The sequence below is a fragment of the Dyella choica genome, from assembly GCF_003977665.1.
GTDB classification, from domain to species: Bacteria; Pseudomonadota; Gammaproteobacteria; order Xanthomonadales; family Rhodanobacteraceae; genus Dyella_B; species Dyella_B choica.
Genome location: NZ_RYYV01000014.1, coordinates 1 through 115,343, shown reverse-complemented (window position 1 = coordinate 115,343; position 115,343 = coordinate 1). Strand labels below are relative to the sequence as shown.

Annotated in this window: 67 protein-coding genes (1 of these 67 running past the window's edge); 52 read left to right on the top strand and 15 right to left on the bottom strand. The window is 60.8% G+C overall.

The window, feature by feature from the left end; all coding sequences use genetic code 11:
* The 4 genes from EKH80_RS17060 to EKH80_RS17045 form a co-directional block, all read left to right on the top strand.
* Nucleotides 1-1,198, top strand: the 3' portion of a protein-coding gene (locus EKH80_RS17060; protein WP_126685992.1) for a TonB-dependent receptor domain-containing protein. The gene continues 1,847 nt to the left of window position 1, outside the view; 1,198 of the gene's 3,045 nt are visible here — the last part of the coding sequence; the start codon falls outside the window, past its left edge; its stop codon occupies nucleotides 1,196-1,198.
* Between the two features lie 219 nt (nucleotides 1,199-1,417).
* Nucleotides 1,418-3,667 carry a glycoside hydrolase family 20 protein gene (locus EKH80_RS17055; protein ID WP_126685991.1) on the top strand — a complete coding sequence of 750 codons (2,250 nt, stop codon included), beginning with the start codon at nucleotides 1,418-1,420 and terminating at the stop codon, nucleotides 3,665-3,667.
* A gap of 183 nt (nucleotides 3,668-3,850) precedes the next feature.
* Nucleotides 3,851-22,633 carry a LysM peptidoglycan-binding domain-containing protein gene (locus EKH80_RS17050; protein ID WP_126685990.1) on the top strand — a complete coding sequence of 6,261 codons (18,783 nt, stop codon included), beginning with the start codon at nucleotides 3,851-3,853 and terminating at the stop codon, nucleotides 22,631-22,633.
* Nucleotides 22,633-23,028, top strand: coding sequence for a hypothetical protein (locus tag EKH80_RS17045; RefSeq protein WP_126685989.1), 396 nt, complete (start codon nucleotides 22,633-22,635; stop codon nucleotides 23,026-23,028). Before EKH80_RS17050 ends, EKH80_RS17045 begins: the two co-directional genes overlap by 1 nt.
* A gap of 687 nt (nucleotides 23,029-23,715) precedes the next feature.
* Here the strand turns inward: EKH80_RS17045 and EKH80_RS17040 are convergent.
* On the bottom strand, nucleotides 23,716-24,828 hold the full coding sequence (locus EKH80_RS17040; RefSeq protein ID WP_158628869.1) for a hypothetical protein: 1,113 nt from the start codon (nucleotides 24,826-24,828) through the stop codon (nucleotides 23,716-23,718).
* Nucleotides 24,829-24,951: 123 nt separating this feature from the next.
* Between EKH80_RS17040 and EKH80_RS17035 the strand changes: the two genes are divergently transcribed.
* Nucleotides 24,952-26,538 (top strand): O-linked N-acetylglucosamine transferase, SPINDLY family protein, encoded by a 1,587-nt coding sequence (locus EKH80_RS17035; protein ID WP_158628868.1) that lies wholly within the window; start codon nucleotides 24,952-24,954, stop codon nucleotides 26,536-26,538.
* 30 nt (nucleotides 26,539-26,568) lie between these two features.
* Here EKH80_RS17035 and EKH80_RS17030 read toward each other — a convergent pair whose 3' ends face one another.
* Nucleotides 26,569-26,961: a hypothetical protein gene (locus tag EKH80_RS17030; RefSeq protein ID WP_126685986.1), complete on the bottom strand. Its 393-nt coding sequence runs from the start codon at nucleotides 26,959-26,961 to the stop codon at nucleotides 26,569-26,571.
* A 479-nt stretch (nucleotides 26,962-27,440) separates the two neighbouring features.
* Here EKH80_RS17030 and EKH80_RS17025 point away from each other — a divergent pair, with 479 nt between their 5' ends.
* The 29 genes from EKH80_RS17025 to EKH80_RS16885 all read left to right on the top strand — a co-directional run bounded on the left by EKH80_RS17025 (nucleotide 27,441) and on the right by EKH80_RS16885 (nucleotide 68,427).
* Nucleotides 27,441-28,571, top strand: a complete 1,131-nt coding sequence (locus tag EKH80_RS17025) for a tetratricopeptide repeat protein (RefSeq protein WP_126685985.1) — start codon at nucleotides 27,441-27,443, stop codon at nucleotides 28,569-28,571.
* Between the two features lie 2 nt (nucleotides 28,572-28,573).
* A complete protein-coding gene (locus tag EKH80_RS17020; RefSeq protein ID WP_126685984.1) occupies nucleotides 28,574-28,837 on the top strand; it encodes a flagellar biosynthetic protein FliQ in 264 nt (87 codons plus the stop codon).
* Between the two features lie 4 nt (nucleotides 28,838-28,841).
* Nucleotides 28,842-29,606 (top strand): flagellar biosynthetic protein FliR, encoded by a 765-nt coding sequence (locus tag EKH80_RS17015; RefSeq protein ID WP_126685983.1) that lies wholly within the window; start codon nucleotides 28,842-28,844, stop codon nucleotides 29,604-29,606.
* Nucleotides 29,606-30,676, top strand: coding sequence for an EscU/YscU/HrcU family type III secretion system export apparatus switch protein (locus tag EKH80_RS17010; protein WP_126685982.1), 1,071 nt, complete (start codon nucleotides 29,606-29,608; stop codon nucleotides 30,674-30,676). The genes EKH80_RS17015 and EKH80_RS17010 overlap by 1 nt, the downstream gene beginning before the upstream one ends.
* Nucleotides 30,673-32,733 carry a flagellar biosynthesis protein FlhA gene (gene flhA, locus EKH80_RS17005; RefSeq protein ID WP_126685981.1) on the top strand — a complete coding sequence of 687 codons (2,061 nt, stop codon included), beginning with the start codon at nucleotides 30,673-30,675 and terminating at the stop codon, nucleotides 32,731-32,733. Before EKH80_RS17010 ends, flhA begins: the two co-directional genes overlap by 4 nt.
* A 12-nt stretch (nucleotides 32,734-32,745) precedes the next feature.
* Nucleotides 32,746-33,432, top strand: a complete 687-nt coding sequence (locus EKH80_RS17000) for a flagellar hook-basal body protein (RefSeq protein ID WP_126685980.1) — start codon at nucleotides 32,746-32,748, stop codon at nucleotides 33,430-33,432.
* 10 nt (nucleotides 33,433-33,442) lie between these two features.
* The gene (gene flgG / locus EKH80_RS16995) at nucleotides 33,443-34,210 is read left to right on the top strand and encodes a flagellar basal-body rod protein FlgG (RefSeq protein WP_126685979.1); all 768 of its coding nucleotides are present in this window, start codon (nucleotides 33,443-33,445) and stop codon (nucleotides 34,208-34,210) included.
* Nucleotides 34,211-34,212: 2 nt separating this feature from the next.
* Nucleotides 34,213-34,920 (top strand): flagellar basal body P-ring formation chaperone FlgA, encoded by a 708-nt coding sequence (gene flgA, locus EKH80_RS16990; protein WP_126685978.1) that lies wholly within the window; start codon nucleotides 34,213-34,215, stop codon nucleotides 34,918-34,920.
* The gene (locus EKH80_RS16985) at nucleotides 34,910-35,497 is read left to right on the top strand and encodes a flagellar basal body L-ring protein FlgH (RefSeq protein WP_126685977.1); all 588 of its coding nucleotides are present in this window, start codon (nucleotides 34,910-34,912) and stop codon (nucleotides 35,495-35,497) included. Before flgA ends, EKH80_RS16985 begins: the two co-directional genes overlap by 11 nt.
* Nucleotides 35,494-36,603, top strand: a complete 1,110-nt coding sequence (locus EKH80_RS16980) for a flagellar basal body P-ring protein FlgI (RefSeq protein ID WP_126685976.1) — start codon at nucleotides 35,494-35,496, stop codon at nucleotides 36,601-36,603. The genes EKH80_RS16985 and EKH80_RS16980 overlap by 4 nt, the downstream gene beginning before the upstream one ends.
* Before the next feature lie 10 nt (nucleotides 36,604-36,613).
* The gene (locus tag EKH80_RS16975) at nucleotides 36,614-36,985 is read left to right on the top strand and encodes a flagellar basal body rod protein FlgB (protein ID WP_126685975.1); all 372 of its coding nucleotides are present in this window, start codon (nucleotides 36,614-36,616) and stop codon (nucleotides 36,983-36,985) included.
* A gap of 2 nt (nucleotides 36,986-36,987) precedes the next feature.
* Nucleotides 36,988-37,410, top strand: a complete 423-nt coding sequence (locus EKH80_RS16970) for a flagellar basal body rod protein FlgC (protein ID WP_126685974.1) — start codon at nucleotides 36,988-36,990, stop codon at nucleotides 37,408-37,410.
* The gene (fliE, locus tag EKH80_RS16965) at nucleotides 37,407-37,721 is read left to right on the top strand and encodes a flagellar hook-basal body complex protein FliE (protein WP_230473765.1); all 315 of its coding nucleotides are present in this window, start codon (nucleotides 37,407-37,409) and stop codon (nucleotides 37,719-37,721) included. Before EKH80_RS16970 ends, fliE begins: the two co-directional genes overlap by 4 nt.
* A 243-nt stretch (nucleotides 37,722-37,964) precedes the next feature.
* Nucleotides 37,965-39,386: a flagellar basal-body MS-ring/collar protein FliF gene (gene fliF / locus EKH80_RS16960; protein ID WP_126685973.1), complete on the top strand. Its 1,422-nt coding sequence runs from the start codon at nucleotides 37,965-37,967 to the stop codon at nucleotides 39,384-39,386.
* Complete coding sequence (locus EKH80_RS16955; protein ID WP_126685972.1) at nucleotides 39,383-39,838, top strand: hypothetical protein; 456 nt, start codon at nucleotides 39,383-39,385, stop codon at nucleotides 39,836-39,838. The genes fliF and EKH80_RS16955 overlap by 4 nt, the downstream gene beginning before the upstream one ends.
* A complete protein-coding gene (locus EKH80_RS16950) occupies nucleotides 39,835-40,491 on the top strand; it encodes a FliH/SctL family protein (protein WP_126685971.1) in 657 nt (218 codons plus the stop codon). The genes EKH80_RS16955 and EKH80_RS16950 overlap by 4 nt, the downstream gene beginning before the upstream one ends.
* 2 nt (nucleotides 40,492-40,493) lie before the next feature.
* On the top strand, nucleotides 40,494-41,828 hold the full coding sequence (locus EKH80_RS16945; RefSeq protein WP_230473766.1) for a FliI/YscN family ATPase: 1,335 nt from the start codon (nucleotides 40,494-40,496) through the stop codon (nucleotides 41,826-41,828).
* Nucleotides 41,825-42,277: a hypothetical protein gene (locus tag EKH80_RS16940; RefSeq protein ID WP_126685970.1), complete on the top strand. Its 453-nt coding sequence runs from the start codon at nucleotides 41,825-41,827 to the stop codon at nucleotides 42,275-42,277. The genes EKH80_RS16945 and EKH80_RS16940 overlap by 4 nt, the downstream gene beginning before the upstream one ends.
* Complete coding sequence (locus tag EKH80_RS16935; RefSeq protein WP_126685969.1) at nucleotides 42,274-43,098, top strand: hypothetical protein; 825 nt, start codon at nucleotides 42,274-42,276, stop codon at nucleotides 43,096-43,098. The genes EKH80_RS16940 and EKH80_RS16935 overlap by 4 nt, the downstream gene beginning before the upstream one ends.
* 10 nt (nucleotides 43,099-43,108) lie before the next feature.
* Nucleotides 43,109-43,528, top strand: coding sequence for a flagellar hook capping FlgD N-terminal domain-containing protein (locus tag EKH80_RS16930; protein WP_126685968.1), 420 nt, complete (start codon nucleotides 43,109-43,111; stop codon nucleotides 43,526-43,528).
* Nucleotides 43,529-43,538: 10 nt separating this feature from the next.
* A complete protein-coding gene (locus tag EKH80_RS16925) occupies nucleotides 43,539-44,726 on the top strand; it encodes a flagellar hook protein FlgE (RefSeq protein ID WP_230473764.1) in 1,188 nt (395 codons plus the stop codon).
* 3 nt (nucleotides 44,727-44,729) lie between these two features.
* Nucleotides 44,730-45,497: a FliM/FliN family flagellar motor switch protein gene (locus tag EKH80_RS16920; RefSeq protein ID WP_126685967.1), complete on the top strand. Its 768-nt coding sequence runs from the start codon at nucleotides 44,730-44,732 to the stop codon at nucleotides 45,495-45,497.
* Nucleotides 45,498-45,581: 84 nt separating this feature from the next.
* Nucleotides 45,582-45,887, top strand: a complete 306-nt coding sequence (locus tag EKH80_RS16915) for a FliM/FliN family flagellar motor switch protein (protein WP_126685966.1) — start codon at nucleotides 45,582-45,584, stop codon at nucleotides 45,885-45,887.
* Complete coding sequence (locus EKH80_RS16910) at nucleotides 45,884-46,255, top strand: hypothetical protein (protein ID WP_126685965.1); 372 nt, start codon at nucleotides 45,884-45,886, stop codon at nucleotides 46,253-46,255. Before EKH80_RS16915 ends, EKH80_RS16910 begins: the two co-directional genes overlap by 4 nt.
* Nucleotides 46,252-46,995, top strand: coding sequence for a flagellar type III secretion system pore protein FliP (gene fliP / locus EKH80_RS16905; RefSeq protein ID WP_126685964.1), 744 nt, complete (start codon nucleotides 46,252-46,254; stop codon nucleotides 46,993-46,995). Before EKH80_RS16910 ends, fliP begins: the two co-directional genes overlap by 4 nt.
* A gap of 17 nt (nucleotides 46,996-47,012) precedes the next feature.
* Nucleotides 47,013-47,720, top strand: a complete 708-nt coding sequence (locus EKH80_RS16900) for a sigma-70 family RNA polymerase sigma factor (RefSeq protein WP_126685963.1) — start codon at nucleotides 47,013-47,015, stop codon at nucleotides 47,718-47,720.
* 269 nt (nucleotides 47,721-47,989) lie between these two features.
* Nucleotides 47,990-67,381, top strand: a complete 19,392-nt coding sequence (locus EKH80_RS16895) for an HYD1 signature containing ADP-ribosyltransferase family protein (protein ID WP_126685962.1) — start codon at nucleotides 47,990-47,992, stop codon at nucleotides 67,379-67,381.
* A complete protein-coding gene (locus EKH80_RS16890) occupies nucleotides 67,378-67,653 on the top strand; it encodes a DUF6881 domain-containing protein (RefSeq protein WP_126685961.1) in 276 nt (91 codons plus the stop codon). Before EKH80_RS16895 ends, EKH80_RS16890 begins: the two co-directional genes overlap by 4 nt.
* Before the next feature lie 291 nt (nucleotides 67,654-67,944).
* A complete protein-coding gene (locus EKH80_RS16885; protein WP_126685960.1) occupies nucleotides 67,945-68,427 on the top strand; it encodes a hypothetical protein in 483 nt (160 codons plus the stop codon).
* A 294-nt stretch (nucleotides 68,428-68,721) separates the two neighbouring features.
* Here EKH80_RS16885 and EKH80_RS16880 read toward each other — a convergent pair whose 3' ends face one another.
* Nucleotides 68,722-69,042 (bottom strand): hypothetical protein, encoded by a 321-nt coding sequence (locus tag EKH80_RS16880; protein WP_126685959.1) that lies wholly within the window; start codon nucleotides 69,040-69,042, stop codon nucleotides 68,722-68,724.
* Nucleotides 69,043-69,447: 405 nt separating this feature from the next.
* Entirely contained in the window at nucleotides 69,448-69,894 is a 447-nt protein-coding gene (locus EKH80_RS16875; protein WP_126685958.1) for a DUF2846 domain-containing protein, read from the bottom strand.
* Nucleotides 69,895-70,517: 623 nt separating this feature from the next.
* On the opposite strand from EKH80_RS16875, the gene EKH80_RS16870 reads away from it, so the two are divergent.
* Nucleotides 70,518-70,778 (top strand): hypothetical protein, encoded by a 261-nt coding sequence (locus EKH80_RS16870; RefSeq protein WP_126685957.1) that lies wholly within the window; start codon nucleotides 70,518-70,520, stop codon nucleotides 70,776-70,778.
* Between the two features lie 62 nt (nucleotides 70,779-70,840).
* Here the strand turns inward: EKH80_RS16870 and EKH80_RS16865 are convergent, their stop codons facing one another.
* On the bottom strand, nucleotides 70,841-71,839 hold the full coding sequence (locus tag EKH80_RS16865; protein ID WP_230473762.1) for a polysaccharide biosynthesis/export family protein: 999 nt from the start codon (nucleotides 71,837-71,839) through the stop codon (nucleotides 70,841-70,843).
* Nucleotides 71,840-72,342: 503 nt separating this feature from the next.
* Between EKH80_RS16865 and EKH80_RS16860 the strand changes: the two genes are divergently transcribed.
* The 3 genes from EKH80_RS16860 to EKH80_RS16850 all read left to right on the top strand — a co-directional run bounded on the left by EKH80_RS16860 (nucleotide 72,343) and on the right by EKH80_RS16850 (nucleotide 76,480).
* Entirely contained in the window at nucleotides 72,343-72,777 is a 435-nt protein-coding gene (locus EKH80_RS16860; protein WP_126685955.1) for a low molecular weight protein-tyrosine-phosphatase, read from the top strand.
* A gap of 29 nt (nucleotides 72,778-72,806) precedes the next feature.
* Entirely contained in the window at nucleotides 72,807-75,014 is a 2,208-nt protein-coding gene (locus tag EKH80_RS16855) for a polysaccharide biosynthesis tyrosine autokinase (protein ID WP_126685954.1), read from the top strand.
* 143 nt (nucleotides 75,015-75,157) lie between these two features.
* Complete coding sequence (locus EKH80_RS16850) at nucleotides 75,158-76,480, top strand: oligosaccharide flippase family protein (protein ID WP_126685953.1); 1,323 nt, start codon at nucleotides 75,158-75,160, stop codon at nucleotides 76,478-76,480.
* Nucleotides 76,481-76,593: 113 nt separating this feature from the next.
* Here the strand turns inward: EKH80_RS16850 and EKH80_RS16845 are convergent, their stop codons facing one another.
* The 7 genes from EKH80_RS16845 to EKH80_RS16815 all read right to left on the bottom strand — a co-directional run bounded on the left by EKH80_RS16845 (nucleotide 76,594) and on the right by EKH80_RS16815 (nucleotide 84,663).
* Nucleotides 76,594-77,769 (bottom strand): glycosyltransferase family 4 protein, encoded by a 1,176-nt coding sequence (locus EKH80_RS16845; protein ID WP_126685952.1) that lies wholly within the window; start codon nucleotides 77,767-77,769, stop codon nucleotides 76,594-76,596.
* Nucleotides 77,770-77,896: 127 nt separating this feature from the next.
* Nucleotides 77,897-79,015, bottom strand: a complete 1,119-nt coding sequence (locus EKH80_RS16840) for a right-handed parallel beta-helix repeat-containing protein (protein WP_158628866.1) — start codon at nucleotides 79,013-79,015, stop codon at nucleotides 77,897-77,899.
* Nucleotides 79,012-80,451: an asparagine synthase-related protein gene (locus tag EKH80_RS16835; protein WP_158628865.1), complete on the bottom strand. Its 1,440-nt coding sequence runs from the start codon at nucleotides 80,449-80,451 to the stop codon at nucleotides 79,012-79,014. Before EKH80_RS16835 ends, EKH80_RS16840 begins: the two co-directional genes overlap by 4 nt.
* A gap of 35 nt (nucleotides 80,452-80,486) precedes the next feature.
* A complete protein-coding gene (locus EKH80_RS16830; RefSeq protein WP_126685949.1) occupies nucleotides 80,487-81,545 on the bottom strand; it encodes an EpsG family protein in 1,059 nt (352 codons plus the stop codon).
* A complete protein-coding gene (locus EKH80_RS16825; protein WP_158628864.1) occupies nucleotides 81,545-82,471 on the bottom strand; it encodes a glycosyltransferase family 2 protein in 927 nt (308 codons plus the stop codon). Before EKH80_RS16825 ends, EKH80_RS16830 begins: the two co-directional genes overlap by 1 nt.
* Nucleotides 82,472-82,525: 54 nt before the next feature.
* Nucleotides 82,526-83,617 carry an MraY family glycosyltransferase gene (locus tag EKH80_RS16820; RefSeq protein ID WP_230473760.1) on the bottom strand — a complete coding sequence of 364 codons (1,092 nt, stop codon included), beginning with the start codon at nucleotides 83,615-83,617 and terminating at the stop codon, nucleotides 82,526-82,528.
* Nucleotides 83,618-84,423: 806 nt separating this feature from the next.
* Complete coding sequence (locus EKH80_RS16815; protein ID WP_126685947.1) at nucleotides 84,424-84,663, bottom strand: hypothetical protein; 240 nt, start codon at nucleotides 84,661-84,663, stop codon at nucleotides 84,424-84,426.
* A gap of 172 nt (nucleotides 84,664-84,835) precedes the next feature.
* Between EKH80_RS16815 and EKH80_RS16810 the strand changes: the two genes are divergently transcribed.
* Both EKH80_RS16810 and EKH80_RS16805 read left to right on the top strand, forming a co-directional pair.
* Complete coding sequence (locus EKH80_RS16810) at nucleotides 84,836-85,507, top strand: protein-L-isoaspartate(D-aspartate) O-methyltransferase (RefSeq protein ID WP_126685946.1); 672 nt, start codon at nucleotides 84,836-84,838, stop codon at nucleotides 85,505-85,507.
* A gap of 370 nt (nucleotides 85,508-85,877) precedes the next feature.
* Entirely contained in the window at nucleotides 85,878-86,864 is a 987-nt protein-coding gene (locus EKH80_RS16805; RefSeq protein WP_126685945.1) for a hypothetical protein, read from the top strand.
* A gap of 7 nt (nucleotides 86,865-86,871) precedes the next feature.
* Here the strand turns inward: EKH80_RS16805 and thiE are convergent, their stop codons facing one another.
* Entirely contained in the window at nucleotides 86,872-87,513 is a 642-nt protein-coding gene (gene thiE, locus EKH80_RS16800; protein WP_126685944.1) for a thiamine phosphate synthase, read from the bottom strand.
* 2 nt (nucleotides 87,514-87,515) lie between these two features.
* Nucleotides 87,516-88,325, bottom strand: a complete 810-nt coding sequence (gene thiM / locus EKH80_RS16795; protein ID WP_126685943.1) for a hydroxyethylthiazole kinase — start codon at nucleotides 88,323-88,325, stop codon at nucleotides 87,516-87,518.
* Nucleotides 88,326-88,480: 155 nt separating this feature from the next.
* Here thiM and EKH80_RS16790 point away from each other — a divergent pair, with 155 nt between their 5' ends.
* From EKH80_RS16790 to EKH80_RS16760, 7 genes are all read left to right on the top strand, one after another.
* A complete protein-coding gene (locus EKH80_RS16790) occupies nucleotides 88,481-88,744 on the top strand; it encodes a type II toxin-antitoxin system TacA family antitoxin (protein ID WP_126685942.1) in 264 nt (87 codons plus the stop codon).
* 3 nt (nucleotides 88,745-88,747) lie between these two features.
* Nucleotides 88,748-89,236 (top strand): GNAT family N-acetyltransferase, encoded by a 489-nt coding sequence (locus EKH80_RS16785; RefSeq protein ID WP_126685941.1) that lies wholly within the window; start codon nucleotides 88,748-88,750, stop codon nucleotides 89,234-89,236.
* Nucleotides 89,237-89,270: 34 nt separating this feature from the next.
* Entirely contained in the window at nucleotides 89,271-89,861 is a 591-nt protein-coding gene (locus EKH80_RS16780) for a DNA-3-methyladenine glycosylase (RefSeq protein WP_126685940.1), read from the top strand.
* Between the two features lie 265 nt (nucleotides 89,862-90,126).
* Nucleotides 90,127-90,822 carry a response regulator transcription factor gene (locus EKH80_RS16775; protein ID WP_158628863.1) on the top strand — a complete coding sequence of 232 codons (696 nt, stop codon included), beginning with the start codon at nucleotides 90,127-90,129 and terminating at the stop codon, nucleotides 90,820-90,822.
* Between the two features lie 506 nt (nucleotides 90,823-91,328).
* A complete protein-coding gene (locus EKH80_RS16770; protein ID WP_126685938.1) occupies nucleotides 91,329-101,174 on the top strand; it encodes a YDG domain-containing protein in 9,846 nt (3,281 codons plus the stop codon).
* Between the two features lie 41 nt (nucleotides 101,175-101,215).
* Complete coding sequence (locus tag EKH80_RS16765; protein WP_126685937.1) at nucleotides 101,216-102,925, top strand: ShlB/FhaC/HecB family hemolysin secretion/activation protein; 1,710 nt, start codon at nucleotides 101,216-101,218, stop codon at nucleotides 102,923-102,925.
* Between the two features lie 243 nt (nucleotides 102,926-103,168).
* Nucleotides 103,169-103,678, top strand: coding sequence for a hypothetical protein (locus EKH80_RS16760; RefSeq protein WP_126685936.1), 510 nt, complete (start codon nucleotides 103,169-103,171; stop codon nucleotides 103,676-103,678).
* 28 nt (nucleotides 103,679-103,706) lie between these two features.
* Here EKH80_RS16760 and EKH80_RS16755 read toward each other — a convergent pair whose 3' ends face one another.
* Nucleotides 103,707-104,228: a hypothetical protein gene (locus tag EKH80_RS16755; protein ID WP_126685935.1), complete on the bottom strand. Its 522-nt coding sequence runs from the start codon at nucleotides 104,226-104,228 to the stop codon at nucleotides 103,707-103,709.
* 537 nt (nucleotides 104,229-104,765) lie between these two features.
* Between EKH80_RS16755 and EKH80_RS16750 the strand changes: the two genes are divergently transcribed.
* From EKH80_RS16750 to EKH80_RS16730, 5 genes are all read left to right on the top strand, one after another.
* Nucleotides 104,766-105,428 carry a response regulator gene (locus EKH80_RS16750; RefSeq protein ID WP_126685934.1) on the top strand — a complete coding sequence of 221 codons (663 nt, stop codon included), beginning with the start codon at nucleotides 104,766-104,768 and terminating at the stop codon, nucleotides 105,426-105,428.
* A gap of 522 nt (nucleotides 105,429-105,950) precedes the next feature.
* Nucleotides 105,951-106,931, top strand: a complete 981-nt coding sequence (locus tag EKH80_RS16745; protein WP_126685933.1) for a helix-turn-helix transcriptional regulator — start codon at nucleotides 105,951-105,953, stop codon at nucleotides 106,929-106,931.
* Between the two features lie 688 nt (nucleotides 106,932-107,619).
* Nucleotides 107,620-113,670, top strand: coding sequence for an ESPR-type extended signal peptide-containing protein (locus EKH80_RS16740; protein ID WP_126685932.1), 6,051 nt, complete (start codon nucleotides 107,620-107,622; stop codon nucleotides 113,668-113,670).
* Between the two features lie 19 nt (nucleotides 113,671-113,689).
* On the top strand, nucleotides 113,690-114,520 hold the full coding sequence (locus EKH80_RS16735; RefSeq protein WP_158628862.1) for an OmpA family protein: 831 nt from the start codon (nucleotides 113,690-113,692) through the stop codon (nucleotides 114,518-114,520).
* A gap of 184 nt (nucleotides 114,521-114,704) precedes the next feature.
* Nucleotides 114,705-115,157 carry a DUF4019 domain-containing protein gene (locus EKH80_RS16730; protein ID WP_158628861.1) on the top strand — a complete coding sequence of 151 codons (453 nt, stop codon included), beginning with the start codon at nucleotides 114,705-114,707 and terminating at the stop codon, nucleotides 115,155-115,157.
* The last annotated feature ends 186 nt before the right edge of the window (nucleotides 115,158-115,343 follow it).

Genomic DNA, 115,343 nt, shown 5'->3' with positions numbered 1-115,343 from the left:
TGATGCCAGTCGCGCCGACATCGCCCGTACCTGGAATACCGGCCTTGAATGGCGTCCGTATGAAGGGCTGCTGCTGCGCGGCAGCTACGGCACCAACTTCAAGGCGCCGGACATGCAGGCCATCTACCTGACCGGCTCCACTTCGCCGATTGGTGATTACCTCGATCCTTTGCAGTGTATCAACGCCATCAAGGCTGGCCAGGCCAACAACACGTGGTGCAGCCAGACGCAGCGCCCGCAAACGCAGTTCTACAACTTGACCACGGGAGGCAGCCGCTTGTTGAAGCCGCAGACCGGTCACTCCTGGACCTACGGTTTCGTGTGGCAGATTCCGGGTGTGCAGGGCCTGTCGTTCTCTGCCGATTACTGGCACATGGGTGTGGACAACTCCATCGAGTACCTCGATCCAGGCACCGTGCTGGTCGACGAAGCTGGTTGCCTTACCGGCTTGCAGGCAAACGGTGCATCGGCTGTGTCTCCCTATACGGCGCACGTGCCGGGTTCGGCGTATTGCCAGATGGTGACCCAGATGGTTCAGCGCAATGCGGCTGGCCAAATCACCGCGGAGCAATCTGGCCCTATCAACGAAGCTTCGCTGTACGTGGGCGGTATCGACGCCTCGCTGGACTACAAGCTGCACACCGAGGATTACGGTAACTTCCGCGCCAACATCAACTACACCGACAACCTCTCGTACAAGCAGCGTGTGCTGGCTTCCGACCAGTTGCAGAACACCCGCTACAACAATGTGGCGAGCCGGATGACGTGGATCGCCGATTGGAGTAAGGGTCCCTGGACTGTGTCGGTCTCCGGTGTACGTGACGGCGGCATGCGTGCCAACAACTACGGTAGCTGCAATACGCTGCCCAATGGCGTCCAGCCGAGCATGATCACGGTGCAAAATGGTACCGAGTCGGTTTCCACCGGTGTTTGCCAGGTGAACCTCAACGGTAATACTGTGACCATTGCCGACACTGAATACCAGGGCCATACGCCGGTGTGGATCACCTGGAACACTTCGGTTGGCTACCAGATCAACTCGAAGGTCAAGGTGAAGCTCACCGTGAACAACATCTTCGACAGGGTCTCTTCGATCCCGTACTACCAGGGTGGCTTCGAGTTCGTCACGACCGGGCAGACCGGTAGTGAATACAACGGTCGCGAAATCTTTGCGACGCTGGACTGGAAGATCGACTGATGTAACCCTAGAGCCCGGCCCAAAAGCCGGGCTCTTTTTTTGAAGCAATGCAAGAGTTGTCAAGAGCGTTGCCTAGCCTCATGTTCGTCATTCCCGCGAACGCGGGAATCCATCTTGCTCTGATGCATCCTTAAAAATGGATTCCCGCGTTCGCGGGAATGACGAACATGAGGAAAGGCGTGCCTTTCGACAGCTGCATGACAGTTAGGGAGTCTCATCATGTTCAAACCCCTCCTGGCCTGGTGCCTGGCGCTGCCCATCGTTCTGGCAAGTACGTCGGCGATGGCGCAAATCAGCATCATCCCGAAGCCGCAGCAGATGGAAGCAGGGGAGGGGAGTTACCGCCTCGATGCGCAGATCGGCATCGACGCCCCTGAAGGGGCGCGCGCTGCGGATATATCCGCTTTTCTACGTGAGGCGATCCGCACGCAGACGGGGATCGAATTGTCGCGCAGCAAGCATGCGCACGGCATCGTGCTGGCCATCGATCCTACGATTAAAGGCGAGGAAGCTTATCGGCTCTCGGTAACGCCGAGTGGCGTAATCATCCAGGCGTCCAGCGACCAAGGCCTGTTCTGGGGCGTGCAGACGCTGCGCCAACTGCTGCCACTGGAGCATGCGGCATCGGTACAGATTCCCGTAGTGCGCATCGAAGACGCGCCGGAGTTCAGCTACCGCGGATTCATGCTCGATGTCGGTCGGCATTTCTATCCGGTTTCCTTCATCAAGAAACAGCTCGACCTGCTTAGCTACTACAAGATCAATACCTTTCACTGGCATCTCACCGAGGATCAGGGCTGGCGCCTGCAGATCAATCGCTATCCCAAGCTCACCGAAGTCGGCGCCTGGCGCACCGAGGCCGACGGCAGCCGCTACGGCGGCTATTACACGCAAGCCGAAGCGCGCGATATCGTGGACTATGCACGGCTACGCAACATCACCGTGGTTCCGGAAATCGAAATGCCCGGGCACAGCATGGCGGCATTGGCCTCGTATCCGGAATATTCCTGTACTCAACAGCCGCTCACCGTGCCCGCCACGTGGGGTGTGTTCAAAGACATCTACTGCGTGGGCAACCCTCGCACCTTCACGTTCCTGCAGAACGTGCTGGACGAGGCCATGCCTTTGTTCCCCTCGCCGTACGTGCACATCGGCGGCGATGAAGCGCCGAAAGATCGTTGGAAAGCCTGCGATGCCTGCCAGGCCTTGATGCGCGAGCAGGGCCTCAAGGATGAGGACGGGCTGCAGAGTTACTTCATCAAGCACATGCAGAACTATCTTGCCGACAAGGGCAAGACCATGATCGGCTGGGACGAGATCCTGGAGGGTGGTGCGGACAAGAACGCCGTGGTGGAAGTCTGGCGCATGTGGCTCGGCAATGGCGTGATGCGCAAGGCGCTGCTCAACGGCAATCGCATCGTCATGGCCGGCCCGTTCTATCTGGATGCGCCGCTGGACGTGCTGACCGTCGAAGGCATCTATCACACCGATATCACCAGCCCTGCGTCGCCAGGCACACCGGACGATGATCAGGTTTTTGCCGAGCATCGCGCGCAGATTCTGGGCGGCGATGCACCGCTGTGGAGCGAACGTGCCAATCCCTACAACGCCGAATCCAAGACCTATCCGCGTCTGCTCGCCTTGGCGGAAAATCTTTGGACAGGCAAGCACGACGCTGCCGCCTATGCGGATTTCGAGCAGCGTCTTAAGCCGCAGTACCGCTGGCTGGATGCGCAAAAGGTGGCTTACGGACCTGAGGACAAGCTCGTGGCGACGTATACCGTGAGCTACGATGCAGCGCATGGCCATTGGCAATTGCAAGCCAAGCGGGGCTTCGACGATCTGCACAGCCACTATACGACCAACGGTGCCGAGCCCACGGCAAAGTCACCGTCGTTCGACGATGCCGTGACCATTCCGCACGCTGGGACGTTGAAAGTGACTCCGTTCCGCAACGGTCTGCGGTACGACAATGCCGCCGTCTTTACGCTGGTCGATAACCTGGCCTCTGGCCATCCCATTACATTCGCGCAACCAGCGGCGAAGGAGTACGCGCCGAGCGATGCGCTTGTCGATGGTGTAGTCGGCAGCACGGATTTTCATGACGGCCGCTGGTCAGCGTGGCATGACAGCGATCTGGACGCGACGATCGACCTGCAGAAAGATACAGGCATCCATACGATCGAAGCGGGCTTCCTGTTCGAGCCCAATTCACGCATCCTGCTTCCCGAGGAGGTCACGTATGAAGTGTCATCCGACGGTCAGCATTGGACGAAGCTCTACGGCAATACTTTGAGCATTGACCTGGCTGCTCCCGCACACAAACAAGCGTTGCGCTTTCATTCGGAGCAGGCAATTACCGCGCGATACATCCGCATCAAGGCGACGCAGCACAAGACCGTGCCGGCGGAGTTTCCGGACGGCGCGAAGAACACCTGGTTGTTTGCCGATGAAGTGTTAGTGCAGTAGGTGGGCTGGGATGGTCATCCCGGAAGCGGCATCGAGAAGCCATCATCTTTCATGAAGCTTACGCAAGACCATGCCGTTAGTCATGGTCTTCGGCCCTAAACTTTTCCCCTAGATCCCAGATTAGTACTCCCGAATACGGTCGCCGCGGTGGCGGCCCGCTTCATTCAATTCGGGAGCAACGCAATGGTCGCAGTGATCGCGGGCAATGGTCTGGGCCTTGGCAATACCTCGCTGACGCAGCTAGGCCAATCGCAAGGAGGCTCGCCCTCGCTAGGTCAGGCCGGCAATCGCGGCTATGTCAATACCGCCACCGGCAACCTGGTCCTGCAGAGCGCCGACGAAGGGCTGTTGTTCGACGGCCTGCCGCTCAACGTGCTGCGCACCTACAACAGCCTGGGCCAGTTGAGCAGCAGCGGCTGGAGCTACGGTTTCAGTCGCAACCTCAGCGGCCTCACCGGCACGCTCAACACTGCCGGCAGCACCATCACCCGCACCGGCGATGACGGCTCCAGCGTCGTCTACACCTTCAACGCCACCCTTGGCGTCTATGTCAGCACCGCCCAAAACGGCGCCGTCGACACCCTCAGCTGGAATGCCACCTCCTCCACCTGGACCTGGACCGACTCCACCGACAGCCTCCAGGAAATGTATAACGCCACCGGTCAGCTCACCGCCCTGACCAATACGGGCAGTGGTGCCAGCTACAGCTTCAGCTACAGCAATGGCCAGCTGGGTCAGATCATGGCCAGTGACGGAGATACGCTGCTATTCGGCTACAACACCAGCCACCAGCTGATCAGTCTGTCGATCCAGGAGATCCCGCCGGGCCAAAGCACCGCCGTGACCCGCCAAGCGGTGAGTTACGGCTACGACAGCCAGGGCCGCCTTACCAGCGTCACCACCACATTGGCGTCGGACACCGACAGCAGCACGACGGCCAGCTACACCTCCACCTACACGTATCAGGGCACCACGGATCTGATCAGCAGTGTTACCCAGAGTGACGGCACCACGGTCAGCTATACCTATACGCAGGATGCGCAGGGGGTGTACCAAGTGACCGGTGTCACGACCGGCAGCGGCAGTGCCGCCCAAACCATCGCGCTGAGCTACGGCACTCACAGCACTACCGTCACCGATGGTCTGGGTGATGCCACCACGTATCAGACCAACGCCCAGGGCCAACTGACCAGCGTGATCGCCCCGGCGGTCAATGGCAGTTCGTCTACCACCACCTACACTTACGACGCCAACGGCAACCTCTTGACCAGCACTGATCCGAACGGTGCGGTCACCACGCATGTGTACGATGCCAACGGCAACCTGCTCAGCGTGGAAGACGGCGCCGGCAACACGATTAGCTACACCTACAATGCGGCCGAACAGATCACCAGCAAGACCACGTATACCGTGCCGGCCCAAGGTGTAGTGGGGCAGAGCGCTTATGTGGCGCCGAGCAGCGCGCAGACCAGCTATTACGTCTATAACGCCACCAACCAGCTGGCCTACAGCATCGACGCCCTGGGCGCGGTCACCGAGCACGACTACAGCACGGTCAACGGTCTCAGCGAACTGACCACCACGCGTCAATACCTGGGCGCCACCTACAGCACCAGCAGCAACAGCCCAAGCAGCCCGCCGACCTTGGCGCAACTGCAAACCTGGGTGCAAAGCACGGCCGTCCAAAACACCTTGAGTCAAAGCACCCGCACCGACTATGTCTACGACGTGCGCGGCCAGCTGGCCACTCAGACCCAGTACGACACCGTCAATAGCAGTGGCGTGGGCGTGCTGACGAACGGTACCGTCATCACCACCACGACCTACGACGTGCAAGGGCGTCTCTTGCAAGCCAGCACCGAGACCGGTGCCAGCCGCAGCACCCTGCAGACCACCACCTATGCGTACGATGGCATGGGAAGAATGATCAGCAAGACCGATCCGCTGGGCAACGTCACCAGCTACGTCTATGTCGACAATGGTAGTAACGACACCTTGATGATCATGCAGGCTAACGGCCTGACCACCACGCAGGTGCGCAACAGTGCCGGGCAGCTGATTAGCAGTACGCAGTCGTCATCGACCGCCTCCAGCGGTCCATCGACGTCCATCACACGCACCAGTCTGGCCATATCGTTAGGGTCCACGTCGACCACGACCACCACCGCCAGCATCGCCTACCAGAGCTACTACATCACGCATTCGGACGGCACCGGCCAGTGGATGGAAGGCGAGTTCGTAACGACCACGGTTCGGAGCGCGCAGAACAACGCAGTGCTGTATTCCAGGCTGTACGCCATGCCCTTGACTGCCGCGCAAATGGCCCAGCTCGCCGCTTCGCCCGCCGCCGCCACGTTGCAGCCGATGCTGGCCACCAGCGCCAGCGACCAGATCAACCTGACGATCTACGCCAGCAACGGCCAGCAGCAGGCCCAGGTGCAGTACGGGACTTATAACTTCACCAACCCCGATGGCAGTACGGCGGCCGTCACGGGAGAGCTGGTGACGACCCAGGCCACTGCGACCCAGGCCATTCGTTACGCTACGCCGCTGACCGTCGCGCAGTTGGACACGCTGGGTAATACGCCGACGCTGTCGGCACTGCAGGCGTTGCTGACATCCAGCGCGAACGACCAGACCACGTTGAACGCGGTGGACAGCAGTTCGACGGGCGTGAGGGCCGGTGTCAGCTTCGGCACTTACAAGAATGCATCCGGCGTAGTGGCCGCCGGCGAGTTCATCTGGGTCTCGCAGTCCACCAGTTCGGGAGTGCTGACGGCCCTTACTCACTATGCGACCCCGCTGACGGCAGCGCAGGTGTCCGCGTTGGGCAGCAGCCCGACCGTGGCGCAAATCCAGGCCTTGATCACGACGAGCGGCTCCGATCAAACCTCGCTCTTTGCGCATGACAACAGCGGTAAGCCGCTTAGCCAGGTGATCTACCTTGACGGCAAGGCCATCGGCCAGAATGCGGATGGGACCATCAGGACCATGGTGCCTGGCGAATACCTTGAAGTCTTCCACTACAACAGCGCAGGGGTAAGAACCGGTTATACGATCTACGCCACTCCGTTGACGGCGTCACAGCTTTCTTCGCTGGGAACCGCTCCCACCGACAGTCAGATCCAGGCGCTGATCGCGACCAGTGCCGATGACTTCTCATTTGTGACCGTATTTGATGCGAACAATCGGGCGGTGGGAAACATTCAAACCCAGGTATTGCCCGTCGGTGGCGTCCTGCGGTTCGGTTACTACCTGACGATAGTCAGCAACAACAGCGTCGGCCAACAGACCATGACGCTCACTTATGCAACGCCGTTGTCTGCATCGCAAGTCGCGTCGTTGGGAAGCAGCGCTACGTTGGCTCAGGCGCAAGCCCTGGTCACTTCATCCAATAGCGACCTGGAGTCTGCGGAAGACTATAACGCTCAAGGCGGAATGGTGGCCTGGGTGACCCCTACCAAGGTGACAACCACCCTTGCGAATGGCACAAGCAGCACGAACTACGAGGAACTTGCCAGCGTTGATGTTTTTGACGGGCAAGGCAGAGTGGTTGGGGTCACAAACTATGCCACGCCGGTATCGATTAGCGCGTTGGAAGCCCTGGGCAGTCAACCCACCCTGGCACAGCTGCAAGCGCTGGTGACTGCCAGTAGTGGCGATCAGACCAGTCTGACCATCTACAACGCGGACCGTAGCGTCAATGCGAGGGTGAACTACGAGACGCACTACTTCACCAATGCCGATGGCACGGTGAGTACAGTGACCGGTGAGTTCGTCAGCCTCAACCAGCCGGGCGGCGGAAGCTTGCTTTATAAGACACCGCTGACGACTGCGCAAATGGCACTGCTGGAGGCAACGCCGACCCCCGCTGTTTTGCAAGCCATCCTTGCCGGCAACATTCCGGGACGCACCACGACCTATGCGTTCGACAGCGCCGGCCGTCCCACCAGCGTTACGGATCCCAATGGCCATACCAGCTACACGCTATATAACGCCGAGAATGAGTTGGCTTATAGTGTGGATGCGGATGGCAACGTCACTGGCTATACGCGTGACGCCGATGGGCAGGTCATTGGTACGGTGCACTATGGCACGCCGTTGACCACAAGCCAGCTGGCGACCTTGGCCGCCACACCCACGGTAGTCACCCTGCAGGGATTGTTGACAACGGGTAGCAGCGATCGGACCACCACCACGATCTACAACGCGGCTGGCCAAGTCGTCGCTACCATCGATCCGGCCAACTATGTCACCACCATCACGTACGATGGCACTGGCAATGTGCTAGCCACCACGCAGTACGCCACATCACTGACCGCTGCACAGCGCAGTGCACTCGGCAGCCATCCGACTTTTGCAGCGCTGCAGGCCGACCTCACCAATAATGCAGGTAACCGCACCGCATTGACGATTTACGATGCCGATGGGCGAGCTGCCGCAAACATTGACGCGCAAGGTTTTGTTACGGTCACTGCCTACGACGATGCGGGTGATGTCGTCCGTCAAACGGCTTATGCCACGGCACTGACCAGCTCTCAGCTCGGTAACCTGGGCAACAACCCCACGCTCGCCGCGGTGCAGGCGGACCTGACAACCAGCGCGCAGGATCAAACCCTCCGCACGTACTACGACGAGGAAGGGCGTGTTGTTGCCACGTTCGATGCGGATGGCTACCTCACCACCACGGCCTACGACGAAACCACCGACACCATCACGACCACCCGCTACACCACCGCGTTGACGAGCGTGCAGTTAGGTGTACTGACGGGTAGTGAGAGCGTGACCGCGCTGGTGGGCCTTCTCGGCAGCAACACCACCAACGAATCGAGCCACGTCACCACCAATGGTGACGGCCAAGTCATCAGCCGCACGGCAGTGGATGGCACCGTCACCACCTATACCTATAACAGCGTTGGCCAGGTGCTCAGCACGACGGTTACGCCGGCCAGCGGGCAGGGCACGGCGCGCACCACCAGTGCGACGTATGACGCGTTCGGCGAGACGCTGACGTCGACTGATGCGGCGAGTGCGACGACCACTTACGTCTACAACGCACTCGGCCAGGTCATCGAAGCCTCCGATGCCAATGGCAATAGCGCCTGGACCTACTACGACGCTGACGGCAAGGTGCTTTACACGATCCAGAGTCAGCCGCAGCTGACTGGGAACGGCATGAATCGGAATTACTCAGGCAACGTCACGGCGTACTCCTATAACGCCTTCGGGGAGGTCATCAGCACCACCACCTACGCTGCGTCACTCATTCTGACCACCGGCACCAACAGCGGCAGCACGCTCAATCCCACAGGGGCTACCGTTACCCAGATCGCCGCGGCGATAGCGGCCATGGCAACGGTCAATGGTGACGCCAATGCCATCATAAGCACCACTTACACGCTCGATGGTCAGGTAGCGACGGTTACCGATGGCGACGGCTACCAAGCGGCCCGCAGCTACGACGCCTTCGGTGATGTGACCCAGGTGCAACAGCAGCTGAGCCAGCCGGGCAGTGCACTCAATGCCGGTAACAGCACGACCACCACCTATACCTACGATACCCGTGGCGAGCGGCTCAGCGACACCGATGGGGTAGGTACGCCCGCCGCGCGCACGACGTCTGCCATTTACGACGCTTTCGGCCGCGTGATAAGCCGTACCGATGGCAACGGCAACACCGTCGCGATTACGTATGATGATCTCGGTCGCCAGGTCGCGACCAGCCAGACGGTGCAAGGTACCGCCCGCACCACGCAAACCACCTACGACGCCTTCGGCCAAGTGCTAACCGAGACCGACGCACTGGGCAACGTCACCACGTACAGCTACAACATCGCCACGCACACCACCACGGCAAGCACGCCCAGTGGTGTCACCACCACCACCATCAAGGATGCCTATGGCAACACCGTGAGCGTAGCTGACGGCAGAGGCAACGCGACCAAATATACCTACGATGCTGATGGGCGGTTGCTCACCACCACTGATGCACTAGGCAATGTCAGCCATAGGCAGTACGACGCCGACGGCAACCTCACTCTTACCACGGACGCGAACGGTAACGAGGTTATCTTCTCGTATGACGCTGATGGCCGGTTGGTGGACAAACAGGTCGATCCCAACGGTCTGGACAACGAAACGACATATACGTATGACGGCCAGGGGCGCGAACTATACGCTTACGACCCGGTAGGGACGGCGACCAAGTTCACCTACGACGCTGCTGGCAATGTATTGAGCAAGGCGCAGGATGCCGGCACCGGCACCTTGAATCAAACCACGACCTATACGTACGACGGTAATGGGAAGGTGCTGACCGAAACGCAGGGGGCGGGCAGCAGCGTGGCCAGCACCACCCAGTACGTTTATGACAGTCTGGGACGCCTGAGCAGGTCGATCGTCGATCCGACCGGCTTGGATCTGGTGACAAGCTACAGCTATGACGCCAACGGCAACCGCATCGCGACGACTGATCCGAACGGAAACACCAGTTTCACCATCTATAACGAGGCCAATGAGGTCGTCTACCGCATCAGTGCCGCCGGTGCCTCCGGTTCAGGGCTGAGTGCTGTAACGCAGTATTGGTATGACGCCGACGGCAATGTTGTTTCCACGCGTGTCTATGCCAACCTGGTCAGTTCCAGCAGCTTGACCGGCCTCAATACCGATACCACGGCCCAGGCTCTTGGCGCAGGAGCGTCGTTGGCCGCCAGTGCGGCGACAGGTTCGGATGCCGTGAGCTACGACGTTTACAACGCCGACGGACAGCCGAACTTTCATGTCGACCCCATGGGCAATGTGACTGAGACGCGCTACAACACGTTAGGTCAGGTGGCCGAAACGCTTGCTTATGCGACGCCCATAGTGTTGAGCGGGACGCTTGTCTCAGCGCTTCAGGCGGGCACCGCACGGGCGCCCGATATGCAGGGCGCTTTGCAACAGGCTGGGAACAGTGACTCGACGGCACGTACGAGCTACAGCTATTACGATGCCGATGGCCGCGTGGTCTACACCGTTACGCCCAATATGGTCAACGGAGTGCTGGCGGGAGTCGTCAGTCAAACGCAATATGACGCAGTCGGCCAAGTGGTTGCTGACATCGTCTATGGCGTACCGCTTCCCATGGCGGATCTCGGCGCAGGGTCGACAACGGCATCGATCGCCCAGGCCGTTGCCCAGTTGAATGCCGCTGCAACGACGCGTACTACACAGTATTTTTACGACGCGGCCGGAAATAAGGTTGCCGAGGTCGATCCGAACGGTCAAGCCAGCTACACCTTCTATGATGCGAATAGTCGAGTGATTGCTACGGTGGACGCCTTGGGGGCCGTGGTGACATACACTCGCGACGCTCTCGGGCGGGTGACCCAAGAGACGGCGTATTCCACCAAGTTGTCCACTTCGGGCTGGTTGGTTAACGGCAAGGTCACCCAAAAGTTGCTGTATCCACCCGCGGCGGCACCTGGCTACGACAGGTCAACCGTTACGAGCTACGACACGCTTGGTCGTATCGCCTCCGTGACGCACTACTCTCAAGTGGGTTCTGCGCAAAATGGTGACACGCTCAATTATGTCTACGATAGCGACTCCCGGGTTGTTCAGACGACCGGCGTCGATCTCGGCGGCCTTGCCGCCAACCGGGTGACGAATTATTTCTACGATAAGAACGGTAATAACATTGCCAGGTTGGATGCCGATGGTTACCTGACAACTTATGCCTACGATGCTGCCGGCCAGTTGACGCAGACCGTGGCCTATGCAACCAAGGTAGCTGCCTCGGCGGGCGAAACCTTGGCGCAGCTGCTGCCGGCAAGCACATCGAAAGATCAAGTCACCACCAACTATTACGATGCTCGCGGCAATCGGGTCGGTACACTCGATGCTGACGGGTGCTTCACGCAATACACCTATGACCTGAACGACGATCGCGTGACGACCACGCGTTATGCGAAGCCGCCAGCCCTGGGCATTTCAGCCAGCTACAGTGCCATGGTGCAGGCGCTGGCCGGAACCGCGAGCCATCAAACCATTGTCGGCTATGACAGCTACGGTGAAATCGTCTCCTCCCAGGACTACCAGGGTACGGTGACCACCCGCGCCTATGACGATCTAGGCAACGTAATCCAGGAAACGGTGGCGGCTGGTACCGCGGACGCGCGTACCACCAGCTCAAAATACGATGCCTTTGGCAACCTGCTTAGCTACACCGACGGACTCGGAAACGTAACGACATACACTTACGATCTCGCCGGCAACAAAGCATCCGCTACCGATGCCGACGGCAATACTACGTGGTACGTCTACGATCCGGAAAACAGGCTCATCTACACCATTCGTGGTGTCGACGATGGCACGGGGATAAAGAATTCTTCCGGCGAAGTCGCTGAGCAGGATTACGACGTCTTTGGAGATGTCGTCTCCACGGTCGCTTATTCGGCTCGCCTATCCCTGGGGACCAATTATTCACCCACCCTGGCCAGCGTCGCGGCGGCGGTCGCTGCCATTGTTGGTAAAGGGACGGATGCGGACGACAAGGTCGGCTACACCTACGACCTGGAAGGCAATGTCACCGCGAAGACGGACGCAAACGGCAATACGTTCACCTACACGTACGATGGCTTCAATGATCGATCCTCCAAGGCCGACACGGCTTGGTACCGAGTGACCAGCGACTACACCTACGACAACCTGGGTCATATGCTCAGTGAGGTCGATGAAGTAGTCGCCGGCAGCGGCGGTCAGGGTATCACGCTGCTGAGAACGCAGGATTGGACCTATGATGCGCTCGGTAACATGGTCACCTACACGGATGGCGACGGTGCCACGACCAGTTACGGCTACGACAACCTCAATCAGCGGTTGACGCAAAGCCTCGTTGTGGCAGGGGCAGTCCGCGAGAGCTTCACCTCCTACGATGCTTATGGCCGTGTGCTAAGTAGCACCGACGCGATGGGGCAGGTCACGACGTTCAGCTATAACGACACTGCTCGCAGTTTGACGATGACGAGCCCAGGTGGTGTCTCGACCACTACGACGTACAACCGCGAAGGGCAGAAGATCGCCATAGCGGATGCAGCCGGCAATACCACCAGCTACCAATACGACGCTGACGGAAACCTACTCAAGAAGGTGAATCCGGACGGCAGCTCGGTGTCGAACCAGTACGATGCCGTTGGTGACCTGATTCATGCTACCGACGCTGACGGCAATGTGGTGACCTATGCGTATGATGCAGCCGGCCGCGTGCTGACCGAGACCGCCGATCCAAATGGCCTCAAGCTGGTGACCACGTATACCTACGATGGTCGGGGGCTGACGCTATCGAAGACGGATCCGGCCGGCGTCGTGACGAACTATCAGTACGATGGCAACGGCAATCTCAGCTACATGGATCAGAATGCCGGAAAGCCGGATATTCAGACCACATATGTCTACAACGAGCTCAATGAGCTTACGTCAAGCAGCTCCAAAGATAACGCCAACACCGCTGCGGATGCAGAAGTCAATTCCTACAGTTACGACGCTTTGGGACACTTGGCTAGTGAAAGCCTCGATACCGGCAAAGTTGGAACAAGTGATTACACGTACGACGCTGACGGCCGTGTGACGTCAAGGTTCGATGGCCTCGTCACCACTTACTATTACTACGACGAAGCAGGCGAACCGGTTTATGCCATATCGACGATTGGCGGAAGGTTTATCCCGGGTGACGGCGGTATTCCGCCCAACGGGGCAGCCACCCAGACCTGGTACAACGCCGATGGGCAAGCGGTTGGAACGACTCAATACGCTACCCAGATTCCGTACTATGAGCTGAACAATCTTACGAGCGGAGGATCGACGTACCAAGACGTCGCCGCGGCCATTACGCCAAGTGTCGACGATCGTTCTTCGTATGCGGTCTACAACGCCGATGGAAAACTCCAATACAGCATTGATGCAACCGGCGCGGTAACGGAAAACGTCTACAACTCGAACGGCCAGTTGTCGGAGACACTGGCATACGCCAATCCGATCGTCGTTTCGGCGGCGCTGGCCAGCGCGCTGCAGGCGGGTGCGGCCAAGGCATCCGATGTCGCGTCGGCCTTGGCGTCGGTCGGCGATTCCAGCGCCAACGCACGTATCACCTACACGTATTATGACCAGCAGGGGCGCCCGAGCCTTGTTATAAGCGTTGCTTCACTGAACAGCCAGTCTGGCGGACTGGTGAAGCAGATCCAGTACGATGCGAATGGCAACATCGTCGCGCAGATCCAGTACGGCGACTTGATCCCGCTATCTCAAGTGGGAGGTGGTGCCAGCACGGCGTCAATCAGTCTCTATCTTGCCAGCGACACAAATGTTCATGTGACGCGCAGCGTCTATGACGCAGCGGGCCGCAAGGTGTACAGCATCGATGCCGGCAACAATGTGACGGAGACGCAGTACGACGCGGATGGGCGTGTTACGTGGACGCTGCAATACGCCAATCCGATCGCAAAGCCCGCCTCTTGGGGCGTGGTAGACGTGGCGGTGGCCGTCCAGACCGCAAACTCCACAAGCACCGGCACACGTGGCACGGAGAATGTCTACGATGCCTTCGGCAACGTCATTGAAACGTTCAGCAAGGCAAGCGGTACTAGCCCAACGGCGGTTTATGCTTATAACGGGCGCGGCTTGAAGACGTCATACACCGATGCCAGTGGTAACACGTGGGCCTATGCATACGACCCGTATGGCAATTTGATCCAGCAGACCTCGCCGCCCGTTGCAGTGGCCAGTTACAATGCAAACGGTGTCTACCAAGGGACGATAACTGAGTCGGTAGTCACGAGCTATCGCTACGATGGCGGTGGGAATCTGATCGGGGAAACGGACGCCAGCAATACTTCGCGGTCTCGAAGCACGAGTTACATCTACGATTCTGCAGGCAATCTCACCACTGAAAGCCAATTGGATCCAGGTGCTTTCAATCCGCAAACAGGGTTGATCGCCAACATAGGCAGCCGTCCTACAGTCCGTTTCACTTATAGCGCCTTCAATCAAGCAGTCATCAGCCAGGATGCCAAGGGCAATTACGCCTATGACGTGTACGACGCGGATGGACGGTTGACCTATGCGGTCGATGGCAACGGTTATGTCACGGGTTACACCTACGATGCTTATGGGGACCAGACAGCCGTAACGCGCTACGCTAGCCCGCTAGACGTCTCGGCCCTCACGAATTGGTCGCCTGGGCAGCCGCTCACCATGACGCTGATGGGTTTGGGCCTCGTGACATCGAGTGCCGATCGCACGATCACGACGACCTACGACGCCCAGGGCAACAAGCTCAGCGTTACCGAGCCGGTGATCACTTACACCAAGAGTGATGGTACTACGTCAACCGGCTCGCCGGTTACGCAGTACACCTATGACGCCTATGGCAACGTTACCAGCCAATCCGTGCTGGTGCAGGGCACGCCCGGGCAGGCGGGTGCGGCCTGGGCTACCACCTACAACTACTACGACGCGCTCGGCCATCGGATCATGACGGTCGATCCCATGGGCTTTGTCACCACCGACACGTACGACGCGTTTGGTGACCTGGTTGCCAATACGCAGTACGCGACAGCCATCAATGCCAGTAGTCTTGTCGCGGGCGGTACACCGCCGGCTCTTCCACCTGCTGGCAATGCAGCTACCACGGGTCTGGACCGCGTCACGAATTACACTTACGACAACAACGGCAATAAGACCAGCGTTTCTGTCCGGCGCTCGTACGTGAATGCACAAGGTCAATCCGTGGTGGGCTTCGATACCACCACCTATGGCTATGACGCCGACAACCGTCTCACGACCGTAACGGAGAACGGCAGTACGGTTACCACCGCGTACGATGCCTTGGGTCGCATCACCAGCGTTACCGGTCCGCAAGTGGAGGTGCTGGTCAGTAATTGGCAAGCGCTGCTGGAAGCGAATCCATCATTGACGCTTGCCAGCGCATCGCTCTACACCCTGGCGTCGCAGGTAGTTAGTTACTCCTACGACGCGCTCGGCAACAAACTGGTACAGACGCAAAGCTCCACCGGCTCATCGCAATCCGTCAGCACGTACTACCTTTATGACCGCAATGGACACGTGGTGGCGGAGATGACTCCGCTCGACAGTTCCGGATTGAATTGGCGGTCGCCCCAGGTCAAATACATGGCCTATGACAGCAACGGCAGCTTGACTAGCGAGTCGTACACCCTCACCGGGAACGACAACGTCGTCACGACGGTGACGACCACCTATGCATACGACGGAAACAATCAGCAGACGTCTAGCGTGACCTCGCGCACGGGCATCCCTTCGCCGGACAAGGTGGCCAGCACGACCTATGATGCGTTCGGTGACGTGACCGCTAGCGGCGATGGCGCCACCAATAGCGTCGTAAACACCTATGACAACGCGGGCAACAAGCTCACTTACACCGATCCCAAGACCGGCGAATTACACACCTACGGCTACAACCTGGCCGGCCAGCGGGTGAGTGACGTCGTGCCGCTGGCAGCGAGCGTGGGCGGTACAGTGCAAACGCTGTATACGCTGGACCTGGATGGCCGCATCGTGGCCGAACAGGCGCCGAGCACCAATGCGACGACGGGCGAGAACGCAGGCATCCTGCACGCCACGTACGATGCCTGGGGCAACGTACTGAGCTCTACCGATGCCAAGGGCAATATCACCACTTATACCTACAACGAGCGCAACAATGTCATTACCGAAACCGAAGCATCGGTCACGGTAGCCGCCGCGGACGGAACAAGTGCCGCCGCCACGCCGATCAAGACTTCGTCCTACGACATCAGTGGCAATCTGATCGCCAGCACCGACGAAAACGGCAACGTCATCAAGAATGCGTACAACGCGCTTGGCCAGAAGGCGGAAAGCACCGATGGTGCCGGCGCAGTCTTGTACTGGGGCTACGATGCGTTGGGCAACAAAGTCGCCCAGCAGGACGGCAACGGCAACGTCACCTTCAGCAATGTCGATGCCCTGGGGCGCACGCTACAGTCAGGTGAGTTCGAACTCGCTACGGGTGGCGGTTCGCGCCAGGCTGTATGGCAACAAGCGTATGTGCTTGATCAGAACGGCGATCGCATCGTCAGCTATGACGGCATCGGTAGCGCCTATTTGCAAAGCGGCGATCTGGCCAATGCAGCGCTGCATGCCAATTACGATGGCTACAACAGCCAGGGCAAGGTGATCTGGAGCCAGGATGCAGCGCAGCGTGCAGCCAGCACGTCGGCCATCCACGGCATCGGCAATTACGGCACCGGAACCTGGACTCAAACACCGACCAACGCCAATTTTTCGAACGGCACGACCGGATGGACCATGGATCCGGGGTTCGCGGCAGGCAGCTTTGCGACCACCACGGACAGTACTGGGGCTACGGTCCCCACTTTGCCACCCGGTTCCTCCGGCGGCACTTCCTCGGGGGGCGGCGTCTCCCCCATTGGGGGCGGCTCTTCGACGACTTACACCTGGTCGCTGGAATTCACGGGTACCACCAATCCAAATAACGGGTCAGGCTGGGCGAAGAACCTTGACCGTGTACCGGTAGTGGCGGGGCAAGCCATCACGGCAAGCGCGCAATTCGTGGTGGTGGGCAGTCACGGCGGTGGCGCGGTACAAATCATTTTTTACGACGCGAACGGCAACGCGTTGCAAGGTACGTACAATGGCGACATCGTCTCTGCCGGGCGTGGCGTCGGTACCTCCACCTTTACCGCCACAGCGCCAGCGGGTGCGGCGTATGCGGCTATCGGTATCGCATGCACCAACTACAATCTTGCCGATTCCACCGTCTATTGTTCCGGCGTATCCTGGAATTACGAGCCACCGGCCTACATCACCAGCCTTGGGCTGGGCAACGGCAGTTCGGTAATCACCTTGCCCAGCGGCAGCTTTACCGATCAGGTGACCAACTCCGACTTTGCGCAAGGCAACGTGGGTTGGAATACCAACGGCTGGACCATTCACCCGGCCAGCAACGCCAACAGTGGTTGGGAGGCCAGCTACGGCGGCAATGGTAGTGCCAGCATGGTCAACCAGGACCGCGTGCCGGTGGTGCCGGGACAAACCATTAGTGGCTTGATGCGGCTGAGCCTTTACCTGGCGCCGCAGGGCGCCGCGGCCAGTGGCCTGGTGGCGATCAACTGGTACGACGCCAACGGCAACCTGATCAAGACCGATACCGGCAACCTGGTCAACAATGACCACAAGGGTGCTTGGGAAACTTCCAGCATCACCGCTACGGCACCCGCCGGCGCCGCCTATGCATCGCTGGCTGTCATTGGCACCGCCAATGGCATTGGCTCGGTCTCGGTCGAAAGCGTGCAATGGAATTACCAATACGTGCCGCAGATACCTACGGGCGTGGTGCAGGATACGTATGTCTACGACATGGACGGCAACCTGATCAGCGAAACGACCGCTGACGGAAACACCGAAAGCTGGCAGTACAACGCGTACGGCCAGGTCACGCAGCACACCGACCTTAGCGGCGCGAACTACAGCTATACCTACGATACGAATACCGGCGCGCAGATCGCGGAAAGCGACAACTGGTCGCCTGCCGCGCAAGGCCAGGTGGCGCCGAGCTATGTCACCGCACCACTTAATACACCCAACAGTGAAACGCTCACTTACTATGCCGACGGCCAAATCGCCACGGAAGCGTTCTCCGATGGCTCCAGCTACAGCTATCAGTACGACGCCAATGGCAATCTGATTCGCGAGGAAGACACCACCGTCGATGGCAACAACAACACGGTTCATACTGTCACGCAAACCAGCTACGACGGCCATAACCGCGTCAGCAGCGTCACCGAGACAAACGTAGTCACCGGTGCGACGATGTTGCAGGAGAACTTCAGCTACGACGCCGCCGGCAACCGCCGTGAGGTCAAGGCCACCAGCAATGGCACTACGCAGGACGCGTGGTACACCTATGACGGCGACAATCGCGTGCTTGTCGCCGATGGTGCGCTGCAGAGCAGCCAGATTGTGGTCACCGGCAGCACCGGCTCGTACGAGAACGCCTATGACGCCAACGGCAACGTCATACAAATCGTCACCAAGAGCAGTGGTGGCGATACGATGTCGCAATTGCAACATTACAACGCGTTGAACCAGCTGATTGAAACCGACTACGCGGTCGATGTCACCAGTGGCTCGGCCAACAATGGTGTAGAAAAAACCACCACCTACGACGGCGATGGCCACGCGTTGATCACCCAGACGTACTACGAGCTGGGCGCCACCATTCAGTACAACAATGGCCCAGTGAACGTGGGCGGCGAACTGGAAAGCGCCACCGTCAACTTCTACGATCTCGTGGGCCGAATGGCCGAGTCGCAGACGTTCAACACGCCCAGCGGCTGGAATGGCACCACCAGCCCGATTCCCACCGGTACGCCGAGCCCGGATGCGACCACCTACGGCAGCTTGGCGCTGCAAAGCGAAGTGGTGTACCAGGGCCCCAATGGCACCAGCGGCTACAGCGCCGACGGCGACGTGGCGGCCTACCAGTATCGGGACAACAAAGGGCGGGTAGACCAGTACCAGGTGAACTACCTGAAGAAGGACGGCTACCTGCAGGCGACTACCAGCGGCACTTCCAACACCACAAACGTTCAGCCCGCCACGGACCAGACTGTTTACAACAGTCGCGGCAACGAAGTGGCGCTGGAACAGCACAATGAAGATCCCTACGGCAATATCGCAGACACTGTGCATGTATTCGCCTACAACGGCAGCGGCCAAATCATCGAACGCGAAGACGGCACGGCCACGGGCGGTACGACGCTGAACCTGGGCAGCAACCCCAACCAGGAAGTGCAGCACTACACCTACGTCAACGGCCAGCAGCTGGCTCATTTCGACAATGCTGGCACCTTGGACGTGCTGGACCAGGTGACGGCATTCAGCAACAACAACGACAGCCCCAACAGCTACGTCGTGCAAACCGGCGACACGCTGGAGAGCATTGCGCAAGCCGAATACGGCAACGCGAACCTTTGGTACGTGCTTGCGCAGGCGAATGACCTGAGCGGCGACACGAACCTGGTGCTGGGACAGCGGCTGCAAATTCCAGCGGTGACGATGCACAGCAATAGTGCGACGACGTTCAAGCCGTATGACCCTAGCAGCATTGTTGGTAGTACCACGCCGAACTTGCCGACGATCATGCCGCCGCCTCCGCCGGCGAGTGGCCATGGATGCGGAGTACTTGGACAGATCATTATGATCGCCGTGATGGTGGTCGTCTCGGTCATGACCGGTGGCGTTGGCGGCGCGATTCTCGGAAGTCTTGTCGGCCAGCTGGTGGGTGATGCCTTGGGCGTGCATCACGGCATCAGCCTGGGCGAGCTGGCCATGGCTGCGGTATCGGCCGGTGTGGCGGAGGGCGTAGGCGAGGCTTTGAATGGTACTGCTTTGGCGGCCGCCGACGCCGGTCAAGGTTTGACCTTTGCCGGGCGATTGGTACAAGGCGCGGCTGTCTACGTGGCCGATGATGCTGTGGGCAAGATTGTTGGCGAGCCGGAACATTTCAGCTGGGCAGGCTTGGTGGCTAACGGCCTGGCCAACGCCGTGGGTGGCGAGTTCGGTCCTTCACCTGCTGAGCAGCGGGCGGGCAACTTCAGCACAAATGGCTTCGAGAACGTGGCGAGTGTCGCGGTGGGTGATGTGGTGCGACGCGAAGTCAACGTGGCGCTGGGGAATATGCACGTACCGAGTTGGGAGCAGGTGGGCGTGGACGTGGCAGGGAACGCGCTAGGCAATACTGCAGCATTCGGAATAAAAGCGTATGAGCGCGAACAAGCGCAGCAGGTGCAGCAGTCTGGATCTAGTGGAGTAACGACAGGTACGGAAGCCGGTCCGAGCCATCCGCCGATCGACTTGGGCCGACTCGACATCGGTGATGACCTCACTATTGAGCCTGAACCTTTAGCCGTGCCGTTCACGTCAACCATTGGCGTTATGCCGAATTTGACGATGGCGCCAGTCCAATCTGCAGCCAATCCGGCTGAAACAGAGTTTGATTTTGCAAATAACTCTTCGCAACAGTCTCCTTTAGGAGGGAATGGCCCGCTGCTTGGAGGCGGCTCCGCGACCTCAACTGCGGCTGCATTGTACGATGATGGCGCAGGAACGACTTGGAGTGGATCGGACGCTACTTTTATGCCGTTTAACGGAACGGCCTACGATTCATGGCGAGCAGCCCCCGTTGATTCGCTTGACAAGTACACCGATGCGCAATTGAACGCGTTTATGATTGGGGGAGATAAGTTAGCTTCCAACAATGAAGCGGGGTCCGCAACAATCAGTCCATATGCAGAGCCCAATGACCACGGTGGATTTGGTCCTGAGCCCGCATGGCGTATGTCTATGTATAACCCGGCACCGTCAAACACTGGCAATCCCGTGCTAGACCAGAGCAACAACAACAATAGTTGGATCGCATATCTGCGTTACGTCGCCGCCGACCAGGGGAGTACGGTCGTCGATCCCGGCTCCATCATTGCGGCTAATGAGGCTTACGATGCAGAAACCGGGTCTTGGAATCAGGGCGACAATTCGTTTGATCCGGACTTGGTAGCACGGACAGCTCAGGCCATCGCAACCGCCGCGCAGAACAACAACATCCCCTATGGTGCCGCGCCGCCCGCGGTGCCGCTCGCAGCAACGCCAGCGCTAGCACCAAAATTACTTTCAACCATTACTGTTTCGCCGTCGTCTAGTGATCTATCCAGCTCCGCCGAGTCCGACTCGGCCAACTCCGCAGGAGCTTCCTCTCTTCCACAGATTCCACTGGATAATCATATTCCGATTGATTTCGCGGCCGGCTCCATTACTGCGCCCAATATCAGCATCAAGGATGTTTTAGGACAACTGCCGGTCGTATCGGTAAATCCACAATCGGTGTCGGCAAGCGAGCAGGCTCGGATGGAAGCAATTTTGGCCCCATTTAAGGTGCCAGAGCGAGATCAGATGATCATGGACATGATCAGGCAGCAGCCCGTGCTACCTACGCGTCCGAGCCAGTCGCCTGATCAAAGTTCCGTCGATACCTGGCAGTACGTCCCGCCTAATTTTATTGACAGGACGTTCCACGACGCCATCGATATGGCGCGCAATCCAAATGCGCCGATTGGAGATCGTCTAATAAGTGGCGCTGCGGCTCTCCTTTCCAGTCCTTTGCAGGGAATGAATCTAGTGTGGGAGGGAGCCCTGAACGCACCCTTCCACGCGAGCAAGATGGCTGAACATTTGGCGCAAGCCTCGCTTGACTCGAACCCTGATGATGCGACGATGAACAGGCTGTACGCATTTCAGGAGGGACTTGACAGCTTCCTAGGATTTGGTGGTGCACTTACACCGCTGGCAAGAGTGCCGTCGCCCAATTCAGTGCTTCGCGGTACAGTGACCGCCGGACGGCAGGGCGTGCTTGTGCGTGCGGCAACGGGTACCTATAAGTTGCGGTCACCGATCTATCTGGATAGGTCTCCTGGACGACTCAACTCTGGGCCGCCTATTGAGACAAGGACTCCGTTGGTTAAGCTTGAAGAATCAGAATGGCTAAAAGGTCTTAAGGCACCAAATCGTAGGCATTTCTTAAGCTCAATCAACCAGAAAACTTTGGCGAAGGAGAGGAATACAGTCATTGACCCCTCGGTAGACGTGGCGGGTGACGTGGCTGCAATTCGCAATGGTCAAGGGTATGTACAGGGAAATACAATTTCGGTTAATGGTCGAGCGTATGGCTATCACGACGGGACCTTGTATCCTGAGTCGGGCGAGGGCTTTTACACGTTGGATCGTGGTGCTTTCAAGGCGCTTGGTGTATACAATAAATTTGGCAGTACAATGCGTGCTGAGGAAATATTAAATAGTATGAAGATCAGCGAGGCTGCGAGAACGAGTGCTCTTGAGGTATGGGGGTTAAATCAGTAATGGCTGGATTTGATCTGATTGTGAAGAGTGAGCTTTCGTTGTCTGAGGTAAGAAAGGCACTATCTTTGTCCTTTGAATTGCCTGAGGAAAATATTGAAGTTGTTGATGGGTATCCGGAGGCGGAGACGTCAGCCAAAATAAAAGTCTTGTGTATGCGCACCGATGCTGGCGGCGACTACAGGCTTCATTTATCGATTGAGTACCATTGCTTTGAAATTTTGACTGATCCGATGGTGGCTGCATCGCGGTTTGCGACTGTCGCGAATTCTGTGTGCTTGTTCCCATCTTCGGATGATAATCCTTATGCAATGATTCTGATTTCTCCTGGATTGGAGGGCAAGCAGATTACATTGCGTGCGGACGATCTGGATGCTGGGGAGTATCGCGTAATTTGATGATCGAAACGGAAAGGTCTGGGGAGGTCGGGGGATCTGGGACACCCATGAATTGCTCCTTCGCCGGCGAGCGTAAGCGCCAATGACTGATATTGGCGGCTCGCGGTGGGGAGTAGCGTGGGGCTATAACGTACCCACGCCGTCAACTCGTCGATCCTGCGCCTGCCGGCTTCTTTCACTGCGTTTCCCGCTGCGTGCGTCGAGCTTTCCTCTGCGGAAAGGATGCTTATAGTGGACGCTCCTACGATCATCGAAAGGCTTGGGTAGATGAGCGGTTGCTGGCGTTAGCCGATTGTTTCGCGGTAGGGCTCTACGCCTATGCCGTCATGAGCAACCACGTGCACGCCGTGCTGTATGTAGACCCGCAGGCGTCCAAGCTTGCATGAGCGGCAGTGGCAATCACAACTGTTGGGCATCGAGAGCCGTTATTGGCGTGCGGTGGGTACGGTCGAATCTTTGATGGCTAAGGCGAGAGCCTTGGGGCAGTGCTGGCTGAAAGGGGCGGGAGGCGCAAGACGGCCTGTGTATGGGGGAGGCTGATGGGGTGTTGGGATCTGCGACACCCATGAATTGCTCCTTCGCCGACGAGCGTTAGCGCCAATGACTGATATTGGCGGAGGATCTGGGATATCGGAGGATCTGGGACATCCTGCGCTCGCTTTCAGGTGTCCGTGAAATCAGGACCCGTCAAAGATGTCCCGTTAAGCCATCAACCTGGACAGCTTCGCCAAACAGGACGCTTCCACGCGTCTCGATCACTTGCTCGATCAGTTGCAGTATCTGGCCCGAGTTCAAGGCGCCTTGAGCGGGGTTGAAGGGCGATACGCTGCTCAGTAGCGCCCGGCACAGGTTTGCGGCATGAAAGGGTTGCCCTCGCTCGGTGGCGTGCGATCGCAGCCACTCCGGGTGGTCGCCATAGTAGGCGGCGCGAATCAACAGGGGGCTTAGACAGGCAACTTGGGTGTGGACTCGCAGCGGAATAACCCGCCCCAGCTTGGTCAGTAGGTCGGTGCCCAGTGCCGTGCGCGAAAGGGCGGCGGCGTCGAAGTGATCGTGCAGTTGGATGGTAGCGAAACGTAGGAAATCGAGCAGCGGGTGGCCGCGCTCGAACATCATCAGCGCATTGTTGATCCCGCGCCAGTGCGTCAACTCTCCCTCGGCGTTGAGGCTGGTCCAAACCTCATGGCAAAACAGGGCGCCGCAGCCGTCATGGATGGCGAACGCTGCCTGGTCGAATACCAGCACGTCGGCATCCAGCCAGATGGCGCGCTCGTAGTTTCGATTGAGTCGATCGTGCAGCAATCCCAGTCGCGCCATGTCTGTCTGGGGAAGCAGCGAAGGTCCATTCTTGTTGCGCATCCGCGCCGGCATGAAGTCGAACAAAGCGTCGCCCACAAATTCATAGTCATACCCGCGATGGCGAGCCCAATCCTTGACGGTCTGCATGCAGCGCCGCACCCAGGGTTCCACCTGGGTATCCCGATAGGACTGGATGACGATGGTTCGCACTGCGATGACTCCCTGTGATGACGCCCGGCGGCCCAATGCACGGAAGGCTCGCATTCCGAGCCGCGCGCACGGCATCATGGTGCAAAGCCGTCGAATGAGGAAGTCATGCTGGCGCAGGAATGGGGGCCGCTGGGAGCGGCGGTGACAGGTGATGAACGCCTTGCGCCGGTCATGCTCTCCAGCGAGGAATTCGCGGATAGATTGGATGCGGCTGTGCGGCATGTCTCCTGGCGCACGGACGATGTCAATGAGCTTGGCAACCGGCTGTTTCGCATAGGCGCGTTTGGCCATGCCGCGGCATGCTATGGCGTCGCTGCCCAGGCGCCTCAAGCCTTCGGTGCACGGGCCAACCTGGGGCGTTGCAACATTCGGCTTGGGCGGTCGGCAGAGGCCGAGTCGCTGGCGCGAGACTGGATGGCGGAACACCCGCATCAGGCAATCGCCTGGCAACTGCTTGGCGAGGCCCTGGCAGCCCAGCAGCGTTTGCCGGAAGCCGTGGAGGCCGCAAAGCGTGCTGCTGAACTGGCGCCCGACAATGCGCTGTTTGCTCGGTACTGGGCTGGGCTGGTCGAGCAAACGCAGGATATGGAAGCGGCAGCGCAGGCTTTTGAGCGGGTCTGGCGGTTGGACAGCAGTGACCATTGCAGCTTGCGCACTCTGGTGTTTTACCGGCGCAGCTTGTGTGACTGGAAAGACCTGGAGGCGTTGAGTGCGCAGCTGGTGCAGTCCGTGGAGATGGGGCAGGGCAATGTGTCTCCGTTCCAATTTTTAGCCGAGCCAGCCAGCGCCGCGCAGCAAGCCGTGTGCGCGCGTCAGCTGGCTGGTGCAATCAAGCAGGCGGCCGATCGCCAGCCGATCAAGCGAGTGGCTGCAACGATCTCCTCGCCGAGACGCCTGCGCGTAGGTTTTCTGTCGGATGGATTTGGCTTGCATCCCACGACCATCCTCACCGTGGCGCTGTTTGAGCAACTGCACGACTCGTGCCTGGAAATCCACCTGTTTTCGACGTGTGATGACGGCAAGCAGGCTTCGCGCCGTCGGCTCGCTGCGGCGGCACACGGCTTCCACGACGTGGCGGATGTATCGCAACGCGATATAGCGACACGCATCCATGCGGCGGGCATGAACATACTGCTGGACCTGGACGGCTATTGCCGGGGGCGTAAACCCGAAGTGTTCGCCTATCGCCCAGCGCCGCTGCAGGTGGGGTGGCTGGCGTATCCAGGCACCACGGGCGCCGACTTCATGGACTATGTGATCGTCGACCGTTTTGTATTGCCTGAGCCCTTGCAAACGCATTTCAGCGAGAAGGTGGCGTATTTGCCGCGTTGCTACCAGTGTACGGACCCCACTCGCGTCATTGGCACGCCTGCCCCACGTGAAGCCTGTGGTCTACCCGGGACTGGCATCGTGTACGCCTGCTTTAACGCCAGCTACAAACTCAATCCGCGCAGCGTCACGCGCATGTTGCAAATTCTGGCGGGCGTTCCCGGCAGTGTCCTATGGCTGCTGCAGGGTGAGGGGCGCATGGCCGATCGATTATGCGAGGTGGCACAAAGCATGGGTGTATCGCCATCGCGCCTGGTATTCATGGAAAAGCTGCCGCACCGCGCTTATCTGGCGTGCTATCGCCATGTGGATTTGTTCCTGGATACGGAAGACTACAACGCGCATACCACCGCCTCCGACGCGCTATGGGCAGGGTGCCCGGTACTGACACGCCCAGGGGAAACCTTTGCCAGCCGGGTGGCGGGTAGCTTGAATCATCACCTCGGCATGCCGGAAATGAATGTGGTGGATGACCCGGCGTTTGTGATGAAGGCGATACGTTATGGCAGTGATGCGAATTACCGGGCGGCGATCAAGGCAAAGTTGTTGCAGCAGCGGACGGCGTCCGGGCTGTTTGACATCAAGGGGTTTGCGCGGGATTTCGAGGGGTTGCTGTGGCGGATGGCTGAGCATCAGCGTGCGGGGAAGCTGCCAGGGACGTTCAGGAGTTGATGGTTGCTCTCATCAGAGAGCGCATCGGCATCAAACTTTACGCAAATCCGCCATCAAATCCAAAAAACGCTGCAGAGAGGCCGGATCCGCCTCCAGTGTTTTGCCGATGGCATCCACCATCGGCACGAACTGGGAATCGTTGCGGAACTCACTGCCGAATTCCCAAAGCAGGATTTCGCGCACGACCTGGGTTCTTGCCTGAAGCATCGACTGTTCGTTGGCAAGGTCGGCTTCGAGGGCAAGGTTATGCAGGCGCTGGCGCAGCCATTGCACATCCTGTTTCGCCTTGACCGGCTTTGGTGAATCGCTCGGCTCCGGCTTGCCTGGCGGATGGGCGGGCCTGGCGTCCTGGGTGCGTTCACGCGCAAGTGCCCTCAGTGTTTCGACCAGCGATGAAGAGGGTGAGATGCGGTCCGTGGACATGCCGGTTCCCGAGTGAATACAGCGTTGGGGATAGTGTAGTGCGTGTCGCCTGATCGTCACTCAATTTTCATGTCTATGAACAAATCTCGGCTTTAGCTTGAAATAGGTGCGAAAGCCCATGTCTTTTCTCCGAGTCGCTTCAGCAAGAATTTGCGATGCAGATCGAAAGTTGATGAATTATTTGGCATTGTGAGGATGGCGTGAGGATTTTATTGACAGCCGGTGAAGGTCACTCCTAGATTAGGCCCGCGTTTTGTCTTGGGTCACAACTTGGGTGTGACATGACAAGCAAGGCGCTCAGGACCAAACGACGAGCGATCTATGTCGTAAGGATGCTGTAAGGGGAAGGACGGCGCTCGGACGGAGGTCCGCGCGTAAGGAGCAGTAGCCGTGCGGTGGGATGTCGTAGTGCCGAAGACCGTTGCGGTCTTCGCAGTGGGCTGTATCGGGATTGTGCCCAAAAAGTTTAGGGGGGCGCCGTGAGCCGCGCCGCCCTGCTTGCCGGCTTCGCGGATCGCGATCCGGGAAATCCGATCCTCTTGTGCGACCTGCTTGACGAACTGCTAGGGGCAGCTCGTTTCGAGGAAGCCCTTGCGCGCCTCGACAAGGCGCCGGCCTCGTTGCGCGAAATGCCGGGCGTTCGCTTCCGGGAAGCGCGTTGTGCATTGCTACGCGGTGATACCAAGACCGCCATTGCATTGCTGCAAGCCTTGTTGGGCCAAATGGAAATCGTCCCGGCTGGCGTAGTGCATGACTTGGCTTATGCGCAGTTCTTGGAGGGGCAGGCGGAAGAAGCGCTGCAGACGCTTGCGCGTGCTTATGAAGACGATGGCGACCAGGCTTCGCTTGCGCTACTGAAGGCGCGCATCCTGCATCGACAGAAACAAATCGAGGCGGCACTCGAAGCGTTGGCTCCGATTCAATCCGGTACCCGTTTGTCCGAAGTGCAGGGCTTGCGTGCCTTGCTTTGGCTGGACGTCGGCGACACGACGCGGGCCACTGAGCAAGCGGAATTGGCGTTGCAGGCCGACCCCGATCAGCATGAAGCCGGCATCGTGCACGGCACGCTGGCGTTATGGTCGCAGCGCGTGCAGGAATCCACGGCCGCTTTCGAGCGCGTGCTTTCGAAGCATCCCGAATCCGGGCGCGCCTGGTTGGGCCTAGGCCAGAATCTGATGCTGAGCGGCGAGGTGGCTGGGGCGCGAGCCTTGCTGGAGCGCGCATCAACCACGATGCCCGATCACATCGGTACCTGGCATGCGCTGGCATGGTGCCAATTGCTGGAAGGCGACCTCGCCGGAGCAAAGCGCAGTTTCGACAAGGCGTTCGCGCTGGATAGGACCTTCGGTGAAACGCATGGCGGTTACGCCCTGGTGCATGCACTGCGGTTCGAGCGCATGGAAGCGGAGGAATCCATCAAGCGCGCCACGCGCCTGGATCCGCAAGGCCGTACCGCGCGCTATGCGCAAAGCGTCCTGCTGATGGACGAGGGGCGCGTCGATGAGGCGCGCCACGTGATCGACGACATCCTTGCGCGTTCACCAGGAGTGGGAGCGCTGCCGGCGGATTTCATTTTCAGGTTGCGCGAACGGGTACGTCCGAAGGGGTAAGCATGGATAGCGATACCGCGATGCATCTGCTTTCGCAGACCTTGCTGACGGCGGCGAAAGTGTCCGCCCCGATTCTGCTCGCTACGCTGGTGGTAGGCGTGGTGATTTCGATCTTGCAGGTGGTGACGCAAATCCAGGAAATGACGCTCACCTTCATCCCCAAGCTGATCACCGTGGTGGCCATGGTGGTGGTGACCGGCGCCTGGATGATGGCGGTGGTGGTGGAGTTCACCAAACATTTGTTCGGCCTTATTGCAGGGATGTAGCAAGGTGGAAGCCGTCGATACATTTCTGGGCGCTTTCCTGCTCGCGATGGCGAGGTTTGCGCCGTTGCTGATGGTGCCGGCATTCACACCGTTCAACGGCGTGCCGGCACCGATCCGCATGTGCGTACTGCTGGCGTTGACGATGCTAGCGATAGGCGTGCACCAGGCGCCGGTGCTGCCGTTGGATGCCAATCTTCCACTGCCGTTCGTGCTGGCCATGGCGGGCGAGTGCGTGCTCGGCTTTTCCTTGAGTTTGGCCGTAGTGTTGCCCATGGCGGCGCTCGGCTTTTCAGCACGCGTGCTGGACATCCAATCTGGCGTAAGCGCGGCCAGCTTGTTCAATCCGGGTACTCGTACCGCAGAGGCGCTGGCTGGCACCGTGCTGCAATGGGCGGGCTTGCTGGTGTTCTTCTCGCTGGGGCTGCACCTGCTGTTGCTGCAGGGCATGCTGGCCTCGATCGAAATCATTCCGCTGGGCAGTGGCGGTTTGCTGGTGTCGCCCACGGTGCTGCTGTCCAAGCTTTCTTCGCAATTCCTGCTCGGCCTGATGGTATCTGCGCCCACCATGCTCGGCCTGTTTGCGATCGATTTGACGGTGGCCTATGCAAGCCGTTCGATGCCGCAGGCCAATGCCTATTTCGTGGCGTTGCCGATCAAGGTGCTGGCTGGCTTCATGCTGTTGGCCGGTTCGTTGCGCTATGCACCACCGCTGATCGAGCGGATGTATCGCGACGCATTCACGGTGTTTACGCCGTCGGGGATGCACTGATGGCCGACGAGCAGAGCAAGACCGAACAGCCAACCCCGTTCCGCCTGCAGGAGGCGCGCAAGCGCGGGCAGGTGCCGCGCAGCGCGGATCTAAGCGGCATCGTAGTGATGATCGTGTTCAGCGTGGCACTGGCAGCTGCTTCGTATGGCATTGCCGCCGCACTGGCACGCTCGGTTTCCCGCACGATCCTGATGGCGGGCAATGCTCCTGCGCCTTCGGCCAGCCTGGCGAACTGGCTGCAGCACACTTTCCAGCCGTCCTGGCAGGCGATCCTGCCGATTGTGATGGCGATGCTGGTGGCGGCGGTGGTCGCCAACCTGGTGCAGACCGGGCCGGTGTTCAGCACGGAGCCGCTGAAGCCGGATTTCAATCGCCTGAATCCGGCCCAGGGCTTCAAGAAGATCTTCTCGCTGCGCGTATTGTGGGAGCTGTTCAAACTCACGCTGAAGTTGGGCATCCTCGGCACCGTGGCGTGGATGCTGGCTGCCAGCATCGGTCGCAAGGTGCAGGCGGCAGCTTTTGCCGCGCCTTCCTCGATGGGCCTGCTGCTGCGCTCGACCTACGTGCAGGTCACCACCTGGATGCTGGTGCTGCTCGCCCTGGTGTCGCTGTTCGACCTGTGGTTCACGCGCCGCGAATACCTCCGCAAGCTGCGCATGAGCCGGCGCGATATCAAGGACGAAGTGAAGCGTCGTGAAGGCGACCCGGATATCCGCCAGAAACGCCGACGCCTGATGGTGGAATTGCTGAAGCATTCGCGTTCTGTGCGTCGCGTGCCGGAAGCGGATGTGCTGCTGACCAACCCAACGCATCTTGCCATCGCCCTGAAGTACCGGCCCAAGACGATGCGCTCGCCGGTGGTGCTGTCCAAGGGTAGTGATGCGGTGGCGGCGCGCATGCGCAAGCTGGCGGCGCAATCCGGCGTGCCGTGCCTGCGCTCGCCGGAGCTGGCGCGCGCGCTCTATCGCGAGTGCAAGGTCGACCGGGCGGTGCCCGCACATTTGTACCAGCCGCTGGCGCCCATCTATCGCTGGCTGATGAAGCGCCCGGGCAACAGGATTCTTTCGTGAACGCTCTCTTCGGCCAGCTCTGGAACGGCAAGCGCGACGTCATCCTGGTGATGGGGATGATCGCGATCCTGGTGATCCTGTTCACGCCGATTCCGTCGGCATTGCTGGATTTCCTGCTCGTGCTCAATTTCACCGGCGCCCTGCTGGTTTTGCTGATCACCTTTTTCACCGAAACGCCGCTGAGTTTTTCGACGTTTCCGTCGCTGCTGCTGATCACCACGCTGTTCCGCCTGGCGCTGAACATTTCCGCCACCCGCCTGATCCTGGACAAGGGCAATGCGGGGCGGGTGATCAACGCGATCGGTTCGTACGTGGTGGGCGGCAACTACGTCATCGGCCTGGTGGTGTTCCTGATCCTGGTGGTCGTGCAGTACGTGGTGGTGACAAACGGCGCGCAACGCGTGGCCGAAGTGGCGGCGCGTTTCACGCTCGACAGCATGCCCGGCAAGCAGATGAGCATCGACGCCGACATGAACATGGGGCTGATCGACGAGCACGAAGCCCGGCGGCGTCGCGCGCAGATCGAGAAGGAAGCCAGCTTCTACGGTGCGATGGACGGTGCCACCAAGTTCGTCAAAGGCGATGCCATTGCCGGCATCATGATCATCTTGATCGACATCATCGGCGGCCTGGCCGTAGGGATGGTGCAGCGTGGCCTGCCGTGGACGGACGCCGCGCATCGCTACACGTTGCTTACTGTAGGCGACGGCATCGTTACGCAGATTCCGTCGCTGGTGATTGCGGTGGCGACCGGCATCATCATCACGCGTGCCGCATCCGATGCGCAGCTGGGCACGGAAATCGCCAGGCAGGTGCTGTCCAGTTCGCGCACTTTGCTGATCGTTGCGCTGGCCCTGGCCGGTCTGCTGGTCTTGCCGGGATTGCCGGCCTGGCCGGTACTGCTCGTGCTGCTGGGCGTGGGTGCATTGACGTTTTTCGCCGCACGCTCAGGCGGCGCCATCACGGACAAACAGGACGCAGCGCCCGAGCCCGAATCGAGGCGCGAGGAAGAGGATCTGTATCGGTTGCTGTCCGTGGAGCCTGTGGAGATCCACCTGGGCAGTGGGATATCCGCCATCTACAAGGCGCGCGGCCTGGACCTCGGCGATCGCATCAGCACCTTCCGCAAGCAGTTCGCGCTGGATCTCGGTTTTATCCTGCCCAAGGTCAAGCTGATCCAGGGACCTGCGCTGGCCGAAGACGCCTACGAAATTCAGGTGCAAGGCTCGCGCGTGGGTCGCGGCGAGCTGCAATTCGATGCCTTGCTGGCCATCAATCCCGGCGGCAGGCGGCCGAAACTGGAAGGGCGCGAAACGCGCGATCCGGCGTATGGTTTGCCGGCGCAGTGGATCAACCCCGAACAGCGGCAATATGCGCGCGGTGCAGGCTACACCCTGGTCGATCCGGAGACGGTGCTCATCACGCACCTGGGCGAAGTCACCAAGCGCCATGCGCCGGAGCTGCTGACACGCGCGGAGACCGAACGGCTGGTATCGCGTGTGCGCGAGCAGCAGGCTTCGCTGGTCGACGAGCTCATTCCGGGCGTGATGTCGTATACCGACGTGCAAAAGGTGCTGCAGCAACTGCTGCGCGAGCAGGTCAGCATCCGCAATATCGAGACCATCCTCGAAGTGCTGGTCGACGCGGGTAAGACGCACAAGCAGACGGATGACCTGGTCGAGCGCGTGCGCGAGCGCCTGGGCCCGAGCATCTGCCAGCGCGTGAGCAATGCGCAGGGCGAGCTTTACGTGCTTACGCTGGCGCCGGAGCTGGAGCGGTCAATCGTGTCGGCGGTGCGCCAGCGCGAAGGGTCCGGCGCATTGCTTGCCGACCTGGGCCAACTGGAGGCGCTACTGGGCGGCCTGGCCAAGCAATCCGAGGCGATGATGGCGCGCAGCCATCTGCCGGTATTGATTTGCCCGAGCGTAGTGCGCCGCCATTTGCGCGCATTGATCCAGCGCAGCCTGCCGCACGTCACCGTGCTGGGCATCAACGAAGTGCCGGCCACCGTCATGGTGAAGGCCTTCGGCACCGTCACCGCTTCCGCTGCTGCATAAGGAGAACTTCCCTTGAGCAACATCATCCCAGGCATCGCGCGCTACCTCAGTAATGACGTTGAGAAGCTCGACGTGCTGAGCCAGAACGTAGCCAATCTGCGCACTACGGGTTATCGCGCGCAGCGGCTTGCCACGGATTTTCGTACCGGTTTGCTCGACAGCACGCCGACCTTGAGCCTGGCCGACGGCAGCCTTTCTTCCACCGGCCACCCGCTGGACCTGGCCCTGCGCGGCCCCGGCTTTTTCGTAGTGAGCGTCAACGGTCAGCAGATGCTCACCCGCAACGGTCAGTTCCATCTGGATGCCGAGCGGCAACTGGTGGACGCGGCGGGCCATCCCGTGATGGGGCTGTCGGGCCCAATCACGCTCAATCACGCCAACGTACATATCGACGCCGCCGGCGCCATCATCGACAACGGCGATGAGGTCGACAGCTTGCAAATCGTCAATGTCGACAAACCCGGAGAACTGCGGGAAATGGGCGACGGGACGTACAGCTACAGCGGCACCGGTGCCACGGCAACGCAGTTCATCGGCCGCGTGCAACAGGGTGCACTGGAACAATCCAACGTCGACCCCGGCGAAGAAATGGTGCGCCTGATGGCGCTCACCCGCCACGCGCAATCGGTGCAACGCGCCATTCAGGCCTACGACGCGGCCTTGCAGGAAGGCATCAATCACATCGGCGACAATTCTTGAGGATACGAGCATGATCGACGCCCTATACATCGCCACCTCCGGTCTGCAGACCGCGCAGAACCAGATCGACACCTTGTCGAACAATCTCTCCAACATGCAGACGCCGGGCTTCAAGGCCAAGCGCGCCTCGTTCGGCGACATCGCGGTGATCACGCCTTCGCAGGTGCAGGCCGGCCTTACGCCGAGCCAGTCCGGAGCTGGTGCCGAGGTGCTGTCCACCAGCGCGGTTTTCTCGCAAGGGCAGATGCAGCAGACCGGCAATACCTGGGATATTGCGATCCAGGGCGATGGCTTTTTTGAGGTGGCCGACGCCAACGGCAACCACCTGTATACCCGCGATGGGCAATTGCACGTGGATAGCGAAGGCTACGTGGCCACCGCGGACGGCAGCCGCCTGGCGCAACAGATCCAGATTCCGCCGGACGCCACCAACATCAAGATCAACCAGAACGGACAGATTTACGCGCAGGTCGGCAGCAGCCATGCCCAGACTTTGCTCGGCACGCTGGAGCTGAGCATGTTCTCGTCGCCGGAGGGCTTGCAATCGGTGGGCAGTAACAACTTCGTGCCGACGCAAGCCTCGGGCGATCCCAGCGTGGGCAAGCCCAACGACAGCGGCATGGGTGCCATCCTGCAGGGATCGCTGGAAGGCTCGAACGTGGACATGGTGAGTGAAATGGCCACACTGGTGATCGCGCAGCGCGCCTATCAGCTCAATGCCCGCGTGCTGCAAGCGTCGGACCAGATCCTGGATACGATCAACAATCTGCGGCAGTAATCATGCGCAAACTGCTGCCCGCCATCTTGCTGCTTGCTGTGCATGGGTCTGCCTTGGCTTCGTCGCCACTGCAGACCGTCACGGCTGCGCGCATCGTCGATGTTGCGCAGGCGCAGCTGGACGCCTGCCTCGGCGGTGACAAGGCGACTGCACAAGTTGCCGTGGTGGGCCGGCCGGAAGACGTGCAGGTGCTTGCCGGCAAGCTTGCGCTCAAGGCAAGGAAGCCTGAAGGGCGCTGGCCACGCGCTCGCGTGAGCGTGCCGGTGGATATCACCGTCAACGATGCCGTGGTGCGTTCGACCACGGTGTGGTTTGCCTTGAGCGTTCAGCATGATGTGTCGACCTATATATCGGATGCTGCCATCGGTGCGGCGGCATCGACGCTGAAATTTGCGCCGCACGCCGCGGATGTCGCCGCGTTGCAAGGCACGTTGGTGAGTGATCCGCACCAACTCGACGGCATGCGGTTGCGCCATGCCGTGCTCACCGGAAGTCCGGTCGTGTTGGAGGATTTCGAGCGCATTCCGGATGTCGACCGCCAGCAGCGCGTGGAAGTGATGGCGTCGTATGGCGTGATCAGGCTTCAAGCCAAGGGGACGGCGGTTGGCCGCGGCAACGCCGGCGACACCGTCCTGGTGCAGGTGGATGGCGCCGAGGCACCGGTGCGTGCACGCATTACCGACAGGGGAGTAGTGCAAGTTGTCGACTAGATCCTTACTTATTGGCCTGTTCATGGCGGGAGTTGGCTTTGCCGCGCATGCGCAGACGTCGTCCGGCTCCATGATCGATCCAGACGCCTACCACGGGCTGGCGGCGGATCGTCGTGCCCATCAGGTGGGGGACACGCTCACGGTGCTGGTGACCGAAACCGCGCGCGCAACGGCAAGCGCCAATACCGATGCCAGCGGCGGGGTGCAGCTGGGCGCGAATGCCCAATATCGCAATCTCGGGCGCAACTATGCCCTGGGGTTCAACGGCCAGGACGCCGGACAGGGCAACACCACCCGCGCCGGAAGCTTGCAAGCTCAGTTGGCGGTGCGCGTGGTTGCCGTCGGAAGCGACGGACTGTTGCGCATCCATGGCGAGCAAACGGTGGAAATCAACGGCGAGAAACAGCAGTTCGCGCTGACCGGCATGGTGCGCCCGGAAGACATTTCGCCGACCAACACCATTTTCTCGAACCGCATCAGCGAGGCGGATATCCACTACACCGGCAAGGGGGACATTTCCACTGCTCAACGCCACAGCATTCTTTACCGCATTACGCGCTGGTTGGGTCTGATATGAAACGTCTGCTTTTCTTGTTGTTGCTGCTGTTTTCTGCCGGCGTTTGGGGGCAGGGCAGCAGCGTGCGTCTGAAGGAAATCGCCCGGGTGCAAGGCGTGCGCGACAATGCCCTGGTAGGTTATGGCCTGGTCATCGGCCTGGCCGGCAGCGGCGATACCGGCAAGAATCGGCTGACGGTGCAGTCGGTGGCCAACACGCTCAGCCATTTCGGCGTCAACATCAGTCCGGACGACCTCAACAGCCGCAACGTCGCAGCGGTGATGGTGACCGCAACGCTACCGGCGTTCGCGGAATCCGGCCAGAAGCTCGACGTATCGGTTTCCTCGCTCGGCGACGCGCGCAGCCTCAGCGGCGGCATTTTGCTGCTCACGCCGCTCAATGGTCCGGACGGCAAGCTTTACGCGCTGGCGCAAGGCGCGCTCTCGGTCGGCGGTTATCAGGTGCGCGCGTTCGGTAGCGTCGACCAGAAGAATCATCCGACGGTGGGCCGGGTACCCGATGGCGCCACGGTGGAACGCGAGGCGCCATTGGGCCTGGCTGAAGACGGCCGTACGCTGGACGTGGTGCTGTATCAGCCGGATTTCACCACGGCGCAGCGCATAGCCGAATCCTTGCGCAGAAATGCCGGCGTGTCAGCGGTGGCCGAACATGCGGGCAAGGTGCGCGTCAACTTCGGCACGCCGCCGTCCGATCTGGTGCAGGCCATTTCCAGGATCGAGAACGTGCCGGTCACACCGGACCAGATCGCCCGCGTGGTGGTCAATGAGCGCACCGGCACCGTGGTTTCTGGCGGAGACGTACGGCTGGGTGCGGTCACCATTTCCCAGGGTGATCTGCGCATCCAGGTGCAGACCGATTACCTCGTCTCGCAGCCTGACGGTGTGCTGATCAATCCATCGCGCAACATCGGTACGGCGGTGGTGCCGCAGGCCAATATCAATGTGCAGGACCCCGAAGCGCGCCTGGTGAGCATCCCCAATGGTGCGACGGTGGCCGATCTGATCGCAGCCTTGCGGGCGATCCACCTGTCCACCCGCGACGTCATCACCATTCTGCAGTCGATCAAGGACGCCGGCGCACTGCGCGGCGAGCTGGTGATTCAATGAGGAGGCAAGCATGGATTTGACCACCGAAGCCTTGCGCTTGGGGCTAGGTATGGCGCGCGTTCGTGCCGATGTGGCCAGCGCGAACATCGCCAATGTCGATGTGGCGGGCTACCGTCCGCAGCGCGCCGATTTCGCGCAGGCGACCGGCTTGCTGCGTGAAGCGGCCGAAGATCCGGCCTTGGATGGAGCTCAGCTGCAGGCGATGACGCCCCACACGCTCGGCGAATCGGTACGCGCTGCCGATCCGGACTTGAACGCGCCGGTGAGCCTGGATCAGGAAGTGGCGGAGCTGGAAACCGCCAATGTGGATTTTCAATCGCTGACGACGGTGATGTCGCGGCGTTTTGCCTTGATGCAGCTGGCCCTGGCAGGGAGGGATTGAGCATGGTCGTGGATCAGATTTTCAGCGCAACGCGGTTCGGCCTGGAGTACGAGCGCTTGCGCATCGAGGCGGCCAGCCATAACGTCGCCATGGCCAATACGCCCAACCAGCCGGGTCACCCTGCGCGTCTGATGCGCGTGAGTGCACCGTATGCGGCAAGCTTCAATGCCATGCTCGGTGATACCGGCCACAGCGTGCCTTCCCAGCCGGTGATGCTGGCGACCGAGGCCAGCACGCGCGAAGAGCACGATCCCAATGATCCGGCCGCCGACAAGAACGGCATGGTGAGCTACCCACGCGTAGACATGGTGTCGCAGATGAGCGCCTTGATGGATGCAAGCCGTGCGTATGAAGCCAATGTGCGCGCCTTCAACACTCTGCGCAGCATGGCTTTGCATGCACTGGATCTGGGAGGTAGCGCATGAACGTGATGCCGATCGATGGCGCTTCGGTCGCGCCAGTGGAAATACGGCCGATCGAAATGCCCGAGATGCTGGATGAGACCAATCGCAAAGGCCCCGCCTTCATCCAGATGCTGGGTTCGCAGGTGAACGAGCTCAACGGCAGCCTCGAACAGGCCGACCAGGCGGCGCGTGCACTGGCGGCGGGCGAAAACATACCGGTACACGACGTGATGATTGCCATGGAACACGCCCGGCTGAATTTGCAGCTGGCGGTGGAAGTGCGCAACCGGATCGTCGATGCGTATCAGAACTTGACCAATATGCAGCTTTAAAAAGGGATCGCGCGCTCCGGTAAAGATATCTACGCCAATGCGACGTCCCAGGCTTGCCTGGCCGTCATTCCCGCGAAAGCGGGAATCCATCTTCGCTTCTGCATCAGAGCAACATAGATTCCCGCTTTCGCGGGAATGACGGCGAGGAAGGATCGCGGAAATGACGGCGAGGAAGGATGAGGTGTTGAGCATAGGGACGGATATCTCTGGAAGGGCGTTGATTTCGAATCAGGGGAATACCTAATGCGGCAGTTTTTTGCATCCATGTCCCAGCGCGCGCGAATCGGCTTCGTGGTCGGCATCGTGCTGATCGCCGGTATCGTAGGCGCGGCTTCATGGTGGGTGATGCATCCGCCCTACGGCGTGCTGTTTCGCGACCTGCGCGAATCGGATGCGGCGGAGATCAGCACGGCGCTCGACCAGATGCAGGTGCCCTATCGCCTGGCGGATGAAGGCAAGTCCATCCTGGTGCCGGATGCCCAGGTGTACGAAACGCGCATGAAGCTCGTTTCGCAGGGCGTACCCAAGGGTGGCAGCGTCGGTTTCGAGTTGTTCAAGGATTCCGACTATGGTGTGACCGAGTTTGCGCAGCGGGTCAATTTCCAGCGCGCCCTGCAGGGCGAGCTGGAGCGGACCATTTCTGCGCTGGACGAGGTGGCGTCGGCGCGCGTGCACCTCACCATTCGTCGCACGGACCTGTTCTCGCCGGACCAGGATCCTTCCAAGGCTTCCGTTACCTTGGGAATGCGCCCGGGCAAGCATCTGGATGCGCGCGAGGTGGTGGGCATCCAGCGTCTGGTGGCTTCGGCGGTCGAGGGCCTGGCCTCCGATGCCGTGGTGGTGCTCGACGACAAGGGCATGATGCTGTCCGGCTATGCTGCAGGGGGGCAGAACGGTGCGCTGAATTCCGCCAACCTGGATGCGCAGTCGCAGATGGAAGGCCAGCTGCGCGGACGCGTTGGAGAGTTGCTGCACCGGGTGCTGCGCACGGACAACTTCACCGTCTCGGTCAATGTCAGCTTCAATTACGACCACGTGAAGCAGGTGCGCGAGCAGCTGATCGGGCAGGGCAAGGACGGCAACGGCCTCATGGTGCGCGAAAAGATCAATTCGAGCGGACATGCCGGCGATGACGCCGATGCCGAGCATACCAGGGGCAACACCAGCAGCGATCGCGAAGTGGAATACGCGCATGGCCGCGAGCAGGAGGAAGTGGAGCAGGCGCCCGGACGTATTGGCCGCATTTCGGTGGGGATCGTCATTCCCGCCACGCTGCCAGCTGGCGCGGTCAACAAGCTGAGCGAAGTGGTGTCTGCCGGACTTGGACTGGATGCTTCGCGCGGCGACAAGGTGGATATTGCAGCGATTGCGCCACCGGAGCCCGTCGCGGCAACCGCATCCAATGCTTTGAATAATGCAGTGGCGGCTCATGCAGAAGCAGTTGCAACGAGCAGCGCCTCGGCGACCGACGAGGCGGCATCCCCCGCCGTGGCAAGCCGCTACTGGTGGATCTATCCGGTGATCGTCGCGCTGGTGCTGTTCCTGGTAGGTGCGTTGCTGATGGCTATGCGCACCAGCACACCACGCCGGTTGACCCTGTCGGAGCGCGAAGCGGCGCTGCTGCGCCTGCGTCAATGGATCGAAACTTCCGAGGTGGAGCGATGAATCCGACCGGTGCCCGCAAGGCTGCGCTTGCACTGGCCACCATGCATCCAGCCGACCGGCGCTGGATACTCGGACGCTTGCCGGAGGCCTGGCGTAGCGCGTTGCATCCGCTGATCAGTGAGGCACAGCGCTACACGGCGCTGGATGCGGAGCTGCTGCAGGCCGTGCTCGCGGACGAGCCCACCTATCTAGCGCGCGAAGTGCCGCCGCCGGATGTGTTGATCGTGCTGCTCGATCGCTTGTCTCCAGCTTGGGCGGCGCGCGTGCTCACTGCGGCGGCGCCTGATCATGCCGATATCTACCTGGCTGCCTGCGAGAAATCCCGCGCCGAATCCGTGCGGCACGAATTGAATCGCATGCCCGACCGGTTTCCCCCGTCGCTGGCGGATGCGCTGGCGCACTATCTCGATACGAACGCGCAGTCGGGCCGAACGACTGGGGCTGCACCATGATCCGTCGCCTGCCACAGCACGGGCTGCGGGAGAGCGCCGCGCCGCGTTCCATCAGCAACGCAAAGGCTTCGGAACCGCCCTTGGCGGAAGCACTGCCGCAGCAGGATGAGCTGGATGTGCGGGCGTATCGCGAGGGCTATGGCGAGGGCTTCAAGGCCGGCGAGGAAGATGGTCGCCGCGAAGCCGAGCAGTTCCATCAGGCATGGGAAGAACAGACGCGCAAACGCCTGGAAGAACAACATCAGTTGATGGTGGAGGAGCGCGAGCAGCTGGCTGTACTCGCTGCCAATCTGCAGGAGCAGGCGCGCGCGCATGGCGAAGAGATGGAGCAGCTGGCATTCGAGCTCGCGTTGAGCAGTCTCGCGCGCCTGGTCGCAACCATGCAGGACGACGGCGAGCTGATGCAGCGCCTGTGCAAGCAGATGGCGGTGGATTACCGCGGCAAGGCGGTGAAGCTGGAAGTCTCTCCCGCGGATCACGGGCATCTGCCGGCACGGATCGAAGGGCTGGAAGTGATGGTTGAGCACAGCCTCTCGGCTGGCCAGTGCCGTCTGGTTACCGAGCGCGGCCATGCGGAAAGCTCCATCGCCGACCGCCTGGGGGCCATCTACAACGCCATGCTCGAAACGCTGGGACTGGAGCGCAAATCGTGAGCATGGCGATGACCCTCGACCGCTACAACGGCGCCCTGGATCGCGCGGTGCTGGTGCGGGAGTACGGTCATCTGCTGGGCTTCAACGGGCTGGTGATCGAAGCCAGTGGCCCCGATGCAAAAATCGGCGAGTTGTGCGAAATCGACAATGATGCGCATACGCAAAAGGTCAGTGCGGAAGTAGTGGGCTTTCGCGACGGCCGAGTGCTGTTGATGCCGTTCGGGCATTTGCGTGGCATTGCGGCGGGAGCACGTGTGCGCTCGCTGGGCCGGACGCTGCGCATTCCGCTGGCGCGAGCCATGGTCGGACGGGTAGTGGATGCTTTTGGTGAGCCACTGGATGGCGGTCCGGCTATCGCGGTTGAAGGCTATCGTGAGGTCCAGCCGGCGCCGATCAACCCGTTGCGTCGCGTGCCGCTGGACGAACCATTGGAAACCGGCGTCAGTGCGATCGATGGCTTGATGCCGATTGCCAAGGGGCAGCGTATCGGTGTGTTCGCCGGTAGTGGTGTCGGCAAAAGCACGCTGTTGGGCATGATGGCGCGCCATGTAAAAGCCGATGTCGTGGTAGTCGGCATGATCGGCGAGCGCGGGCGCGAGGTGGGCGATTTTCTGCAGGAGTCGCTTGGCCCCGAGGGGCGCCGCCGTTCGGTGATGATGGTCGCCACCGCCGACCAGCCCGCCCTGGTGCGTACCCATGCCGTGCATGCAGCCCATGCCGTGGCCGAGTACTTTCGCGACATGGGGCTGGATGTTTTGCTGATCGTCGATTCGATCACGCGCTTTGCGATGGCGCAGCGCGAAGTCGGGCTTGCCGTCGGCGAGCCGCCGACGTCGCGCGGTTATCCACCGTCCGTGTTCAACTTGTTGCCGCAGATCCTTGAGCGCGGCGGGCGTGTGCGCGGAGGCGGTTCCATATCAGCGATCTACAGTGTGCTGGTGGAAGGCGACGACATGAACGAACCGGTCGCCGACCACATGCGCGCGATCCTGGACGGGCACGTCGTGCTCTCGCGTGAATTGGCGAGTCGCGGCCAGCTTCCCGCCATCGATCTGCTGTCCAGCGTGAGCCGTCTGTTGTCGCGGGTGGCGGATGCCCGGCAACAAGAGCTGGCGCTGCGGGTCAAGTCGATCATTTCCACCTACGAAACTTCGCGTGACCTGGTGGACATGGGAGCCTACCAGGCTGGAACGAACCCGGCGCTCGACGAAGCCATCGTGCTTTATCCCAGGCTGATCGATTGCCTGCGCCAGGCACCTGGCCAATCGGCATCGCGGGCTGAAACCGTCGACAGGCTCGAGCAAGTGCTTGCGACCAAGTCAGGGGCGGCGGCATGAGTGGGCGCAAGCAACATGCATACGAGGTGGCCTTGCGCATGGCGCGCGTGAAGGAGCTGCGCGCTCAAATGGCGCTCGCCGAATCCGTCGACAAGGAACAGACCGCCAAACAGCACGTTGAAACCGTCGAAGCTGCACGGGAAAAGGTATCGCTGGCAGTCCACGCCTGTGTTGTCGATGAACGGCCGGTCGATTTGGCCCGTTATGAGTTGCTGACGCAGCTTTCGTCTGCGTTGACGGACACATGGCAGCATGCCAACAACAAGCTCGCACAGGCTGCGCAACAGCGTACGGAAAAGGCGTCCGAAAACGTGCAGGCCAAGCGCCATCGCGAGCGAGTACACGAACACCTTGATGATGTCCGCCTGGTGCTGGCTCATGAGCGGGCCGCCAAGGCAATGGAAGAGGGCGTTGAGCTGTGGCTGGAAAGCCGGGGCGAGGCGCCATGACGACGATCTTCAGCGCAATCGACGCTTCCTTCCCGTTGCCCAAGCGGGAGGATTCCCGTCCGCTTACCGAGGATTTCGCGCATGAGCTGGCGAAGCCGGAGTCGCAGGGAAAACAGCTTGCGCCAGGCAATACGAAATCGATGGCCGCGGGCGAATTCGATGCGCAACAGGTGTCGGAGCCGGTTGAACTCGATCCCCATGCCGCGGCGGGCGAAACGCTGCAGCAGATGCCCATGCAGCCGACTGTGCTGCAAACAGGGGAAGCAGCCATGGTAGGAACCGTGGCACCTGCGGGAGCCACTGAAGCATTGTTGCAAGCGCGGGTGTTCGGCTGGCATGCCATGGCGCAAGTCTATCTTTCGGAAATGACGTTGGCCGAAGGCGATGTCAGGCAACTCAACGCGTGGCAATCCGATCGAACTGTCCTGGTAACGCCTGCTGAAGCCGCGGGCGAATCGCTGGCAATGAATGTGAATGCCACGGCGGCGGCTGCGCGGGCAGAACAGGCTGACGTAGCCGAACCGGTCGACTCTCTGGCGGTGCAGTCGCCGCTGCTGCTGGACGATGCCGCGCCATCCCATGTCATCGAAACCGCGTTGGCCGGCAGTTCCGCGCCAGCACTTTGGCCGGAGCGTTCGCTGCGCTTCACCCGTCAGCGTGATGGCGGCAGCGTGGCCTGGCTGCGCGATTTTCGCCTCAGCGACAGCGAGGCAAAGCATTTGATTCGATGGGTTCTGAACGATGCCAGGGCTAAAGGTTTGACCCTGAGCACGATCATGTTGAACGGCCGCGAAGCATGGACTTCGCCCCAGCTTATTTAAGGAGTACGCGATGACCGTGCAAGCGATCGGTAACACCTTGAGCTCGACCAATCCCACGTCGTTGCCCAATGCGGGCATCAACGAACAGGACTTCATCCAGTTATTCGTGAGCGAGCTGCGCTTCCAGGACCCCATGCAGCCGCTGGACAACAGCCAGTTCCTGACCCAGCTGGCGCAGTTCGTGGGGATCGAACAGCAGAGCGAGGAAATCACCGGCATCAACAACCTGGCCACGCTCGACGCCTCCGACCAGACGGTCGCCTTGCTGTCGCATACGGTGCAAGTCAGCAATGCCGACGGCTCGACCACGGTGGGCAAAGTGACCGGTATCCAGTACAGCGCGAATGGCGTGCAGCTCACGGTGACGCCCTCCACGGGCAGCGTGCTGACCAATGTGAATCTGTCGCAAGTGACGCTTGTGACCCCTTGAGGAGCAGCCCATGCCCAGCATCATGCAAGCTTTGTACAACAGTGTGTCAGGTCTGTTCGGCTTCTCGCAGAACCTCAACACCATCAGCAACAACATCAGTAATATGAACACGCCGGGCTTTCGCGGCAGCGACTCGTTTTTCGAAAACGTGCTGGGCGATGACGGCACGAAGATCGCCGGTACCGCTGAGAATACCAGCGAAGGGCAGATCGAGCAGACCAGCACCAGCACGGATGTCGCCATCCAGGGCGACGGCTTGTTCATCCTGAAGGATGCTCAGGGCAATCTCTACTACACGCGCTCGGGTCAGTTCGACTTCAATACGTCGGGCCAGCTGGAAGATTCGGTCAACAAGTACCTGGTGCAGGGCTACAGCCCCACCGGCAGCTACGGCAACATCGACATCAGCAGCTTGAAGACGCTGCCTGCGGTGGCTACTACCACGGTGAACATGGTCGGCAACATAGTCAGCGCCAGTTCGCCTGACACGATCAGCAACATCACCATCTACGACGCACAGGGTACGGCGCATACGCTGACCATGACATTGACTGCGGCAAGCAGCTCGACGACACCGGCTCCGCCGGGGTCCACGACGTGGAATGTTGCGATTACCAATAGCGGCAGCACTGCGCCGGTAGGCAGTGGCCAGGTGACGTTCGACCAGACCGGCGCGCCGACGGCGGGTGCGAATTCGGTCACCATGTCGGCCAATCTGGGCGGCAAGTCGCAGAGCGTCGTGTTCAATTTCGGCACGCCCGGCAGCTTCAGTGGCGCCACCGGCATTCCCGGCACCGGCAGCAGTCTTGCCGCGAAGGTGCAGGATGGCCATGGCGTGGTCGGCATTTCCTCCGAATCGTTCGATACTAACGGCATCCTGCAATTGACCTATGCCGACGGCTCCACGCATGCCGGCCCGCAGTTGGCGCTGGCGACGTTCCCGAACGAGAGTTCGCTGCAGGCCATCCAGGGCAATCTGTATCTGCCGCCGCAAAACCAGGTGGCGCAGCTCGGCACTCCGGGCTCCGCCAGCTTCGGGAAAATCCAAGGCAGCAGCCTGGAAATGTCCAATGTAGACCTTACCCAGGAGCTGGCGGACATGATCGTGCTGCAACGTGGCTACCAGGCCAGCTCACGCGTGATGACCGTTTCCAGCGACATGCTGCAACAGCTTTACGACAGCACGCGTGGAGGCTGATGCATGACGCAGGATGTTCGCTTTGGCTGGCTTGGGAAATCCCGCCGTGAGGCACTGCAGACTTTGCTGGCAGGGCTGGTGGAGGATTGGGCGCGCAACTGGTGGATCGGTTCGGCGGAGGGCGCCATCGAGGTGCACGCCAATGCAACGGACCTCAATCGGGACCCGGGTCCGATGCACTGGGTGTCGACCGGCGATGCCGGAACGCTGGCCATTTACTCGGGCGGCAAGGATTTTGATGCCATCGGGCGTTTTCTCGTAGGCGCCAACCCGACCACCGACGCGGACACGGATCTTGCGCGCGGGCTGGGCGAGGATGCGTTGCTGGATCTTTCTTCGCGCGTCCAGCGCCGTGCCGGAGTGACCAAGACCGTCAAGCTCTGCGAGGAGCGCGCGCCGTTGAGCGTTGAGCATGCGCGCCTCGGCGCGTTCCGTGTCACGGCCATGGTCGGACGCTGGTCACTGGACCTGGCAATCGACCGCAACTTAGCGGATCGCCTGGTTCCGCCGCCGGCCATCGCCCGGCAGCCCGGCCTGGTGCATCGGCAGGACGCCGTCCAAAACGCGCCATTGAGAGTGACGGCGGTGATGGATTTTGGCTCGGTGGACCTGGCGCATCTGTCCGATCTCGGCGTCGGTGAGGTCCTGGTCGGAGACCGCAAACTGGATGAGCCCCTGCAGATTCATCTGCAAGGTCACGGCGCCATTGCCGCGGGTTTTCTGCGGCGCGCCGGTGAAAAACGGGCCGTCATGCTCGACGGGCATACCTAGGCTGGGATGCCAATCCCCGCTTTCCGGCAGCCGCATGATGCTGGGATCGCCATCCCAGCCTACAAAAAGATAGGAACAGCAGTCATGAACGAAATTGTCGTAGCACCAATTCAATTGGAAGAGGCCCCTTATGAACCCGTCGCGGGCGACCCCCTGATTAGGCGCAACCTGTCCATGCTGGGGCACGTGAACGTGCGCCTGGAAGTGCTGTTGGGGACGGCCGAAATGAGTGTGGAAAAGCTCTTCAGCCTGAGCAAGGGCGATACGGTGACGCTGGACACGCATCTGGACGCGCCGGTGACCTTGCAGCTCGACGGCAAAAGCATCGCACGCGGCCAGCTGATGGCCGTGGGCGACAGTTTCGGCCTGAAGATTACCGAGATCCTGTGAGCCTCAAGATTTTCCGGGTAGCGCAGATGGCGCCAGCAGCCATTCCCTATCGCACCGACGCGCCTGTCTCAATGGGCACGTTTGCCTTGGCATTGCTGATCACGCTGTGTCTATTGGGCTTGCTGACCGCGGCATTGCTGTATGTGCGTCGCCGGGGCTGGGTTGGGTGGCGGGGGGCGGCGCGCGTGATTGCGTCTCCGGAAGAGGGCATTCAATTGCAGGCGTCCCGCCGCCTCAGCATAGGCACGACGGCACATGCCATCAGTTATCGCGGCCAGACCTATTTGATCGTGGAGAGCAGTCGCGGCACGAATGCCACGGTAACGCCGGTGGCTGCTCATCAAGCTGTAGGCGAGGGAACGTCATGATGCGCAGCAAGTGGTTTTTGGTGGGCTTGTTTGTGGCCGGGATATTCCTGCCTATCACAGGCTGGTGCGCAGACCCGATCCAGGACGCTATCGCGCGCGCTTCCAGCGAGGATTACTCGCCGATTCTGCGCTCGTTCCTGCTGTTGTCGCTGTTGTCGTTCATCCCGCTGATGGTAATCGCGTTGACTTCCTTCACGCGCATCATCGTGGTGCTGTCGCTGGTGCGCAGTGCCTTGGGCCTGCAGCAGACACCGCCCAATAGCGTGCTGCTTACGCTGGCGATGTTCCTGACCTTGTTCTCGATGAGCCCGGTATTCCAGAGCGCCAAGCAGAGCGGCCTGGATCCGTATCTTCGGCACGAAATGCCGATCCAGGCGGCGGCGGCCCGTGCCTTCGAGCCGTTCAAGCTGTTCATGCTGCGCCAGACCCGCGAGGACGATCTGCTGGCCGTGGTACGCATGGCCAAAGTGCCGCCACCGAAGTCGGTGCAGGATATCGGCGCCTTGCAACTCATTCCGGCGTTCATGCTGAGCGAGCTGCGTACGGCCTTTCAGATCGGCTTCGTGATCTTCCTGCCGTTTCTGCTGATCGATCTGGTAGTGGCCGCGATCCTGATGGCGCTGGGCATGATCATGCTGCCGCCGACCACCATCAGCCTGCCATTGAAGATCCTGCTGTTCCTGCTGATCAATGGCTGGACCCTGCTGGCCCAGGCCCTGCTCAGCGGCTATCACCTCTGAATGCGCAGGCGCTCCAGGTGGAGGGCGATGAGGACACCCTGTGGCTGCGCTGGCAACAAGAGCGCAGTCACGCTGCACGTGATGCGTTGATCATCCATTATTCCCCATGGGCGCGCATGGTGGCGCGCGACGTCTATATGCGCGTCTACCTGATGCGCGACTCCTGGCACGACTGCGTGCAGAACGCCTTGCTTGGCCTGATGGAGGCCATCGAACGTTTCGACCCTGCTCGGCGCGTGCCTTTCAAACCATTCGCGCGGCTGCGTATACGCGGCGCGGTGTTTGATGGTTTGCGCGTATTGCGCAATGTGCACCTCGAACTAGGCCATGACGCACCCTATCGAAGGACGGCGGCAAAGGAGCGCGTCGAATCGCTGCATGAAGAAGGCAGCGGCGACGCCCTGGAAGATTTCATCGCGACCACGGTTGGCCTTGGTCTGGGCTTCCTGCTGGACATGCAATCCATGCCCGGCGGCGTGCAGCCGGCAGATGCCTATGCGGAGCTGGAAAAGGCGCAATTGAGCGCGGCCGTGTCGGATAGCCTGGAGCAGCTCACCGAGCGCGAACAGATGGTAGTGGTGCTGCATTACTACCATCAGCTGTCGTTCGTGGAGGTGGCCGAACGGCTGGGCGTGACGAAAGGGCGGATTTCGCAATTGCACAAGCGTGCGTTGGATCGATTACGAGGTTGCCTTCGCGCACGGGCAATGGCCGAACTGGCGTAGATCGGGATGCCATTCGTAGGCTGGGTTGCAAAACCCAGCATTGCCATGCATGCAATCCGCGCGATGCCGAGATTGTCATCCCAGCTTACGCCGCTGCATCGTTCAAGCCTTTGAGCGGTATGGCCGTCATTGGCTGTCATGAAACTTACGTGTATCTAGGCCATTAGTCATGGCGTCCAGCTCTAAACTTTTCCCCTAAATCCAAGATTAGTACTCCCGAGTTTGGTCGCCACGGTGGTGGCCACTTTAATCATCTCGGGAGCAACACGATGGTCGCAGTGATCACGGGCAACGGTCTGGGCCTTGGCAATACCTCGTTGACGCAGTTGGGCTCAGCGCAGGGCGGCTCGCCCTCGCTCGGTCAGGTCGGCAACCGCGGTTACGTCAATACCGCGACCGGCAACCTGGTCCTGCAAAGCGCCGACGAAGGCATGTTGTTCGACGGCCTGCCGCTCAACGTGCTACGCACCTACAACAGCCTGGGACAGCTGAGCAGCAACGGCTGGAGCTATGGCTTCAGCCGTAACCTCAACGGCCTGACCGGCACGCTCAACACCGCCGGCAGCACCATCACCCGTACGGATGACGACGGCTCCAGCGTCGTCTACACCTACAACGCCACGCTCGGTGCGTACGTCAGCACCGCCCAAAGCGGCGCCGTCGACACGCTAAGCTGGAACGCGACCTCGTCCACCTGGACCTGGACCGACGCCGCCGATCGCCGGCAGGAAACCTATAACGCCACCGGCCAGCTCACCGCGCTGACCGATACGTCCAGCGGCGCCAGCTACAACTTCAGCTACAGCAATGGCCAGTTGAGTCAGATCACCGCCGGCGATGGCGACACGCTGCTGCTCGGCTATAACACCAGCCACCAGCTGATCAGCCTGTCGATCCAGGAGATCCCGCCGGGCCAAAGCACCGCCGTGACCCGCCAGGCGGTGAGCTACGGCTACGACAGCCAGGGCCGCCTCACCAGCGTCACCACCACCCTGGCGTCGGACACTGACAGCAGCACGACGGCCAGCTACACCTCCGCCTACACGTATCAGGGCACCACGGACCTGATCAGCAGCGTTACCCAGAGTGACGGTACCGCGGTCAGCTATACCTATACGCAGGATGCGCAGGGGGCGTACCAGGTCACCGGTGTCACGACCGGCAGCGGCAGCGCCGCCCAAACCATCGCGCTGAGCTACGGCACCCACAGCACCACCGTCACCGATAGTCTGGGCAATGCCACCACGTATCAGACCAACGCCCAGGGCCAGCTCACCAGCGTGATCGCCCCGGCGGTGAATGGCGTATCGCCCACCACCACCTACACCTACGACGCCAACGGCAACTTGTTGACGAGTGCCGATCCGAACGGTGCCATCACCACGTACCAATACGACGCCAACGGCAACCTGCTCAGCGTCGAAGACGGTGCCGGCAACACTGTCAGCTACACCTACAACGCGGCCGACCAGGTCACCAGCAAGACCACGTACACGGTGCCGGCCCAAGGTGTAGTGGGGCAAGGCGGTTATGTGGCGCCGAGCGGTGCGCAAACCAGCTATTACGTCTATAACGCCACCAACCAGCTGGCCTACGCCATCGACGCTCTGGGTGCGGTCACCGAACACGACTACAACTCCGTCAATGGTCTCAGTGAACTGACCACCACGCGCCAGTATCTGGGCACGACTTACAGCACCAGCAGCAACAGTCCCAGCAACCCGCCGACGTTGGCTCAACTGCAGGCGTGGGTGCAGGGTACGGCTGTACAAAACACGCTCAGCCAAAGCACTCGCACTGACTACACCTACGACGTGCGCGGGCAGCTGACCTGGCAAATCCAGTACGACACGATCAACAGCAGTGGCGTGGGCGTGGTGAGCAACGGCACCGTCGTCACGACGACGACATATGACGTGCAAGGACGTCTGCTGCACTCAAGCACCGAGACCGGTGCTAACCGCAGCACTTTGCAGACCACTGCCTATGCCTACGATGGCATAGGAAGAATGATCAGCAAGACGGACCCGCTTGGGAATGTCACCAGCTATGCCTATCTCGACAACGGCAGTTACGACGCGTTGGTGATAACGCAGGCTAATGGACTGAGCACTTTGCAGATGCGTAACAGTGCCGGGCAGTTGGTCAGCAGCACGCAGCTTTCATCGGGTAATGCCAACTCTCCATCGCCGGCAACTGTCACGCAGACTGGCCTGTCGATAGGGCTCGGGTCTACCTCGACGACAAGCACCGGCGCCACAATCGCCTACCAAAGTCACTACATTAAGCATCCGGATGGCACCGGCCAATGGGTAGAAGGTGAGTTTGTAACGATCACCGTAACCAGTGCGCAGACCACGTATACCAGGTTGTACGCTACACCGCTGACGGCGGCGCAAATGGCCCAGTTCGTCGCCTCGCCAACAGCCGCCACGTTGCAACCGATGCTGGTGACTAGCGCCAGCGACCAGATCAGTCTGACGATTAGCGGCAGCAACGGACAACAGGCCAAGGTGCAGTACGGCACCACCAGCTTCACCAATCCCGACGGCAGCACCGACCCGGTCACGGGTGAATTGGTAACCATGACAGTCGGCAGCACCCAGACAGTGCAGTACGCCACACCGCTGACAGTGGCGCAGCTGGACTCGCTGGGTACCACGCCCACCTTGTCGGCTGTGCAAGCGCTGTTGACATCCAGCGCGAATGACCAGACCACGTTGAGCGCGGTGGACAGCGGTGCGAATGGCGTGACGGCCGGCGTGAGCTTTGGTGCTTACAAAAATCCGTCCGGCGTGCTGGTGGCTGGCGAGTTCATAGCGGTTTCGTATGCTGACAGCAATAGAACTCATGTAACTACGACTTATGTCACGCCACTGACTGCAGCTCAAGTAGCTTCCTTGGGAAGTGCGCCCACTTTGGCGCAGATTCAGGCATTGGTGACGACCAGCGCGGCCGACCAGACGTCTATCCGAACGATGGATAATTACGGCCTTAGATATCTCATTCACCACATCGACGGCCTTGTGGTGGGCCAAAACGCGGACGGCAGCTTAAAAGCGCTTGCGCCGGGCGAGTACATCACTGCCTATCTAATCAACAGTGCGGGAATTCGAACGGGAGTCGTCACTTATGCTACGCCGCTGACATCGTCACAAATCGCGTCTTTGGGTACGGCACCGACAAGTGCGCAAGTGCAAGCACTGATAACGACATCGCCGGATGATTACTCGATCAGCTATATCATCGATGGTAGTCGATCCAAGGGGTCCATTCTTCCCGGTACCGTTTCCAACGGTAACAGTACCCAATTTGGTTACTTCGCAAATATCATTTACTACAGTGGTAGCGGAAATTCCTATACAGAAGTTATTTATCAAACGCCGCTAACCAGTACACAGCTAGCTTCCTTGAGTAGCCCGCCCACGCTTGCACAGGTGCAAGCGATGGTCAGTCCATCGAACAATGACCTAGTGTCGTCGGTTATTTTTGATGCGGCTGGGCGAGTAGTAGCCGAAATCAATTATCAACAAGTCACCGTTACGACCAATGGCAAACCCAGTACGGTGGTGCAGGAGTATGTGTTTACTCAGACGTTTGACAATCAAGGCCGGTGCGTTGCAATCACCAACTATGCGACACCCTTGACCCCGCTGCAGGCGGAATCGCTGGGTGTTCCTACCTTGCCACAGCTGCAAGCACTGGTCACTCCTAGCGCCGCTGATCAAACGAGCCTGACCATCTACGACGCATATGGCAATGTCAATGCCACGGTGGCCTATCAGACGCACTACTTCACCAACGCCGACGGCACGGTGAGTACGGTCACTGGCGAGTTCGTCACTGTCAATCAGCCCGGCGGCAGTCCATTGCTTTACAAGACACCGCTGACGGCCGCGCAGATGGCCTTGCTGGAGGAGGCGCCCACACCTACTGTTTTGCAAGACGTCCTTGCCAGCACCAATCCTGGGCGTAACACGACTTATGGATATGACAGCGTCGGCCGGCCCACAAGCGTTACTGATCCCAATGGCCAAACCAGCTACACGCTATATAACGCCGACAATGAGTTGGCCTATTCCGTGGATGCAGACGGCAACGTCACTGGCTATACGCGTGACGCCGACGGACATGTCATTAGTACGGTGCAATATGGCACACCACTGACCGCCAAGCAGTTGGCGACCTTGGCTGCCACGCCCACGGTAGTCACCTTGCAGGGCTTGTTGACGCCTGGCAGCAGCGATCGGACCACGACCACGATCTACAACGCGGCCGGCCAAGTCGTCGCAACCATCGATCCGGCCAACAACGTCACTACCACCACCTACGATGGCACCGGCCACGTGCTGGCCACCACGCAATACGCAACACCCCTGACCGCTGCGCAGCGCACGACGCTGGGCAGTCATCCGACCATCGCTGCGCTGCAGGCCGACCTCAGCAGCAACGCCAACAACCGCACGACGCTGACGGTGGACGACGCCGACGGGCGGGCCGTCGCCACGATCGACGCACTCGGCTATGTCACGGTCACCGTGTATAGCGATGCTGGCGCGATCGTCCGTCAAACCGCCTATGCCACCGCGTTGACCGCGACGCAGCTCAGCAGCCTGGGCAACACCCCCACGCTCGCCGCCGTGCAGGCGGACCTCACCACCAGCGCGCAGGACCAGACGACGCGCACCACCGTCGACGGGGCCGGGCGTGTCGTGGCCACGATCGATGCGGATGGCTACCTCACCACTACCGCTTACGACGAAACCGCCGACACCACCACGACCACGCGCTACGCCACCGCGTTGACCGGCGCCCAGCTCGGTGCGCTGACCGGCAGCGAGAGCGTGACCGCGCTGGTGGCCCTGCTCGGCAGCAACACCGCGAACGAATCCAGTCACGTCACCACCAACGGCGACGGCCAGATCACCAGCCGCACGGCCGTGGATGGTACGGTCACGACCTATACCTACAACAGCGTCGGCCAGGTGCTCAGCACCACGGTTACGCCGGTCAGTGGGCAGGGCACGGCCCGCACCACGAGCGCCACCTACGACGCGTTCGGTGAGACGTTGACGTCGACCGATGGGGCGAGTGCGACGACTACCTACGTGTACAACGCGCTCGGCCAACCCGTGGAGGCCACCGATGCGCTGGGCAACAGCACATGGACTACCTACGATGCTGACGGCAAGGTCCTGTACACCATCCAGGGTCAGCCAAGCGGCGCGACGCGTAACGCAACGGGTAACGTTACCGCTTACGCCTACAGCGCCTTCGGTGAAGTGACCAGCACCACCACTTACGCCGCGTCGCTCACGCTCATCACCACCGGCAGCAACAGCGGGACGTCGATAAATCCCACGGGCGCGACCGCCGCTCAAGTGGCAGCCGCCATTGCTGCACTCAGCACCATCAACGGTGCCCCCACTGCGGTGACGACCACCACGTACACCGCCGACGGCCAGGTGGCGACCGTCACCGACGGCAACGGCTATCAATCAGTCCGCAGCTATGACGCCTTCGGCGATGTGGCGCAGGTGCAACAGCAGCTGAGCCAGCCGGGCAGTGCGCTCACAGCCAGCAACAGCACGACCACCACCTATGCCTACGACAACCGCGGCGAACAGCTCAGCACCACCGAGGGCGTTGGGTCGTCTGTCGCGCGCACGACCTCCGCCACCTACGATGCCTTCGGCCGCGTGACCCATCGCACCGACGGCAATGGCAACACCATCACCTATACCTACGACAACCTGGGTCGCCAGGTCACGACCAGCCAGACCGTGCAGGGCACGGCGCGCAGCACGCAGACCACGTACGACGCCTTCGGCCAGGTGCTGACCGAGACCGATGCGCTCGGCAACACCACGACCTTCAGCTACAACGTCACGACGCACACCGCGACGGTGACCACCCCCGGCGGTATCACCACCACGACGGTGAAGGACGCCTACGGCGACACCGTGAGCGTGACCGACGGCGGCGGCAACACCACCACCTATACCTATGATGGCGATGGCCGCCTGCTTACCGCCACCGATGCGCTGGGCAACGTCAGCCACCGCCAAGTCGACGCTGACGGCGAGCTGATCCAGACCACCGACGCCAGCGGCCGCGTGGTCACGATGACCTACGACGCGAGCGGCCGCGTGCTGACGCAGACGGTCGATCCGAGTGGGCTCAATCGGGTGACGACGTACAGCTACGACGGCCAGGGCCGTCAGCTGCGTGTCACCGATCCGATGGGCGTGGTGATCGCCTACAGCTATGACGCCAACGGCCAGGTGCTGAGCAAAGTGGTCGATGCGACCGGGCTGGCGCTCGCGACCACCTACACGTATGACGGTGTCGGCAAGACGCTCACCGTAACCACGGGTGCCGGCACCAGCGCGGCGACGACCACGCAATACGTCTACGACAATCGCGAACGCTTGAGCCAGGCCATCGTCGCCCCGGGCACGCTCAATCTCACCACTAGTTACACCTACGACGCCAACGACAACCTGGTCACCAAGACCGACGCCAACGGCAACGTCACGCGCTATGTCTACGATGAAGCCAACGAGCTGATCTACACTATCGACCCGGCTGGCGCAGTCACGCAAACCTGGTACGACGCAGATGGGCGGGTCACCGCCACGCGGACCTACGCGACTATGCTTACCGCCAGCAAGTTGAGTGCGCTGGGTAACACGCCAACGATCAACAGCGTCAGCGTTTATGTCGCCACGAGCAACATCGATAGCTATACGCAACATGCGTATAACGCCGATGGTCAATTGATTTACGCCCTGAGTGGCTTGACATCTAGCGTCACGCAGTTCACTTATAACGCGGCCGGACAGGTGGTGCAGACGCGTCAGTATGCGACAGCGCTCGCCACCAGCAGCCTGAGCCCCACTGCCTCCGCAGCGGCGGTCGCCCCTTACGTCGCTACCAGCAGCAACGACCGCATCACCACCGCGGTCTACAACGCTGACCGTCAAGCGATCGCCGCGATCGATGCGGCCGGCAACGTCAGCTACACCTTTTACGATGCTGATGGCCGGGTAACGGGCACCATCGATGGCGATGGCTACGTCATCGCGTACACCTATGATGCCAACGGGCAAGTTGTCCAGCGCACGCAGTACGCGACGCCGGTCGCAACGGCGAACTGGATCAGTGGCGGTGCGCTCACTGCCAACTATCCGGCCAGCCTGCAGGTGCCGGCGAAAAGCGCCAACGACCGCACCACGACTACGCTTTACAACGCTGCCGGCAGGGTGGTGGCAACGATCGATCCCGCCAACAACGTTACGACCACGCTGTATGACGGCGCCGGTCACGTAGTGTCCACCACACAGGTCGCGACCCCGTTGACCGGTGCGCAGCGCACGGCGCTGGGCAGCCAGCCGACCCTCGCGGCGCTGCAGGCCGATCTCAGCAGTAATGCCACCAACCGCACTACGCTGACGGTCTATGACGCCGACGGACGCGCCGCCGCGACCATCGATGCGCAGGGCTATGTCACGGTCACTACGTACAACGACGCGAGTGAAATCGTCCGGCAGACGGCTTATGCAACGGCACTGACCGCGGCGCAGCTCAGCAGCCTGGGCGCTACTCCCACGCTCGCCGCGGTGCAGGCGGACCTCACCGCCGGCGCGCAGGATCAGACCACCCGTATGTACAACGACGGGACCGGGCGAGTCGTCGCGACAATCGATGCCGATGGCTACCTCAGCACGACCGCCTACGGCGATACCACCGATACCACCACGACCACTCGCTACGCTACCGCGTTGAGCGGCACCCAACTTGCGGCGCTGACCGGTAGCGAGAGCGTCACTGGGCTGGTAGGCCTGCTCGGCACCAATACCATCAACGAACAAAGCACAGTCACGACCAACGCAGCTGGCCAGGTCATGAGCCGCACGGCCGCGGATGGCACCGTCACCACGTACATGTACAACAGTTTCGGCCAGGTGTTTGGCACCTCGGTCGTGCCGGCCAACGGGCAGGGCAGTGGACGTTCGACCAGTGCGACTTATGATGCGTTCGGGGAAACGCTGACGTCGACCGATGTCGCGAGTGCGACGACTACCTACGTTTACAACGCGCTCGGCCAGCAGGTGGAAGCCACCGATGCGCTCGGTAACAGCACATGGTCCTATTACGACGCCAATGGCAAGGTGCTTTACACGATCCAGGGTCAACCCAATGGCAGCACGTGCAACGTATTAGGAGATGTCACCGCCTACGTCTACGACGCCTTCGGCGAAGTGACCAGCACCACGACCTACGCTGGTCAGCTTACCCTCATCACGGCCGGCACCAACAGCGGAACGTCGATCAATCCCATCGGGGCGACCGTCAGCCAGGTTGCCACGGCGGTCGCCGCATTGAGTGCGGTGAGCGGCGATGCCAATGCGGTGACCACCACCCAATTCACGCTCGACGGCCAGGTAGCAACCGTCACCGACGGAAATGGCTATCAAACGGCGCGCAGCTACGACGCCTTTGGCGACGTGACCCAGGTGCAGCAGCAACTGAGCCAGCCGGGTAGCGCGCCCTTCGCCAGCAACAGCACGACCACCACCTATGCCTACGATGCTCGCGGTGAACAGCTCAGCGAGACCGACGGGGTCGGATCATCTGTCGCGCGGACGACCTCCACTACCTACGACGCGTTCGGCCGCGTGACCCGCCACACTGATGGCAACGGCAACACCGTCACCTATACCTACGACAACCTGGGTCGCCAGGTCACGACCAGCCAGACCGTGCTGGGCACGGCACGCAGCACGCAAACCACCTACGACGCCTTCGGCCAGGTGCTGACCGAGACCGATGCACTCGGCAATGTCACCAAATACAGCTACAACGTCACCACGCATACCGCCACGCTGACCACGCCCGGCGGCATCACCACCACCACGGTGAAGGATGCCTACGGCGACACGGTGAGCGTGACCGATGGCGGCGGCAACACGACCACGTACACCTATGATACCGGGGGCCACCTTCGCATCATCACCGATGCGCTGGGCAACGTCAGCCACCGGCAAGTCAATGTAGTCGGCGAGCTGACTAGTACCACTGACGCGACCGGCGACATTGTCACGATGACTTACGACGCGAGCGGCCGCGTGTTGACGCAGACGGTCGGTCCTAACCTGGTGACGACGTACAGTTACGACGGCCAAGGCCGCGAGCTACGTGTCACTGACCCGATGGGCGCGGTGACCACCTACAGCTATGACGCCGACGGCCAGGTGCTGAGCAAGGTGGTCGATGCGACCGGGCTGGCGCTCACCACCACGTACACGTACGACGGCGCGGGCAATACGCTCACGGTGACCGAGGGTGCTGGCACCAGCGCCGCGACGACCACCCAATACGTCTACGACAACCGGGAGCGCCTGAGCCAGACCATCGTCGCGCCGGGCACACTCAATCTCACCACCAGCTACGCCTACGACGCGAACGACAACCTGGTCACGAAGACCGACGCCAACGGAAATGTCACGCGCTACGTCTACGACGAAGCCAACGAGCGGATCTACACCATCGATCCGACCGGCGCCGTCACGCAAACCTGGTACGACGCCGACGGGCGTGTCACCACCACGCGCACCTACCTCACCCTGCTCACGGCCAGTCAGCTGAGCGCGCTGGGCACCACGCCCACCGTCGCGGCGGTCAGCGCCGACATCACGGCCAGCAATACCGATCCCTATCACCAGCGCGTGTACAACGCCGATGGCCAGTTGGCGTACGAGCTGACCGGTGTCGGTCTAAACACGACGCAGTACACCTACAACGCCGCCGGGCAGGTGACGCAGACCCGCGCATATGCCATTCAGCCGTCGGTCAACGCCTGGACCCTCACCAGCTTCAATCCGGTGGCCACGGCCGCAACCGTGGCCGGCGTGCTGACTGCCAGCAGTAGCGACCTCGTCAGCACCACCGCTTATAACGCCGACGGCCAGGTGGTCTACGGCATCGATGGGGCGGGCGATGTCACGCAGTCCGTGTACGATGCCGCTGGCCGCGTCACCAAAACCATCGCCTATGCCACGGCCCTGACCAGCTCCCAGTTGGCGGGTCTCGGCAGCACGCCGACGGTCGCGCAGGTCGCGGCGCTGATCACGAGCAGCGCGAACGATCGCGCCACGTACACCAGCTACGACAACGCGGGCCGTGTGCAATTCACGGTCAATGCCGCCGGCGCGGTGGTGCAAACCTACTATGACGCCGGCGGTCGCGTCGTGGCCACGCGCGCCGATGCCACGGCGCTGACTGCGGCCCAGCTGGCCACCCTTGGTACCTCACCGACGCCGTCGCAGATCGCCAGCCTCGTCAGCCTCAGCGGCAGCGATCAGGTGAACTACCAGATCTATGACGCCGCCGGCCGCTTGCGCTATACGATGGATCCCGTCGGTTACGTCACCGAAACCCGCTACGACGCGGCCGGACGGGTGATCGAATCCCTGGCCTATGCCAACGCCCTCAGCGGATCGAGCATCACCACCCAGAACGCGTGGGTGCCGCTGGCCGCAGGCACCGCACAACCCTTGATGGCGGGTCTGATCAGCACCAACGGCAATACAGATGCGACGGCCGAGGCAACGTTGTCGTTGTATGACGCCGCCGGACGTCACGCCTTCACGGTGCAGCAGAACAACAGCGGTAGCGTTGGTCTGGTCACGGGCTACGCCTACGACGCCAACGGCAATCTCACCAGCCAGACCGTCTACGGCAGCACGTTGAGCTTGAGCACCACGTCCTCGCTGAGTGCCCAGCTCACCACGGCCAGCGTGGCCACGGCGTTGGCAAGCTTCACCGCCAAGCACACCACCAGCATGGTTTACGACGCCGACAACCGCGCGCTGTACAGCATCGATGCGTTGGGTAACGTCACGCAGAACAGTTACGACGGCGCCGGTCGCCTGATCGAAACCCAGCAATACGCCAATCCGATCACGCTGCCGGGCACGATCAATGCCAGCACGATCGCGGCGGCCGTCAGCGCGGCCGGCACCAGCGGTGCACGCATCAGCACCACGTACTACAACTCACGCGGCGACATCACCGCGACCGGCGACGCGCTCGGCATCAACGCCAGCTACGTCTACGACGGTCGCGACCTCAAGACCAGCGCCAGCAACCGCGATGGCGCTATCTGGAATTATGTCCACGACGGTGCCGGGCGGCTGATCCAGACCCAGAGCCCACCCGTCACGGTCGGCAGCTACAGCACCGTCAACGGCCAGTTCCAGACCGCCGCCAGCCAGTACCTCTACACCACGAACACATACGACGCCTTCGGCGGCGTCACCAGCACCAGCCAGGGCTACGGCGCGAGCGCGAGTGCGATCACCACCGTCAGCAGCACGAGCTATGCGTACGATGCGATGGGGCATCAGGTGCAGGTGACGGATGCGCTCACCCACGTCAGCACGACCACCTACAACGCCCTGGGCGAAGCGGTGGTGAGCAAGGATGCCAACGGCAACTACACCTATCGCACGTATAACGATGGCAAGCTGGCTTACGCCGTCGATGGCAATGGCTACGTGACGGCATACACCTACGATGCGTTTGGCAACGTCGTCACCACCATGCGCTACGCCACCGCGCTCAACACCAGCGCGATCACCGGCTGGAGTGCAGGGCAGCCGCTGAGCGTGACCCAGGTGGGCCAGGGGCTGGTCACATCGAGCAACGATCGCAGCACCACCACGACCTACGATCAGCTCAATCAGAAGACGCAGGTGGTGCTGCCGACGGTCGCCTATACGCTGGCGATGGGGTCGCTCGCAGGCAACGATAGCACCGGCTCGCCGACCACCGCTTATACCTATGATGCCTACGGCAACGTCTCCAGCGTGGCGCAGCTGGTGCAAGCTGCGTATACCTCCGGTACCACCACCACACCGGCGATCTGGGCGACCACGTACACCTACTACGACGCACTCAATCGCGCGGTCATGGTGGTGACCCCCACGGGTAGTTACACCAACCCGCAGGGCTATGTCACCTCGACGGCCTATAACGCCTTCGGCCAGGTTACTAGCCGCACGCAATACGCTCAGGCGATTAATGCCAGTGGCATCAGCACCAGCACGATGCCCGGCTTGCCGGGCGCTGCCACGTCAACCAGCGGTGCCGATCGCATCACCAGCACCACCTACGACGCGATCGGCCGGGTAGCGAGCGAAACCCAAACCGGCAGCTACACCTATAGCGGCGGTACGCTCGGCCAGCTAAGCGGCAGCGTGGGTTACGCCTTGGTCAGCAGCGTGACCAGCTACACCTACAACGGTGAAAACCAGGTCGCCAGCCAGACCGTCAACGGCAATACCACGACCACGACCTACGATGCGCTAGGCCGCGTGCTGACCATCACGGCACCAGCGCGACAGGCGTTGGTGAGCAACTGGCAGTCCCTCCTGGAAAGCACGCCAGGCGATGACCTGACCAGCGCCGCGCTGTATACCAGCGTCAGTCCCGTCACGACCTACGTATACGATGCGCAAGGCAACGCGCTGAGCACCAACGTTTCCGCTGGTGGCCAGTCGTTGCAGACATGGTCGTATTACGACCAACTGGGTCGGATGGTGGCGCAGTACGATCTCAATGGGGCGGCGCTGCACCACATCAGCTACGACGCCAACGGCAACGTGCTCACGCAAAGCTATACGTTGACCGGCAGCACCATGGCGACCACGACCAATACCTACGATGCCGACAACCAACGGTTGAGCACCGCCGTGCAGCGCAGTGGTGTTGGCACCTACGACAACTATGTCCAGAAGAAGTACAACGCCTTTGGCGAGGTGATCGCCAAGGGCGATAACGTCGGCTACGAAGCCACCTACACTTACAACGTGGCAGGTCAGCAGGTCAGCGCGCCCCATAGCAGAACAGGCGCGGTCTATACCTACTTCTACGACCTGGCCGGCCATCTGATCGCTGACCAGTCAACCATCACGGGCAGTACGGCCACGACATGGATGCATAACTGGCTGGACTTGGGCGGCAATACGATCCAGCAGCGCACACCTGCCACCAATGCAGCCAGCGGTGTGGATACCAGTACGCAGGTGACCTACACCTACGACCGCTGGGGCAACGTCACCGCCAAGACCGACGCCAACGGCACCACCACCACCTACTACTACGACAGCCAGAACCAGCTCGTGGTCGAAGCGGAAGCCAGCGTTCTGGTGACCTCGGCGGCGGGCGTCTATAACTGGGTCAACCCCTCGAAAGAGTGGTATTACAATGTTGCCGGCGAATTGATGGGCGTGACCGACGAGAACAGCAACACCTCGTGGTACGCCTATGACGCCGTCGGCAACAAGACGATTGCGCAGGACAATATCGGCGCGCGCACCTACACCGCCTACGATGCCCTCGGCCGCGCTGTCGCCTGCCAAACGCCGCCGGTGCAAACCGCCACCGGCACCCAGGCCAACATCACCTTCACTAATTACGACAACCTCAGCCAGGTCATCGGACAGGGCTACTTTCTGCTCAACGCCGCCGGCACGGCACGTACGCTCGTCATGCAGGGCACCTACACGCTGAACGCCAACGGCGACCGCCTGCAGTCCACCGATGCGCTTGGCAACACCATCACCTACACCTACGACAGCCAGCACCGTGTGCTGACTAGCACCACGCCGCTGAACGAAACCACCGCCTATGTCTATGACGTCAACGGCAACCTGATTCATCAGACCGATGCGGACGGCTACACGCAGAGCTGGACATATAACTACTTCAAGCAGGTGCAGACGCATACGGACGAAAGCGGGGCGACCTACACCTACACCTACGACGCCAACTCCGGCCTGTTGACCACCGAAACCAGCAACTGGAATGGGACCCCCAATCCGGGTGCCATCACGTCCACGCTGACGTTCGGCTACGAAGCCAATGGCGCGCTCGCCAGCTTGACCGAGGCCGTCACCAGCGGCAGCAGCACGGTCACCTCCACCTATGGGTATGGCTACGACGCCAACGGCAATGAAACGCTGGAGACGATCAACACCCTGAATGGTGGCGGCGGTGCGGTTATTTCGCAGATCGTGGTCAGCTACGACAGCCATAACCGGCTGCAGGAGGTCACCGACGAGAACACCGGCGGTGATACACCGTTTGCGACGATGCGCAGCGTGTACGTCTACGACGCCGATGGTAATCGCCGTGCCGTGTTCACGAGTAGCGCCTATGACGCCAACGGGGTGGCGGCGACGCCGATCCCATTGACCACGAGCGGCCCCAGCGTGACGTCGATCGCGAACCAGAGCACCGCGCCGGGCGTGGCTATCGGCTTCAGCGTCGCTGGTGATTTTGCCGACAGTCTGGGCATGGGGCTGACCTTTACTGCCACCGGCATGCCGAGTTGGATGAGCATGAGCAGCTCGGGCGCTTTCACCGGTATGGCGCCGGTACCCACGCCTCCAGGCAGCTTCACTATCACCGTCACCGCCACCGATGTGCTGGGTCACACCGTCAGCAGCTCTTTTACGATGTCCGTGCCGGCCGTGTCGCCAGTGTTCACCAGCGTCCCGAGTAACCAGACCGCACAGCCTGGTAATGCATGGAGCTACCAAGCACCGACGGCGACGGATGCCAACGGCTATGGCATCACTTACAGCGTCAGCGGCACCTTGCCACCGGGTATCAGCTTCAATCCCTCGACCTGCACCTTCAGCGGTACGCCCACTGCTGGTGGTACCTATGCGCTCAGCTATACCGCCACACCGAGCAGTGGAGGGGCTACGCCCACGACCGTGCCGTTCACCATCACGGTACCGAATGTGGCGCCGGTATTTACCGGCGGCATCGGCACGCAAACCGTGCAGCCAGGTACCAGTCTGAATTACCAGGCGCCTGCGGCGACGGATGCCAACGGCTACGGCGTGACCTACAGTGCCAGTGGCCTGCCTTTTGGCATCAGCTTTAATGCCTCGACGCGCACGTTTAGCGGTTCGTTGACTGCGAACGGCACCTGGACGGTGACCTATACCGCGACGGCAACTACGGGAGGACAGTCTGCTTCGCAGACATTCAACATCACCGTGCCAGCGGTAACGCCGGTATTCAGTGGTGGCATGGCGAATCAGTCCGCGACAGCAACGCTCGCGATGAATGCTTATGTTGCTCCGGCCGCCACCGATGCAAACGGCGCAAGTATCACTTATAGCGCAAGCGGCCTACCGGCAGGCGTAAGCTTCAATGCCTCCACGCGCACCTTTAGCGGTACGCCGACGACGGCGGGTACGTATGTGGTGACTTACACTGCCACGAGTGCGGTCGGTCCGTTTGCGTCTTCGACGTTTACCATTACCGTCGCCGCGGCGTCGCCGCCGGCAGCCACGGGCGGGACGGATCAGGCCCGTTTTACGTTTGGCCAATCAAGTACGGTCCAGCCCGTTATCTTCACAAATCCGATGGGACGTTCGCTTTCCTATTCGCTTACCAATAATAGTGTTCCCGGCCTCAGCATTAATAATGGGTCGGGTGCCCTTATCTACACTCCACCGTTCGGCACCAATACCAACCAGATATATACCGTCGTGACCATCACGGCCACGGATCCCGTCGATGGCCTGTCTTGCGCGCAGAATGTTACGGTCACCGTAGCGACAGGGCGCGTCGCTACCATGTCAACAGCGGAGTCATCCACCGCCACACCAATGGCCACGCTGGCCTCAACACCTGCGCCTTCCAGCGGACCCAATATCCAAGCCGATTGGTTCACCTATGACGCCGACGGCCGCGTGCTCGTGGCCGATGGCAGCTTGCAAAATGGCCAGATAAGCATTGCCAACGCCAACAACTCCGGTGCGAATGTCTACGACGCGGCCGGCAATGTCATCCAATACACGTCGCTCAACGGTTCCAATCAGCAGACCATTCAAAAGAACTACTACAACGTGCTCGGCCAGCTTTCGTCGGTGCAAACCACCGCGGCCGGCGGCACGACCTTCAGCCAATACGAAAGCCGCAACTATGACGCGGATGGACGCCTGGCCAACGATATTTTCTATAACCCCGCAGGCCACCAGGGTGCGGGTACCAGCAACAACACTCTCGTGACTTTCAACGACGCAGGTTGGGTATCGAGCGACACCTTCTATTCGTATAACGCCGATGGCGAATTGATCGACCAGAGTCAATACGCCGAAGAGGCTGCACAAAATCTCATTAGCCAATACGGGACCAACGTGGCGGCCAATTACCAGGATACGGCTCCGCCAAGCACCGCCACCGGCAGTACCGCAGGAGCCTTGTTTTTGGCGACGGAGTACAGCTATGCCGCAGCAGGTCCGGGCTATGGCTACAACGCCACAGGCAATGTCCTGGGTTATCGCACCACAACGGGCAGTATCGCGACCGTTATCAATAGCAACCCCACCAACAGCACGATCGGCACGCAAATCAGCTACATAAAGCAGAACGGGTTGTTGCAGACCGGCACCACGCAGACCGTGATCGCCGGCACCGCGACCGCCGGTCCTGCCACCAACAACACCTACAACGACCTTGGGGAACTGGCGAGCAGCAGCGGTACGGTCAACGGTGCCGCGCAAACCCAGGTCATGGCCTATACGGGTGGCGGACAGCTCGTGCAAAAGAGCGTTATCGGCGGCGGTGCCACGACCATCACGGTCTACGAATCCGTCAGCGAAAACGAGCTGGGAAGTGTGGATAGCACCGGGGCCATCAATGTACTGAGCACTACCGGTGGCTATAGCAATAGCGCCCTCGGCACGCAGAGCTACACCGTGCAACCGGGTGACACACTGCAGTCCCTCGCGCAAGCGATCTATGGTGACAGCAACTATTACTACATTCTGGCGCAGGCTAATGGCTTGTCGCCCGCGGCACCCCTTACCCCGGGGATGTCCCTGAAGATTCCGCAGATAACCACCAGCGCCAACGCAAGCACGACCTATCAACCGTATTTGCAAACGCTCAGCGCCGGCGCCGCGTCTTTTGAAACGGTCGCACAAATCATTGCCATGTCGATCGAAGCTGTGCTCAATCAGCAGTCCGCCTTGGCGCAGACCGTAGTGCAAATCGAGCAGGAGGAAGCCGCATGGGAGGCGCAACAGAACGCGCCGAAAACTGCGCAAACTGTGTCTGAAGCGAATATCGATCACATCGACGGTGTACCCGAGCCAGCTTTCAAGTCATCGGAACCTGCGGTCCGGCAGGCGTCCGCCAGGCGGATGGCGATGGCTGCTCCCATGATGGAAATGGCTATGGACGAGGCGATCGATGGCGACGGCGGTGGTGGTGGTGACGGTGGCGGCTGGGGCGGTGATGGTGGCGGTGATGGCGGCGGCGGCTGGGGCGGTGACGGCGGCTGGGGCGGCGGCGTAGCCAGTCCCTCCGATCCGTCAACGGGTCCGTCAACCGACCCGTCAACGGGTCCATCAACCGACCCGTCAACGGGTCCATCAACCGACCCGTCAACGGGTCCATCAACCGACCCGTCAACGGGTCCATCAACCGGTCCGTCAACCGATCCGTCAACCGATCCATCAACCGATCCATCAACCGATCCATCAACCGATCCATCAACCGATCCATCAACCGATCCATCAACCGATCCATCAACCGATCCGTCAACCGATCCATCAACCGATCCATCAACCGATCCATCAACCGATCCGTCAACCGATCCGTCACAGACGCCTGCGCCGGCACCTACACCGGTACCGACGCCGGCTCCAACGCCTGATCCGGTCGTCACCCTACCGCCGATCGTTGTGACTCCTCCCGATATCAATATCAACCTGACTTCTCCTGATACGACTGTCAATATCGGATCCACGATGTTGACAAATGCCTATGGCATTTACGGGAATGATGGTGGTACCGATGGGAACGTTGACAACGGTGATCCATATATCGGAGACAGCGCGGCGCAATCGCTGCTTGATCAGCAAATTTCTGATGGAAATGCGTTTGCGGGTATAAACGGCCCCAGCAGTCAAACCGTATCGGACACTACGAATACGCTATCGAATCTAACGTATAACACTGGCGCTACAACTGCTCCTCAAGCAGGATGGAGTGATCAACAGCTATCGGCTTATTTCGGAAGCCTGGTACCTAATTTGAATTCAGTGTGTTCGCAACCCGGTGGCTCCACCTTCACTGTTCCAAACCCTGGCGTTGACCTAAATGGAAACCCCTTGTCGTCGAATGGGTTTGTCGTAACGACTTATGGCGTAAGTGGACAGAACACTACGCAATTGGATCCAAACTATCAGGGGTTCGTCGCTACCGAAAGCACGAACGGGTGCAATGTAAGTTACGCCTATGGGGCTAAAGCAGTCCCAGATACAGGGCTTTCACAAGCCGGCAATAGCTCCGTAGACACAGGGGGGGTCGATCCGCAGCCCCATACTCTCGACCCCGTTGACGTAACGCCAAACACACCAACCATTTCTGTAGATCCACCCACCATCACGGTGACCATCACCCCTGGTAGCCTCTCCGATCCCGGCCATGTCGATCTGGGGCCGATTGCTATGCCGGGTCCCGTATCTGCGCCAGATCCGACACCCGCGCCGGCTCCAACACCTGAGCCGAGTCCAACACCGGAGCCGAGCCCAACACCGGAGCCGAGCCCAACACCGGAGCCCGAACCGGTACCTGTTCCATATCCGATACCTACACATGTCCCAACACCTGCGCCGGTTCCAACCCCTGCGCCGGCTCGAGTGCCTGCACCAACTCCGGGTCCGGCTCCTGCGCCGGCGCCGGCTCCTGCTCCTGCTCCTGCTCCGAATCCAGCGCCCGCACCCGCACCCGCACCATCAAACCCGACACCAAGCCCATCTGCTCCCGCGCCGAGTCCGGTGCCAAGTGCACCCTCAAATTCCGGTGGCATCGGCCAAGCTTTGAAGAACGCCAACGCGCAGATCCAGCAATTCAATCAGATCGTCACCGACGAGCTTGAGCAACAGGGCCAAGAAGATCTCAGGAATGGTAATAATGCCGCTTTTGTCTGGCACGGCATTCAATATGCGATCTACAAGACTCTTGCGCCGAATAGCGTGCAGGAGGGGGTGGTAGACCTTGTTGGTGGAGAAGTTGCCGGCAAGGCTGCTAAGCTACTGGGGAAGGCTGTGACTGCGGTTGCTCCGGAGCTTGCCACTGCGGTAGGTGATGCGGTTGGAAAGCTAGGAAAGAAGGCATCTGAGGTCGTTCAGTCAGCTAGAGATGCAATTGGTAAAGGTAAGGTTCCAGGCACGACAGCTGTTGACGCAACAGCGGAGATTGGTGCTCGTAACAGCGGGATCCCACCGAAGCTGTATCACTACACAAACGAAGCGGGTATGAAGGGGATTTTGGAGTCGGAGACTTTGAATCCGTCGCTGAAGGCCCTCAATCCGAATGATGTGCGTTACGGCAATGGGCAGTATCTTTCCGACATTGCGCCTGGAACAATGTCGCCCGCGCGACTTTCGAAAGCGTTTATAAACAACCCATTCCAAGGGGCGCGGTATACAAACTTCATTGAGATCGACACTGCCGGCTTAAACGTAATTCAAGGTAGGCCGGGCGTGTACGTTGTTCCCAATGAAGTTCCACTCGATCTGTCAGGTCGAATCACTAACAGTGGCCAGGTGCTAGGACAATGATGTACATACAAGTGAAGTGGATTCATTCGCTAAGCTCTGAGCCGGTGGTCATGTACAGTGAAATTGACCAAAGCGGTTGGGAAATTAGGAAAGTTGAAGTCTATGCGGATGGGCGCATGGGCTTTGCCAGTTCATCCGAGTCAAAGGGCGGTTCTGGACTAAGCAGGGAACCATTGCCTTCGATAGCCGAAATTGCTGCGGATCCACAGTTTGAGCCAGCAGAGATCAATCAAATTGACTTCGAGCGAGTTTGGTCCAAGGCTCATGGCTAGCGACTAATGCTTTCTTTTCAGAGCGCCCGCATAAAGCGGGCGTTTTGTTGTTTCAGTAAGTGAAGGTATTCCGCCGAACACACAAATCTCATCTGCAGCAAGATCCAACTAGAACCAAGAGAGAATCGCAGAGAACCGGCGCAGAGAACAGGTGGCGGAGAATCGTGGCGAGAATCGGGAGGCGAGAATCGGAGGCGAGAATCGCGACATTCACGAAATTGCCCTTTCGCTGACGACAGCGCGCGCCAATGACCGGCATCAATGGCCTATGACTGGACGTAGTGTGGGGTCATGACCTACCCGCGCCACCAAATCGTCGATCCGGGCACAGAAGGCTTCTTTCACTGTGTTTCCCGCTGCGTGGGTCGCGCTTTCCTTTGCGGAGAAGACGCCTATATCGGTCGCTCCTATGAGCACCGAAGGGTTTGGGTAGAGGAGCGAATGCTGGCGTTGGCAGAGTGCTTTGCGGTAGGGCTGTATGCCTATGCGGTGATGAGCCACCACGTGCATGTCGTGGTACGAGTGGATCCGCAGGCAACCAAGGACTGGTCAGATGAAGAAGTGGCCGAACGTTGGGTTCGGTTGTTTTCGGTTCGAGTTGATGAGTTGGTGGACGAACGGCTATGTCAGGAAAATGCGCTGCGTCTGCAAGGCAACCCGGAACGGATGGAGTGCGTATTCCTCCGATGTCGGCCACCGATTCCGCATCATGCCGGCCAGGTGTTCCGCCGCATGTCGGCCGGGCGTAAGCCAGGGTGGCTGGACTGTGCTTGATCAGTGTCCCGAACTTGAGGCATCCACAAAATTGCTCTTTCGCTGACGACGGGGCTGGCGGGGGTTGGGGTTTCTGGACACCCATCATTTGAGCATGAGGAGTGCGAATTCGATGCCCCATTACCTGTGGCAGGGCACGTCAGCAGTGATGTAATCCAGCGCTGACAGACATCCTCGCATGGAAAGTCGACAGAGGTTCGCCAATCGCGGGTTTCCCTGATACCCCATTATCCCTATGCGACACATCATCCTCCGATTGATGTGTCGCGTTAGGTCTATGCGTAGGCAGTCGAGCTACGCTTTTTGCTCTGCCATCAGCATGTCATCGCCATGGCGGCGAAGAAAATACAAAGCGGCATAGAGGCCATCGACTTGGGTGGGGGAGAGCGGCCACTGGCCTGGCTCGGGTGGCCGGTCAGCGGCCCTTGCGACGTGAAAAGCTTCGCTGTTCTTTAGCAGGTTTCGAATAACGTGAATGGCCATACTGGTACCAGCGAACTTCATCAAGTAGGTGTATCGCTCGCCTCGTTGTGGGTCTTTGGGATGGCGTGAGGGTTCACCGAGCCAGAATGGTTCAGATGGGCGTACGCGTGCTTTATTATGTCTGGAGACCATGATCAACACCTCATATGCATATGTTGGTTGTGGTTCAGCGGATCGTGGGAGCTCGCAACTCTCACGGTCCGCGCTTCTCCTGGCATTGCTGCGAGGGTCACTCACGCGGGGCGATTGGCAATAACGTGGGTGACAGGCCCACGCTAACAGCTTTGCTTGGTTGATGATGTAGGGGATTGTTGGTTTGCGTGTGGGGTTTGGTATAGGCATCAGTGGCCGGAATCGCTGACTTCTTTTTTCGCGAATTTTGCTCGAAATCGTCTCTCAGTTTCGCCCCAGCTTCGCCACGGATTTGATCAATCGACGAGATCTGGGGCATCCACCAAATGGATGCCCCGTTCCATCATTATTCTCCAAATAGATGGCAATGACGCCCAAATTGGGAACCTTAGCGGCACCCGTTACTTATTGCGGCGCCAGAATCAGCTTGCAATCGCCTACGCCTTTACGGCCGGCAGCTTCGTCGACCAGGTGTAGCGCCGAACGTGCTGCAAATGCGCCCATCTTCACTTCCTGCCACACGAAATAAGTCTGGCCAGCCGTCATGTCGATGGTAAGAGACGGATCATTCTCGGTCTTCGACACGATCGTATGCTTGCCAGCGGGGAGTGTCTTGAAGACGTAGCTATGAGCCACCGTATCGCCGGCCGTCATGCCATCGATCAGCAGAGGCATTTTAATCGCGGATCCAAAGGTTTCATTTCTATAGATGTACAGACTTGCCATGTTTTGGGAAGGCGCGAACGTCTTTGCATTGGCATCGGCGTCCTTGCTCGCCATCGGAACGCTGGCGCAGCCGGTCATAAGCAGTGCCGCGCCAAGCGCGGCGGTAACCAGTAACTTGCGGATCATTGATTCCCCCTGATTCGAATTTGGGCAATGAAACAGATGGACTAATGCTCGTTGCCCGTCACAAGCATTGTCAGGCTTCTAGAAACTTCTGGGCTGCGGAAAGGAGGGAGCCCAGCTCTCTCTCGCAAACAAATGTAAGAGCAGCGTGCTGCATGCCTGAGATATGGCGCCAGTGGTATCGCAAGATAGGTGCTGGCTAAGAATGATTCCTGCGCTGGCCTGCTTTTGTACCGATCTGATTAGCGCGCTACCTCACGGTGAACTTAAGCGTTACGGCAAGCTCGTAAAACCTCATCCCAGCCCCTGAGGTATCCCCCTTTTTTTCGCTCAAAGGCCTTCTGTAAATCGGGAAAATGGTCTGTTGCAGCCATGCCTGATGTATTGGCTTGGCCTTCGCAATGATGACTCGCTTCTTGCCGTCGCGATGAGTGGGAAACCCGGGTGCTTCTGTTTCAGTCCGCTCCTGCATTCAGCGCAATCGGCGTCTTGCCGAGGCGTTCTGTCCGATTTCCTCGTTAGTCGCTCTTCGAGGCTGCCGGAGAGCGTTTTTCTGTTGCTTTTTACGTCACGTTACGGTAAATTCGGGCCGCAAAAATCTCAATCAGCATCAGGGGAGTTACACCATGGTCGATCCTTACGACCCAGGCACGATTGCCATGCCGCTACGGCCGCGCCGCGGGCGGCCGCCAACTGGCAAGGCGAAGTCCGCGGCCGAACGCATGCGCGCCTACCGTGCGCGGCATGTGACGGTGAGAAGCGATGTGCTGCGTTCGGTCATTGCGCAGTGCCAGGAAATCCAGCAACTGCTGGAGAGCAATCAGGCACTGCGCCACGAACTGGATGCGGCCTACGCCGAGATTGCGCGGCTTCGTTCAGGCCATTGAGCCCAAGCACGAAAAAAGGGCGCCGTTCCAACGGCGCCCAAGCACAGCGGGGAGGCTGTCGATCAAAGTCCGCTGTTGGTACCGCCATGGGCCACGGCTGCGCTGCTGACCAGGCTGCCCAGCGGCACCAGCTGGCTCAGGAAGCGGCTCCATTGGGTGATGGCTGATGCGCCCACCCACACCACGTCACCGGCGAGCACGTGGAAGTTGTCTGCCACGACATAGGAGGTGGGGGAGCGGGCGTAGAGCTGGTAAACCGTGGCCGGCTGGTGCGCCAGATCTTTCACGCCACGGATGACATAAACGTACTTGCTGCTGGCGGTGATTGGGTCCAGTCCGCCGACGCGTCCCAACGCCTGGGTGAGCGTCATGTCATCCGTCCTGAATGGAAGGGCCTGGGGGCGCATCACTTCGCCCAGCACGTAAACCTGCTTGTTGTCGTTGTAGGTCATGAACAGGCGGTCCCCGGGCTTCAGGTAGATGTGCTGTTCAGCGGCCCTGTCGAGAGTGTTCAGGTTCAGGTGGTAATCGTGGCCTTCGCGCGACAGCACCAGGTCCGACATATCCGCGTGCGTGTAGTCGATCCCCGCCTCACCAATCGCTTGGCCGAGCGTCAGCGCAATAGTGGTGCTCTGTTGCGGATCTGTCTTGCTGAATGCGCCTTGCAAGGTGATGAGCTGGCTGCCGTAACTGGTGACGGTCACGTCAACCTGTGGCTTGGGCACAAACTTGGCGAGCCGGGTGGACAATTCCTGGCGCAGCTCATCGATGGTCATGCCCTGCGCCTTGACGATGCCGACATACGGATAGAACAGGGTGCCGTCCGAACGCACCAGGCGGCTGTTGGCGGTGGTCTGCTGCTGGGAGCCGGCCGGCGCGGTCAATTCGGGATGATCCCACACGGTGATGTAAAGCAGGTCGCCGGGTCCAATGCGGTAGGGCTCGGGCTGATAGTTCAGCAACTCCTGGGGGGCTGCCGTAGGCTCCTCGGCCGGCTGGCTCGCCAGCCAATCCGGCGTGATCTGGACCACCTGGATATGGCCCTTTTCGGGACCATTCATGGATATGTGCTGCCCAGGCAGGGCGGCGCATCCGGTCAGGGCCAGGGTCGTGAAAACAGCTGCCAAAACTAACGATGCTTTCATGTGCACTCCACATGTCTGATGTTTTGCCGCTTGCCATGGAGCACTGGGCGGGAAGGTGCTGGAAAACGCCGGGATATGCCGTCTTGATCCGAAACGGGGAAACCTCGAAATGGCTACGTCTGTTTAATTCATTAAGCTCGTGGGAGCGTCGCGGTGACGTAAATGAAATGTGCTCGAACGCGACTTTTTTTCCTCACGTGTGTATACGACGCGTCGTGTGATGCCGAACGTTTTGCAAAATCCATGCGCCCTTGACGAAAGCGGCGCTATAACTTCATTCGAGCTTTAGATAATCGGCAATGAAAGCGTGCAAGGGCACGCAAGTATGAACAAGGCAACAATGTTGAGACGCATGACTACCAGAAATGTGGGGCCGGCAAGGCGTTGCATGGATATAGCCAATAGGGGTGTTTCGGTCCGTGTTCAAACGTATCTTGATCGTCTGTATAGGCAACATCTGCCGCAGTCCCACGGCAGAGTTCCTGTTTCGCGACAGCCTGAAACATCGCGACATCCATGTCAGCAGTGCGGGTCTTAAGGCACTGGTGGGCCGCCCTATGGATGACAAAGCGATGCAAATCCTAAAGGAGCGTGGCATCGATGCAGTTGAACATCGTGCGCGGCAGCTGGACCAGTCCATGCTGCGCGAGGCCGATCTCGTGCTTGCCATGGAGCGCAATCAGCTGATGGCCGTTTCGCGCGTGACGCCGGAAGCCAGCGGCAAGTTGTTCCTGCTGGACAAATGGCACGGAGCCGACGATGTCCCCGATCCTTATCGCCAGTCACACGAAGTGTTCGAGCATGTGCACGCCATGATCGAGCGCGGTGTGGAAAGCTGGCTTCGATACCTTTGACGAATACCTGACCCTTTGAGGAGCGGCCCATGACCACCAAGCAGAGCTTCGCAACGCGCGACGAAGATATCGATCTGCGCGCCTTGCTGGGAACGGTACTCGACCACAAATGGCTGATTGCTTCGATCACCATCGTGTTTTTCCTGATCAGCGTGCTGTACGCGATACTTGCCACGCCCATCTACCAGGCGAGCGCATCCGTACAGGTCGAACAGAAGGCGCCAACCCTGCCGGGCATGAGCGATCTCACCGAGACATTGGGCATTACCACCTCGCTGGCGACGACCGAGACGCAGCTTCTGACTTCACGCAAAGTCCTCGGGCAGGTGGTGGAGAACCTCAAGCTCGACATCGAGAGCTATCCGAAGCACTTTCCGCTGATTGGCTCCTTCCTCGCGCGCCAGTTCGTAGACGAACATCCTGGCCAGTTGGCTTCGCCGGTGTTCGGTATTGACCGTTACGACTGGGGCGGTTCGCAACTGGAGGTGTTCCAGCTCGAAGTGCCAGCTGACTTGCTGGATGAAAAACTGGCGTTGATCGCCGGGGACCATGGCAACTACACCTTGCAGGACCCAGATGGCAACGTGCTGGTGAATGGTCATGTCGGCCAGGCCATTAGCGCCAATGGCGTGACCATGCAGGTGCGGGCGCTGCAAGCCAATCCCGGGGCGCGTTTCCGGGTCATTCGGCATTCGCACATGGATACCATCGCGTTGCTGCAAAAGAAAATCAGTGCTGATGAGCAGGGCAAGGATTCGGGCATCATCCAGCTCACCTACAACAACATCGACGCGATGCTTGCCACCAATATACTCGACCAGGTTACGCAGCTGTACGTGCGCCAGAATGTCGACCGCAGCGCGGCGGAGGCCGCCAACAGTCTGCAGTTCGTGCGCGAACAATTGCCGAAGGTGAAGCAGCAGCTGGAGCATGCGACGAACGCGTTGAACGCCTTCCAGCTGAAAGAGCATTCGGTGGACATCTCCATGCAGACGCAGTCGCTGCTGGACCAGAACGTGTCGATCGACACCAATCTTGACCAGCTGCGCATGCAGATGGCCGAGGCGCAGCGACGTTACACGCCGGAGCACCCGGAATACAGGTCGGTGCAGCAGCAGATCTCCCAGTTGGAAGGGGAGAAAGGGGCGCTGGAACGCAAGATCGGCCTGTTGCCCAATACGCAGCAGGAACTGCTCAGGCTGACGCGTGACGTGACCGTCACCAGCCAGACCTACACCAACCTGCTCAACCAGGCGCAGCAATTGGATATCGCCCGTGCCGGTACGGTGGGCAACGTGCGCGTGATCGACCAGTCGGCGGTGAACCTGGCCAAGCCCTGGTGGCCGCGGCCGATCTGGGTGATACCGGGCGGTGCGGTACTAGGCCTGTTCGCTGCGCTTGGCTTCATTTTCCTGCGCCAGCTGCTCTCCCGTGGGGTGGAGGATCCGGCGGCGGTCGAGCGTCTTGGCCTGCCGGTGTATGTTTCCATTCCCCTCAGCGAATTGCAGCGCAAGGCTGCGATGCGCCTTGGGCATCGCTCTACCGGCAATCACCAGCGCCTGCTGGCCCTGGACGCGCCGATGGATCTGGCGACAGAGGCGCTGCGCAGCTTGCGCACCAGCTTGCACTTTGCGCGGCTGGAAACGAAAAACAACGTGCTGATGATTTCCAGCGCCAGCCCGGGGGCGGGCAAGAGCTTCGTCGCCTCCAACCTCGCCGTGGTGATGGCGCAAGCCGGCCAGCGCGTGCTGCTGATCGATGCGGACATGCGCAAGGGACTCCTGCATCGCATGATCGGCGGCCGGCCCGACAACGGTCTGTCCGAGCTGATCGCCGGGCAGGCGCAGATCAGCGACGTGATCCGTCCGGTCAATGGCGCGAGCAACCTGTTGTTCATTCCGCGCGGCAAGATCCCGCCGAATCCGTCGGAACTGCTGATGCACGCCAATTTCAATACGCTGCTCGAAACGCTGCGCCCGCGCTACGACCTGATCATCATCGACACGCCGCCGGTATTGGCGGTGACCGATGCGGCAGTGATCGGCCACCACGCCGGCACCAGTCTGCTGGTGGTGCGCTTCGGCATCAACCAGGTCGGCGAGATCGCCCTGGCCAAGCAGCGGCTGGAGCAGAACAGCGTGCCGATCAAGGGGGCGATCTTCAACCTGGTGGAAAAGCGTGCGGCGGGCTACTACGCGTATGCGTATTACGCTTATACACCGAACTCCAAGGCGTGATCGTCAGTGGGTCCTCTCCTCCTCCGCAAGGAGGAGGGGGGGCTACCGAGTTTCGTGGGCCACCGCCATTCCCGCTCGCACAGGAATGGCGGTGGGATAGCTAACGGCTGCGATGAACGCGCGTTTGCTTGGATGCTCATTTGGTGAACTCATCCCCCTCCGACATTTCCCTCGTGGGTCGCCTACCCCAAAGCTGGAGGCAGGCGCTCGGCCCCATTTCCGTGCTGTGGGTCGCCACGGCAGCGGGCGCCGTGATGGCCTTTTTCACCCAGGCATTGCTGGCCCGCAAGCTGGGTCCGGCGGAGTTTGGCCTGTTCGCCTCCTCGCTGGCCACCCTCAGCATGGCCGCGCCGCTGGCCGCCTTTGGCCTGCCACCGTACTGGCTACGGTTGTACGGCGTAGAGGGCTGGCGGGCAAATCGCTGGCTGGGTCCTTCGCTGCGTTTCATCACCGGCAGCACGTTGCTGGCGCTGAGTCTGGTCGTGGCATGGGCCTACCTCGGCGCGACGCCGGACGCGCAGCCGATTCTGCTGCTGCTGCTGCCAGTGGTGCTGGGCATTCTGGCGAGCAGCCTGATCAGCAGCCAGCTACGGCTGGAAGAGCGCCACTATGCGCTCGCACTATGGCAGTTGGCGACGCCGGGCAGTCGCATGCTGGTGGCTGCGTTGTTGATGCTGATGCCTGCCCTGGACAGCCGCGCCGCAGCCGTCGGGTTCAGTCTCATTTCGCTGCTGCTTGCCATGCTTGCGTTACCGCAGCTGCGTGCAATGATGCGGGGCGGAATCCGGCTGCGTGGCCACGGGCCGCGACCGGCCGACTTGAGCGGGGACGAATCGCCCAGCGTTGCGCACCTGTGGTCGCAGGCATGGGCTTACGGAATGGAGGCAACGCTCTATCCGATCTTCTTTCAGATCAGCACGGTGTTGCTGAAATACCTGAACGGCAACGCGCAGGCCGGTATCTTCGGTATTGCGCTGGGCGTGATGATGGCGATCTACCTGATTCCCGCCACCATCTACCAGAAATTCCTGCTGTCGAAACTGCATCGATGGGCGGCGCACGATCCGAAAAAATTCTGGTCGGCCTATCGGCTTGGCAATTTCGCCATGCTGGCATCAGGCATAGTCGTGGGGGCGGTGCTGATCACTGTGGCGCCATGGCTGGTGCCGATCGTCTTCGGCGAGAAATTCCGGCCGGTAGTGAAGGTGCTGGCAGTGCTGGCGGTATGCGTGCCACTGCGCTTTCTTTCCACCGCCATGAGCTCAGCCTTGCTCAACGAGAAGCACATGCGCTATCGCGTGCTTGCGATGGGGGCGAGCGCCGTCATCGCCATCGCGTTCAACGCGATGCTGATTCCCACCTATCATGTCATGGGTGCGGCGGCCGCCACCGTGATCGGCGAAGCTTCGCTGCTGCTGATGATGTACCTGGGCATGCGGCATTTCCATGTCCGTAGGGCGGCGTAGGCCGGGATGGAAATCGTAGGCTGGGTTGCGAAACCCAGCATTGCCATGCACGCCACCGCGAGATGCCGGGATTGTCATTCCAGCCTACGCGTCATGCGTCGAATGCCAAAATATCAATGGGTGGGTCGAAGCACCGATGCATCCACCGTCCTCGGGTTCAATAGCTCCTCATACACCTCAACGGTCTTCTGGATCACGATCCGCTCGTCAAAATCCCGCAGTGCCTTCTGCCGCGCCCGCAAGCCAAGTTGAGCGAGCAATTCGCGATCGTCGTCCAGCTGCACAATGCACCTCGCCAGTGCGCGCGCATTACGAACGTCCACGCGCAGGCCATCGAAGCCGTCCTTGGTAACCACTTCGCGGCAGCCGGGGCGATCCGTGGTGATCAGCGCCAGTCCGCATGCGGCTCCTTCGATCAGGGACTTCGGCACCCCTTCCCGGTAATAGCTGGGCAGCGCCATCACATGCACGGCGTTAAGCAGTCCTGGCATGTCGTCGACGTGGCCCAGCCAGCGCACCAGGCCGTCATCGACCCATCTGCGTACCTGTTCGGCCGACACCGAATGCGGGTTGCCGGGGTCCGGAGTGCCTGCAAGCACGAATTCCACGTCGCGCCCCCAGCGTTGCAGGAGCGCCGCCGCGTCGACGAATTCCTGGATGCCTTTTTCCCACAGCAGGCGCGCGGCAAGCAGCACGCGCAGACGTTCATGCCGGTGATCGGGCGAGTGCTTGGCCGGTTGAAAGCGTGTGGTATTGACGCCGGAGCTGAGGATGACGCGAATTCTTTCCGGTGGGATCAGGCCGGCGTCGGCGAATGTCGTTGCGTCGTCGGGATTCTGCAGCACCAGCAGCGAACGTTTGCTGTGCAGCGTGACCCGTAGCAGGGTTTTGACCAGCGGGCGCAACAGGCGCGCCTTGAGCCTGTCGCTGGTAAACACATAGCCCATGCCCGCTACGGCGTTGACAGTAGCTGGAACGCGTGCAATGCGTGCGGCAAGCGCTCCGTAGACGGCACATTTCACCGTGAAATTGTGCAAGAGATCGGGTTGTTCCCGTCGAAGGATGGCGACGAGGTGATACAGCGTCGCCGCTTCGCGCAGGGGATTGAGGCTGGCCCGATCCATCGGCAGCGGCACCCAGCGCAATCCATGCGTGGCGAACCGCTCGCCGAAGGCGCCGGGGGGCGACAGCATGACCACTTCATGTCCGTCCTTGCGCAGCCGCAAAGCGGTGGAAAGGCGGAAGTTGTACAGATACCAGTCGGTGTTGGCGAAGAAGATGAATTTCATGGATCGATTCCGGCTTGGGTCTTTCTTCAAGGGAATGCCGTCTTCGCCGCCAATCCCTGGGATGCGCGATTCGCGGTAACGACGTGGCATGCAAGGAGACGATGCGTTCGGGCCTCCGGGGAAAGAATCAGAATTTTGTGCCCGATACCGTGACATCGCGGGTTTCAGGATCAATCCGCAACTCGCGCTTCTGCGCCGCCGCGTTCGGCGAGGCGATGGCGGCCGCAATCCGGCGTGCATAGCGTGCGCTGTTGCCTTGCAGGGTGTTGTCGATCGCCTTGATATGACTGGACTGGCCGGCGATCACCAGTCCCACCAGCCCATTTCCCGTCATGACGTTGTCGATGATGGTGATCTGGGAGGGGGCATCGGCAGTCAACAGCCCGTAGCCAAGATTGTCGCGAAAACTGCAGTTCTTCACCGTCACGTTGCTCACGTTGTAGTGAATTTCCATGCCGGTGCCGTGGTTGCCGCTGATGATGCAGTGGTCGATGGTGATGTTGCGCGCCAGGCCCTGTGCTTGCGGCTCGATGTCGATGCCCGATTCGGGCTTGGTGCCGTTGCTGTTGCTGAAGGTTGAGTTCATGATCACCACCCCGTCCACCGGCCCGATCGAAAGGCCCTGGCGCCGGTTGTTGGTGGAGACCACGTTATCGATGGTCACGTCCCTGGAAACGACCGGGTTGCCGTTGGGTCCAATCGCACCTATCCAGATGCCATCGCCCCAGCATTCGGATATGTGCATGTTGGAGACGTGCACCTGATTGGATGCCTGGATGTTGAGTCCATAACCCCATTCGCCGCCCATGCCGCCATGATTGTTGCGCTCGCCGATGATGCGCCCGCCCTCGATGCGCACGTTGTTCGCGCTCCACACCTTGATGACGTGCGAGCGCGGTGAATTGTTGGGAATGGCGGTAAGGGTGGCGTTCGGGTCCAGTTGCAGCAGCATGTTGGAGCGAAGATTGACCGCGCGCATGGCGTCGATGATGTAATTGCCGGGTGGCACGATGACCGTTCCCCCACCCGGCAGGGCGTCGACGGCGTCCTGGAAGGCATCGGTGTCATCATGATGGCCGTCGCCCTTGGCACCCTTGTCGCGGACGTTGATCACGGTGCCTGCCGATCCCCATGCAGTGCGGGGAAAGACCGCCGGCAGGGCGAGCGGAGGCAGGGCCAGCAGGCTGCAGCGCAAAAAGTCGCGGCGCGTGGCAAAGATTGGATGGGGGGGAATCTTGTCATTCATGACAGGCATTCGTTGTGGGGATTGGGCTTGGGAGTGTGCTTGCGACTGAGCAGCCAGGGCAGGGTGATCGCGAGTAGGTAGAACTTCGACGCAAAAAACTTGTTGTCCAGGTAGCGGCGATGCGTTTGCAGCCATTGCCGTGCGCCCGGCAACACGGACCGCGTTTGTTCGGCAAAAGCGTAGACCTGGTCGTAGCGCTGTCTGGCCAGGCCGCGCAGGTCGAAGCGGAAGCAGCCCTTGGTCTTCACGTAAGGCAGTTCCTCGAAGCGCTGGGCGATATATCTGCGCATCAGCAGCTTGTTGACGCCGCCGGGACCAATCAGCAGGTCGCCGGGAACACGATGGAATACCCAGTCGCGCAGGCTCTCGTCGAGATAGGGCTGAGCCAGCCGAAGCGACATCGCACTGGTGGTGTACAGACCCTTGGCCACATGCGCCGATCCCACGATGATGAGCGAGAGGCGGCGTATGGCTTCTTTGGAAGCCGCTTTTTCGATGTCGGAGCGGAAAATTTCCAGGCGCTGCCGCGAGCTCGTCGAAATGTCCCGGCCGAACAAGGCATCCACTTCCGCATCGCTGAACCGTGAGCCGGGGAAGTAGCGCTCGAAACGGTTCATCTGCAAGGTCGCCAGGATGAAGCAGAGCCTGAAACTGCGGCTTACCAGCCTGGAGGTAAACAGTGCCTGCGGTAGACGGATGCCGCGCGCCAGCCACGCAAGGATGCGTTCCTTGTTGTGCACCGGCGTACCGAAATATTCATCCGCGCCAATGGCGTCGATGATGCCGTCCCCATGCCGCAGACTCACCTCCGTCGCCAGGTCGGCATAGGAGAGTGCGGCGAAATCGGCGGTAAGCAAGGGCATCCGGGGCAGCATCGCGAGATAGCGGTCGTAGGCGCGTCCCGGCTCGCATACCAGCGCTTCGTGACGCAGTCCCAGTTGCCGCGCAACGAAGCGCGCCGAGGACACTTCATTCTCTTCCATGCCGCCCAGGTAGGTCAGGCAAGTCGTGTCGGGTCGCGCCTCGGCGAGTGCGATGGCCATCGAAGTGGAATCCTTGCCCCCGCTCTGGAAGAGCCAAGGCGAGCGCATGCCGTCAGTCGTACGCGCGACCGAATCGCACAGCAGCTGATGGAAGTTCTGCAGCAGTGAATCGTCATCGACGGTCCCCAGCGGCGGCCGCTCCGGCGCCAACGCCGACTGAAACGGGTAGTGGAAGCGCGGGCCGTCATGCATGTCCTGCGCCGGGTCGAAGCCGGTGCCGGCGACCTTTACGTTCCGGTAGATGGAGTGAGGTGGGTAGACGAACGTATTTCGTAACAAGTCGGCCATCGATACCAGGTCGAGCGCGGCGTGACTGGGTTCGAGTCCGTCGAGCGGAGAAAAGTCCACATCGCCTTGATAGGGCGAGGTATTGATCTGAATACGCTCGGACATTTCCGACACCGTTCCCGCGGCGGCGGGCGCCCCATTCATACGATGACCTGGTTGACGACGTAGTAGTAGAAGACCGCGCAGGAAATCACCAGCCCCATGCGCAGCAGGATGGGATTGCGCAGAATGGATAGGCGGCTATGGAAAAGGATGGCGGCCACCATCAGGGAGATCGCCAGGTACGACGAAAGCAGGTAGCGGTTGGAAAAATTGCCCCAGCCCACGACGAAGAATGGCAAAACCATCACCAGATACACCGCTGTGCCGTCCTTCAGGCGCGTGCTGAACGGCTTGCGCACGATGCCTGCAAACAGGTACGGAAGCAGGTACCAGAAGATCGAAAACACCGCGAAGTCGATGCGCACTCCCGATTTGTATTTGGCGCTGAGGCTGTAATCCATCACCGCGTTGTAGAGTGCCGGCACGGCGGCCCGCACTACGATCATCGTGATACCGGTGCAGTAGGCCACGAAGCCGACGAGGGCTGCCAGGCGCAGGAATTTGGGGTTGAACAGCAGCAATGGCGCAAAAGCGAGATACAGCAGCGCGGAATAATGAAAGCAGGTGGCAATCACAGCCCAGATGAAGAACGAGCGCCATTGCCGCTGGTGAAAGGCCAGCAACGCGATGAACACCGGCAGCGACGATAATCCCTGTCGCACGGCGTTGATCGACGCGTTGACGAACATTGGCGAAATCAGCAGAAACGCCAGGCTTGCGATGAGAAAGGTCAGGTAGCCACGGGTGCTGCCCAGGTAATCGAAAAAGCGACGTGCCGCCAGCATGGCAAAGATCAGCAGCAGGCCGAACAGCGTGCACTGATACAACTCCACGCTCGCCCCGGTCATGGCGAGCAGGCGCGACATCAGCAGGAAGCCGGGCTCGAAGCGGGTCTCGACCGGGCCGCCGCCACGAAATTCGCGGAAGATCCCGGCATAGACGTAGGTATCGGTGCCCACGTCGATGCCACGCGTACCGACCACGATGTCTACGAACAGGCAGGCAGCGGCGATCAGCATCATGCTCAGCATGAGCCGAGCATTCGTCGTGATATTCGACTTATGGGAGTAGGCGATGTAGGGGCTGACGGAGTTCATCAGGCGTTGCGCCCCGCAAGAAACAGGCCTTGATGGCGGCGCTTGAAGGTGATCACGCGCCTTCGCAGGTAGCGGATCAGGCTCATGGCTTCACCCAGCCGCCACTGCCATCCGTTAAGCAGGCCCTGTTCGTGCAGGGCCTTGCGTACACTTCCTGCGGCTTCATACATCGCTGCCATATCGCCGCTGAGCCCGCCCGCTCCGAACGGTGGCTTGTGCCAGGAGGCCAGCACCTGGTTGAGCTTGGCGCAGCGATAGCCCGACAGCAGGATCTGTGCCCACAACATGAAATCTTCCGCGCGCCAGCGCGTTTCATCGAAACGGAACGGCAGTTCGCGGCGCAGCATGATCGAAGCGGTCGGAAAGGAGCTGCGCAGCATCATCAGGTGGCGCGGAAAGACGCGTACCTTCAACGGAGTTTTGAGCGCCGGCGCCGGTGCGGAACGCGACTGCACATTCATGTCGTGGGCGATCAGTGCGATTTGCGGATCCTTGGCGAGCGCTTCCATCTGCAGCTTCAGCTTCTGCGGATGCCACATGTCATCCGCGTCCAGGAAGGCAATCCATGGCTGGCTCGCGCTTTCCCAGCCTCGATTGCGTGCCGCCGACGGCCCGCTGTTGAGGGGCATCGCGATAACCTTGACCCATCCCGGTGGATAGGCATGCGCGACTCGATGCAGTTGCTCCAGCGTGCCGTCGTCGCTGCCGTCTTCAACCAGCAGGACCTCGGCGGGGGGTAACATCTGCGCGGCCACGGACGCCACCGCGTGTGCAATGGTGTGGGCGCAGCGAAAACATGGCACCACCACGCTGACGGGAGCCGTGTCACCGATCTTGGGCGGATGCAGGTGACGGATTGCGGGAATGCGGGCGGATGGGGGGTGATCCGTGCCTTGCACGTTGTTTGTTCGGCCTGTATTGGCCACGTTCCTCTCTCCTGATCGGTTGTCGCAGTGACCGCAGCGGCCCGGGCGAATGGGTTATTGCTTGGACGATTTGGTGCTCTCCTGCCGCGGTTCATGTTCATCTTCTTGATAGCCGATCCATAGCGATGCGTGCAGCGGCAGCTTGCGTACCAGTGGCGTCATCCACGAGGTAGCGTCTGCCTTGCGTGACTGCTGTGCTCGGTAAACTCGGCCGGTCAGTGCGACGTAGATGAGCGTGATCGCTCCGAACGTCATCAGGTTGCTGCCTGGCGCCAGGTGGCGTGTCAGCGTACCCATGAATACCAGGGACATCGCCAGAGCAATCAACAGCACCAGGGTGGTATGCGCGTTGAAACCGGCGTTCATCATGATGTGGTGGATATGGCCGCGATCGGGTTTGAACGGCGATTTGCCTTCGCGCATGCGGCGTGCCATCACCTGCAGCGTATCCAGCACAGGCAGGGCAACGCACCAAAGTACGTCGACGGTCGACAGTTGGGGCTGCGCTTGCTGGCTGAGCTGGATCAGCGTCCAGGCCAGGAAGTAGCCGATCATCACGCTGCCTGCATCCCCCAGGAAGACCTTGCGCCCGATCAGGCCCAAGTTGGCGGCGAGGTCCGGCAACAACGCCGCGGCGAGCAGCAACAGCAAGATCGCGCTGTGCCAATTCGAGAAGCCCTGGAACACGTTGATGGCGCCGATGCTCACCAGTGTCAGCAGGCCGGCGAGACCGTCGATGCCATCCATCATGTTGAAGGCATTGAGCAGGCCGACGACCGCGATCAGCGTCAGGGGAATGCCGAGCGAGCCCAGTTCGAGGTTGTAGCCGAACAAATGGCCAAGCGTGTGGATGTACACACCGGTACAGTAGACCATGGTTAGTACCGCGGTCGCCTGAATCAGTAGACGGATGCGTACGCTCAGATCGAAGCGATCATCCATTGCTCCGGTCAACGCCAGGATGGCCCCGGTGCCAAGCAGTGCGTTGGTGAATAGCAGGGACTGCCCTTCGAAGCACATGCTAACGATGACGCCGAAGAATGCCGAAAGGCCACCAATCAACGGAACGTTTCCGACGTGGCGCTTCCTCTCGTCGGGGCGGTCGATCAGCCCGATCGATTCCGCATGGTGGTAGAGAAGGATCATCGCTGCCGCAGAGGACAATACAGCGATGACACATGAAACTAGCATGCGGTATTGCATGGACTCTCCCATCTACACGACGTTCACATGTCGCGCGAGGGCCCCTGCCACCTTCGCGGGCGCTGCATAACGCAGCAGTACTTAGTAACGATGCTAGGGATTGCGCAGTGTATGTGGCGTTAAAAAACGTGCGTCATATCGCATATTTTCATTCAAGATTGTGATAGCGATAGTTCTCTTGAAGGTGATTGCCGTGTGAATGCTCGCATTCAATCTGCGTACTGTTGCGTAGGCGTGATTGAGCGACGAAGGGTTCGTCATCGGCCCGGTTTGGCATGAGCTATGTATGCGAGCATTCATGAATAAGGGCTGCTGTGATCAAAAGTATGAAAAATATGCTGATTGGCGTGTCGCCATTATGTCGTTATGCATCGACGTGGTTTTTTTGATTCATGTTTTGCATCGAATGGATGCATGCAGTTGAAAGGTTGAGATTGATAGCGCACGACATGGTCTTGCTCCGGCATAGAGCACGATGCCTGAGGATTTGAGGAAATGATTTCAGCGCAGAAATGATCGAGCCGCGGACGATACGCGGCGCATGAGAGCGGGTGAGCTCGACGTCTGCATTGGCGCGTAGGCTGGGATGATAATCCCAGCTTCTTTATGTGGCACACCGATGCTGGTATCGCCATCCCCGCCTACGATGCCGCGGATGCCAAGCCAACCCGCCAATGGCGAAGCGGTGAGCGGGCGCCCGTTTCGACAGAAACCCCCACTCTCTGGATGCAACGCTGTTTCGTCGGCGATCAGTGGTGGCGCTTGTTGATGTCGCTGCGCCCGTGGCCTGACTTGGTGGGTGGCGTCTTCTCGGTGTCGCCAGGCGACGCGTCGTTGGCAGGCAGGGCGTGTGCATGCTGCGGCTCGGCCCGTTCCCTGGCGCCCGGCCAGGCCGGCGTTTGTTGAGCATGCTTGTGCTTGGCTTTGGCGAGGTCCTGCAGGGTTTCGGCAGGCGTGGTGGGGTCGCGATGTGGCTTTTTGCTGGTCATGATGATGGTTTTTCCGCTGCAAACAGGGCAGGGAGTTTGTGTCGTTGCAGACTCACCCACACGGCGTTGCGCACGCGTCAAGTTTTCCTGGCGGTCGCCATGCCGGAATATCGACAAGCCACTAACACATCGGCAAGCACGCTAGCCCTGTTGAACATTGCGGCGCATTGCCATGATCGACTTCGACCAGGCTCGGCAGCTGATGGTGGAGCGTCAGATCGCGGGCCGTGGTTTGCATGATCCGGCCGTACTCGCGGCGATGAAACGCGTGCCGCGTGAGGCGTTCGTGCCGAAGCAGTTACGTGACGCCGCCTATGAGGATGGCCCGCTGCCGATCGGCCAAGGCCAGACGATTTCCCAGCCCTATATTGTCGCGCTGATGGCCGAGGCGGCCTGCCTCGGCAAACACGATCGCGTGTTGGAAGTCGGCACCGGTTCCGGTTATGCGGCGGCCGTATTGGGTGAAATAGCTGCACACGTGGATAGCATCGAACGCCATCGCCTGTTGGCCGAACGTGCACGTGAAGTGCTGCAGCAACTCGGCTACCGCAACATATGCGTGCATGTAGGCGACGGCACGCTCGGTTGGCCACGGGGCGCACCCTACGAAGTGATTATTGCTTCCGCGAGCGGCCCGGATGTGCCTCCCGCATGGCGCGAGCAACTCGCCATCGGTGGTCGCCTGGTGATGCCGGTGGGTCGGTCCCGCTTTCGGCAATACTTAGTTTGCGTGGAGCGGATAGGGGAGGAAGACTATGCAGAACGGAAACTGGCCGCGGTGCAATTCGTGCCGCTGATCGGAGCACAAGGCTGGAACGATTCGCGTGACCAGGATGGGTTGTGATGGGACGCTGGGCGGTGGATGGGGATGCCCATCAAACCCCCAAAATGAAACAGGCCGCCTTATCGGCGGCCCGGTCGGGCATCGGTCATCCATGTTGAGGAGGGGCCCCTCCTCGGCGCCTGACTTCCCGGCGGGGCTATTTATCGCATATCGGCAAGCGGCTGTCAGGTATCTCGCGCCACAGCCGATGATTTCACGACTAATTCACGTCGTAAATCACGTGCATTGCATAAGGCACTTGTCCATACAGCGCCAGCTGGACGGGCGCCGAGTTCTCATCTATAAGGCAAGCCTGCCGGGGACATCCTTTTTTTCTTGCGCCAGACGGTGCAGATCCGGCCTGTCTGTATTCGCTCTGACAAGGATTTCCATGCGTCCCGCCAAGGCCAGGTCTGTTCCGTTCCCCTATCTCGTTGCGCTTGCCATCTTTCTGGTCAATCTGATCATTGACGCCGTCATCCTGCATAGCGTCATCCGCTTGCTGCCCGGGGACTTGGCGGACGATCCAGCGGCGTTGAGCACGCTGCAGATGGTAATCGCCGGCCTATGTGTGGGCATGGTGTTCTCCGTAGCGGTCGGGCTGGCGGGTGCGCAATGGCTGGGGGAGCGGCGCGGGGCTGGTTTGCCCTGGTATGTGGCGGCAAGCGTGGCCGTCATTCATGCGCTGCTAGCCGCCGCATTCAACTATGGCTGGCAATCCCTATTGCATGGCCTGATGACGGGAGCGAGTTGGGCGCAGGTGCAGTGGCTGGTGTTTGTAGGAGGGGTGCTCGGCCGGGTGGTCACGGTCGTAACGATCATGTTGCCGTTATGGGTGGCATTTCGGGTTTTTCGTGCACGCCCATGGTCCGAACGCGAGGTCGGCAGCCTGCGCTGGCGCAGCGTGTTGGTCTTCGTCCTGCTGGTTTGGGCCTGGCACTTGCTGCTGCTGCAGTGGCTGCTGCCCGCTACGATGGCCGCGAGCAAGGTTTATGGCATCGATCCGGGCTTTTCATCCTTGTGGATCAACGCCGGATCGCTCATCTTCGTCATGCCGGCTTTTATCGCTGCCCTTATGGCATGGCCCGAGAATATGCCGTCGGCGCGCGTCCCCAGAGCATTGTTTGCCAGCGTGCTGGCCACCGTGGCGACCATCGTGTCCATGCTGGCCATTGCCCTTGGCGGAGCCGGGGTTCTATCCATCCTGCGCTTGGAAATCGTCAGAACATGGGCAACCGGTGCTTCGTTGGTGATGACTGTGCTCTGGCTTGGGGCTGCTACATGGCTTTGCCTGCTCGTCGCTAAAATGCTGATGCGCCATCCGCCCAAGGCTGTGCTGGACGAACCGGGCTATCAGCTTGGCGAGAGCTCTGAGTAAAGGCGGGTCAACCCGGCCGGCCTGCGACGATCCGCTCCCATAGCTCTAGCGCCGACTGCCGTGGGTCGGGCGTTCCGCAGATCGCTGAAACCACCGCCACGCCATAGGCGCCTGATGCCAAGACGTCCTCGATGTGCTGTCTTTTCAGGCCGCCGATGGCGACGCTGGGAACGGGGCACGCGGCCACGATGCGGGCCAGTCCATCGAAACCGATCGGCTGTTCGTGATCCGGTTTGGTCGGCGTGGCGAATACGGGGCCGACGCCCACGTAATCGACCATCCTGGGATCGACCGCTCGCGCCGCGTGTTCCGAATTGACGGAGAGGCCGAGCAGCATGTCCGGCCCGATGCGCTCGCGGGCCAGGGCAGGGGACAGGTCGCGCTGGCCGATATGCACGGCATCGACCTCGGCGGCCACCGCGGCCTCGATGTCGTCGTTCATGACCACCAGTGCCGGCGAGCCGAGCAAAGCCTCTTTCACGCTGCGTGCGAGCGCGATGCGTTCGGCGGTCGAAGCCTGCTTGTGTCGCACCTGCACCATCGTCGCGCCGCCGGCCACCGCTTCGCGTGCGGTCTCCACCATCGAATGCTGCCGGCAAAGATCGGGATCCAGCACCAGATAAAGCGAAAGGTCGAATGGCTTTTTCATGGTCACGCCGCAGTCAACCGTGCCTGTGCTTGCAGCGTATCGCCATTCAACGCCGCCAGCGCGTCGATAAAGCGCCACGCGAACGAGCCGGGGCCATTCGATTGCTGCGCTGCCTGTGTCCCCGCCACGGCGAAACATGCCAGGGCGCTGACGGTGGCCTCCAGTGGCGATTGCGGCGCAACGGCCACGAATGCGCCGACCAGACAGGTCAGGGCGCAGCCCATGGCGGTGACCCTCGGCATTAGCTCGGAGCCTCCGGCAATATGTAAGGCTTTCTGTCCGTCGGTGACGAAATCGACAACGCCCGTGACGGCAACCACCGCCCCTGTCCGTTGCGCCAGCATGAGCGCGGATGCTTTCGCACGCTCAACGCTGTCTGCGCTATCCACGCCGCGGCCCGAACTGGCATCACCCGCCAGTGCCATGATTTCCGACGCATTGCCGCGTATCACCGCGGGTTTGAGCGCAAGCAGCTCTTCGACCGCGTTGCGGCGGAACGCCGTGGCGAAATGCGCCACCGGGTCCAGCACCCAGGGCTTGCCGCTTGCGTGAGCCGCCTTGGCTGCGGCATGCATGCCTTCCAGCCAGTGCGCTGAAAGCGTGCCGATATTGATGGTCGTGGCGCTGGCCAGCTTGGCAAATTCGGCCGCTTCTTCGGGTGCGTGAACCATTGCCGGCGATGCGCCGGCAGCGAGTAGCACATTGGCGGCGTAGTTCATCGCAACGTAGTTGGTGATGCATTGGATAAGAGGAGATTGGCGGCGCACGCGAGCGAGACAATCGCCGTAAGAACGAATTGCTGAAGAATTCATGATGTAGCTTTCGGTCTTGACCAAGCGCGCATGATGTTACTCGATTGGCGTGCCACCTGATCCGGGCCATGGGTTGCACGGGCCATCATGCCTTTGGACAAGTGGTTGATTTTATATCCATTGTACGGTATTGTTCCGTACAAGGAGTATCGTTTATGACCGCTGCTGCCGCCCGTCTCGATCTGCGTTTGACCCCTGCGGACAAAGCGCGTATCGCCCGCGCTGCCGATCTGCGCGGCGTGCCGTTGTCGGTCTTCGTGCGCGATGCGATACTGCGTGAAGCTGAAAGCGTCATGGCGGCCGAATTGACTGTCAGCTTGTCACCCCAGGAGTCCCGACGCTTTCTCAAGGCACTGGATGCGCCCTTCCAACCTAATCCCAAGTTGAAGAAGGCACTCGCCCGCGTCTCGCAGGCTTGAATCGTGCTCATTGTCGAGTTGTTGCAACCCAGGCGGCACGATCGCGACGGTTTCGTTTGCGGTGAACCCAGTCTGGATGTCTATCTGCGTCAGCAGGCAGTACAGCACCACCGGGCTGGCATCAGCACCACGCATGTTCTGGTGGACAACGATGATTCAACCCGTATCGTAGGTTATTACACGCTGTCTGCTGCCCAGTTGCTGTTGACCGACTTGCAGGACGCTGATCGCAAGCGTCTGCCCAGGTATCCAGTGCCAGCTATTCGAATGAGGCGATTGGCAGTCTCAGTGAGTGCGCAGGGGAAGGGGCATGGCGAATATTTGTTGGGGCATGCAGTGGCTAGATGCTTGGGTTTGCGCGAACAGCTGGGAGTTCGTGTGCTGCTCGTGGATGCCTTACACGAGAAAGCCGCCCGTTTTTATCGAGCCTACGGTTTTCGTGAAGCGATGGAAGATTCGCACGCACTGTATTTACCCTTAGGGACTACGTGAATATTTCCTGGCGACTGCCGTATTATTACCGGGCATGGCCAACCCTAAGAAACTGCAGAAACTCCCACGCTCTTTCTACAGCCGCGACTCTCTGATCGTTGCCCCGGAGCTGTTGAACAAAGTGCTGCGTTGCCACGATGGCCGTGCCGGGCGCATTGTGGAGGTGGAGGCGTATCGCAGCGACGATCCTGCCGCGCATTCCTATCGGGGTAGGACGCCGCGCACCGAAGTGATGTTCGGCGCACCGGGTCATATGTATGTGTACTTCACCTACGGCATGCACTGGTGCGCCAACGCAGTGTGCGGGCCGCAAGGTGTGGGCAATGCGGTCCTGATCCGTGCGCTGCAGCCGATTGCCGGTCTTGACCTGATGCATGCGGCGCGCCCGTTGGCGAAGAATGATCGGCAGCTGTGCAATGGGCCGGCCTGTCTTACTCAGGCGATGAGTATTACCAAGCTGCAGAACGGCGTCGATCTGGTGAGTGGCGATAGGTACGCGCTGGTGGATGATGATGTGCCGCCGCCGGAGCGGCCTGTGCAGACTACGCGTATCGGGATCAGCAAGGCGATGGATTATCCGTGGCGATGGTATGTAGGCGAAAGCTTGTACGTGTCGAAGAAGTAGGCAAGGATTTGCCGCTACTGCCCTGGCTTGAGCGTACAGGCTGGGATGGCAATCCCAGCATCATGCAGACGCAAAAGCCGTTGGCGTTTTCATCGCTGGACCCAGGCGAGAGATTTCAGGCATGCCATGTGCATGTCTGCACATGGACTTTTGTAACTCCCGGAGCGTACCCTCCCGTATATGTCATACAAACGGACATCGGCAGCCGGTGCAGTAACCGCAGCCGATGCCGGCGCCGGCAAGGCGCCTGGAGCAGGGGAAAGGCATGGTTGAAAGTACGAAGGGCAACGTGCTTGTCGTAGACGACGATGTACGCTTGCGGGATGAAATTCTGGTACCGGGCTTGAAGGCTTTCGGTTTCCACGCGGTCGGCGTAGGTACTGCGGCGGAGCTTTATCGCTCGATCGTGGTTGAGCGCTATCGTTTGCTGGTGCTGGATATTGCACTGCCCGACGAGGATGGGTTCAAGATTGTCAGCCAGCTGCGCGCACTGTCGGACATTGGCATCGTGGTGCTGTCCGGACTGGATTCCACCGCGCACCGCGTGCGGGGCTTGATCGAGGGCGCTGATGTCTACCTGACCAAGCCGGTTGACGTGGAAGTACTGGCTGCGTCACTGCACAGCCTGAGACGGCGCGTAGGAAATGCGGCGTCCTATGAAGTGGCAAACACCGATTGGCGCCTGGAAGCGGGCGGTTGGCGGCTGCTCGCGCCGAATGGCACGATCATCGCCTTGTCGATGCCCGAACGCCTGCTGCTCAACCGACTGGCGGTTTCTTCGCCGGAGCCCACCACGCGCACTGCCTTGATCGATGAATTTGCCGCGGCCATTCCAGGTTTCGATCCGACGCGGCTGGAAATGCTGATCCATCGATTGCGGCAAAAGGTCAGCAAGAAAGCGGGCGAGGAATTGCCGTTGATTGCCGTGCGTGGTGTGGGTTACACCTTGACCTTGAGTTGAGCGGGCCAACGCCTCAGGCGCACGTGCGCTTGCAAGAAAATGCAAGAAAAGGCAAGTTATTGAGATTGTGGGAAGTGCGCCGAGAACTTACATTTCGCATGCTGCGAGATGGCGCATAAGCCAGAGCTGGCCGACGTAATAATCATTGCAAAAAATCGTCCGCGGATTTGGGTACACCGTCTCGTTTCAGCAGCAAGTCTTCCATCAAAGCCTAGGGAACAGGGGGAGACCTCAGCTGCATGCCGTGATTCTTTGGATGAATCGCGAGCGTTCAGTGGGGTCTGGGCGAGCCAAACAAGGGTCGCCTGTCGATACACCATGCGTTTTCTCAACTGGCATTGAGTCAGCGTTCGTCTGTGGCCGATTTTCGGTCACGCCGAAAGCCTGATTCAAGCCGGAACGGAGCATTGCGCGTGTCATTGGGAAGAGAGTGCGCGGGCAAGCAACCGACCCGCGTCACGTGTGAACAAGGCTGCCAATCCCTAAACTTGATCAGGTGTAGTGCCATGAGTCCTAGCCGTCGTCTGTGCCGGAATCGCTTCGGTGCGCAGGATGCTGTCGCGCCCGATGCCAGTGCTGTCATCGCTCCGTACTCCGCTTCACGCATGCATGCGATAGGCCGCAAATTTGCGGCGTTGTCATTGCTCGCCACCGCATTGGGCATGACCGCTCTGGCGCACGCCAGCGGCGGCCCGGCCGGCGGCCAGATCGTCGGCGGTTCGGGCCAGATCCAACAGGTGGGCAATACCACCACGATCAGGCAGGACAGCCAGACGCTGTCGCTCAACTGGCAGAGCTTCAATATCGCACCCGACCAGACGGTGAACTTCCTGCAGCCGGGCAGCAGCGCGATTGCCATCAATCGCATCTTCAGCAGCACGCCCAGCGAAATCTTTGGCCACCTCAACGCCAACGGCCAGGTATGGCTGATCAATCCGAACGGGGTGTTGTTCGGGCAGGGCGCCCAGGTGAACGTCGGAGGCCTGGTGGCTTCCGCGCTGGATTTCGACGACAGCACGCTCGATGCCAGCGATCGCCGCTTCGGCGGATCGGGCAAGGGCAGCGTCATCAACCGCGGTAGCCTCAGTGCCGCCAAGGGCGGCTACATCGCCTTGCTCGGCAACCACGTTTCCAACCAGGGCGTGATCACTGCGCAGCTCGGCACCGTGGCGATGGGCGGCGGCAGCGCTGTGACGCTCACTTTCAGCGGCAACCAGGTCGTGCACCTTGAAGTGGATCGCAGCACGCTCGACAACCTGGCCGAAAACCGCCAGCTGATCGTTGCCGACGGCGGCCGCGTGATCATGACGGCAGGAGCCAAAGACAGCCTGCTCGCCAGCGTGGTGAACAACACCGGCGTCGTGCAGGCGCAGACGGTGCAGAGCCATAACGGCATCATCACCTTGCTGGGTGGCATGACGGCAGGGCAGGTGAATGTCGGCGGTACGCTCGACGCAAGCGCGCCGAACGGCGGTAGCGGTGGTTCCATCGAAACGTCCGCGGCCACCTTCAACCTGGCCGGCAACGCACGCATCACGGCGGCCGCAGCACGTGGACAGGCGGGCACCTGGCTGGTCGATCCGACCGACCTGACCATCGACAGCGCGGCTGCGACGACGATTTCCAGCACGCTCAACGCCGGCACCAACGTCACCGAGACAACCACAGCAACATCTGCCTCCGGCAGCGGCGTGCAGTCGCCCGGCGCGGGCAATATCAACGTCAATGCCGCGGTCAACTGGAGCAATGCGAATGCGACGCTGACTCTGCAGGCGTATCACGGCATCAATGTGAACGCTGCGGTCAATGGCGCGGGCAAGGTGGTGATGGACGCCAGCGGCGCCAATCTCACCCTTGCAAACGGTGCGTCGATTACCGGAGGTGCGGGCGTCACGCTCGCGACGGGCGCCAACTTCGTCAACAATGCCGGCAGCGCCGCAGTGAGGACAGGTACTTCCGCGCCGTGGTTGATCTATTCCAGCAACCCCACACTGGATACCGCAGGCGGCCTCACGCCAGGTTTCATCCAGTACAACGCGCCCTATCAGACCGCAGCGGCAGCTTCGGGCAATGGCTTCCTTTACAGCGTGGCGCCCACGCTGACGGTGTCAGGCCTTACAGGCAGTGTCTCTAAAACCTATGACGGCACCAACAGCGCGCCGCTCGCTGCCTCTAACCTCACCACCAGCGGCCTGCTTGGTGGGGACAAGATCGTTTCCGCAACCGGCACCTACGCTTCGGCGAACGCCGGCTCGAACCTCGCGGTGACCACGCCGGCGGCGATATCCGGATTCAACATCACCAACGCCGCCGGTATCCCGGTCTACGGCTACGGCCTGACCGGCTCGGCCACGGCGAATATCGGCAGCATCCTGCAGGCGCAGTTGACGGCCTCGATCATCGGCAACCCCACCAAGGTTTACGATGGCACCACCACCGCTACGCTGAATTCGTCCAATTACCTGCTCAGTGGTTTCGCGGCGGGGCAGGGCGCTACAGTGAACCAGCCCAGCTCAGTCGCCTATGCGGGTGCAGATGCCGGTTCGCAGGCGATCAACGCGACTTTCTCCATCACCAACTTCGTCGCCAGCCCGGGCACCCTTCTTTCCAACTACATTTTGCCGACGTTTGCTACCGGCACCGGCACGATCACCCAGGCGCCGGTGCTGCTCAGTGGCTTGCTGGCCAATAACAAGGTGTACGACGGTAGTGCTGCTGCCACCTTGAACCTCAGCAATGTAGGCATCTACGGCGTCATCTCGCAGGATTCGAGCAACGTCACACTGAATACCTCCAGCGGCACCGGCGCATTCGCCAGTGCCAATGCCGGCAACAATGTGGCGGTGAGCGTTAGTGGATTTACGCTGACCGGCAGCAAGGCCAACGATTATCAATTGGTCACACCGGGCAACCTCACTGCGAACATCACGCCAAAAGCCCTGACGCTCAGCGGCGTAACCGCGAACAATAAGGTGTACGACGGCACGACCGCCGATACCTTGAATTTCAGTAGTGCGACGATCAACGGTATCGTAGGCAGCGACAATGTTTCGGTGGTTAGCGGTACGGCCACGGGTACCTTCAGCCAGTCGGATGTGGGCAACAATCTCGCCGTGGCGGCGAACGGCTTGAGCCTCATGGGTACGGCGGCAGGCAATTACACGATCGTGCAGCCGACCGGGCTGGCCGCAAATATCACGCCGCGACCGTTGAGCATTTCGTTCAACGGCAGCCCCACGAAAATCTATGACGGCACCAACGGCGCCACGCTGACGCAGAGCAATTTCAGCATCACCGGCTTTGCCGGCACCGAAGGCGCGGTGGTATCGCAAAGTCCTGCGGTGTATGCGTCGAGCAACGCAGGCACGAACATCGGCGTGCACGCTACGCTACAGCCGTCCGATTTCACGCCCAATGCCGGCTCCAAGCTTTCCAACTACAGCTTCAACAGCACGGTGACCGGCACGGGGACGATCAATCCGGCCCAGCTCACCGTGTCGATCGTCAACGATCCCACCAAGGTCTTTGACGGCAACACCAATGCGACGCTGGGCGCCGGTAACTACACCCTGTCCGGGTTGATCGGGAGCGACAGCATCTCGCTGGTCAATTCTCCAACCACCGGCACCTACGCTTCGGCCAACGCGGGCATTGAAGGCGTGACCGCCGCGCTCAGCGGCGGCAATTACAGCGCAGGCGGCAGTACCTTGCTGTCGAACTATGTATTGCCGACGCTAGCCAGCGGCTTCGGCACCATTACGCCGGCCCCCTTGAGCGGCAGTCTCGTCGCCACCCTCAACAAGACCATTACCAAGGTCTACGACGGCACCAATACGTATTTGCTCAATGCCACCAGCGGTGGTGGCACGACCTATACGCAGGACTTCGTGCTGAGCGGATTCAAGAACGGTGACAGCGCCTTCGTCAATGCCAACATCACCGGCTATTTCGCGAGCAAGAACGTCGCCAACAGCCAGCCGTTCCAGGTCACGCTGAACAGCTCGAACTTCACCTTCACCAGCGGCAGCGCCAGCAACTACACCTTCCCCACGTATATTTTCACCACCGGGAGCATTACGCCGGCACCGTTGACGGTGAGCCTGGTCGGCAACCTCAACAAGGTCTACGACGGCAGTGCGGCCGCCCAGCTGAGCTCGGCCAACTTCCAGGTCAACGGCTTCGTCAGCGGGGAAGGCGCTACCGTTACGCCGACAGAATCGTACAACTACGCCACGGCAAACGCCGGCAGCAATATAGCGATCAACGGCACGCTTACCGCCAACAACTACACCGCCAACAGTGGCACGCTGCTGTCCAATTACACGTTGGCTACCGCGGCATCGGGTGTAGGCAATATCGCTCAGGCGCCGCTTTACGTAACGGGCGTGTACGCCACCAACAAAGTCTACGACACCAACGCCAGCGACACGCTCAACGTGTCTGCGGCGGGACTGGCCGGTCTAGTTGCTTCGGACGTAGGCAATGTCGCGCTCGCCACTTCCACTTCGGGTACGTTCTCGCAATCGAACGTGGGCAACGGCATCGGGGTTACTGCCAGCGGCTTTTCCATCTCCGGCAGCGCCGCGGCCAACTATTTGCTGCAGCCGATCAGCGGCCTGACCGCGAGCATCACGCCCAAGGCGCTCACCATCAACGGCGTCGCCGCCACCAACAAGGTTTACGACGGCACCACCAGCGACACGCTCAACACCGGTAGCGCCGCGCTGGTTGGCGTATATGGCGGCGACACTGTAACCCTCGTCTCGTCCGGAGCGGGCGGCACGTTCAGCACGGCTAACGTCGGCAACAACCTCGCCGTCAGCATAGGCGGCTTCACGCTCAGCGGTGCGCAGGCCGGCAACTACACAGTGACGCAACCCGGCGGCTTCACTGCCAACATCACGCCCCGTCCGCTCACCGCGACGATCACCGGCAGCCCGACCAAGGTGTATGACGGCACCAATTCGGCCACGCTTACGGCGTCCGACTACACCTTGAGCGGCTTCGTGAGCGGGCAGGGTGCATCGATCCCGCAGTCGGCCACCGCCAACTACGCCACGCCCAATGCAGGCACCGGTCTGGGCGTGCAGTCCACGCTGGTGGTTTCGGATTTCGTGGCCAACAGCGGCACACTGCTCTCCAACTACATCCTGCCTTCGAGCGCGACTGGTAACAACGGTGTCATCACGCCGTACGTGCTGAACCTCACCGGCACCCGTGTCTACGATGCCACTACCAGCGGCGGCGCCACGTTGTTCGGAAGCAGCGGCGTACTGACCGGCCTCAACGGCGACCAGCTCACGCTGAGCGGCTCGGGCGTCGTGTCCAGCAAGAACGTGGGCACCTACACGGGGACGTCGCAATTCAATCTCAACAGCTTGGCGCTGACCGGCACGGGTACGGCCCTGGCCAGCAATTACACCCTGGTCGGCGGCACCGATACGCTGCTCATCACCCCGGCCACCCTCACCGTGACCGGCACGGTGGCGGCGAACAAGGTGTACGACAACAGCACGGCGGCAACCATCAGCGGTTCCACCCTGAACGGGGTGTTTTCCGGTGATAGCGTGACGCTGGGTAACGACACCACCGGCACCTTCGCCACCAAAAATGTAGGCAACGGCATCGCAGTCGGCACCAGCATGACCGTCAGCGGTACGGACGCCGGCAACTACATCGTCCAGCAACCTGTAGGCATCACGGCCAACATCACGCCGCTGGCCATCACGGTTACCGCCACCGGCGCGAACCGCCAGTACGACGGCACCGTGAACGATGCGGTGACGCTGGCCGGCACATTGGCCGGCGACCAGGTCACGATCCACGATACATCCGCCACTTTCGCCGATGCCAACGTCGCCAATGGCAAGACGGTCACGGTGAGCGGCATCAGTCTGAGTGGTACCAGCGCCAGCAACTACACGCTCAACAACACCTCGACCACCACCACGGCCAACATCACGCCGCGCATTCTCAACCTCAGTGGCACACGCGTGTATGACGCCAACACCGATGCCAATGCCAGCCTGTTCGGCGGCAGCGGGGTGATTTCCACCGGGATCGGCTCGGAAACCGTCAATCTTGGTGGCGTGGGCGTGGTGTCGAGCAAGAACGTGGGCATCTACACCGGGGCGAATTTCGGTCTCGGCACGCTCAGTTTGAGCAATGGCTCCGGCCTGGCCAGCAACTACACACTAGCCGGCGGCACCGATCAGCTGACGATTACGAAAGCCGCGCTGAATGTCACCGGTACGGTCGCCGCCAACAAGATTTACGACGGCACTACCGCCGCTGCGTTGAGTGGTTCCGTATTGAATGGCGTACTCGGTAGCGACAACGTCACGCTGGGCAATGACACCGCCGGCACCTTCGCCACCAAGAACGTGGGCAACGGGATCGCGGTCAGCACCGGCATGACCGTCAGCGGTACGGATGCCGGCAACTACACCCTTACCCAGCCCGCCGGTATCACCGCCAACATCACCCCGCTGGCCATCACCGTGACGGCCACCGGCACCAACCGCGTCTACAACGGTTCGGTAAACGATGCGGTGACCCTGGCCGGCACCCTTGCCGGCGACCAGGTCACCATCAACGACACTTCGGCCACCTTTGCCGACCCGAATGTCGCCAACGGCAAGACGGTGACGGTGAGCGGCATCAGCCTGAGCGGTGCCAGCGCCAACAATTACACCCTCAGCAACACCACGGCTACCACCACGGCGAACGTCACGCCCGTCATCCTCAACCTCACCGGCACGCGCGTGTATGACACCACCAGCAATGCCAATGCCAGTCTGTTCGGCAGCGGCGGGGTGATTTCCACCGGTGTCGGCACCGAAACCGTCAACCTCGGCGGCGTGGGTGCGGTGTCGAGCAAAAACGTGGGTACCTACACCGGTGCGAACTTCGGTCTGGGTACATTCAGTTTGAGCAATGGCACGGGCCTGGCCAGCAATTACACGCTGGCCGGCGGCACCGACCACCTGACGATCACGAAAGCCGCTCTGAACGTCACCGGCACGATCGCCGCCAACAAGACTTACGACGGCACTACCGCTGCAGCGCTGAGCGGTTCCGTATTGAATGGTGTACTGGGCAGCGACAACGTCACTCTGGGCAACGACTCCACGGGCACGTTCGCCGGCAAGAACGTGGGCAACGGGGTCGCGGTCGGCACCAGCATGAGCATCGGCGGTACGGATGCGGGCAACTACACGCTCACCCAGCCCGCCGGCATCACCGCCAACATCACGCCGTATGTGCTCAATCTCACTGGCACGCGCGTGTACGACGCCAACACCGATGCCAATGCCAGCTTGTTTGGCGGTGGCGTGCTCAGTGGTATCAACGGCGACACGCTGACGCTGAGCGGTTCGGGCATCGTGTCCAGCAAGAACGTGGGCACCTATACGGGGGCGTCGCAGTTCAACCTCAATAACCTGTCGCTGACCGGTAACGGTTCGGCGCTGGCCAGCAATTACACGCTGGTCGGTGGTACGGATACGCTGGCGATCACCAAGGCCACGCTCACCGTGACGGGAACCGCGGCGGCCAACAAGACCTACGACGGCAACACCACCGCACAATTGAGCGGTTCGCAGCTGCAGGGTGTGCTGGGCAGCGACAATGTCACCCTAGGGAATGACGCCACCGGTACATTTGCCTCGCCGAATGCGGGCAACAACATCGCCGTCGGCACCGGCATGAGCATCAGCGGCACGGATGCGGGCAACTACACGCTTACCCAGCCCGCCGCCATCACAGCCAACATCACGCCGTACGTACTCAACCTCAGCGGCACACGCGTGTACGACGCCAATACCGATGCCAATGCCAGCTTGTTTGGCGGCGGCGTGCTCAGTGGCATCAACGGCGACACGCTGACGCTGAGCGGTTCGGGCATCGTGTCCAGTAAGAATGTGGGCACCTATACGGGGGCGTCGCAGTTCAACCTCAACAATCTGTCGCTGACCGGCAACGGTTCGGCGCTGGCGAGCAATTACACGCTGGCCGGTGGTACGGATACGCTGGCGATCACCAAGGCCACGCTCACGGTGACGGGCACCGCAGCGGCCACCAAGACCTATGACGGCAACACCACCGCGCAACTGAGCGGTTCGCAGCTGCAGGGCGTGCTGGGCAGCGACAATGTCACTTTGGGCAATGACAGCACCGGTACGTTTGCCTCACCGAATGCGGGCAACAACATTGCCGTCGGAACCGGTATGAGCATCAGCGGCACGGATGCCGGCAACTACACGCTTACCCAGCCCGCCGGCATCGCCGCCAATATCACGCCGTATGTGCTCAATCTCACTGGCACACGCGTGTACGACGCCAACACCGATGCCAATGCCAGCTTGTTTGGCGGCGGCGTGCTCAGTGGTATCAACGGCGACACGCTGACGCTGAGCGGTTCGGGCATCGTGTCCAGCAAGAATGTGGGCACCTATACGGGGGCGTCGCAGTTCAACCTCAATAACCTGTCGCTGACCGGCAACGGTTCGGCGCTGGCCAGCAATTACACGCTGGCCGGTGGTGCGGATACGCTGGCGATCACCAAGGCCACGCTCACTGTGACGGGCACCGCAGCGGCCAACAAGACCTACGACGGCAACACCACCGCGCTACTGAGCGGTTCGCAGCTGCAGGGTGTACTGGGTAGTGACAATGTGTCCTTGGGTAATGACGCCACCGGTACATTTGCCTCGCCGAATGCAGGCAACAACATCGCTGTCGGCACCGGCATGAGCATCAGCGGCACGGATGCGGGCAACTACACGCTTACCCAGCCCGTCGGTATCAGCGCCAACATCGCGCCCTACGTGCTCAACCTCATCGGCACGCGCGTGTACGACGGCATGACGGATGCGAATGCCGGCTTGTTCGGCGGCAACGGTGTGCTTTCGACCGGCGTCGGCAGCGAGACCGTGAACCTCGGTGGCTCGGGCGTGCTTGCGAGCAAACACGCCGGCACGCAGTCCTTCGCCAGCCTCGGTAGCCTGGTGTTGAGCAATGGCAGCGGCCTGGCCAGCAATTACACGCTGGTAGGCGGGACCGACAGGGTCACTGTCACGCCGCTGGCCATCTCGGTCGGAGCCACAGGTCAGAACAAGACCTATGACGGCAACACCACCGCTGGCGTCACGTTGGGCAGCACCAGTGTGCTGGCCGGTGATAGCGTGACTTTCAGCGACAGTGCCGCCAACTTCAGTTCACCCAACGCGGGCAGCCATGTTGCGATCGCCGTCACCGGCATTACCGCAAGCGGTGCCGATGCGGGCGATTACAGCTTCAACTCCACCGCCAGCAGCAGTGCGGCCATCAATCCGTATGTGCTCAGCCTTTCCGGCACGCGTGTGTATGACGGCACTACCGGTGCGATTGCCAGCTTGTTCGGCAACAACGGCGTGCTTGCCGGCGTGAACGGCGAGACGGTGAATCTCAGCGGTTCGGGTGTGCTCACCAGCAAGAACGTGGGTTCGCAGCGTGGGTTCGCCAATACCGGTTCGCTGGTGCTGGGCAATGGCACGGGTCTGGCCGGCAACTACACCCTGGCCGGCGGCATCGACTGGGTGACCATCACGCCGGCTACGTTGACGGTGATCGGCACGACCACCACCAACCGCGTCTATGACGGTACTCGCGTCGATGCGCTGAGCGGTTCCAGCTTGAGCGGTGTGTTCGGTAACGACAACGTAGTGCTTGGTAACGACAGCACCGGCCTGTTCGGCGACAAGAACGTCGGCAACGGCAAGGCCATCGCCACCGCGATGACCCTTGGCGGCGGCGATGCCGGCAATTACATCCTGGTGCAGCCGGCCGGCCTGGTCGCAAATGTCACACCACTGCCGATCACGGTTACGGCCACCGGAACCAATCGCGTGTACAACGGCAAGGTCGGCGACGTGGTTTCGCTCAGCACCAACGGCGTGTTGTCAGGTGATCAGGTGAGCATTGCGGACAACTCGGCCAGCTTCGCCGATCCGTACGTGGGCAACGGCAAGACTGTCACTGTCAGCGGCATTGCGGCAAGCGGTGCGGATGCGGCGAATTATCTGATCACCGATCCGGTCACTACCGCCACGGCCAATATCACCAGCGCAGGTTTTGATGGCACCGGCGTGCAGGGCAGCTGGATCGCCCAGCTGCAAGGGGGCCTGCAGCCGGTTGCCATCGCCACGCCATACGGCTCCAGCGATGCCAATGCAACGGGCGTGTTCACCGGCAACCAGAAGCTGAAGCATCGCCCGTTGGAACGCAACCGTCAGCGTTCGGACTTCCGTACCGGCCTTTCGCTGCAATTCCAGAATGGCGGCGTGCGCTTGCCCTCGGATGCCTCGCCATGATGAAAAACCACTCCAAGCGGTCCCACTTCCCCGGTGAACTCATGAACAACCTGCCGCATTCGGTTACACCACGCCTTACCTTGTTAGGCCTTTCGCTTGCCGTTGCGCTGTTTGCGCCACCGGCACGCGCGCAGACGCACATCACGGCGCCGCAAACCAACAGCGGCCAGTTGCTGCAGCAGCTGCAACAGCCCTCCCAGCAGCCGCCCTCGTCGAATCTGGATCTCAATATCCAGAAACAGAAGCAGCAGCATGCGCAGGACAACACCAGGTTCCACGTGCGTTTGATCCAAATCACCGGCAACAACCTGATCAAGACCGATGCCCTGCAACCACTAGTCGCTGCCGGCGAAGGGCACGAACTGAGCCTCAATGATCTGGACGATCTTGCCGCGAAGATCAGTGATTACTACCACGATCATGGTTATCCGCTAGCCATGGCCTACGTGCCGGCGCAGACTCTGCAAGATGGTGTGGTGCGCCTGGCTGTGGTGGAGGCGCGCTACGGCAAGGTGGAGCTGCAAAACCAGAGCAAGGTCGGCAACTATCCGCTCAGCGCTACGTTGTCGCCGTTGCAGTCCGGTCAGCCCGTGCGCGAATACGGCCTGGAGCGCAGCCTGCTGCTGCTGTCGGACGTACCCGGCGCCATCGTCAATTCCGTGTTGCGCCCGGGCGAGACGGAAGGCAGTTCGGATCTGCTCGTCAGCGTGACCGACGCGCCGCGCTACACCGGCACGCTGGGTATGGACGACTACGGGAATGTCTATACCGACCGCGTGCGTTTTTCCGGCACGTTCGACGTCAACGGCTTGTTCCACCAGGGCGACGTGCTGGATTTCAGCGGCGTCAGCTCCGGCACCGGCATGAGCTATGGCCATGTCGGGTATCGCTATCTGCTGACCGGGCAGGGCACCACGGTCGGCATGGCCGTTTCGGGGCTCCGGTACAAGTTGGGCAATGGCCTTGCCGATCTGCACGCCCATGGCACGGCCACCACGCAGAGCGTGAATCTCTCGCAGCCGATCATCCGCAACACCGCCGGCAACCTGTACGCGCAGCTTGAATTCGATCACAAGCGCCTGTACGACGACATCGACGTCGCCGGCATCGAAACGCATCGGCACGCCAACAGCTGGGTGCTGACCGTGGCAGGCGACCAGCGCGATCGCACCGGTATCACCAACTTCAACGTCAGCGCCACGCGCGGCCGTCTGTACCTGGACAACTTCCAGACCTTGTTTGCCGACTATTTCGGTGCACGCACCGCGGGAAGCTATGTGAAATGGAATTACTCCGTATCGCGCCTGCAGCAGTTGAACACCACCAACGCGCTGTATTTCGGTTACTCCGGCCAGCATGCGAACAAGAACCTGGATACCTCCGAACAGTTCTACCTTGGCGGTCCCAGCAGCGTACGCGGCTATGACGTGGGGGTGCTATCCGGCGCGCAAGGCAATCTGGCGACGGTCGAATACCGCCACGATTTCACCCTCGGCGCATTGCCAGGTCCGTGGCAGGCCTCCGCCTTCGTCGATAGCGGACGCGTGCAGGTCTACAAGCAGCCCTTCATTCCCGGCACCAACAGCGGGCGCTTGAGCAGTGCCGGCGTCGGCCTGCATTGGACCGCCCCGCACGATTGGGTGATCGGCACCAGCGTAGCCAAGGCGATCGGCAACCGGCCGGCACTGGCTGGCCCGCATGTGGGTACGGCGACGCGATTCTGGCTGCAGGTGCAGAAAGGGTTCTATTGATACCGCAGGGTGAGCTCACTCCTGTGCAAGCGTCTGATTGGCGCTATGTCTGAGCTGGCCAGTATCTGCTCCCTCCCCTACGTGTAGTAGGGGAGGGCTGGGGTGGGGTGAAGCAAGCTCGCGGTGAGCTCAAGCACGTCTGCAAGCTCGTACAACCCCACCCCGACCCTCCCCTGCAAGCAGGGGAGGGAGTAGATCGCTTTCATTCATGACACACTCCTGTCAACAAAGGGAGTGAAAGCCATGAAATCAACCATCTTTTGGATCATCAGCCTGTTCGTGCCGGCCTTCGCCGCGCATGCGCAAGCCAGCCTTGATTGCAATACCGCCAAGCTTGCTGATCCCGCCAACGCTACCTACACGATTGAAGGCGATGCCATCACGCTGGTCAACGGCGTGCGTTCGCAGCCGGCTGCGCCTGGCTCGCAAACGATGCACGAAACCAGGCTGATCCCCGGCGCCCAGGCTTGCGGCAACTTCGACAGTGAGCCGGTGGTGGTGAGCTTGCTCAGCGACGATCCGGGCGGCAGCGGTACCTATATCTATGTGGCGGCCGTGCCGCGGAACGGTCACAGCTATCCGGCCGCGCTGATCGGCGATCGCATCGTGCCGAAAAGCGTCGTGGTCGAAAAGGGCCAGATTGTGGTGACGTACCTGGGGCGTGCCAACCATACGCCGATGGCTGCGCCGCCTTCTGAAAAGTTGGTGCGGCGGTTCGGCTTGCAGCATGGGCATTTGCTGGATCAGCCGTAGCCAGGGATGCACCCTGGCCTCCATTCATTCACGGCAGGCGTAATGCCGCAGCCTCAAGCGAATCGGCTTCGGACACTCGCATCCCCACGATCCTGGTCCCTGGCCTCTCCATCGACGCCGCCCTGGCTATTTCTTCATCACTCTGGTCCGTCGTCGCCAGCACCGTTACCGTACTCAATGCACCGCGCGCGTCCCGCACTACGAAACTCAGGGTTCGCTTCGCCCCCTCCGGCTGCTTCACCAGCGAACCCGCGTAGTGCGACAAACAGTTGCGCAAGCCGATGCTATCCACATCGCAAAAGGCCATGTTCGCATGCGCCGGACATCGATCGGCATACTGCTGCGAGGCAAGGCACACCGCATGGACGTCTTGCGGTTCCAGCAGGGGCTGTGCAATGGCTACCGGCGGCGGGCGCGATAGTGGCGCGGGTGAGATGACGGTGGAGTAGATGGAGCCGGAGATACGCGAAACATCCCGCATTGTCTGCGCACCGGCCAGGGCGGGCAGGGCGAGCAGAAGCAAGGCGGTAACACGCATGCAGGTGTACATGGCCATCCCCTGAACACACCGAACGCATCATTGCTTGCATAAGCTAGTTCGCTTGCGCCTAGGATTGCGTATCCACCATCACAAAAATGCATGCGTAGCTCATATGTTGGAGCATGTAGCGCAAATGCCGACGCCGCGTGATGAATGACGACGCTGCCGACGGCCACGTGACGGCGTGAAATCAAGCAAAAGGGCGCGCTCTTGAACTGTGATGAGGTTCGCGCTTTATGGCATTGACCCCCTGTGATTGTCGATTGGCTTACTCACGACGGTTTCTGGCCGGTAGTATCGCCGCTAAACTGAACCAACCTCCCTGTGCATACCCTTGCGTGGCGCTGAACACAGTGCGCCCTGCGATGGCGATTGTCTGCATACAGCCAGTTTTCGAATTTCACCATACAAAATGGCAGGTATCGCCATACCCCGGCAGACACAAAAGTGGGTGGAGGCATCCATGCATGAAGCATGGCTTGTGACGTGTAGATCAAGAAAAGCGCGCTTTGTGCGGGATGCATGAAGCCGGGAAGCGGGTGACGCGTGCGGGTTGTAATAGCGGATGACCACGAAGTGGTGCGCATTGGTTTGCGCACTATCCTGGATCACAGCGGCGAAGATTACGAGGTGGTCGGGCAGGCGGACGGCGGCGCCGAGCTGCTGGAAGTACTGGCGCACACGGCGTGTGACGTGGTCATTCTCGATTTTCTGATGCCCGACGAGCAGCAGGGCGCCGTCGCCCTCGACGGAGTCGCGCTGTTGCACGAAATGCGCAGGCGTCACCCCAGGCTACCGATCGTGGTGCTGACGACGCTGCGCAACTCGGCGATCTTGCGCAGCATGTACCAGGAAGGCGCGGACGCGGTGGTGGAGAAGACGCACGTCGTGCATGAGTTGCTGCTTGCCCTGCGCACCGTGCGCAACGGGCGCACTTACGTCAGCAAGCATCTCGGCGAGCAGCTGGCCGGCGAGTACACGGCACGCGCACAGGTCGATGGCGCCAAAGCAGGCCCGCAGCTTTCCAAGCGCGAAGTGGAAGTCATCCGCATGTTTGCACAGGGGCGCAGCATTACCGAAATCGCCACCCTCACGCATCGCAGCGTGAAGACCGTAAGCCGGCAGAAGCGCAGTGCCATGGAGAAACTGGGGCTGAGCAGCGATGGGCAACTGTTCGAATATTCGCGGACGCACGGCTTGGTGGGGTAGCGATTGGCGTCATGCGAGAAGGGGGGGAAGCCAGCTTGCTCGATCCCCCCGCAGACAGCGCATGTTCCGTACACACTGCCATCACATTTGTGCAGGTCGCCATCACGTAATCTTGACGAAGAATGAGATTCCTCTTATTTCATTCGATCTAATTGCCGCCTATGCTTCAGGCTAGCCCATAAGGGGCACACCTACTCCCCCGATCCGCAAGCGTTCTTCACGGAATGCTCGCGCGGTAGTGGAGCGAGTGCAGGGGCGGCATTCCGTTCACGGACAGGACTTGTTCCTTTCGTCATGCGATGCCATGGATGTTCAAGGGGGCTTCTTTCATGCTTGGTGTAAACGTTTGCGTAGCGCAGCCTGCCTCCGTCAGGCAGGCGAACGCCTGCCACACCCGCCATAAACCTCCATTGATCCTGCGGTGATGAAGCGCGGCGAATCGGCCGTGCTTCCTTTTTTGTTCAACGACAGCGTGCGTGCTCGCGCCGGTCGCAGCCATCGATCTTTGAATGGGAACACTGCATGGAACCGCTGGAAGTGGTGGAACGCAAATATCCGTTGCCTGGCCTCGCCGTCATCCGCCGCCTGCTGGAAACCTGCGCTCTGGAGGCGATTTCCCTGCAGGAAGGTGGACTGACCGGCGCCTTCGGCAGTTACCGGCACGCTGATGCAGGCTTTTGCAGCTTCGTTTCGGATTTCGCGCTGCATGGGCGTTTCGTAGTGCCGCACGGTCATTTTCTGGCTTGCTATCTGCACGACCCGGCACCGGAAAGCTGGTGTGCCGGGATGTCGTTGGCGCAAGACACAATGCTGTTGGCACTGCCTGACAGCACCTGCACATTGATGCTGGGGCGAGGATCGCGCGTCAGCATGGTGTTGGCGCCCCTGCAGGGCGCGGTGAAGCGCAGCATCGACGCGCATGCCGAAGCCTTCGGCCTGTCCGGCAGGCAGTTTGCGCTGTTCAGGCCCGAATGCCACGCCGGCATGCCGCTGCGCACCTTGTACGGGATGCTGTACCAGGGACTGGCGGAAGGAAATAGTCACCAACTGTTGCGATTGCTGGAAAACGGTGCGATGGATTTTCTGGCCGATGAACGCGCGGTCAGGGCACTGTCCGGCGGAAGCGGGTCGTTCTTGCCGTATTGCGCCAACTATCGCGCGTCCTACCCGGCTTTCCGCAAGGCCGTGCAATTCATGCGCGACCACCTGCAGCGCGACATCTACATGGAAGAAGTGGCCGCCGCCGCGCAGATCAGCGACCGTAGCCTGCGCATGAGTTTCGATGATCTGCTGGGTGTATCGCCCACGCGCTATCTCACGCTGCTTCGATTGCACGAAGCGAGCCGCCAGCTTTCCATGCGCCGCACCAAACGTCTGTCGGTGAAGTCAGTGGCGATGAATTGCGGGATCTGGAATCTGTCGCGCTTTGCGGCCAATTACCGGCGGGCGTTTGATGAGCATCCAAGCGATACCCTGATGCGGGCCTGCAGTTTTGCTTCCTGATGGTTGCGCCTGAAACTTTGATACTCCCGGCGTAAGGGAGGAAGCAACTTGTGGCAAGCGTCGAAATGTGCGCTAAGGGAAAGCGTCGTGGCACTTGCCATGGGCAAGGCCAGGCCACTGGGCCGAATTATTGAACTTGAAGCCATTCGGTGACCGGCGTCGTTCGTGACGTGCGTCTCGTTTTGCCATATTTATATGATAAATGCCAAATATGGCTATATCTGATGCCAATTTTGTGCATCGTTTGCCGCTTCCATCCGTTTCAATGACCCGACAGTCATCGGCATGACGCCAACGACTGCCACAGGGATATGAAGCCGGGGGCGATCATGAACGATAACTGCGACAGTGCAGGCGGGTGCAGCTTGCCAGCGGCATCCATGCGTGCATCCGGCGGCGCCGATTCGCGCTTGCTCCGCTTTCTCAACGCCATTGCGCCGAATGTCCGGGCAGCGTGCCTCACCGCACTCGACTTTATCCCGTACTGATTTCTTTGCCCGTTTTTCCCCATGCCAGGACGGCATGTGTCCGCGAATCGACGTGGACGGCAGGCGATCGAGTCCACCCCCCGAGACGATGCCTCAGGATCTGTTGCCTGCCGGGAAATCCCATCCAGTGCGCGCGTAGCCCGCATCAAAGATGGATGCCCTACTTCCAGCGTCCGTGAAACCGGATTTCGGAGACAGCGATGAACAAGATTTACAGCAAGGTCTGGAATGCTTCGTTGAGGCAGTTCGTGGTGGCATCTGAGCTGGCAACATCGCATGGCGGTGGCATAGTCGGCCAACGCGGCCATGGCGCACTTCCTGCGCGGCGCTGCCTCAGCCTGTGCGTGCTGACGGTATTGATGGCGATGGGAGGATGGAGCGAGCGGGCCGACGCACAAACGTTGAATTGCGCTGCAGCGCCCTACAATTTGTATAGCGGCAGTACGACGTGCGTGGGTTATACGTCCCAGGCCACGGGAGGGGGCGCCACTGCACTTGGTTATGCCGCCAACAGCACGGGAACGAATGCCACGGCTCTTGGCTATCAAGCCATTGCCTCCAATACCAATGCCGTTTATGTGGGTGCGCGTAGTGCACCGGGCACCGGGGCGACAGCGCAGTCGGCGATTGCCATTGGTACGGATGTCGCCTCTACCGGCAATGCTGACATCAGCATTGGCGTAGATTCCGTCTCCAGCGGCAACTCGTCGACTGCTGTCGGTCCAGTGGCGAAGGCCATTGGGGACAACAGCGTTGCAATGGGTACGACTGCCAACGCTGCAGCGACGGGTTCTGTCGCCGTGGGCAGCGGCACCATAGGTTCGGCGTACAACGGTGTAGCCGTGGGTGCGGGAGCCACCGCTGGCGGCGTCAACTCCATTTACCTGGGCGCGCGTACCGCGCCGGGCACTGGATCGACGGGGATATCGTCCATTGCCATCGGCACTGACATTACCTCCAACGCCGACTATGCCACGGCCATTGGCTTCCAGACGGTGGGGAGCGGAGCTGCAGCTGTATCGGTAGGTTATATAGCCAATAGCTCTGGTACGCATGCCATCGCTATCGGCTTTCAGTCCATTGCCAACAACCTCAACACGGTGTATCTGGGCGCACGTACCGTCGCTGGCACAGGTGCTACCGCGGCGGGTGCGGTAGGTGTTGGCACGGACGTGACGGCCTCGGGTGCGTCTTCGCTGGCGGCGGGTACGGTGGCTTCCGCCACGGCAACGAATGCCGTGGCATTGGGTGCGGGAGCTGCTGCAAGCGGCGCGACTGCGCTTGCCATGATGAATGGCTCCAATGCGAGTGGCGCAGGGGCAATCGCCGTCGGCGGCACAGCCATTTCAAGTGGACAGAACGCAGTAGCGGTTGGTAACAGTTCGCAAGCGCTGGCGGCTTCCACCGTGGCCCTCGGCGACAGCAATACGGTCGCAGCGGCAGCGGGTACAGGTTCCTTTGCGGGTGGCTATCAGTCCAAGGTGCTCGGCGGTACCGGCGCGGTGGCGATCGGCCAGCAACAAACCGCCAATGGGAACGGTGCGGTAGCGATTGGCGATCCCAATTCCGCCATCGGCAATGGCGCCGTAGCAACAGGTGCCAATGACACGGCCAACGGTAACGGTGCTGTCGCCATCGGCAATACCAACAATGCCACCGGTCAGGGTTCGGTAGCCCTGGGTAATTCGTCCAACGCCACGGCAGCTAGTGCGCTGGCCCTTGGCGATACGGCCACGGCCAGCCAGACCAACGCGATCGCTTTGGGTGCCGGCGCAACGGCAAGTGTTCAAGCAGGCGACGTGGCGCTGGGTTCGGGTTCCACCACATCTACGGTGGCGAACACCACCACCGCCACGGTCAATGGCGTGACGTATTCGGGTTTTGCCGGCACCAATGCCACCAGCACGGTGAGCATCGGCGCAACCGGCACCCCGCGCACCCTCACCAATGTGGCGGCGGGTCGCATCAGCCAAACCAGCACGGATGCGATCAACGGTTCTGAGCTGTATAGCGTGGCGAACAGCTTGCAGTCGAACATCACCGCGAGCCAAACGCACGATTACAGCGTCAACAGCACGTCGTCGGGCACGGATACGAACTACAGTAATGCCGGCGCCACGGGTTCCAATGCGCTGGCTGCGGGCGTAAGCGCCGCTGCGGCAGGCGTGAATGCCACGGCGGTCGGCAATGGCGCCAGCGCATCGGGTACGGATGCCACCGCGATCGGCAACGGTTCACAAGCGCTGGCCACTTCGACGGTTGCCATTGGTGATACGAACTCGGTCGCGGCGGGCGCAGGCGTCGGTTCGATCGCCGGTGGTTACAAATCGCATGTGCTGGGCGGTACCGGCGCGGTGGCGCTGGGTGCCAACCAAACGGCGAACGGTAACGGCGCGGTAGCGATCGGTGATCCGAATACGGTTACCGGCAATGGCGCAGTGGCCGTGGGTGCAAACAATACGGCCAACGGCCAGGGCGCGGTGGCGCTGGGCAACACCAACAATGCCACCGGGCAGGGGGCTGTCGCACTCGGCAATGCATCCAGCGCCACGGCAGCCAGTGCACTGGCCTTTGGCGACACAGCCACGGCCAGCCAGGCGCAATCGATCGCACTGGGGGCGGGAGCAACGGCGGCTGTGCAAGCAGGCGATGTAGCGCTGGGTTCGGGTTCCACCACGTCGACGGTAGTCAACACCGCCACCGCCACGGTCAATGGCGTGACGTATTCGGGTTTTGCCGGCACCAATGCGACGAGCACGGTAAGCGTTGGTGCCACTGGCGCCCCGCGCACCATTACCAACGTGGCGGCAGGCCGCATCAGTTCCAGCAGCACCGATGCCATCAACGGCTCCGAGCTGTATAGCGTGGCCAATACGCTGACGAACGACATCACGGCCGCCAGGACGCACGATTACAGCGTCAACAGCACGTCTACAGGTACCGACAGCAACTACAACAATGCCGGTGCAACCGGGGCGAACGCACTGGCGGCGGGTGTCAGTGCAGCGGCTGCGGGCAGCAGCGCCACAGCGGTAGGCAATGCGGCCAACGCTTCCGTCGCGAACGGCGTTGCAGTGGGCAATGGAGCCATCGCCAGTGTGAATGCGGGTGACGTGGCGCTGGGTTCGGGTGCCGTCACGGCTACGGTCGTAGCTACGCCGGGCACTACCATCAACAACAACAACTACACCTTTGCAGGTACGACACCCGGCAGCACAGTCAGCGTGGGCAGCGGCGGTGGCGAGCGCACGATCACCAATGTGGCTGCCGGGCGCATCGGCCAGAACAGCACGGATGCCATCAACGGCAGCGAACTGTACGCCACCAATAGCGCGATTACCTCGGTAGGCAGCCAAGTGACGAACCTTGGCAACAGCGTGGCCAACAGCCTGGGGGGTGGTAGCACCTACAACAGCAGCACTGGTGCGGTGACCACCAGCCTCAACTACGGCGGCAACACGTACGCCTCCGTGCAGAACGTGCTGAACCAGATCAACAATTCGGTCAACGGCGGCGGCGGCATCAAATATTTCCATGCCAATTCAGCGCTGGCCGATTCCTCCGCTACCGGCAGCAACAGCGTGGCGATCGGTCCGGTATCCACCGCGGGTACGGCGAATGCGGTTTCGATCGGCAATGGCGCTACGGCCAGCGCCAACACGGGCGATATCGCACTGGGCGCCGGTTCGGTGACGTCGACGGTGGTGACGACCGGTGGCATTACGCTCGATGGCACCAGCTACACCTTTGCCGGTGCGACACCCGCCAGCACAGTGAGTGTGGGTAGCGGGGGCAACGAGCGCACAATCACCAATGTGGCGGCGGGGCGCATCGGCCAGAACAGCACGGATGCGATCAACGGCTCTGAGTTGTATGCGACCAACCAGGCGGTGACCAGTCTCAACAATTCGCTGACTTCCGTGAACAGTGAGCTGACGCATTACTACAGCACCAACGATGGCGGTACGCAGCAGGCCAACTACAGCAACAACGGTGCGACCGGCAGCAACTCGTTGGCGGCTGGGGTGGCCGCATCCGCCTCTGCCAGCAACGCCTCGGCGCTTGGCGAAAACACCCAGGCCATGATCACCGACAGCGTGGCGCTGGGGTCGCAATCGGTCTCCAACCGTGCGCTGACGCCGGCCAGCGGTATCATCGGCGGCACGATTATTCCGTACAACACTGTAGATCACACTTTGCTTGGCGCGGTGTCAGTGGGCAGCGCAAGCACGTATCGCCAGATCACCAATGTGGCGGACGGCACGCAAGCGAACGATGCGGTGACCGTGCGCCAGCTGACTGGTGCACTGAGCTCGTTCGCAACCACCACCACCAAGTACTTCCATGCCAACTCCACTGCACCCGATTCGCTGGCGGTGGGCAGCGATTCGATTGCGGTCGGTCCGAGCACGGTGGTGAACGGCAACAATGGCGTGGGCATCGGCAACGGTGCACTGGTCCAGCAGAACGCACCAGGCGGCGTGGCGATAGGCGAGAACGCCACCACGAATCTGCAGGATTCGATCGCGATGGGTACCAACTCGACAGCCAGCGGCATCCAGGCGATTTCGATCGGTGCGGGTAGCTCCACCGTCAATCCGACCGATGTGGCTTTGGGCGCCGGCTCCAGCGCTGGCGCGCAGGCAGGTGACGTGGCGTTGGGTGCCAACTCGGTAACCTCTACCGTGGTGGCTACACCCAATACCACCATCAACGGCGTAACCTATGCTTTCGCCGGCACCAACCCAACCAGCACGGTGAGCGTGGGCAGTTCGACCAGCCCACGCACCATCACCAACGTGGCAGCGGGACGCATCAGTGGCGGCAGCACGGATGCGATCAACGGCTCCCAGCTGTATGCCACCAATCAGGCGGTGGCATCGCTCGGCACGGCCACCACCAACCTGGGCAACAGCGTCGCCAATTCGTTCGGTGGCAACAGCACCTACAACTCCACGACCGGCGCGGTGACTACCAGCCTGAGCTATGGCGGCAACACTTATAACTCCGTGCAGAGCGTGCTGAACCAGATCAGCGGCGCCACCAATGGTGGCGGCATCAAGTACTTCCACGCCAATTCCACGCTGCCCGATTCGCAGGCGGTCGGAACGGACAGCGTGGCGATCGGGCCGGTCTCCACCGCCAGCACCAGCAATGCGGTGTCGATCGGCAACGGCGCCAGTGCCGGTGCGAATGGGGGCGATGTGGCACTGGGTGCCGGGTCGACCACCTCGGCGGTGAAAAGCACCAGTAGCGTGACGGTGGGCGGTACGACCTATGCGGTGGCCGGTACGACGCCCGCCAGTACGGTAAGCGTGGGCAGCGCGGGCAACGAGCGCACCATCACCAACGTGGCGGCCGGGCAGGTCACCTCCAGCAGTACGGATGCGATCAATGGTTCGGAGCTGTATGCGACGAACCAGCAGGTGAGCGCGAACACAACGGCGATCAACAATCTCAATAGCACAGTCAGCAACATCAGCAGCGGCGGCATCAAGTATTACGTGGCCAACTCCACCGGCAATGCATCCTCCGCGACGGGTGCGGATGCGGTAGCGGCAGGGTCATCCGCCAATGCCTCGGGAAGCAATAGCGTGTCGATAGGCAACAACAGCAACGCTTCGGGCAACAACTCGGTGGCGCTGGGTGCCGGCTCTACCGATGGCGGACGTTCGAACGTGGTATCGGTGGGTTCGCCCACGGATCAGCGGCAGATCACCAACGTGGCCGCTGGTACGGCATCGACCGATGCGGTGAACGTGGCGCAATTGCAGTCGGCCCAGGCCGGCTCCGTGCAGTACGACAAGCACGCCGACGGCACGGTGAACTACAGCAGCATCAGCGTGGGCCAGGCTGGTGCCCCGGCGCAGATCCACAATGTGGCGTCCGGCACCGCAACGAGCGACGCGGCCAACGTGGGTCAGGTCAATGCCGGCGTCCAGACGGCGGAGAACTGGGCGCAGAACTACACCGACCGGAAATTCGCCGCCATCGATCACGATCTCAATGCGATCTCCACGCGTGCCAATGCCGGTGTCGCCGCGGGCATCGCGATGTCCAGCCTGGGCCAGGCCTATCAGCCGAACCTCAGTACGTTCGGCGTCGGCATAGGTTCCTATCACGGCGAAGCCGGCGTGGCGGTGGGCCTGTCCACCATCACCGAAAGCGGACGCTACATCTTCAAGCTGGCCGCTTCATCCAACACGCGCGGCGACGTGGGTGTGGGCGGCAGCGTCAACATGGTCTGGTGAGGGCAGGGAGGCGATGAACATGAAAACATCAAAGCAGATTTCAGCCGTCGCGGTGGCCTTGTTGGCATTGGGATTGAGCGCTTGCGGCAATGTCAGCCGCAACGTGGCCAAAGACGGTGCGAACGCGCAACAACTGGTGTGGCCGAATCCCAATGACGTCACGCCAATGCATCGCGGCGGTACGTTTCCGGAACTCGCTGCCTTGCGTCAAGTGCACGCCGGCTTGGACAAGCAGCAGATCTCGCAACTGATCGGCTGGCCGCATTTCGTCGAAGGCGTGTGGGGCGTGCGCGAGTGGAACTACGTGTTCAGCTTTCGCGAGGCGGATTCCGGCCAGGTGACGGTATGCCAGTTCAAGATCCTGTTCGACGAGGACAAGCTGGCCCGCAGCTTCTATTGGAAGCCGGAGGAGTGTTCGCGTTATATGAATCCGCCACCTCCGCCCCCTGTAGCAAAGTCGCCGAGGCAGGAGACGACACTATCAACGGATGCTTTGTTTGCGTTCGACCGCTACTCGCTTGAGGACATCACGAACGGTGGGCGCTCGCAGCTGAATGCCTTGGCTGCGAGCCTGCTGGAGCAGAAGGACCGCATCGCCCACATCGGCGTGCTGGGCTACACGGATCGGCTCGGCAGCGATGCGTACAACCAGATGTTGTCGCAGCGGCGTGCGCAGACGGTAGCCAAGTATCTCGCCGCCAAAGGCGTGCCAGATCTGCTGATCAGCGCAGAAGGGCGTGGCAAGGCCGACCCGGTAGTGCAGTGCGCGGATCAGAAGCGGAGCAAGCTGATTGACTGCCTGGCGCCGAACCGGCGCGTGGTGGTGCGGGTGGATTCGCGTAGTGATTGAGCCTGTGCGATCTGGCGTGGGGTGAAGCCCTTAACCTCGCAGCGAGTTCTGACATGGAGGCAAGCTCGTGCAACCCCACCCCAACCCTCCCCTGCGAAGCAGGGGAGGGAGCTGATCGCGCACGTGCGAGGTTGGATCGTCATTTTTCAAACAGCATTCTCGGGAGCTGAATAGTATGCGAGTCATGGTTTCACTTTCGCTCTTCGTCCTGGCCGCTGTTGCCGCCAGTGCATTCGCTCAATCTTCAGCGCCGGCCAACCAGCCCACGCCGCAGGAATACGCCCAGCGCAACCAGCAGCTCGAACAGGCGGCCTTGCAGGTGGCCGACCTGGTCGACAAGGGGCAGCAAGGGCAGGTATGGGATGGCGCTTCCGGCATGACCAAGCAGCTGGTTGCCCGCGATGCCTTCGTGAAAGGTGTCAGTGCCGATCGCAAGACGGTGGGAACGTTGATAACCCGCACGCCGGCCAATCTCTCCTTCAGCGAATCCGACGGCAAGAAGCTTCCCGCCGGCCTATTCGCCAACGTGGCGTTCGCCACGCGCTTCGCCAATGAAAAGCAGCCCGTGCGCGAGCTGATTTCGTTTCACCTGGATGGTGACAACGTGTGGCGAGTGACCGGCTACACGCTGCGGTAAGAGCTGGACGCGAGCTTCGCTCGCGTCACTCCACGCTAGCCCTCCCCTGTCAAGAAGGGGAGAGGATGGCACCGCGCAATGCACTGACCTGCTCCCTCCCCTGCTTGGCACTTGATTAGCGTCGAGTCTCAGTAGGTGAGCAGAGGTAGGGCGAGCATGGCGGCATCCCTCAAGCGGAGGTGCCGC

What these genes read in the sequence shown, in the direction of transcription:
- EKH80_RS17055 (WP_126685991.1), top strand. Translation starts at nt 1,418, where the DNA reads ATGTTCAAACCCCTCCTGGCCTGGTGCCTGGCGCTGCCCATCGTTCTG.
- EKH80_RS17050 (WP_126685990.1), top strand. Translation starts at nt 3,851, where the DNA reads ATGGTCGCAGTGATCGCGGGCAATGGTCTGGGCCTTGGCAATACCTCG.
- EKH80_RS17045 (WP_126685989.1), top strand. Translation starts at nt 22,633, where the DNA reads ATGGCTGGATTTGATCTGATTGTGAAGAGTGAGCTTTCGTTGTCTGAG.
- EKH80_RS17040 (WP_158628869.1), bottom strand. Translation starts at nt 24,828, where the DNA reads ATGGCCAAACGCGCCTATGCGAAACAGCCGGTTGCCAAGCTCATTGAC.
- EKH80_RS17035 (WP_158628868.1), top strand. Translation starts at nt 24,952, where the DNA reads ATGGCGGAACACCCGCATCAGGCAATCGCCTGGCAACTGCTTGGCGAG.
- EKH80_RS17030 (WP_126685986.1), bottom strand. Translation starts at nt 26,961, where the DNA reads ATGTCCACGGACCGCATCTCACCCTCTTCATCGCTGGTCGAAACACTG.
- EKH80_RS17020 (WP_126685984.1), top strand. Translation starts at nt 28,574, where the DNA reads ATGGATAGCGATACCGCGATGCATCTGCTTTCGCAGACCTTGCTGACG.
- EKH80_RS17010 (WP_126685982.1), top strand. Translation starts at nt 29,606, where the DNA reads ATGGCCGACGAGCAGAGCAAGACCGAACAGCCAACCCCGTTCCGCCTG.
- flgG (WP_126685979.1), top strand. Translation starts at nt 33,443, where the DNA reads ATGATCGACGCCCTATACATCGCCACCTCCGGTCTGCAGACCGCGCAG.
- flgA (WP_126685978.1), top strand. Translation starts at nt 34,213, where the DNA reads ATGCGCAAACTGCTGCCCGCCATCTTGCTGCTTGCTGTGCATGGGTCT.
- EKH80_RS16980 (WP_126685976.1), top strand. Translation starts at nt 35,494, where the DNA reads ATGAAACGTCTGCTTTTCTTGTTGTTGCTGCTGTTTTCTGCCGGCGTT.
- EKH80_RS16975 (WP_126685975.1), top strand. Translation starts at nt 36,614, where the DNA reads ATGGATTTGACCACCGAAGCCTTGCGCTTGGGGCTAGGTATGGCGCGC.
- EKH80_RS16970 (WP_126685974.1), top strand. Translation starts at nt 36,988, where the DNA reads ATGGTCGTGGATCAGATTTTCAGCGCAACGCGGTTCGGCCTGGAGTAC.
- fliE (WP_230473765.1), top strand. Translation starts at nt 37,407, where the DNA reads ATGAACGTGATGCCGATCGATGGCGCTTCGGTCGCGCCAGTGGAAATA.
- fliF (WP_126685973.1), top strand. Translation starts at nt 37,965, where the DNA reads ATGCGGCAGTTTTTTGCATCCATGTCCCAGCGCGCGCGAATCGGCTTC.
- EKH80_RS16955 (WP_126685972.1), top strand. Translation starts at nt 39,383, where the DNA reads ATGAATCCGACCGGTGCCCGCAAGGCTGCGCTTGCACTGGCCACCATG.
- EKH80_RS16950 (WP_126685971.1), top strand. Translation starts at nt 39,835, where the DNA reads ATGATCCGTCGCCTGCCACAGCACGGGCTGCGGGAGAGCGCCGCGCCG.
- EKH80_RS16945 (WP_230473766.1), top strand. Translation starts at nt 40,494, where the DNA reads ATGGCGATGACCCTCGACCGCTACAACGGCGCCCTGGATCGCGCGGTG.
- EKH80_RS16940 (WP_126685970.1), top strand. Translation starts at nt 41,825, where the DNA reads ATGAGTGGGCGCAAGCAACATGCATACGAGGTGGCCTTGCGCATGGCG.
- EKH80_RS16935 (WP_126685969.1), top strand. Translation starts at nt 42,274, where the DNA reads ATGACGACGATCTTCAGCGCAATCGACGCTTCCTTCCCGTTGCCCAAG.
- EKH80_RS16930 (WP_126685968.1), top strand. Translation starts at nt 43,109, where the DNA reads ATGACCGTGCAAGCGATCGGTAACACCTTGAGCTCGACCAATCCCACG.
- EKH80_RS16925 (WP_230473764.1), top strand. Translation starts at nt 43,539, where the DNA reads ATGCCCAGCATCATGCAAGCTTTGTACAACAGTGTGTCAGGTCTGTTC.
- EKH80_RS16920 (WP_126685967.1), top strand. Translation starts at nt 44,730, where the DNA reads ATGACGCAGGATGTTCGCTTTGGCTGGCTTGGGAAATCCCGCCGTGAG.
- EKH80_RS16915 (WP_126685966.1), top strand. Translation starts at nt 45,582, where the DNA reads ATGAACGAAATTGTCGTAGCACCAATTCAATTGGAAGAGGCCCCTTAT.
- fliP (WP_126685964.1), top strand. Translation starts at nt 46,252, where the DNA reads ATGATGCGCAGCAAGTGGTTTTTGGTGGGCTTGTTTGTGGCCGGGATA.
- EKH80_RS16895 (WP_126685962.1), top strand. Translation starts at nt 47,990, where the DNA reads ATGGTCGCAGTGATCACGGGCAACGGTCTGGGCCTTGGCAATACCTCG.
- EKH80_RS16890 (WP_126685961.1), top strand. Translation starts at nt 67,378, where the DNA reads ATGATGTACATACAAGTGAAGTGGATTCATTCGCTAAGCTCTGAGCCG.
- EKH80_RS16885 (WP_126685960.1), top strand. Translation starts at nt 67,945, where the DNA reads ATGACCTACCCGCGCCACCAAATCGTCGATCCGGGCACAGAAGGCTTC.
- EKH80_RS16880 (WP_126685959.1), bottom strand. Translation starts at nt 69,042, where the DNA reads ATGGTCTCCAGACATAATAAAGCACGCGTACGCCCATCTGAACCATTC.
- EKH80_RS16875 (WP_126685958.1), bottom strand. Translation starts at nt 69,894, where the DNA reads ATGATCCGCAAGTTACTGGTTACCGCCGCGCTTGGCGCGGCACTGCTT.
- EKH80_RS16870 (WP_126685957.1), top strand. Translation starts at nt 70,518, where the DNA reads ATGGTCGATCCTTACGACCCAGGCACGATTGCCATGCCGCTACGGCCG.
- EKH80_RS16865 (WP_230473762.1), bottom strand. Translation starts at nt 71,839, where the DNA reads ATGAATGGTCCCGAAAAGGGCCATATCCAGGTGGTCCAGATCACGCCG.
- EKH80_RS16855 (WP_126685954.1), top strand. Translation starts at nt 72,807, where the DNA reads ATGACCACCAAGCAGAGCTTCGCAACGCGCGACGAAGATATCGATCTG.
- EKH80_RS16845 (WP_126685952.1), bottom strand. Translation starts at nt 77,769, where the DNA reads ATGAAATTCATCTTCTTCGCCAACACCGACTGGTATCTGTACAACTTC.
- EKH80_RS16840 (WP_158628866.1), bottom strand. Translation starts at nt 79,015, where the DNA reads ATGAATGACAAGATTCCCCCCCATCCAATCTTTGCCACGCGCCGCGAC.
- EKH80_RS16835 (WP_158628865.1), bottom strand. Translation starts at nt 80,451, where the DNA reads ATGTCCGAGCGTATTCAGATCAATACCTCGCCCTATCAAGGCGATGTG.
- EKH80_RS16830 (WP_126685949.1), bottom strand. Translation starts at nt 81,545, where the DNA reads ATGAACTCCGTCAGCCCCTACATCGCCTACTCCCATAAGTCGAATATC.
- EKH80_RS16820 (WP_230473760.1), bottom strand. Translation starts at nt 83,617, where the DNA reads ATGATCCTTCTCTACCACCATGCGGAATCGATCGGGCTGATCGACCGC.
- EKH80_RS16815 (WP_126685947.1), bottom strand. Translation starts at nt 84,663, where the DNA reads ATGACCAGCAAAAAGCCACATCGCGACCCCACCACGCCTGCCGAAACC.
- EKH80_RS16810 (WP_126685946.1), top strand. Translation starts at nt 84,836, where the DNA reads ATGATCGACTTCGACCAGGCTCGGCAGCTGATGGTGGAGCGTCAGATC.
- EKH80_RS16805 (WP_126685945.1), top strand. Translation starts at nt 85,878, where the DNA reads ATGCGTCCCGCCAAGGCCAGGTCTGTTCCGTTCCCCTATCTCGTTGCG.
- thiE (WP_126685944.1), bottom strand. Translation starts at nt 87,513, where the DNA reads ATGAAAAAGCCATTCGACCTTTCGCTTTATCTGGTGCTGGATCCCGAT.
- thiM (WP_126685943.1), bottom strand. Translation starts at nt 88,325, where the DNA reads ATGAATTCTTCAGCAATTCGTTCTTACGGCGATTGTCTCGCTCGCGTG.
- EKH80_RS16790 (WP_126685942.1), top strand. Translation starts at nt 88,481, where the DNA reads ATGACCGCTGCTGCCGCCCGTCTCGATCTGCGTTTGACCCCTGCGGAC.
- EKH80_RS16780 (WP_126685940.1), top strand. Translation starts at nt 89,271, where the DNA reads ATGGCCAACCCTAAGAAACTGCAGAAACTCCCACGCTCTTTCTACAGC.
- EKH80_RS16775 (WP_158628863.1), top strand. Translation starts at nt 90,127, where the DNA reads ATGGTTGAAAGTACGAAGGGCAACGTGCTTGTCGTAGACGACGATGTA.
- EKH80_RS16770 (WP_126685938.1), top strand. Translation starts at nt 91,329, where the DNA reads ATGAGTCCTAGCCGTCGTCTGTGCCGGAATCGCTTCGGTGCGCAGGAT.
- EKH80_RS16765 (WP_126685937.1), top strand. Translation starts at nt 101,216, where the DNA reads ATGAACAACCTGCCGCATTCGGTTACACCACGCCTTACCTTGTTAGGC.
- EKH80_RS16760 (WP_126685936.1), top strand. Translation starts at nt 103,169, where the DNA reads ATGAAATCAACCATCTTTTGGATCATCAGCCTGTTCGTGCCGGCCTTC.
- EKH80_RS16755 (WP_126685935.1), bottom strand. Translation starts at nt 104,228, where the DNA reads ATGTACACCTGCATGCGTGTTACCGCCTTGCTTCTGCTCGCCCTGCCC.
- EKH80_RS16745 (WP_126685933.1), top strand. Translation starts at nt 105,951, where the DNA reads ATGGAACCGCTGGAAGTGGTGGAACGCAAATATCCGTTGCCTGGCCTC.
- EKH80_RS16740 (WP_126685932.1), top strand. Translation starts at nt 107,620, where the DNA reads ATGAACAAGATTTACAGCAAGGTCTGGAATGCTTCGTTGAGGCAGTTC.
- EKH80_RS16735 (WP_158628862.1), top strand. Translation starts at nt 113,690, where the DNA reads ATGAAAACATCAAAGCAGATTTCAGCCGTCGCGGTGGCCTTGTTGGCA.
- EKH80_RS16730 (WP_158628861.1), top strand. Translation starts at nt 114,705, where the DNA reads ATGGTTTCACTTTCGCTCTTCGTCCTGGCCGCTGTTGCCGCCAGTGCA.